The following is a 98,718-nucleotide window of genomic DNA, read 5'->3' on the forward strand; positions in this document are numbered from 1 at the left end:
GGGTCACCGCGCGCACGTTCAGGCCCAGGCGCGTCTTGTTCAGCAGCAGCCAGGTCAGCACCACCACGAACAGCGCAAAGGCGATGATCACGATGCGGTTGTATGGGAGCACCAGGTTCGGCAACACCTGGATCCCGCCTGAGAGCCAGGCCGGGTTGGCGACTTCGACGTTCTGCGCGCCGAACACCAGGCGCACCAGTTGGATCAGCATCAGGCTGATGCCCCAGGTGGCGAGCAGGGTTTCCAGTGGGCGCCCATAGAGATGGCGGATCACCGTGCGCTCCAGGGCCATGCCGATGGCGGCCGTGATGAAAAACGCCACCGGCAGGGCGATCAGCGGGTAAAACTCGATGGCGTTCGGGGCGAAGCGCTGGAACAGCATCTGCACCACATAAGTGGAGTAGGCACCGAGCATCAGCATCTCGCCGTGGGCCATGTTGATCACCCCCAGCAAGCCAAACGTGATGGCCAGGCCTAGGGCGGCGAGCAGCAGGATCGAACCCAGGGACATGCCACTGAAGGCCTGGCCCAGCAGCTCGCCCACCAGGAGTTTGCGTTTGACTTGGGCGAGGCTGGTTTCGGCGGCGGTGCGCACGTTGGCATCGGTTTCAACGCCGGGCTCAAGCAAACCTTCCAGGCGTGTACGGGCCAGCGGATCGCCGGTTTCCCCCAGCAGGCGGACGGCGGCCAGGCGCACGTTCGGGTTGGTGTCCACCAGTTGCAGGTTCGCCAGGGCCAGGCTCAGGGCGGCATGCACATCTTCGTCCTGCTCGCCGGCCAGTTGCCGATCGAGAAACGCCAGTTGCGCCGGGCGCGCTTTTTTTTGCAGCTGCTGCGCGGCACCCAGGCGTACGCGGGCATCCACGGCGAGCAGTTGATGGCTGGCGAGGGCGGTTTCGATCAGCCCGCGCAAGCGGTTGTTCAGGCGCAGGGTCTTGGGTTGGCCGTCGACGGTCAACTGGCCCTGTTGCAGGGCATTGATCAGTTCGACGCGCTCAGGCTCCGGCTGCGCGGCCCAGGTTTCCAGGAGCTTGGCTTGCTGGGTCGGGTTGGCGGCGACGAAGTCTTCGGCGTCACCGGCATGGGCCTCCAGTGGCAACAGCAGCACCAGGGCGAGGATGAGGCGGTAGAGGGCGGTGGGCATATGCTAGGCCTTGCGCAGTGCTTTTTGTGGGAGCGAGCTTGCTCGCGATAGCGGTGTGTCAGTCACTGTTCTTCTGGCTGATCCACCGCTATCGCGAGCAAGCTCGCTCCCACAGGGGTTGTGTGTCGGCCCGGGGATTGGGGCCGACACCCATGGGCTCAGTTGCTCTTCACCGCATAGTCAGGCTTCTTGTCGTTGCCGGCGATGAAGGGGCTCCACGGCTGGGCGCGGATCGGGCCTTCGGTCTGCCAGACCACGTTGAACTGACCGTCGGCCTGGATCTCGCCGATCATCACTGGCTTGTGCAGGTGATGGTTGGTCTTGTCCATGGTCAGGGTGTAGCCCGACGGTGCGGCGAAGGTCTGGCCGGCCAGGGCTTCGCGGACTTTGTCGACGTCGGTGGACTTGGCTTTTTCCACGGCTTGCGCCCACATGTGAATGCCGACGTAGGTGGCTTCCATCGGGTCGTTGGTCACCGCTTTGTCGGCGCCTGGCAGGTTCTTGGCTTTGGCGTAGGCTTTCCAGGACTCGACGAATTTCTTGTTCGCCGGGTTATCCACGGACTCGAAGTAGTTCCACGCCGCCAGGTTGCCCACCAGTGGCTTGGTGTCGATGCCGCGCAGTTCTTCCTCGCCCACCGAGAACGCCACGACCGGCACGTCGGTAGCTTTCAGGCCCTGGTTCGCCAGTTCTTTATAGAACGGCACGTTGGAGTCGCCGTTGACTGTGGAAATGACTGCGGTCTTGCCGCCAGCCGAGAACTTCTTGATGTTGGCTACGATGGTCTGGTAGTCGCTGTGGCCGAACGGGGTATAGACCTCTTCGATGTCTTTGTCTGCCACGCCTTTGGAGTGCAGGAACGAACGCAGGATCTTGTTGGTGGTGCGCGGGTAGACGTAGTCGGTGCCCAGCAGGAAGTAGCGCTTGGCACTGCCACCTTCTTCGCTCATCAGGTATTCCACTGCCGGAATCGCCTGTTGATTCGGCGCCGCGCCGGTATAGAACACGTTTGGCGACATCTCTTCGCCTTCGTACTGCACGGGGTAGAACAGCAGGCCGTTGAGTTCTTCGAACACCGGCAATACGGATTTACGCGACACCGACGTCCAGCAGCCGAACACCACCGCGACTTTGTCCTGGGTCAGCAGTTGACGGCCCTTCTCGGCGAACAGCGGCCAATTCGACGCTGGGTCCACGACCACCGCTTCAAGCTTCTTGCCGTTCACACCGCCCTTGGCGTTGATCTCATCGATGGTCATCAGCGCCATGTCCTTGAGGGACGTCTCGGAGATCGCCATGGTGCCGGACAGCGAATGCAGGATGCCGACCTTGATGGTCTCGGCGGCCTGGACGGTCCAGGCCATGCCCATCGCGGCAATGCTTGCCGAGAGTGTAAAAGCCTTGATCAAGCTACGACGCTTCATTGTGCGATCTCCGTGGACTTATGAATTTTTTTTGAGGGCAGATGCAAACGCTGAAAGCGCTTTTGCAAGGGGTGTGCCCGGTCGGAAAAAAGGCCCGGAAACAGGGGGGTGGTGGGGGGAGGGAAAAGCGTGGTGCACCATGAGTGATCGCGTCATGGGGTTTGGTGCGAGGGATGCGCCACATTGGAGCGCGGGGTTGAAGCCTTGCCGAGACTCTGCTTGTGAATACACCCTGTGGCGAGGGAGCTTGCTCCCGCTGGGCTGCGAAGCAGGCCCATTCGGCAAGTCATCAGCGACTGCCTCAGGACTCAGAATCCGGGGGCGCTTCGCACCCCAGCGGGAGCAAGCTCCCTCGCCACAGGTTGGAGTCAGTCTCCTTTTTATCGGCGGCGCATCAGGCCGATGAAGAACAACCCGCCGATGGCGGCTGTCGCCACACCGATCGGCAAGTCTTCCGGCGCGATCAAGGTCCGGGCGGCCACATCCACCCACACCAGGAACAGGCTGCCAAGCAGCACACAAACCGGCAGCAACCGACGATGCTCTGCACCCACCAGGCGCCGGGCAATGTGCGGCACCATTAGCCCGACAAAACCAATCGAACCGCTGATGGACACCAGCACACCGGTCATCAGCGAGGCGATCAAGAAGATCCACAAGCGCACCTTCGCCGCGTTCAGGCCCAGGGTCACGGCGGTCTGTTCGCCGGCCATCAGCGCGTTCAGCGGACGGGCCATGCCCAGCAGCAACACCAGCCCCAGCACCACACTGGCCGCCGGCACCGCAAGCAGTTCCCAACGGGCTAGGCCCAGGCCGCCGAGCATCCAGAACATCACCGCCGAACTGGCGCGATGGTCACCGAGGAACAACAACAGGTTGGCCGCCGCCATCATCACGAAGGACACCGCCACGCCGCACAACAACAGGCGATCACTTTCCAGACGACCCTGGCGGGCAGCGATGGTCAGCACCAGCAGCATGCTCAACAGCGCACCGATGAACGCCGCCAGCGGCAGGGTCAGCAGGCCGACAATCTCGCCGACATGCAGCACCACGATGACCGCCCCCAGCGTCGCGCCAGAGGTGACGCCCAGCAGGTGCGGGTCCGCCAGCGGGTTGCGCGTGACTGCTTGCAGCACCGCACCGATCAACGCCAGCCCGGCGCCCACCAGGGCACCGAGCAGCAGGCGCGGCACGCGGATCAGCCACACGATGTGTTCCTGGCCAGGCGACCAATAGGCGCTGCCGACACCGAAGGCCTTGTTCAACAGGATGTCCCAGACCACGGCCACCGGCGCCCGCGCCGGCCCGAAGCCCAGGGACACCACGCACGACACCAGCAGCAGTGCACCGAGGAACATCAGCAGGGCGCCGTAGCGACGACCGTTCATTGGCCGTGAAAACCCTGCGCCAGGGTTTGCACCGCCAGCACGTTATCGATGCCCGGCGTGGCCTGGACGTAGGGGATCACGATGAAGCGCCGATGCTTGATCGCCGCCACCGACTGCAGGGCCGGGTTGTTCAGCAGGAATTGTTGCTTCTGCTCGGCGCTGACTTCGCCGTAGTCGACGATCACGATCACCTCGGGGTTGCGCTCCACTACGTTCTCCCAGTTCACCCGCGTCCAGCTGGTTTCCAGGTCATCGAGAATATTGCGTCCGCCGGCCGCGTCGATCAGCGCCTGGGGCATGCCAAGACGGCCGGAGGTCATGGCGCGGTCTTCGCCGCTGTCGTAGAGGAATACGCGGGGTTGACCGGGCGGCAGGTGCTTGCGCACTTGCGCCACTTGGGCCTGCATCTGGGCGATCAGTGCGTTGGCACGATCCTGCACGTCGAAGATCTTCCCGAGGTTGCGCAGGTCGTTGTAGGTATCCTCCAGTGAGGCCGCTGGACGCTTCATCACGAACGCGCAGGATTCGCTCAGTTCGTAGACATTGATGCCCAGCGGTTGCAGGGTCTGCGGCGTCAGGTCGCCGCCCACGCGCATGCCGTAGTCCCAACCGGCGAAGAAGAAATCCACGTTGGCATCGAGCAGGGTTTCCACCGAGGGGTATTTGGCGGCCAGTTCCGGCAGGCCATCAAGGATCTTCGCCATCTCGGGCGTCACCGATTTCCAGCCACTGATGCCGCTGTAGCCGACCATGCGCGGCTTGAGGCCCAGGGCGAGCATCATCTGGGTCATGTTGATGTCATGGCTGACAGCGTGCCGAGGTGCCTCGTTGAACACCACCTGGCGGTTGCAGCTCTGGATTGTCAACGGATACTGGGTGGCTTCGGCCAAGGCATGGGCGCTGCCCAGCAGCAGGGGCAGCAACAGCAGGGAACGCAAGGTCATGGTTGGGTTATCCAGGTGATTCGTGGGTAGCCGGACAGCGGGTGTTCATCCACCAGGGCTTCGATGCCGAACACCTCGCGCAACAGCTCGACGGTCAGGACGTCCCTGGGCGTGCCGCTGGCGACAATGCGCCCGTGTTCGATCACGTACAGGCGGTCGCAGAAGGCGGCGGCCAGGTTCAGGTCGTGAAGGCTGGCAAGGGTGCCGATGCCCAGGCCCTTGATCAGTTGCAGCAATTGCAATTGATAGTGGGGATCGAGGTGGTTGGTCGGTTCGTCGAGGATCAACAACTGCGGTTGCTGGGCCAGGGCCCGGGCGAGGATCACCCGTTGCTTCTCACCACCCGAGAGGGTCGCGAATGCATGGTCGCCAAAGCCTTCAAGGCCTGCCGATGCCAGGGCTTGGCGCACAAGCCGTCGATCCTCGTGATTGTCGCCGTCGAACAGGCCTTTATGCGGTGTGCGGCCCATGGCGACCACTTCTTCCACCGTCAGGCCGAAGGCGTCGGGAAACTCTTGCAGCACCACGGCGATGCGTTGGGCGCACCAGCGCGAGGACTGTTGCCAGACGTTGTGATGGGCAAGCTTTACCTCGCCCTGTTCCGGCCGGCTGAAGCGATAGGCGCAGCGCAACAGGCTGGTCTTGCCACTGCCGTTGGGGCCGATCAACCCGACAAACTCCCCGGCCGCCACCTGCAACGTCACGTCACGCAGCTGGAACTGGTGATGACAATGGCCATGGCCCAGGGGTGTCCAGGCGACGTGGGAGAGGGTTAGAGAGGTCATGCGTACACTCAATTATTGGGCCTAAACACAATTCCATTGTGGGAGCGGGCTTGCTCGCGAAGGCGTCTGCACATCCGACATTAATGTGACAGATACACCGCTTTCGCGAGCAAGCCCGCTCCCACATTTGGACGGTGTTCACAGCTCGAAAGGCGGGGGCGATTGTAGAGGTTTCGCGCCGCCTTCCGTTAACGCACTGTCTTCAGTTTGAAGATGAGGCAATCTCAGGCTGGCGATTGAGCCGGGTGACGAGCCGATCCAGCAACCACACCACCACCAGCGACGCCCCCACCATCGGAAACACCACCGCCAGGGCCAGCATGATGAACACCCCGGTCTTCCACGTCGGCAAGTCGTGACGCAGCGGCGGTACGCCGAACTTGCCTTCTGGCCGGCGCTTCCACCAGATCAACAGGCCACTCACGGCGCTGAGCAGGATCATCAGGCAAATCAGCAACACGATGATCTGGTTCAGCGGGCCGAACATTTTGCCTTCGTGCAGCATTACCCCGGTTTCGGTGGCGCGAGCCACGACGCCGTAATGCTCCCAGCGCACATCGGCCAGGACCTTGCCGGTGTATTGGTCCACGTGCAGGGTGGCATCGTTGCGCGGGTCGTCGGCAAACACGGCGACGGTGAACACGCCGGTGGACGTGGTCGGCAGGGTGATGCTGTAGCCGGGCGTGACCTGGCGTTCGGTGGCGATGTCCTGCACCGCTTGCAGGCTGACAGCCGGGGCGGCGGGGCCTTCGTGCATGCCGCCGTGGCCCATGTGCTCGGCATGGTCGCCGGACATCGGCATCGGTGTGTTTTCCACGGCCCACGGCACGGTCTGGCGATGGGCGTTGTTGAGGCTGCCGGCCTCGACGTCGGACTTGGGCACGTCATTCCACATCGCCGCCGGGAAGCGGTTCCAGAGGTTGGCGTATTGCTTGCCCCAGAAACCGGTCCAGGTCATGCCGCTGAGCAGCATCACCAGCAGCAATGCTGCGCCCCAGAAACCGACGACCACGTGCAGGTCGCGCCAGAACAGCCGACCGCGCGCGCTCCAGCGCGGCCACAGCACGCCGGCTGACGATTGCCCACGGGGCCACCACAGGTACAGCCCGGAGACCACTAGCACCACGCCCCAACCGGCGGCCATTTCCACCAGCCGGTCACCGACAGTGCCGATCAGCAGTTCGCCGTGGATGGCCCGGGCCATGGCTTGCAGGTTGTTCTTCGCATCCTGCTCGCCGAGGACATCACCATGGTACGGGTCGATGAACACATTCAGTTCCCGACCCTGGTCGATCACCACGAACTGCGCACTGCGCTCGGCATTGGCCGGTGGCAGGTACTGTTTGACCTGGCCTTGGGGGTAGGCCTGGTGGACCTGCTTGAGCAAGTCGTCCGCCGCCAGGGTGTGATGCCCGGCGGGTACATTCAGCAGGCTGCCGTACATCAGGGGATCGAGCTGTGGCTTGAACAGATAGATGATGCCGGTCAGGGCCAGCATCACCATGAACGGCGCCACGAACAGCCCGGCATAAAAATGCCAGCGCCAGGCCAGGTTGTAGAAATTGGGTTTCGGTTGGCTCATCAGAAAGCGCTCCGCAGGGCAAATGTGATCGTTATGTTTTTTGCGGTTTGGGCAAAGCCTTGTTTGGACACAAAACTTGTGGCGAGGGAGCTTGCTCCCGCTCGGTTGCGTAGCGACCGCATCAAAGAAGGACTGCTGCGCAGCCCAGCGGGAGCAAGCTCCCTCGCCACAGGGTCAGGTGTCAGGCCTTGCCTGCGATGGTGTTAGAAACTCATGTCCACCTTGGTCCAGAGGGTGCGCCCCGGTTCGTTGATGGCTTGCGGGTCGCTCGCCGGGTAGCCGAACCCGGCGTTGCCCGCCAGGTTCAAGTGCTCGGCATAGGCTTTGCCGAACAGGTTGTCGACGCCGCTGCTGACCTTCCAGTGTTTGTTGATGCGGTAGGCACCGTTGAGTGAGAACACGCCGAAGCCCGAACTCTTGCCGTAGTCTTTGCCGACCACGTTGCCTTTGTTCTCGTCGACCCGGTGCTGCGCTGCCACCACACGCCACAGGGCGCCGGCGCTCCAGCGATCTTCGCTGTAGGTCAGGCCCAGGCGTGCGTCCAGCGGCGGCATTTGCGCCAGGGCGCTGCCGTCGCTGCTGTTCTTGCCCCAGGCGTAGGCCAGGGTGGCGTCGGCTTTCCAGCGCTCGCTCAGCTTGTAGGCCGCGCCCAGTTCGCCGCCCATGATCCGCGCATCGATGTTCTCGGCCCGGGAGGTGGTGCCCATCATCCCGGGGGTGTAGTCGAACAGGATGTAGTCGCGCACCTGCCCGACATAAGCCGACGCCCAGGCTTCGAGGGTTTCGGTCTTGTACTGCAGGCCGAAGTCGAGCTGGGTGGTTTTTTCCGGCTTGATCGCGTCGAAGGCATTCAGCGAGCCGCTGGGGCCGACGTTCGCCGAGAACAGCTCCCAGTAGTCCGGGAAGCGTTGTGCGTGACCCACGCCTGCATAGAGGGTAGTGGGGCTGTCGTCCAGGTCGTGTTCGTAGCGGACAAAACCGCTGGGCAGCGTGTCGGCACGGGTGTCATCGGCGGTGGGGTTGGGGCGGGCCGACATACCGGAACCGAGGCTCTGGCGGTAATCCTTGGCCGAGGCGCGGTCGAGCCGGGCGCCGGTGATCACTCGGTCGCGATCGGCGGCGTACCAGGTCAGTTCGCCGAAGGCACCGTAATTGTGGAAGTCGGCGTCCTTGGTGTACGGCAGGTCCTTGTAGGTGTCGACGCCCATGCTGCTGCGCTGGCGATGCTCGTTGGTCTGGGCGTCCAGGCCGCTGATCAACTGCACATCGGCCCAGCGCCAGGTGGCCTTGATACGCGCACCCAGGGTGCGGCGGTCGACGTTGGAGGCCATGGGCCCGGCCATCATCCCGGTGCCGGATGGCGTGCGCAGGGTGTAGTTGTCCATCACATGGTCGGCGTAGTTGTAGTAGACCTGGGCCTCGACCTTGTCCAGCACCTCGCCGATGTTCGAGCGCTCGAAACGCAGCCCGAGGCTTTCGCGCTTGAACTGCGAGCCGTCCATGCCACGCCCGGCGTAGCGCGCTTCACCGTCGCCCTTGCCGGCCGTCAATTCCAGCAGGGTATCGGCGTCCGGGGTCCAGCCGAGGGTGACGTCGCCGTTCCACTTGTCGTAGCGCGACGGCACGCTGTCGTTGTTGCCATCGCGGTAATCGTCCGAGTGGGCGGTGTTGCCGATCACTCGTACATACCCCAGCGGCCCACCGGCGGCGGCATCCACCACTTTGTCGAAACGGCCGTTGGAGCCGGCCAGCACACTGGCGTTGACCCGGGTGCCCAATTCGCCGAACTGTTCCGGCTCGCGCTCGAACAGCACGGTCCCGGCCGATGCGCCGGGGCCCCAGAGCACGGTCTGCGGGCCTTTGATGACGGTGAGTTTGTCGTAGGTTTCCGGCGATATATAGGACGTCGGCGCGTCCATCCGGCCAGGGCAAGCACCCAACAGCATGCTGCCGTTGGTGAGGATGTTCAGCCGCGAGCCGAACATGCCGCGCAACACCGGGTCGCCATTGGTGCCGCCGTTGCGCACCAGGGCGAAGCCGGGGATGGTCTTGAGGTAGTCGCCGCCGTCACTGGCCGGCACCGGTTGACGCGGGTCCTTGGGGTTGGTGACGACAGTCAGGGGGGAACTGGGGGCGATGGCGGTGATGACCGTCGGGCTCAGCTCTTCGACCTGATGGTCGTGATGCTCGTGCTCATCGGCGAGTGCGTAGGGTGTGAGCAGCAGGCCGCACAGTGCGGCGATAGTTTGGCGTAAACGAACCCGTGGTTCGTTCAGGGGGCAGCGAACCTGGGCAGAGCCCAAAGCGGTGCCAGCAGAAAACCTGGACATGATGATTCCATCGAACAGACGTAGACGACACGGTCGGGCAGCCTAGTGGCATGTGTGGCTAGTTTGTTAGCTCAAATTCGGATGCCAGAAGTTGACTAACACAACTAGCTACACATGCCACTGAGGCTGTCTTGTGCGACCGGGTTGGGTAAGTGTCGGGGGTTACGCGTCGAGGGGCGGTGCGCGGGTACGGGCACCCGGGAAAAACGCGGGCCGGGCATGGCCCAGGCGTGGGGAAGGACTGGTGTAGGTGTTGGTGTGGGGTGTGACGAAGACCGCGAACGTGTGACCGCCAGGCAGCGCGGGGCAATTGAACAGCAGGTTGCAATAGCCGCACTTTTCCCACAGTGCGTGGTGTTCGCTCTGGGGCGGGCAGTGTTCGTCGGCTGATGCCTCATGTTCGGCTTGGGCTCCCGCCGGCATGTCCATGCTCATGTCCATCGACATGCTCATGCTCATGCTCACAGGCATGCGCTGATCCATCGGCATCGACTGAGAAATCAGTGGACCGATAAAGATCATCAACATGGCGAACAGGCTGATCCAACTGCCGCGTGCCAGGCTCAAGGGCTGGCGGCGGGGTATGGCGGACCTATTGCGAGGAAGACCCATGGGCAGGTGCTATCAGTGCATGTGCATTTGGGTTTTGCTGCCGTCGGGGGCTTTTTTCTGCACCGCAACGTCGACCGTGACATCCCCCGCTTTTTCGAAATGCAGGGTCATGGTAAAGCGCTTGCCATCGCTGAGCAGGCTGCGGTCCTTCAGGCCCAACAGCATCACGTGATACGCCATCGGCGCGAAGGTGACGGTCGCACCGGGGGCGATATCCACGACGGGCACCGGTTGCATTTTCATCAGGTCGTTTTGCATCACATGCTCATGGAGCTCGGCCTTGCCAGCAATCGGCGAGTCGACGCTGAGCAGCTTGTCGGCGGTCGTGCCGCCGTTGTGAATCACGAAATACGCGGCCACGGTCGGTGCGTTGGGCGGCAACTCCTGGGACCACGGATGGGCGATCTCAAGCTCGCCCACCTTGTATTGGTGCGCGTGGGCAAAGCCGACGGGAAGCAGCAGGGCAGCCAGCAGGATAAGTCTGTTCAACATGGGTGATTCTCCAGAACGATTCGAGGCGCAGTCTTGTGCGGAAAGAATCAGGCCAGAGGCGAGGCGCGGGGGTTGAGGCTTGGCCATTGCTGGCGTGGCGTGGGGCTGTCGAGCTTGGAATGGGCAATGCCGCGATGGTGGGGCCGAGCATCCAGATACAACTGCGGGGCATGGCCGGTGAGCGCCACCAGCGACGCGGAGCCGACGCAGCACCAGCAATGCTGCATCGTCGAGTGAGTGTCCTTCTGCGGCGTGCCCTGTTCGAGCTTGCCCAGGGACACCGCGACCATTTTCGTGCCGCTGGACGAGCAGAAACTGCCCCACAACAGCTGCTCCGATGGCGCCTGGGCCTGGGCATTCGCCATCGAGCTTGTGCCGCCAGCAAGCGGCATGGCAAGCATGTTGAACAGCACTGCGAAGCAGGCGATCCAGGCAAATGCAAGCCGTTGTCGGGACATGGGCGAATCCGCTCGGTTGGGCGATCAAGTGGCGGTATTTAGCCTGATCGAGGTTGAGAAGTAAAAAAGGCGCATGCGGTATAGGGTCGCAGGGTTTGCACTAACAGTAGCAACAGTTTTTGTAAGTGGATGCTTTCGTGGCGAGGGAGCTTGCTCCCGCTGGGGCGCGAAGCGGCCCTGAATATCAAGTTGCGAGGTGTGTCAGGAGAATGGCGGCGATCCTTTTTGGGGCTGCTGCGCAGCCCAGCGGGAGCAAGCTCCCTCGCCACGGAGAATGTTGTTGATCAGTCGATATTCGATTGTTCCCAATCTGCATCGTAGTCCATCTGTGTCATATCTTTTGCCCGAGCGATATCGTCAAGGGATGCTCGAATCAGTACCCCGTCCCCCGTGTCTTCTTCGAGACAAGCATCTAGATAAGCCTGCGTAGTTTTTGTGGCGAGGGGATTTATCCCCGCTGGGCTGCGAAGCAGTCCCAAAAGCCGGCACCTCGCAGCATCAGCCTAACCCCGTGCTGTCGTTCAGGGGCTGCTATGCAGCCCAACGGGGATAAATCCCCTCGCCACAGGGCGGCGGCTGTACGCAGGTTAGTCGACCGGGGAGTCCAGCATTACCGGCGCGCCCGAGGGCGCCCTGCGCACAACCACCATCAAGTGCAGGAGTGGATACCTGACTGGACGGAGCATGTGAACCTGCTGAAACCACCGAGCGACTAAACCCGATCACTGAAGGGCAGTGACGGGAATCAAGTTACCGGCGGCCTCCAAGGCGCACAAGCCGGCGGATTCTGGCGAAGTTGTAGGCTGCGGCGCAAGACGATGTAGCCTGCTGTCGTAGTTCCTACGGGACAGGGCTGTAGGGATATGTAGGCCTTCAGCGTTGCAGCAAAAAAGACTGTCAGACCAGATGTCGCAAGCCCTGCAATACCTCATCCACGGTCCCAAACTCCCGATCCACCTCCGCCAACACCGGCCGCTGCAAAATCAACACCGGCACCCTCCGCTCCCGCGCCACCTCCAGCTTCGGCTCAGTCGCCGTGCTGCCGCTGTTCTTGCTGACCAACACATCGATCCGCCGACGCTCGAACAGCTCGCGCTCGCCTTCGATGTGGAACGGCCCGCGGGCGCCGATGACTTCGCAGCGTTCATTGCCGGGATAAATGTCCAGGGCGCGCAGGGTCCAGAATTGCTCTGGCGGAATTTCGTGCAGGTGTTGCAGTGGTTCGCGGCCGAGGGTGAACAACGGGCGGTGGAAGGGTTTCAGGGCTTGGATCAGTTCGGCCCAATCGGCCACTTCGCGCCAGTCATCCCCGGCTTGGGGTTGCCAGGCCGGGCGGCGCAGGGCCCAGCAGGGGATGGCGCAGGCGCGGGCGGCGTGGGCGGCGTTGTGGCTGATTTGTGCGGCGTAGGGGTGAGTGGCGTCCAGCAGCAGGTCGATGCCTTCGGCGTGGATGAAGTGCGCCAGCCCTTCGGCGCCGCCGTAGCCGCCGACGCGCACCTGGCAGGTCAGGTCGGTGGGGACGCGGCCGATGCCCGCCAGGCTGTAGATGTGTTGGGGGCCGAGGGTGCGGGCGATGGCCAGGGCTTCGGTGATGCCGCCCAGCAGGAGGATGCGTTTCATCGAAGCTCTCCGGCGTGGCCGACGATCCCGCCCTGGCGATCGATGGCGAAGACTTCGACCTGGACCTGGGCCGGCACCACGCTGCGGGCGAAGGCCAACGCGTGTGCGCACACCGCGTCGCCGAGGGCGATGCCAGCGGCGCTGGCCATTGCCAGGGCTTGCTGGCTGGTGTTGGCCGCGCGAATGCCTTGCTGCAACGCCTCATCGGCACCGATGGCGGCGGCCCACTCGGCCAGTTGTGGCAGGTCGATGCTCGAGTGACGGCTGTGCAGGTCCATGTGGCCGGCGGCGAGTTTGCTGATTTTGCCAAAGCCGCCGCACAGGCTGAGTTTTTCCACCGGGACCTTGCGCACATGCTTGAGCACGGCACCGACGAAGTCGCCCATTTCGATCAGGGCGATTTCCGGCAGGTTGTAGACCCGACGCATGGTGTCTTCGCTGGCGTTGCCGGTGCAGGCGGCGATGTGCAGATAGCCGTTGGTTTTTGCCACGTCGATACCCTGGTGGATCGAGGCAATGTAGGCCGCGCAGGAGAACGGCCGGACGATGCCGCTGGTGCCGAGGATCGACAGGCCACCCAGAATCCCCAGGCGTGGATTCATGGTTTTCAGCGCCAGGGCTTCGCCGCCCTCGACATTGACCGTGACCTCGAAGCCGCCAGCATATCCGCTGTCTTGCGCCAGACGGGCCAGGTGATCGTTGATCATCTTGCGCGGCACCGGGTTGATCGCCGGCTCACCGACCTCCAGCACCAGGCCGGGGCGCGTCACCGTACCGACGCCACGACCAGCGACGAAACGTACACCGGGCTCGGCGATCAAGCGCACCTGGGAAAATAACAGGGCGCCGTGGGTCACGTCCGGGTCGTCGCCCGCGTCCTTGATCGTCCCGGCTTCGGCACCTTGTTCGGTCAGCCGGCAGAACTCCAGGCGCATCTGCACGTGCTTGCCCTTGGGCAGTACGATTTCCACGGCATCGGCTTCGGTGCCGCGCAGCAGCAGTCGAGCGGCCGCCAGGCTCGTGGCCGTGGCGCAACTGCCGGTGGTCAGGCCGCTGCGCAAGGGGGCGGGTTGTTCGGCGGTTTCGTCACGCATCGAGAGGCTTCGTCAGGTCCAGCAAGGTAATCGGCAAGGCCTGGCGCCAGGTGTCGAACTCCCCCAATGGCTGGGCCTGGGCGATGTGGATCCGGGTCAGTTCACCGCCGTGACGTTCGCGCCAGTGCATCAGGGTCGTTTCGCTTTGCAGAGTCACGGCGTTGGCGACGAGCCGGCCGCCGGGCTTGAGTTGAGCCCAGCAAGCCTCAAGCACTCCTTCACGGGTAACACCGCCGCCGATGAACACCGCGTCCGGCCGCTCCAGGCCTTCCAGTGCCTGTGGGGCTTTGCCGCGAATCAGCTGCAGGCCGGGCACGCCGAGGCTGTCGCGGTTACGTTCGATCAAGGCCTGGCGACCTTCGTCGGCTTCGATGGCCAGGGCCCGGCAACTAGGGTGGGTGCGCATCCATTCGATGCCGATGGAGCCGCTGCCAGCACCGACGTCCCAGAGCAGTTCGCCAGGGGTTGGCGCAAGACGGGCGAGGGTGATGGCGCGCACGTCGCGTTTGGTCAACTGGCCGTCATGTTCGAACGCGCTGTCCGGCAAACCGGCCAGACGAGACAGGCGTAACGTTGAAGGTTCGGCCCGGCATTCGATAGCGATCAGGTTCAGGTCGGCGACGGTGTCATCGGACCATTGCGCGGCGCAACCGTCGATCCGTCGTTCTGCCGCACCGCCCAAATGTTCCAGCACGGTCATGACGCTCGGGCCGAACCCCCGCTCGCGCAGCAACGTCGCCACGGCGGCAGGGCTGTGACGGTCATTGCTCAGCAGCAACAGCCTGACGCCTGTGGATAAATGAGCGCTGAGTGCCGCCAGGGGACGCGCCACCAGCGACAGCGTGACCACCTCCTGCAACGGCCAGCCCAGGCGCGCCGCCGCCAGTGAACAGGAGGATGGCGCCGGTATCACCCGCATCTGGTCGCCAGGCAGCTGTTTCGCCAGGCTCGCGCCCACGCCATAGAACATCGGATCGCCGCTGGCCAGTACACACACCGACTCGCCCTGTCGCGCCAGCAGCGGTTCCAGGGAAAACGGGCTGGGCCACAATTCCCGTTCGCCGCGGATGCACACCGGCAACAACGCCAGTTGCCGATCGCTGCCGACAATGCGCGACGCCCGCAGCAAGGCATGGCGGGCCGTCCGGCCCAGGCCCTTGAAGCCGTCTTCGCCGATGCCCACTACGGTCAGCCAGGGTGTCATCTGTGTTCCTCGAATCGATGGGGTTGATCGACAGGCGCGTTGCCGCCGCGAACCGGGCCGCCATCATACCGCGCCCCTTCACTTAAGACTTGTGTGAGTCATTGTGGCGAGGGAGCTTGCTCCCGCTGGGCTGCGCAGCAGCCCTTTTTGTGAGCGCTTCGCACTGGAGCGCCAGCCCGGTCAAGCGGGAGCAAGCTCCCTCGCCACGGGCTCATCTACTTTCAGTGAACAACATTGCCTGTCGTCCGCAATCCGACCGGCAAGCTTTTCATGACCCCCGGCAAAGCAGGCATAATGGCGCTCCTTCGCCGTCGTGGCGTGCCTTGTCTAGCGGTTATCCCTTGAACGAACGTCCATCAACCAACGTCATACGCCCCTCGGGTTGTCCGGGTTTGTTGCGTGTCGTCCAGGCATTGGACGGTGGAATCTGTCGGATCAAGCTCGATGGCGGCTCCATCCGGGCGGACCAGGCCGACGCCGTGGCGGCCGCGGCCGAGCGGTTCGCCGCTGGCGTGATCGAGGCGACCAACCGTGGCAACCTGCAAATCCGTGGCATCGGTCCTGAGCACGGCGCGCTGATCCAACAATTACTGGCCGCCGGGCTTGGGCCCCGAACCCCGGCTGGCGATGACGTGCGCAACCTGATGCTCAGCCCCTCAGCCGGGATCGACAGGCAGATGTTGTTCGACACTCGTCCGTTGGCCGCGCAGATTCTCTTAACCCTGCAAACCCATGAACGCTTCCATGAACTGTCGGCCAAGTTCGCCGTGCAACTGGACGGTGGGGAAGCGTTGGCGATGCTCGAACATCACCACGACTTGTGGCTCTCGGCCCTTGTCCGTAACGGCGAGCCCTGGCTGGCCTTCGGCTTGGCCGGCACCCCGCTGGATAAACCGGCGGGCAAGGTGCCCCTGACCCAGGGGCATGCCTTGGTGGTGGCGGTGCTGGAGTTGTTCCTCGACTTGGCCCGCCCGGACCAGATCCGCATGCGCCACTTGCTGGCTGAAGTCTCTGTGGATGAGTTCATGACCCGGCTGGCCCGTCGTGTGCCCCTGCAAGCGTGCCTGGATTGGCAGCGGGATGCGTCCATCGATGGACTGCACCTCGGTGTTCATCCCCAGCACGACGACCGTGTCTACGTCGGCGCGGCGGCGCCCCTGGGGCGGCTCGATGCGGTCATGCTGCGGGGAGCGGCGCAATTGGCGCGGGAGAAGGGCGACGAAAGCCTTAGTTTCACCCCTTGGCAGAGCCTGCTGCTGCCCAATGTGCGCAGCGAGGACGCCGACCAAGTGCTGGCGCGGCTTGAAGGATTGGGCCTGTTGTGCTCGCTCGATCAACCCCTGGCGCAGCTCATCGCCTGCACCGGCTCCAGTGGCTGTGGCAAAGCCCTGGCCGACACCAAGGCCGATGCCCGCCAACTGGCCGAGCTGCTGCAACGCCAGGGCCAGACCCTGAAAGTCCATCTGTCGGGCTGCCCGCGTTCCTGCGCGGCAGCCCATGTCGCGCCTGCCACCTTGCTGGCGGTCGCTCCCGGTCGTTACGACCTGTATGTTCGCGATGCCACGCTGCCGGGTTTCGGCGCGTTGCAGGCACACAATCTAACTATTGAAGCGCTCGGCCACTGGCTCGACGCTCGCCCCCGGAGCCCCCTTGATGCTTGATTACATCCGCGACGGTCAGGAGATCTATCGCAACTCCTTCGCGATCATTCGCGCCGAGGCCAACCTGGCGCGTATCCCGGCCGACCTGGAAAAACTCGCAGTACGCGTGATCCACGCCTGCGGCATGGTCGAGGCCGTCGACGGCCTGCAGTTTTCCGAGGGCGCAGGCACGGCCGGGCGCCAGGCGCTGGCCGCCGGTGCGCCGATCCTGTGTGATGCGCGGATGGTCTCCGAAGGCGTGACCCGGGCTCGCCTGCCGGCCAACAATCCGGTGATTTGCACCTTGCGCGACGAAAGCGTGCCGGCCTTGGCCCTGGAGCTGGGCAACACCCGTTCGGCGGCGGCGCTGGAGTTGTGGCGCCCGCACCTGGAAGGTAGCGTCGTGGTCATTGGCAACGCGCCGACCGCGCTGTTTTACTTGCTGGAAATGCTCGATGCCGGCGCACCGAAACCGGCATTGATCCTCGGCTTTCCGGTGGGCTTCGTCGGTGCCGCCGAGTCCAAGGCGATGCTGGCGGCCGACAGCCGTGGTGTGCCGTTCGTGATCATGCAAGGCCGTCTCGGCGGCAGCGCCATGGCCGCCGCGGCCGTCAATGCCCTCGCCACGGAGATTGAATGATGCAGCAGCCTGGACGTCTGATCGGCCTCGGCGTGGGCCCCGGTGACCCGGAACTGATTACGGTCAAGGCCCTGCGCCTGCTGCGCGAATCGCCCGTGGTGGCGTATTTCGTCGCCAAGGGCAAGAAGGGCAACGCCTTCGGCATCATCGAGGCCCATTTGCAGGACGCGCAGACATTGCTGCCATTGGTCTACCCGGTCACCACCGAGGTGCTGCCTGCGCCGCTGTCCTATGAACAGGTGATCGCCGATTTCTACGACACCGCCGCCGAGCAGCTGGCCGTGCACCTGGATGCCGGTCGCGACGTGGCGGTGATCTGTGAGGGCGACCCGTTCTTCTACGGCTCCTACATGTACCTGCATGATCGCCTGGCCGAGCGCTATGAGGCCCAAGTCATTCCCGGCGTCTGCTCGATGCTCGGCGGCGCTTCGGTGCTCGGCGCGCCGCTGGTCTATCGCAACCAGAGCCTGTCGGTGCTTTCCGGCGTCTTGCCCCACGATGATCTCAAGCGTCGCCTGGCCGACGCCGACGCGGCGGTGATCATGAAGCTGGGGCGCAATTTCCCCAAGGTTCGCCAGGTGCTTCAGGAACTGGGCATGGACGGGCGAGCGCTGTACGTCGAGCGAGCGACCATGGCCAACCAGAAAATCGTGCCGTTGGATGAAGTCGAGCCGATGTCTTCGCCGTACTTCTCGTTGATCATCGTGCCGGGCGAACGGTGGCAGGGTTGATGGCCGCCAAGACGCCGGCCATCGTCATCCTCGGCCCCGGCAGCCTGGCAACCGCCCGACGGATTCAGCAGCGATACCCCGACGCCCTGATCCATGGCCTGGCCGGACGGGTCGAGGGTGATCGGCAATACCTTGAGTTTGGCGCGACGATGCGTGAACTCTACCAACAGGACACGCCGATCATTGCCTTGTGCGCGGCGGGTATTGTCATCCGTACCCTGGCGCCGCTGCTGCTGGAAAAAGGCGCCGAGCCGCCGGTGCTGGCGGTGGCCGAGGACGGCAGTGCCGTGGTGCCGCTGTTGGGCGGCCTGGGCGGGGTCAATGTCATGGCCCGCGAGATTGCGCAGGCGCTGCACGTCGCGCCGGCGATCACCACCAGCGGTGAATTGCGGTTTGGTACTTGCCTGCTCAATCCGCCGAGCGGCTACAGCCTTGGCGATCTGGAGCAGGGCAAGCGTTTCGTCTCCGATCTGCTCGCTGGCGAATCGGTACGCATCGAGGGGGCCGCGCCGTGGCTGGACCCGGCGCAGTTGCCCGAGGATGAACAGGCCCGGCTGGCGATCCGCATCGACAGCGCCGCGGGCACGCCCGCGGCGGATGAGCTGCGTATTTATCCGCGCAATGTCGTCGTGGCGATCAGCTCGGGGGCGTCGCCGGCCATTGGCGAGACTCTGGGTGAAGCCGGCCTCGCCGTGCAGTCGCTGGCATGCCTGTTGGCGGCGGACAGCGACATGGCCCGGCCAGAGTTGCATGAAGCCGCATCGGCCTTGAACGTGCCGCTGCGTTTCGCGCCGGTCGCTGGTGACGTCGGCCAGTGGCTGAGCGAAACCCTCGACCAACCGGCGTCAATTCGCATATTGGGCGAGCATGCCGTCGCTGTGACCGAGCAGCCCCTCGACCCTCGACAGGTCGGCCGCCTGCGCGGGCGCCTGGCGGTGATCGGTCTTGGCCCAGGGGCGGCCGAGCTGATGGTGCCGGCGGTACGCGCCGAACTCGACCGCGCCACCGATGTGCTGGGCTACGAAACCTACGTGCGCATGGCCGGGCCGTTCCGGGCCGATCAGGTGCAGCACTGCACCGACAACCGCGAGGAAATGCAGCGCGCCCGCCATGCCTTCGAACTGGCGGCCCAGGGCCGCTCCGTGGTGGTGGTGTCATCCGGTGACCCGGGCGTGTTCGCCATGGCCGCCGCTGTGCTCGAAGCGTTGCACGAATCGACGGATGCCCAATGGCACGCCGTCGACCTGCAAATCCTTCCCGGCGTCTCGGCCTCCCTGGCCACCGCCGCCCAGGCTGGGGCGCCGCTGGGCCATGACTTTTGCGTGATGTCGCTGTCGGACAACCTCAAGCCCTGGTCGATCATCGAAAAACGCCTGGACCTGGCCGCCGAGGCGGATTTGGCCCTGGCGTTCTACAACCCGATCTCGCGCTCTCGACCCTGGCAATTGGGGCGGGCGCTGGAAATCGTCGCGCACCACCGTACGGCGCAGACGCCGGTGGTGTTGGGACGCGACATCGGACGCCCGGGCCAGACACTGCGCGTCACGACGCTGGGGCAGTTGACCCCGGATCAGGTGGACATGCGCACCATGGTGCTGATCGGTTCTTCCACGACCTGTGTCTTCCCTCGTGCCGAAGGCGGCGACTGGGTGTACACACCGCGCTGGTACGGCAGTAAACCGCTCTGATGAACTCCGGTGGCCTGCCTGGGCCACCGCTTCCTGACTCCCTCCCCTGACTGCACCCGGGTATCGGTCTGCGTGCCTGTATCCGGTTTTTTCGGAATGTAATAAGTCCTGACGTTAGTTGGCTGATTTATTGGCTGCCGGCCGAAAGTTCTAATGTTTCGAATGCCAAGTTGTGAGGAAATAAGATGAAAGTTCGCCGCTGGACATTTATTGAATTCCTTAGTGGTTGAGTGCGGTCTTGATGAGGGTTATGTTCGTTTTGACTTTGCGGGTCGTCATGACCCTGGATAAGGTCAGTTAATTAATCAGACCACTGATTCATGGGGTGTCAGCGCATGGATGCGTGTCGTTCAACTTGTTGATGTTCAGGCGCCTGAGGGCTGTCCTGGCTATTTACATACAATAAATGGAAGTGTTGTCCATGAGTAAATCTGGAATTTCATCGACGGGCAGCTACGTCGATTTTGTGGGGTTGTTGAGGCTTAAGGATCTTGAACAGGCATTAATAACCCACAAGGGTACCGATGAATATGAAGCGGTGTTGCGCTATTACTTCGGTTGTATCGCCTTGCTCGATTCTCCACAAATGTTGGAGCCATTAGGGTTGCTCAAACAGGCCGTGGGGGCCTTGCGGGGAAACAGCAGGCGGCGGCGTACGCCTGAGTTGCCGGAAGTTGCCGAGGCCGCGGATCTGACGCACGCCTACAACAAGATAGAGGGTTTTGAAACGCGCCTGCGCAATAGCGTCGAACAATTGAAAGTGCCTGCCACCGAGGTGCCAAAAAAACTGCATTTGGTCTGGCTGGGCGGCGGCGTCGGAGCGATCCAGCGTGACTACATCAATGTCTGGAAACAGGTGCTGGGCCCGGAGGGTTATCGCATCAGTCTCTGGTATGACAGCGATGCACTGCTGGCCTATGAAACCAACCGGATCATTGTCGAAGCGGCCAAGGCTGATGCCATGCTCAATGGCGCAGAAAACAGTGTCGATGCCTTGGCGTTGGGCGACCGTTATGAAGAACGCGCGATCGTCCTGAAGCAGCAGATGTACGCCCATATCACCGAGGCGGTGAACAACGGCGGCAGCGCCGATGACGCGAGAATCGATCTGCTGGTTCGGGCGTACGGCCAGGACAAGGCACGACTGGTGGCCCTGAGGCGCGATAACCGGCTCAGCCTCGAAGCGTTGGCCGAGGGCAGCCTGGCACTGCGCGATCTGGCCAGCGGTGAATTGCCACTGCATCTGCAGGATGCCTACGAACGCGAGATCAGTCTGCGTGGCATGCTTGCCGGGGGCTCCGATATCGTGCGTTTCGAAGCCTTGTTCGCCGAGGGTGGCAGCTACGCTGATGTCGATGGCCTGCCGCCCTTGGCGGAAAAGCTGGGCGAGGTGGACATCCGGGCGTTCCAGACGGATGCGCGGCTGGGCGTGCTGCAGTTACTGCTGGATCGAAACCCCGAATGGATGCCCGGCCGCCAGGCCCAGCGCAATAAATACACGGACTACGCCAACGAGATTCCAGCCGAGCATCGCGAAGCGCTTGAGCGTTTCGCTAAAAGCGGACCGGCGTTGAACCGCGTCTTTCGCCCCCCGGCGGAGCGCCTGGCCCGACCGGACGAATTGCGTGCTGTCGTCGAACAGCACGTGGTGGGCAACGCATTCCTGATGGCCCACCCCGGGGCGGCGATGCTCAAGAGCGTGATCGAGCGTTTACGGCTCAACTATGAAATCGTCGACGCCACCGCGCGCCTGGCCGATGAGCAAAACGTCAGCCTGGTCGACGTCAAGGCCATGAGTGATCTGGCGCGCGAGGCCGCGACGCAGGTGTTCGGTGCATTGCATGAGCTGCCCCCGGAAATTGAACTGGCCGCGGCTTTTCTGGTGGAGGCGGCCGCCGCCTACTACAGCGATGGTATCCGCCCCCAGAGCGAAGGCACGATCTATCTCACCGGTCCCGCCGCCATGCGCCAGGGGATGGCGGACTACCAACGCATCCACTTCACCCCTCAAACCGCCGAACAGTGGCAGGCGGAGGTGGCGATCAAGGCCGTCGCCACGGTCAACCGGGCGACGGAGGAGGAGCTGGATCACTCCTGGAAAGAGAACGCGCGTGACACCGCGCAATGGCTGATCGACGAAAAAAAACGCTGGCAGGAGGGGCAGTTCAAGGCTCGTTATGCGGGTGATATGGCAGAGCTGCTCAAATACCGCGCCCTCCAGTTCGATGAGGGCTGGCCCGTGATCGAGGGGCGGCATGTACTGTCTACCGAGCTGTTGCAGCATCTGGCCGATGAGCTGGGTGAGCCGTTCATGCAGATGATGAGCCAGCGCCATAACGGTGAGGTGATCTTCGATAAGCCCATCCCGCTGGGTTTTGATGAGCGTCAGTCGATCCGCGATCAAAGCGCCTATGCGTTGCCGCCCGCATCGGTGAGCGATTCGCAGACGCGACAGCTGTCGATCGCTGAATTGCTGGAGCGCCTGGCCAGCGACCGTTTCGAAGTCGCTCGGCTGAGCCCCTTGCAGCGTCTGCTGCTGGGAGGCTTGAGTGGCGCGAAGGCGTTGGATAACCGCAGCTTCGACGCGGCTCGGCCGTCATTGGACAACCTGGCCAACAACCTCGCCACGCACGGAACCGCTGGCCGTTATGCGGCGATCGAACAAGCGTTGCTCCAGCGTCAGGCGCCGGCCTTCCTGGCCGGGCTCGCCAGCGCCACCGATGCGCCACCGAGGCATGGCGAAACCGCCCTGGGCTTGAAGAAAACCGCGTTGGAGCAGCCGTTGACGTTGCGCCAATGGGGCCAGCACGTGGCCCGGATTCGTCAGGTGGCGCAGCTTGAGTATCGCGTCCGGATCATCGAACGCCTCGGTACTGTCCTGAACGGTTTCGAGGCCGCCACGAACAAGCTTGTACCGCAGGATCTGCTGCTCCAGGGTGAGGGTGACAGGGTCGGCGGACGTTGCTATCCCCTGGCCCTCGCCATGGCGGCGGCCGTGTCGCAAGGCAAGGCTGCGGTCAACACCTTGCGTGAGCGTTTCTACCTCGCGGTGCTCGAACCGGGGGCAAGCGATTCGGTGGCCTTCCTCAACAGCGTGGAGGCGTTGCGCGATGTGCAGCTCGGCGATGTGGGCAGTGCATTGGCGCGCTCGGACCTGAATGAGGTCACGGAGATCCTGCAAGCCAGGACGACCACCAGCACGCTGATGCTCAACTCCGATAACCACGCCATGCTGGTGGCCAAGACCGTGGAGGGTGAGCGCAGCACCTATCACTTCTACGATCCGAATTTCGGTGTGTTTGAGTTCGAGCATCCGACCTTGTTCAGGCAGGCGCTGGAGCGGTTCTTCCTCCAACAGGACATGGCCAGCCATTACGCGGCGTATGGCGATGCGGCGCGGCCGACTTTCGACCTGGTCGAACTGGAAGGTGCACGGGTGTCGAGGCAGGTATTGCCAGGCGCCATTGAGGTTTCGAAACTGCTGCAACCCGGCGCCTTGCCTGGGCAGTCGCAACGCCCTGTGAGGCAGCGGTTGGCCAGCGCCCGTGGACAGTCGCTGCAAAACAATCCTCGACTGGGCAGCTGTCTGCTGGCGCTGGATGGCCATTGGTGGAGCCAGCAGATCGAGCAAGCGACGAGCCGCCTCCAGCAGGAAAACCAGCTGGCGGCGCACCTTGTGCCGTTGTTCGATACGCTGGAGGTCTCGCCGGACGGGGCGTACCGGGTGAGCCTGATCGATCCGGCCAATCCTGAGCAACTGGTACGGGTGGTCACGGATGACCATCGGCTCCTGCGGATAAAAAGCTACCTCTCGGAACAGTTTTCAGCCTTGGCCAACAAACCTTCCGTGCCGAGCGACCCCACCGAAGTAGGGGGCGTCCACACGCTGAACGCCGGCTTCGCCATACAAGCCTTGATGAACGCGTTGCGCGGCCAGGAAGGATCGGGTCGGCCCCTGACCCTGGCGGTGCGCTTGCACGCCTATGTCAACTACGCGCAGTTGGTGCATGGCGTCGTGGCGGATATCGCCGGCCTGGTCGGCCTGGTTCGGCAGGCGCTGGCCGAAGAGAAACTGATTGCCCGTACCGTCGCGCCAGTGGTCAAGGCGGCGCTGGGGTCCAGTCTCAGTGAAGCCACAGGGGGGCTGCTGCAACTGGCCAATGTCGGTTTTGACATCTACCAGTTGGCGACGGCCCACAACGACGTCGAACGCGCTCAGTTCGGCACCCAGCTGGCTTTCGACTCCGCCAGCCTGGTGTTGTCGGTGAGCGCCTATGCGGTTGGCGCCACGACGGCCGGCGCAATGCTGGGCGGCGCCGCGGTGATGCTCGGTGGGTTGGCGGTGGGGGTCGCGGCATTGGCCCGGGGCTTTGCCACCATTGCCGAGGAGGCCAAAGAGGTCGGGTTGTTATTCGATGAAATCGCCAAGGCTCATCTGCAGGCGTACCACTTTGATGCCAGGCAGGGTGCATGGCTACCGCGCTCGTCGTTGATCGTCCAGGCGCTGGATCTGACTCGGGGCGCATTGATGCTGGACAGCCCCAAGCTCTATCCGCAACGCGATCATTTTGGCGTGCCGACGATAGAGCTCGATTACGATCGGGCCATTAACATCCGTCGAGATCTAGGTCTGCCGGGTCAAGTTGCATTCAAACCACCCGCCGGCCAAGTCATCGTACTGCCCTGCACACCGCAAACCTGTTACCGCTATGAGTACATTGCCCTGCCATTCGCGACATCGCGTCATGACACCGGGTTCGACACGGCACGGCGCCTGGAGAAAAGAAAAGCGGACGGCAGCTGGCAATTTCAGTTTTCCTTTTATTCGTTTCCCAGTGAATACATCGTCCGTCGCATGGTTCCCGATTATCGGCCAACGGTGATCGACGTGTTGCTCGATAGTGCTGACCGTTCACTAGTAGTGCCTCTTATTCCCCCGATTTGGCACAACATGATCGCTTATAAAATCCAGGGGGCCGGCAAACGATGCGCATTGGTCGTTCATCCCGGCGTGAAGCTGAGCCTGGAGTCGACGAGCCTACAGGTGTCCACTTGGTTTATGGACGCCTCTTGGGCCTCGGAGAAAGAGATCAGGATTGAGCGTCACGATCAGTTCTTCATCGACGACATTCAGGTAACGATCGTTGGAGGGTGGCGTCACGAAATTTTACTCCGGCTTGCCGATAATCAAGTATTCAAGGTTGATGTGCTCAACCGCACGCTCGTGCTTTTGGAACTGGACGCACCGCCCGACATGGATCAGCAAACGTTGCAGGATCATTTCAAGGCCCTGGCTCGAGACCACCGTCTAGCGATGGCGTACACACCGATTCACCACCACCTCATTCCGTTTGAGGACCCGGACGAGCCTCGCTACGTCACGGCCTGGTATGACGCGAAGGAGGACCGCTTTCTTTATATTCGCGACGATTTGCTGGGTGTCGAGGACGCGGTGTTGCGGGTGGTCGTCGGCGACTCCTGCTATTTCTACGACCCGCAGAACCTGATTATCTGGCAAGTCGATGCGGTCACTGGGTTGGTGAGCCATCGTTATTGGTTGCGCACTACGAACAACCTGGTCAGCGCCATCAAGAGCGTCGAGGCGGACGCGCAGGGGGTGATTCATGTCGTCCAGCAAAACACCCGCGCGGACCAGAGCGTCGATGTGCTGGTGTATCTGATCCATGACGGGCAACTGCTGCTCAGTTCGATCACACGAGAGCTGGATCTGGCGATGGAACCGGTCTTGAGTGCCAGCGAGACGCTGGCCGACTGGTCGCAGGTACTGGGTGACAGCCTGCCCTTCACACCGAGTACCCATCCTGAGGACTCGTTCGTCACCGTCAATTGGCAACCGGCCCCCTTCGTTTCGATCTGTTGGAAGTCCGATGCACAGTGGCGGGACATGGCCTGGGTTCGCCGCAGTGACCGTTTGATCATTCGTCCTTCGCCGCGACGAAACCAGCCACGTGGATGGCCCGACTCGATCAAGAACATGACCGACCTGACGCTGCTCGCACCGCCGGACGACAGCGATGTGTTTGTCATCTATGACCGGCTCAAACAGGAGCTGTGCGGCAGGCGGCGTACGCTGGTAGAGGGCCGGGGGCATTGGGCCAACCGGTGGGCGCGTGCCCCCGGCCTGGAGGATGTCATCGCCGTTGACGGTGGCTACGTGGCGCTGACCTCGAATGGCGTGTTCTACAACCTGAGTGGCCGAGGCGACCTGGCGCTGGGCGGCGTCAGGGAGCAGTGGTTCAAGGACCGGGCACAATGGTGGACGGCCCTGGATGCGCTGGTCCTGCAGCACAGGAACAAAACGCTTGCCCTGATCGGTTTGACCAACTTCAGTGGTGACGAGCGATTGTGCGCCTGGTACGTCGGCAACCGGTTGCTGCTGGCTGACCTGGGCAGCACCAAGGAGCTGCGGTTGCTGGGCGCAACCCCGGACGGCGAGGCCGCCTGGTTGCTCGACGTGGCGAGCGGCGAGGTCTATCGCCAGGCCTTTATCGATCCGCAGAAGCTGGACGCTGCCTTTGGCCAGGGTTCGCAATTATTGAAGGCTGACGTACTGCCCCACCCCCAGCGTGAGTGGTCGCCCTGGCAGTTTGTCGAGTTGACGGGCGATGGCGCGGGCCTGCGTGGCGTGACATTCGAAGGCGTGGAGGTCCTGCTGCGTGACCAGGCGCCGGCGCTGGTGACCGGTGTCACTCAGGAATGGGTCGTCACTCAAGGGGGGCGGGTGATCGAGGGGCTCAGGCAATTGACCGCCCGTGCGTTCTCCAGCCCACTGCTGTCGGTGGGCGATCCCGATGACCTGAAGTGGTATGTCGCCGGGACTGAACGTGTCATCCGGGTTCCCAAGGCCGCCATCCCTGAATCTTTCGAGGTACTGGGGACCCAACGGCAGACCAACGTCCTGTTGCACGAAAGCAGGAGCGGAACGCTATTGTCCTTGCCAGGCATGGGCCATGGCGGGCCGCTCAGCTATGTCCAGCGTGAAGGCGAGGTGATGGTCGTCGAGGGTCACGAAGCGAAGATCGATGATCTGCTGCCGTTGATGCCGGATGACGTCAAGATCCTGATCCTGCGCATGGGGCAGGGCGCGGTGAGTTACCGGTTGTCAAAAGCAGCCTGGTTGAGAGTCAAGTCGGTGGTCCTCGACTGCCGACATCCCCTGGGCAACGCGGTGACCATCCCCGGCAAGTTGATCTGGGAGCTGGATGAGCCAGACCAGTTATGGCTGAGCAAGGTTCATGAGCACCTGGTGATCATCGATCCGAACAGCGGTCACAGTGTGATTTTTCGTGAGGTGTATGCGGCGGATGTCAATTTGCGTGGCGACGTGTTGCTCAGTTTCGGTGGGGGTCAACACTATGCCGTTTCGACACTGGTGCAGCGCCTGGATGCCCTGCCGGATCTCCAGAATGGTGTCCTGCTGCAAGCGTTGTCGGATGAAACGTATGCGGTGGAGACCAATACGGTGGGTTGAACCAAGGCCGTTATCCAGGGTTAGGTTTTAAGTAAAAAAGAGTTGTCGGTGTGTTAGTCGACAACTCTTTTTTGATTGGCCGTCATTCCATAAAAACGTTGCGCCACGCCAGGCCTGGAAGTATCAATGTTTCACGAGACGTTCCTTCTCAAGGTAAAACGTCTCATCAAGTGTTCATCCAGGACTTTGTTGATAAGTGTCCTTTTGTTGTCGAGTTCGCTTCGGTCCAATTTCAGGAACGCTTTGCGTTGAACGATCCTGGCTGAACGCTCTTCCCAGTTCCAGAACAGGAAGCTGCGCCTCTTTACCTCGACGCTCAGTTCGAGTTTGAACAGGGCGATATGAAGGTTGCCTTGTGAGTCGTAGCGGGCCGGGACGACTTGAAAGGTCTCGCCTTCCTGGGTTTCGTTGTCAAAGGACAGGATGGCCGGGGGATTGGTTTTTAGTGTGTCGAGAGTATCGATCATTGCGTTGGCCTGCTGTGCATCCCTCATGGCGTGGGCGCTCTGCACCAGGAAATCCGCCACGGAGCCCGAGACGAGATGTTGTGTGCGTGTATGGATGGAGTCGCCATACAGCGACCAGCCGAGGAAACTCAAGGTGCGGGCATATTCTTCGAACCAGCCCCTGGGATTTACATAGCGATGATGGCCGAGGTCGGCCGATCGGGTAGCGATATTGTTGCAATCGGCGATGTCATCGTGGTCTTGCAGGGAGGGTGCACCGATATACGAAAACAGGTTAGGGCCGGTGACCAATCCGGTTAATAATTCATTGCTCATAATATTTCCGCCAAGAGTAAGTGTGTTGTTTGGCTTGTTGGGCGGGCAATGATGAACGTGGTTCTTGATTAAGTCGGCAGTGGAATTGAGTCTGGATATTTGAAGGCATGCGCGGGTTAATATTCTGCAATCAGTCAGTGTTGTTGTTCCTGAAAATAATAAATTAGATTGAAGTCGGTCCGCAGGAGCGGGCTTATATATAACCAAGGAGGTTTTTATGGAACAGTTCGAAAGTGGAGCCAGTGTGGCGCAAAGTGTTGAGTTGATCCAGGCACGTATCAACAAGCGTAAGGCGCTGGCCACTGCGGGTCGACGTGTACGCAGGTCCGTGGTGCAGATGCATGACAATCCGAACAAGGACCTGGATGCGCTCATGTTGGGGGATGCGCTCGTGGGCTATGGCAACAACATGTCGCTCAACAATATGGCGATCATGGAGAACCTGATGACCATGGCGATGATGGAGGCCAACTTTGAAGTTCCTGGCGGCAAAAATACGCGGGCGTGGTACGACGCGTTTATCCAATGCCTGCAAGACCTCGGGTGTTTCGTTGCCGATGACGGTTACACCCGTTACTCCGAGAGTTCCCGGCGGGTGGACATGGACTTCGTGATCAGCGATATCGTCAAGGGCATCATTGATGGCGTGAAGGCCAGCGTTCCGGCGGCGACGGTGCTGGGTACCGTGGTGAGCACCACGATTGACGGTTTGAAGCGGGATGAGGAGACCATGCGTCTGTTCAACAGCCAGGTCAAGGTGGCCGAAGGCGCGCGTTTGTCGGTCATTCCTTGCGAGCAGTTGGCCAACGGAATCCTGATCGCCTCGTCCGCCTCGATCAAACAGTCCGGTACTTCGAGTAACGGCGGTGTGGTTTTCGTGAACTGGCAATCTTCGGCGCGGGAGATCTTCCGCGGAAAATCGTTCGTGACCTTCAACCCCGCGCGTTATGAAGCGTTCAGGCAGGACATCGAGGAATATCTGGGCGTACATCGCCGGGAGGTGCTGAGCAGGAGGTTCAGCCGGCGCAAGCCCAAGGTGCGCTTGAGCATGCCGTGATGGCTACGGTACCAGGTAGCCTCTCACGCCGGTAAAGATGATCTGCGCCGCCAGCGCACAGACAAACAAACCCATCAGCCGGCTGACGATCTGCAAGCCCTGGTCACCCAGGATCCGCTCGATGCGGCTGGACAGGTAAAGCACCACGCCGACGGTGAAACTGGCCAGGGCGATGCTGATGATGGCCATGAGTTTGTCGTCCCAGTGCGGCTGGCTCACGCCCATCACGAGCAGGGCACCGATGGTGCCGGGGCCGACGGTCAACGGTATGGTCAGTGGGACGATGGTCACGTCCTGCTGCACGTTGTCGGTCTGTACGGCCGACTTGCCCTGGGCCATGCCCAGGGCCGAAATGAACAGCACACTGCCAGCGCCGATACGGAAGGCGTCCACGGTGATGCCGAACACGCTGAAAATCACCCGCCCGAACAAATACAGCAACACGCTGGAGACCAGCGTCGCGGTCGCAACCTTCCAGGCCAGGCGGCGTTGTTCCTTGCGCGAATAGCCGCGAGTCAGGCCGATAAAACACGACAGCACGAAGAAGGGGCTATAGAGCACCAGCATCTTCAGGTAAACGCTGAACAGCACATGGAGCATGGTTGAGGCTCGCGACGAATGAATTTGACGTGGAGTCTATCAGGCGTCGGGATGTCTGTCGGCTCGTGGCAAGGGCGAGATGCAAGTCCAGGAAAATGCCACTTCATTACAGGTGATTGTACGCCATTGAATTTGATTATTTACGGTTACAGTTGCGCGCTTGTTGTGATGAGGTGGGTTGCGTAAGTTCAACTCTCGGATCCAAGGATGATCTTGATTAAATAAGGAAATAGTATGAACGTTAAATATGATTCTGTTGTAACCCTGGCTGATCGTCTGGAGCGCTTGAGTGCTTATGATGTTGAGCCGGAGGCGTTTGAGTTGTCGACGCGTGCTTTTATTGTGCGTCCTGGCGAGACGGCTGACTATCCGGAAAAGCCGGATCGCGCTTCGATTGTGGGTGACGGTATCCTGGCTTTTGTTTCGGGAATGTCCGAACAGAACCAGGCGGATATCCAGCACTCTTATCTGTTTGCTTCGTTAGTGGCTAATAAGCGCTACCCACGTGATGAGCAGGGTAAGGAGTGGTATCAACTTTTCCTGCAAGTGATGCAGGATTGCGGCTGGACGGTCCTGCAGAAGTACTATGACGCGGTTGCCGCCTCGGGCAAGAGCTTCAAGATGGACCAACTGGTGCTGAAGATCCTGGGGTCGGCGGTGACGGCCGCCGCGGTGCCCGGGCCGGCGTCACTGCTGATGCTCAAGGTCGCCAGCGATGCCATCGCGGCCTTGCAAACCCGTGACAGGCCGCTCCGGGTGTTTGACCAGAACATCCAGGAGTCTGGTGCGGGAGGGTTTGGCGTCGCCGCCTGCCATGAGACGCCGCATGGCGAAGTCATCATGGCACTGGGAGCCGTGCGTTTCATCAAGCGCACGAACCAGACCCAGGTCTTGTTCGTTAATTGGGACAGCAGTTCGGTCGACTTGTATCGCGGTGAAAGCCACATGACCATGGTGCCGTCCGTTATTAACCGTACACGTGCGACCATTATCGAACGACTCGGCGATCGAGCACAGAAGAAAATCGAAGCATACGAACTCTGATCTTGTGAATCCACCTGGCGACTACACCGTAGTCGCCAATCATAAAAATAACTAGGTGATTGCAATGAATGATGGTTATTCGGTTTTTATTAATGCTGGCGCTGTCGTGATAGTGTCTCCGGATATGGCCGGGCAGGAAAAAAGCGATGTGTTGGATTCGGTATTGTTCGCGCAGTTGGTCGCCAACAAGAAGTATCCGGCTTATACCCAGGCACAAATATGGTATGACGAGTACCGTGACGTCTTGAAGAACGGTTGGTTGCAAAAGACTGCAGCATGGGACAACTTCACCCTCGATGAGCAATCCAACTTCAATGCGGCGCACTGGCTAGGGTGTCGACTGGGGGAGTATGTCGATCCTACAGTGGCCGATGAAGTCACTCGCCTGTTGAACCGTGTCGCGCAGTTGCCCGGTACCCTGCCGGCCATCGAGCAACTGCGCGAGCAGACCTGCAAGCGCAAGGAGCCCGTGCCACCGTCAGAGACCGATGAAGCCGTTGGCAGGGTCTGCCTGCAAGTGATTCTGGCCCGGCGAGCCCCCTTGCTGAGCAGCGTTTCCCTGAGCTATGAGACCACGCAACTGGCAATCTCCAACCCCCTCGGTCAGTGCCTGTCCGTCGCCAATGTGGTCGGTAATCTTCAGTCCAGATGCTTTCAGGCCAACTTATCGAAAGAGCTTTACGCTCCCCTGCGCGGTGCGATCGTACGGAAGCTGGGTGATAAGCCAACGAAGCATGTCTTTGATATTTCTGACGACGTTGAACGGGGGGCCGCGCGATGAATAGCGAACGCCTACAGGCCGGCGAGCGCCTGTTTCACAGCAGCGATCCCGCGCCGGCTGCGGTCGTGGGGGCAAGCCTCGTGTCGTTCGGCCAGGGGCTGTCTCCCCAGGATCGCGAAGACATCTGTCTGAGCAACCTGTATGCCCAGTTGGCAACGCGGTCGGCTTATCAGGACGGTTTGGTGGGCAGTTGGTTCAACTACTACAGGAACACGCTCAGGTACCTGGGGTGGGATTCGGCGCGTCCCCTCAGGCCTGGACAGGCGGGCGAGGGGTCAATGGCCGAGAGTGTTGCCCGGCAAATCTCCCAGTCATTCGATGAACGCTTTGCGCGCTCGGCGACTGATTCGATTGGCGCCCTGAAGCGCCACCCCAATGCCCTTGCGGCATTCGAACGGGCAAGCCTGCAGCATGATTCGGCGTTCTTCCAGGTGGTTCCCTGCCTGCCGAAATCGCCTGGGCGAATAGAGGTCGCGCTTTACCACAAGCAATTCAGCATTCGTAAAACGCTCTCGACCTTCCTTTTTTGGCCGATAGAGGAGGTTGTGCAAACCAGCCATGAAGAAATGGCGGTCGTGACGTTCAACACGCTGCATTACTCAATGTTCCGGGAAAAAGTCCTGCGCGCCGTTATCGCCGAGACGACCCGTAATATTCATGCGTTGAAATGTTGAACAGGGCTCCGGGCGTCAGCGGACGCCCTCGGACGAATGCGCGACGGTCTGGTTCTGCTGGTCACGCTGGGCCACCCAATGCTCGATCAGCTCGCGTAGCTGCGACAACTCCACCGGCTTGGCCATGTGCCCGTCCATCCCGGCTTGGCGGGCGCGTTCCTTGTGCTCGGCCAGGATGTGGGCGGTGAGCGCCACCACGGGAGTGCGGGTCCGCTGGTTGCCCATTTCCCAGGCGCGCAATTGCTGGGTGGCGGAAAACCCGTCGAGGATCGGCATTTCGCAGTCCATCAGGACCAGGTCGTAACGCTGCTCCTTCATGGCCTTGAGGGCTTCTTCGCCGTTGCTGGCGGTGTCGGGTTGCAGGTTGAGCTTGCCGAGCATGCCGCGGATGACCTTGGTGGAGATGCTGTTGTCCTCGGCCACCAGGATGCGGAAATCGCTCGGCACTTTCACCGGGAGGGGAGGGCCGGCGTTCACCTGTACATTCGTCGCCTGGCCCCGGTTGCGCTGGTTCAGCTCGTCCGCCAGGGTGGTCTTGAGGGTATAGCCGGCCACCGGTTTGGCGAGGATGCGCTTGACCCCGCTGTTGCGTGCCACGATCTTGCTCGGTGCATTGCTGATACCGGTGAGCATGATCAACAGGATGTCGTGGTTCAGGCTCGGGTCTTCCTTGATCTTGGCCGCCAGTTGCATGCCGGTCATGCCTGGCATGTTCTGGTCCAGCAACACCACGTCGAAATAATCGCGCAGGTGCGCCTTGGTGCGCAGCAGCGCCAGGGCTTCCTTGCCCGATGGCACTGCACTGACGTTCAGGCCCCAGGCGCTGCACTGTTGCACCAGTACTTTGCGGCAGGTGTCGTTGTCGTCGACGATCAATACCCGCGCCCCTTGCAGCGGGCCATCGAGGTCGGCAGTCGGATGTTCGAGGCGATCCGGGTCCAGCGGCAAGGTCAGCCACAAGGTACTGCCCTGGTTGCTGCCGCTTTTGATACCGAATTCCCCGTGCATCAGGATGATCAACTGACGGGCGATGACCAGGCCCAGGTTGCCCCCCAGGCGCGTGGCCGACAGGAAATTCTTGCTATGCAGCTCGGCGTGCATCAGCGTGTCGCGCTCTTCGGCGTCCATCGGCGTCCCGCTGTCCTGCACGGCGATGCGCAGGCGCGGCTGATTGCTGCGCTCGTCGAGGGCGACGACGATCAGCACTTCGCCCTCGTCGGTTTTCTTCAGGGCGTTTTCCAGCAGGCTCAGCAGCGCCTGGCGCAGTCGCGTCGGGTCACCGCTGATCACTCGCGGCACCTGGGGCTGGATGAAACTGATCAGCTCGACATTCTGCTGTTCGGCCTTGGCGCGGAAGATACTCAGGCAATCCTCGATCAGTGCATTGAGGTCGAACTGCACGTCGTCCAGTTCGATCTGCCCGGATTCGAGCCGGGAGATGTCGAGGATCTCGTTGATCAGGGTCAGCAGTTCATTGCCGGCGCTGTGGATCGTCTGCACGTAGTCGCGTTGCTTGACCGACAACGGCGTGCCCAGCAGCAGTTCGGTCATGCCCAGCACGCCGTTCATCGGGGTGCGGATCTCGTGGCTGATCTTGGCCAGGAACTCGGCCTTGGCATTGATCTCGGCATTGCTCGCCGCCAGGTCGCGGCTGATGCTGAACCGGCTTTCGTTGATCGAGCGCTGGCGCTCGCCCAGGGCGACACTCATCAACAGGCCGCTGATGCAGATGAAGATCAGCAGGGTGATGATCAAGCCCTGGGGAGGAACCTCCGTGAGCCCTTGCAGTGCCGGAAGGATGATCAGCGTGCCCAGGTTGAAGACCACCATGGCCGCGACGAACAGCCGGGCTGGGCGGTAGCCCTTTTGCCAGTGCCAGGCGCTGACGAGCAGCATGCTCAGGCCGGCCAGGGCCACGAGGGCATAGGTCATGATATTGAGCGGCAGCGTATTGACGAACAACAGCAACAGGCTGCACAGCATGACGAGCACGATGTCCCCCAGCAGCAGCCGATTCAACGGGTGCGGCCCCAGGGGCGCGAAGAAACGGTAGGCGAACATCAGGCCGCAGGGCGCCGTCAGCAACAAGGCCAGGTAGGCTCCGGGCGTCTGGACGGCTGGCCAGTCGGGCAGCCAGGCTCCGGCCAGATTCAGCAACAGCGCCAGGCTGAGCATCAGCAGTCCTTCACAGGCTGCCAGCCACAGGCAACTGCGTGAACGGGTGTAGGCGTAGCGGGTAAGGTTGTGCAGCACCAGCATGGCGATGCAGCCGAACAGCAACCCATAGATCAGTGTCTGGTTCTGATCGGCCGCGGCCACGACTGCCGATTGCAAGGTGATGTAGGGGCGCAGTTCATGGCGCGAGGACAGCCGCAGGTAGACGTCCAGCGATTTGTCGCTGCGTGGCAGGGGCAGCATCAAATCGTTGCTGGGGACCGCAGGTTCGGTGTGCGGCGTGGCATTGCCGCTGACTTGCTGGTCAACCAGGGTATCGCCGTCCAGCACGTAGAGGTTCAGGCGCGACAGGTCGGGCGCGAAGATGCGCAGGATCTGTTCATGCCGGTCGGGGGCCAGGCGGAAACGCAACCACAATGCCCCGCCGGGCTCGGCGGCCTGGAGACGGTCCAGGTCGATGGGGCTGAATTGATTGGTGTAGCGGGCAGAACGGATGTCGCTCAGCGTCAGGTCGCCCTGTTCGTCGAGCAATACGGCCCAGCCACTGCCTGGCGCGGCCTGGGCCGGGAGCATGCAGAGCAACGTCAGCAAGGTGACGGTAAGGCCTATGGCAATCCTGAGCCAGCGCACGGCGAAATCCCTTCGTAGGTTGATGCCAGAGTATAACTATGCGCGGCGCCGGAACAGTCAGGCAAGGGCCGCAGACCCTTGCCTGGCTGAATGGCTGGGTTATTCCAGATTTTCGCCACGCTCGCGGGCAATGGCGCGGTAGCCAATGTCCTTGCGGTAGAAGCAACCTTCCCAGTCGATCTCGGCGGCAAGCTTGTAGGCCTGCTGCTGAGCTTCGTCGACACTGGCGCCCATGGCGGTGGCGCAAAGCACGCGACCGCCGGCGGTGACCACTTGCCCGTCCTTCAACGCCGTGCCTGCATGGAAGACCTTGCCTTCCAGGCGGGCCGCGGCATCCAGGCCCTGGATCGCGCTACCCTTGGCGTAGTCGCCGGGGTAACCGCCAGCCGCCAATACGACACCGACGCTTGGGCGCGGGTCCCATTGGGCTTCGACCTTGTCCAGTGCCTGGGCCAGTGCGGCCTCGACCAGCAGGACCAGGCTCGATTGCAGGCGCAGCATCACCGGCTGGGTCTCAGGATCGCCGAAACGGCAGTTGAATTCGATGACTTTTGGGTTACCAGCCTTGTCGATCATCAGGCCGGCATAGAGGAAACCGGTGTAGACGTTGCCTTCCTCGGCCATGCCGCGCACGGTCGGCCAGATCACCTGGTCCATGACGCGCTGGTGTACTTGGGCGGTCACCACCGGGGCCGGGGAGTAGGCACCCATGCCGCCGGTGTTCGGGCCGCTGTCGCCGTCGCCGACACGCTTGTGGTCCTGGCTGGTGGCCATTGGCAGGACGTTCTTGCCATCGACCATAACGATGAAGCTGGCTTCCTCGCCGTCGAGGAACTCTTCGATCACCACGCGGGAACCGGCGTCACCGAAGGCGTTGCCGGCGAGCATGTCGCGCACGGCGTCTTCGGCTTCGGCCAGGGTCATGGCAACGATCACACCTTTACCGGCAGCCAGGCCGTCGGCCTTGATCACGATCGGTGCGCCTTTCTCGCGCAGGTACGCCAGGGCCGGTTCGATTTCGGTGAAGTTCTGGTAGTCGGCGGTCGGGATCTTGTGACGCGCCAGGAAATCCTTGGTGAACGCTTTCGAGCCTTCCAACTGCGCGGCACCGGCGGTCGGGCCGAAGCAGTCCAGGCCACGGGAGCGGAACAGATCGACCACGCCGGCGACCAGCGGCACTTCCGGGCCGACGATGGTCAGCGAGACGTTCTTCTCGGCGAAGTCGGCCAGTTGTTCCAGGGCCAGCACGTCGATGGCGACGTTTTCGCATTTGGCTTCGATGGCGGTGCCGGCATTGCCCGGTGCCACGAAAACCTTCTGCACGCGTGGATCCTGGGCCACTTTCCAGGCCAGGGCGTGTTCGCGGCCACCGCTGCCAATGATCAAAACATTCATTTCAAAAACCTCGGATGACGCTGATGGGGCTGATCGTTCCCACGCTCTGCGTGGGAATGCCTCTACGGACGCTCTGCGTCCAGGGACGCAGAGCGTCCCGGGCTGCGTGCCCACGCAGAGCGTGGGTACGATCAAGCAAATTAGTGACGGAAGTGGCGCATGCCGGTGAATACCATCGCAATCCCTGCCTCATCAGCAGCGGCGATCACTTCGTTGTCACGCATCGAACCACCCGGCTGGATCACGGCGGTGATGCCGACCTTGGCCGCGTTGTCGATGCCGTCGCGGAACGGGAAGAACGCATCGGAGGCCATGACTGCGCCTTGTACCTGCAAGCCGGCGTGCTCAGCCTTGATGGCGGCGATGCGGGCCGAGTTCACGCGGCTCATCTGGCCGGCGCCGACACCGATGGTCTGGCGGTTCTTGGCGTAGACGATGGCGTTGGATTTTACGTACTTGGCGACTTTCCAGGCGAAGATCAGGTCGTTGATTTCCTGCTCGCTCGGGGCGCGCTTGGTCACTACTTTCAGGTCTTCGCTGCCGATCATGCCAATGTCGCGGCTCTGGACCAGCAGGCCGCCATTGACGCGCTTGTAGTCCCAGGCCGGCACACGGTCGGCCGACCATTGGCCGCAGGCCAGCAGGCGAACGTTGGCCTTGGCGGCAACGATGGCGCGGGCTTCTTCAGTGACCGAAGGGGCGATGATCACTTCGACGAACTGGCGCTCGACGATGGCCTTGGCGGTCGCGGCGTCCAGCTCACGGTTGAAGGCGATGATGCCGCCGAAGGCCGATTCGGTGTCGGTGGCGTAGGCCAGTTCGTAGGCCTGGCGGATGCCGCCCTCGGCGTCCGGGCTCACCGCCACGCCGCACGGGTTGGCGTGCTTGACGATCACGCAGGCGGGCTTGACGAAGCTCTTCACGCATTCCAGCGCGGCGTCGGTGTCGGCCACGTTGTTGAACGACAGTTCCTTGCCCTGCAACTGGGTGGCGGTGGCAATGCCGACTTCGGCAGGCTTGGCTTCCACGTAGAACGCCGCGCTCTGGTGCGGGTTCTCGCCGTAGCGCATTTCCTGGGCCTTGACGAACTGGGTGTTGAAGGTGCGCGGGAATTCGCTGCGGCCTTCGGTCGACAGGGTTTCAGCGGCCTGGTTCACGGTGCCCATGTAGTTGGCGATCATGCCGTCGTAGGCGGCGGTGTGTTCGAAGGCCTTGAGCATCAGGTCGAAACGCTGGGCGTAGGTCAGGCCGCCGGCCTTGAGGTTTTCCAGCACGCTGGCGTAGTCGCTGGCGTTGACCACGATGGCCACGTCCTTGTGGTTCTTGGCCGCCGAGCGGACCATGGTCGGGCCGCCGATGTCGATGTTCTCGATGGCAGTTGGCAGGTCGCAGCCGGGCTTGTTGATGGTGGCTTCGAACGGGTAGAGGTTGACCGCTACCAGGTCGATCGGCTTGATGCCGTGTTCGTTCATGATGGCGTCGTCGATGCCGCGACGGCCCAGGATCCCGCCGTGGATTTTCGGGTGCAGGGTCTTGACCCGACCGTCCATCATTTCTGCAAAACCGGTGTAGTCCGCGACTTCCACTGCGGCGACGCCGTTGTCCTGCAGCAGCTTGAAGGTCCCGCCGGTGGAGAGAATCTCGACGCCCAGCTGTTGCAGCTCGCGGGCGAATTCGAGGATCCCGGTCTTGTCGGAGACGCTGATCAAGGCGCGGCGGATCGGCAGGCGGGTGGTCTGGTCGGTCATTTCAATTTCCATCAAAAGCAAGGGAAGTCAGCAAAAAAGGCGACCGTTTTTTACGCGGGCGCCTTTCTGGTTTGATTGAATGCTTACAGCAGATCGTACTGCTTGAGTTTCTTGCGCAGGGTGCCGCGGTTCAGGCCCAGCAGCTCACTGGCTTTGGTCTGGTTGCCCTTGACGTAGTTCATCACGCTTTCGAGCAGAGGCGCCTCGACTTCGGAAAGCACCAGGTTGTACACATCCGTGACGGCAGCGCCCTCAAGGTGGGCGAAATAATTGTGCAGCGCCTTCTCGACACTCCCGCGAAGGGTCTGGCCTTCTTCGCTGGGCGTATTGAGGTGCTGTTTCAAATTCACGTTGTCGCTCACGGGTGTTGTTCCACTCACTAAAGTCTCGGTCATCATCGTCATGCGGCCACCCCTTCGTCCCCTGTCAGGCTCTTGTAACGCTCAGCGAAGAACGCCTGAACGTCGGCGCATTGTGCTTGCGTACCATCCAAACGATTGAAACGGGCGCGAAACTCCCTGGCGCCCGGCAGGGTTGCGAGATACCAGCCCACATGCTTGCGAGCGATGCGTACGCCCATGACTTCTCCGTAGAAGGCATGTAGCGCGGCCAGATGCTCTAGCAGAATACGTTCCACCTCGGACAACTGCGGCGCCGCGAGCTTTTCGCCCGTGCGCAGGAAGTGTTCGATCTCACGAAAAATCCATGGCCGCCCCTGGGCGGCCCGGCCGATCAACAGGCCATCGGCACCGGTCGCGTCGAGCACGTACCGGGCCTTCTCGGGCGAATCGATGTCGCCATTGGCAAACACCGGAATCGACACCGCCTGCTTGATCGCGGCGATGGTGTCGTACTCGGCGTCGCCGGTGTACAGGTCGGCACGGGTGCGGCCGTGGACCGCCAGCGCCGTGATGCCCGCCTGTTCGGCGATCTTCGCCACCACCAGGCCATTCTTGTTCTCCCGGTCCCACCCGGTGCGGATCTTCAGGGTCACCGGCACATCGACCGCGGCGACGACCGCCTGCAGGATCTCGGTGACCAGTGCTTCATCTTTCAACAGTGCCGAGCCTGCGGCCTTGTTGCAGACTTTTTTTGCCGGGCAACCCATGTTGATGTCGATGATCTGCGCCCCCAGCTCGACGTTCGCCCGGGCCGCTTCCGCCAGCATCTGTGCGTCGCCACCGGCGATCTGTACCGAGCGGGGCTCGGGATCACCTTCGTGGATCATGCGCAGACGCGATTTGCGGGTGTTCCACAAACTCATGTCGCTGGTGACCATTTCCGAAACCACCAATCCTGCACCCAGTCGCTTGCACAGCTGACGAAAGGGCTGGTCGGTGACCCCCGCCATAGGGGCGAGAATCAGGCCGTTCTGCAATGTATATGGGCCGATGCGTACCGCCGACATAGGACTTCCCTGAAGTGGGGTCGGATCATGAGACTTCGAAAAAGGGTTGGCATGATACCCGCTCTCGATGACTGGATAAAGATCGAATTGGATAAAATCTGAACAGCTATTTTGTTATCGCCAGCGGTTTGGTCTGGGTAGGGTCAGTCAGAAAGTTGCCGTCAATTGGCCGACCCTGGCCGGCTTCATTCCGGGGAATGGAAGCTCAGACTGTAGTTCACCGCTTTGGGGCCAGGGTCCAGGATATCCAGCGCGATGTGAATGGGCGTCTGGGGCGGCATTTCGCCGCGGTCCTCGAGGTCGCCACCCAGGTACTCGCCGGGCTTGAAGCGACGGCTGGCGATCAGGTGTCCGTTGAGGTCGGCAAAGCGCAGTTCCAGCAACGGAAAAGGTTGGGAGAAGGGCGCACGGTTGTAGATGATCGCGTCCACCACCAGGGCACCGCTGAACTCCGGATGGCTGCGCACCACCAGGTTGCTGCTCTTGATCTTGGCGATGTCGACCTTGGACGGTACTTCGCAGCCGATGGTCGGACAGATTTGCAGGAACCACGGCCGGTACTGGTCCTGGCGGGCCAGTTCTTCGAAATGGTAGGCGATGTACTGGCCGCCCAGGGCCGCGCTGGCGAGCAGTATCAGCAGGCCCCACAACAAGCGTCGGCCCCAGGGCGAGCGGCGTTTGCGCCAGTCCAGTTGCAACGGGTCGTCGTCCAGGTCGTGGAGGGCTTCGGCGCGTATCCCCGGCTCCTGGCGTTCCCGTGACTTGCGCAACGGTGCCAACTGCTCGGGTTCGTCGTCGTGGTCGTCGGTGGCGGACAGGCGCTCGAGGTGTTCGTCGGGCTCGTCGTCCGGCGCCAGGTGGAGAGGGGCGACAGGCTCGTCGTCCGGTTCCAGTGGTTCAAGGGCCAGGGATAGCGACGGCTCGGTGCGCGGTGGCCGGGCCGGTTCGTGGGGTTCGAACGGTTCGATGGTGTCCTGGAGGACGGCTTCGGCGCGCTCGCTGGAAGATTCGCTGTACAGGCTGTCGGGCCAGGCTTGCTGTTCGCTGGAGAGCGAGTCGCGTTGCGCGCTGAGGTTGTCTTCCCGGCGCCGGCCGGTATTTCCTGGCGCGCGATTGTCGCGCCGCTCCAGGCGCGCCAGTTCCTTGTCCAGATCATCCAGATCCAGCTCGGCAGCGCTCCATTGTTTCTGGCTGATCGCCCGGGGCGGGGCTTCGACCGCCGGCTTGGAGGTCGGCACGACGGCAGGCGCCGCTTGTTTGGCAGTGCGTTGTTCCAGCAACTGTCGTGCGGCATTGAACACTTGCAGGCACGAGCCGCAACGAACCACCCCGCGGGCCACGCTCAATTGAGCATGGCTGACGCGAAAACGGGTATGGCAATGCGGGCACTGGGTGACGAAACTGTCAGTCATGCGGCAATCCGGTGGATACAGGCGGTCATTCTAGCGCCGACGTCCGGTGATGCGCACCCAGCCATCGCGATTGGCGATCGGGTCCAGGTCAAAGTCCGCGGCATAAGCGGCGGCGACTTCTTCACCCTGTTCGGCCAAGATGCCTGACAGTGCCAGGCGTCCGCCCGGCTTGACCAGGCTCGACAGTTGCGGCGCCAGGGACACCAGCGGGCCGGCGAGGATGTTGGCCACCAGGACGTCGGCCTGGACCTGTGGCAAGTCCTGCGGCAAGTACAGCGGGAACGATGCTTCGGCAATGTTGTTTCGCCCGGCGTTGTCGCGGGACGCTTCCAGGGCCTGGACGTCGATGTCGGTGCCTACCGCTTCCCTGGCGCCCAACAGCAGCGCGGCAATCGCCAGGATCCCCGAACCGCAGCCGAAGTCGAGTACGTTGCAGCCCTTCAGGTCCTGGCCGTCGAGCCATTCCAGGCACAGTGCGGTGGTCGGGTGGGTGCCGGTGCCGAACGCCAGGCCCGGATCCAGCAGCAGGTTGACTGCGTCCGGCTCTGGCGCGGCGTGCCAGCTCGGGACGATCCACAGGCGCTGGCCGAAACGCATCGGCTGGAAATTGTCCATCCAGCTGCGTTCCCAGTCCTGGTCCTCGATCACTTCGCTGTGATGTTCGGGCAGCGGGCTGCCGGTCAGCAGCTCGAGGTGGGCCAGCACGCTGGCCGCCTCGGTGCCGCCTTCGAACAGGGCCAGCAGGTGGGTGTGGGACCACAGCGGGGTGGTGTTGAGCTCCGGCTCGAAGATCGGCTGGTCTTCGGCGTCCATGAAGGTTACCGATACGGCGCCTACTTCAAGAAACGCGTCTTCGTAGGTTTCGGCTTGTTCCGGGCTGATGGCCAGACGTACTTGCAGCCAAGGCATGGCGGGCACCTTTGGAAAAAATCTACAGGGGGCAGCGCAGGGCTGCAAAGGCGCGCAGTGTACGCCAGGTCGCCGCCAAAGTGGATAAGCGAGTCTCGCGCCATCCGGGTGGGTGTTTCGATATATATATGTATGCCATGGGCGTATCGCCGGGCGGATAAGGTGCCGGTCCACACAGCAGGGAGGAATGTGTATGGACATCACTGCCGAACGGCAAAGCAACATGGCGCGCACGGGGTCGGTCTCTTCCCCGCAGGCGGCGACTGTACAAATGACCCTGGAGAGATTGACGCGTTGGCAGGTGGCTATCGACGCGCGACTGCAAACCCAGATGAGCTTGCTGGAGGTACTGGAGGAGTACCTGCTGGTCGAGCTGCGCACCCATTATCACCAAGGCAACATCGATCCTCACTTCATTGACACCCTGCTCGACACGGTGTTGCAGCGCATGATCGATCAGAAACCACTGGTTAGCGATGAAGAGCAGGATGCGCCCTATCGCTGGCCGGACGGGGCTGACCTGGGTTTCCCGACTGAGCGCCAGGCGGTTATCGTCCAGGCGGTGGAGAGTGTCGCCTCGGGTTTTATTTATCACTACAAAGACTATTTGCGACGTCATTGGCGAATGGCGGAGCGCGACGCCTCGCTTGAAGCGCTGCTCGGGCACAAGCTCGATGAGCACATGGCTGCAGTTGAGCTGCTGTTCCAGCCTGGTCCGCTGGAGGGCCAGGGGGGCGATGAGCTCAGGGAGAAAATCGAAGCGCTCCAGCACCGCTGGCGGCAGATGAGTCAATTGACCGCATTGGCGACGACGCAGGAGCGTCAAGACCTCGAGGCCATCGCGCGTTTGCAGTTGCCTGATTGGTTGCGAGGGCTAGGCGAAGTTGATCGTAAAAAGCTGAAGGCTTTCCAGGACCAGACTACCCAGGCCCAGGCGTTGCTGGATGGGCTGCTCGATGGCCTGGCTTCGCTGCAGGCTTTTGCCCGGCACCTGGCCAAGGACTATGTCCGACGTGAACGGGACATGGAGGTCGAGCCGGACAGCATTCGAGTGCAGTTGCAATGGCGAAGTGTAATGGGGCAGCCGGTGCAAACCCGCAGCCTGAGCGAGCTGCTGGCGGCCGGTCCAGTCAGGCCGGACGCCGTGTCGGTGTTCCTGGTGGAAAACGGCGCCATGCTGCGTAACCAGCCGCTTTCCCCGGCGTTCATCAGCCAAATGCTGGCAGAGCTCGATGCCCCGGCCGGGTACCGGCAGGCATTGGTCGAGCGGTATGGCCGAGGGGATCTGAAAGACGCCATGCTCGATTGGTTCACGGCACGCTTGCAGCAAAGTGCGTTCATTGCCCGCTGTGCGGGTCACTTGACGGTGGCCAACCATGAGGCCGTCAAGGCGCTATGGGAGGGCGAGGCTTCGGCATCGTCCGTCGGCGTTCTACGGGTCAGTTGCCTGGTACTTCCAAACGCGTTGAAGTGTGCCGACTTTCTCCTGTTCCATCGCCAGGACCTGCAAGGCGACCTGCTGCTGTACGCCCCCGACAAGCCGGATGGCCAGGAGTGGATCGAATTGCCCTCGCTTTGGGCCGTGAGTGTGGAGATAGGTGCCTGGACCCGCAGCGAAGCCGGCCGCGAGTACCTGCTGCAACGGATTTCTCCAGCGGACCGAAGCGTGGCCCGGGAGTACTTTACCCGCGTGGCAGACAAGCCGGCGACATGGGATTCAAGCCAGGATCCCAGGGGCGCGGTGGAAGGTTTCAGGGCATGCCTTGAAGACATCGTAGCAAGGGGCCTGGACAACAACCTGGCGCAAGTGGAACTGGACGAAGCGCCTCGCTGGTACGCCGCCCTGCCGCTCGATGCGCGGCGAAACATCAGCACCTTGAGTCAGGAGCTGGAGGTCCATCAGCAGGTGTTCAATCAGCAGTTGGTGGGTTACGAAGTCTTCGTGGATTTCGCCAAGCGTATCGTCACGCAGGCGATTGCGCCTTACATGCGCAGCAAGGGCGTGCAGGCACCGGTCGATCCTGCGACGGTGCTCATCGACTACAACCCGGGCTTGGCAGACGGCAAGACCAAAGTCGCCAGCCTGCTGGAGCTTGCCATCCACGGGTATGACGACAACTCGGGTATCGACAATCCCAGAAAAGGTGTGCGCTCGTCGGTGGGGCAGGACCTGGGGCAGGTCCGCAGTGCGGAGCTTGCGTCCTATATCCGGCGGGCATACCTGGGTGAGCAATATGCGCGACAGGTCCGCCGCAGGTTTCTCGATGCCCGTGCCCCGGAATACGCCCAGCGGCGCAATGCCTACCGCAACCTGCTGTTGACCCGGATGGACCGTGACCTGCGTGTCGCAACGGGCAAATCCCAGTTGGGTGCCAGTGAGTTCTGGTGGCTCACCCGGCAAGTCACCCTTCTGGGTGAGTCGGTGTCGGTGTCCGGTCCGGTGTATTCGGGGAGCGTCGTGCAGCGCGAAGGAGTGATCAGGTTTTCCATCGGCGGCCATATCGTGATGGGCGCCTATGTCTTTGCCTACTTCGACCCGAAGGGCGCCTATTGGCTGTACACGCCCGATGCTCCGGACGGAGTCACGTTTCGCCGGTACCAGGACTTTTCCGGGGCGGTCGCCACGCGCTTGCATGACTATGTGCTGGAACGGGTTGCCCTCGGTGCCCGCGCGGCCGTCAGGCGTTCATTGGCGGCGCTGGCGGCGACGAGCATTGGCGTCGACACATTGCGCGAGTTCAATCGAGTGAACGATATCCAGGCGGAGTTCGATGCCTACATCGAGCGCGCCATCAGCGATGTGGAAGACGTCACCAAGAGTCGCGCCGAGGTGATCAGGCGGCAGGTCATCAAGGGGCTGCTGTTTGCATCGGCTCCCGTGTGCCTGGTTTATCCGCCCTTCGCCTTGCTGCTGGATGTCGCCTTCATTGCCGTCAGCGTCAAACAGGCCGCCGAGGCGCATGGGCAGGGCGACACGGATCGTGCGTTGGGCCACTGGTTGATGGCTTCCTGGGGCCTGTTGTTCGCAGCCTTGGGGGGCGGGACCCTTGCTCCGCTACTGGGGCGGGCAGCCAGGAGCCTGAAGCTTGTCGTGAAGCCTGTGTCACTGTCCGAGCAGCGCTTGAGACGCGTGACGCCGCTGATTGCCAAAGAGACCGGGCCAGTCATCCAGCCCATACATTTCAAGCCGAAACAGGCAGTTGGCAAAGCGCCTGAGAATCTGGAGCTGGTAACCGGGGAAAGTATCTTCCAGGGCACCTATCGCAGCCCGTCCAGCGCATCGCAGCCACACACTACTTATTACATCCGCAGTAAAGGCAAGTACTACCAGGTGAAGGAGGATCCTCACTTTGGCGGTTTGTGCCTGGTGGATGCCAGTCGCCCCGGTGCCTTGTACAACCTGCCTATCCGCAGGGTGGGGAAGGGCAAGTGGGTACACAACGACGTCGGCTTGAAAGGAGGCAATGATCAAGTGCTTGTCCTCGGCCGAGTGAGCGATCTACGGGAGGCGTTTCCCGCCCATGTCTTCCCGGACGTATCAAGGGGGGCGTTGCAGGGCGAGGCTGTGGTGGCAAGGTTCAGCGAGGCCGCGGCGGACAACTATCTGTTCTCCCTGAACGCGCAGACATGCGTGATCGCGTCGTTGTATAACCCGGCCACCAAGACAGGGGCGGTTATCCATTTCGATCACAATATCCGCGCGCTGATCGAGCGCAGCCTCCGGGACGTGACGCAACGCCTGGGAGCCAGCGCAAAGGATATTCGTTCGACCCTGGTGGGTGGCGACTGGTTGACGGGGGCGGACATCGGCGGGCGGGTCAGGTCGGCGATGCGGCGCCAGGGGCTGCGGCCCACCTGGGATCACTGGTCGTATTCGTCCTGCTTCGGCAACACCTACGGTGTATCGCTGGATTTGCGCAATGGCGTGACGTCGGTTTTCAAGACGTCCCGCACCCAGGTCGAACGCTACTACATACCGGTGCTGGCGAGGGCGAAACAGGGTTCTGATCCGGTGTCGGTGCGGGCTCGTGGGTTCATGACGCGCGTGCGCAGCGAGCCGCTGGTGGCCAATGCCAGTGGTGCCGTGCTCACCCCGCAGGGGCGGCCAGCGACTGCGGCGCAGATCGAAGCCCACGCGTTCCCTACGGTGGCGCTGAGCTGATCCACTGGATTGTCATCTTGAAGAACAGGCAAAAAAAGACCCCGGCCAATGGACCGGGGTCTTTTCACACCACTTGGAATATCAGTGCTGGTTGCCCAGCTTGTGTTCCAGGTAGTGGATGTTGACGCCGCCTTTGCAGAAGCCTTCGTCGCGTACGAGGTCGCGGTGCAGCGGGATGTTGGTCTTGATCCCGTCGACCACGATTTCGTCCAGCGCATTGCGCATGCGCGCCATGGCTTCGTCACGGGTCGCCCCGTAGGTGATCAGCTTGCCGATCAACGAATCGTAGTTCGGCGGAACGGCATAACCGCTGTACAGGTGCGAATCGACGCGAACGCCATTGCCGCCCGGGGCATGGAAATGCTTGACCGTGCCTGGGCTTGGCATGAAGGTTTTCGGGTCTTCGGCGTTGATCCGGCATTCCAGTGCGTGACCGCGGATGACCACGTCATCCTGGGTAAACGACAGCTTGTTGCCGGCGGCGATGCTGAGCATCTCCTTGACGATGTCGATACCCGTGACCATTTCCGAAACCGGGTGCTCCACCTGAACACGGGTGTTCATTTCGATGAAGTAGAAACGACCGTTCTCGTACAGGAACTCGAAGGTGCCGGCGCCGCGATAGCCGATGTCGATGCAGGCCTTGACGCAACGCGCCAGGACTTCCTCGCGAGCCTGCTCGTCGATGCCCGGTGCCGGCGCTTCTTCGAGGACTTTCTGGTGACGACGTTGCAGCGAGCAATCGCGGTCGCCCAGATGGATCGCATGGCCCTGCCCGTCGGACAGCACCTGGACTTCGACGTGGCGTGGGTTGGTCAGGAATTTTTCCAGGTAGACCATCGGGTTGCCAAACGCTGCGCCCGCTTCGGAGCGGGTCAGTTTCGCCGAGGAAATCAGGTCTTCTTCCTTGTGTACCACGCGCATGCCACGACCACCGCCGCCGCCAGCGGCCTTGATGATCACCGGATAACCAACTTCGCGACCGATGCGCAAAGCGGTTTCTTCGTCTTCAGGCAGCGGGCCGTCGGAACCCGGAACGGTTGGCACGCCCGCAGCGATCATGGCGTGTTTGGCCGAAACCTTGTCGCCCATCAGGCGGATGGTGTCGGCTTTCGGACCAATGAAGGCAAAACCGGAGTTTTCGACCTGTTCGGCGAAGTCGGCGTTTTCCGCCAGGAAACCGTAGCCCGGGTGAATGGCGGTGGCGCCGGTCACTTCGGCAGCGGCGATGATCGCCGGGATGTGCAGGTAGGAGTGCGCAGCCGACGCCGGACCGATGCAGACGGATTCGTCTGCCAGGCCCAGGTGCATCAGTTCTTTGTCGGCCTTGGAGTAAACGGCGACGGTCTTGATGCCCATCTCTTTGCAGGCACGCAGAATCCGCAGGGCGATCTCACCGCGGTTAGCGATCAGAACTTTTTCCAACTTCGCAGTCATCAAAGGCTCTCCGCGGTTCAAACGATGGTGAACAGCGGTTGGTCGTACTCAACCGGCTGGCCGTCTTCGACGAGGATGGACTCGATCACACCGCTGGTTTCAGCTTCGATGTGGTTCATCATCTTCATGGCTTCGACGATGCACAGGGTGTCGCCTTTCTTCACGGTCTGGCCGACTTCAACGAAGGACGGCGAGGATGGCGAAGACTTGCGATAGAACGTGCCCACCATTGGCGAACGGGCAACAGTGCCGTTGAGCGCTGGCGCAGCCGGTGCGGCTGGCGCGGCTGCGGCAACCGGCGCTGCTGCTGGAGCAGGCGCGGCGGCTGGAGCATGCATCGGTGCCGGTGCATAGAACTGCTGGGCCGGGGTCTTGCTGTGGCGGCTGATGCGTACGGACTCTTCGCCTTCCTTGATCTCAAGCTCGTCGATGCCGGACTCTTCCAGCAATTCGATCAATTTCTTAACTTTACGGATATCCATGAATCATCAACTCCCAAGGGTCGGTCAGGGGCGTTTAACGCTTGTTTTCAAGCTGTCGCCTGTCTTTCAAGCTGCTCTAGAGCGGCCTCCAGGGCCAGTCGGTAACCGCTGGCGCCAAGGCCGCAGATCACTCCCACCGCTACATCGGAGAAGTAAGAGTGATGGCGGAAAGGTTCGCGTTTGTGCACGTTAGACAAATGCACTTCGATGAATGGGATGCTCACCGCCAGCAGCGCGTCACGTAATGCGACGCTTGTGTGTGTAAAAGCTGCTGGATTGATCAAAATGAAGTCCACGCCTTCGCCACGCGCGGCATGGATACGGTCGATCAATTCATATTCGGCGTTGCTTTGCAGATAGAGCAAATGATGGCCGGCGGCGCGGGCCCGCTGTTCCAGGTCCTGGTTGATCTGGGCCAGTGTCACAGCGCCATAGACGCCCGGTTCACGGGTGCCCAGCAGGTTCAGGTTGGGTCCATGCAGGACCAATAGGGTCGCCATCTGCTGTTCCTTGTTATCTGTGAGCAGGTATCAGAACCTGGCGACTATGCCGCAAAGCCTTTGTGACTGTCCAGTTCTCTGCAATAGCCAGCACGATGACCGATGTTTGCGCGAAATTTGTGACCATGGTCTCTGATCCGGTCATACGGTTGCAAACCGCACCCCGTGGGGGCATCAATTCCAGGGGCCCCTCGAATCAATGTGAGCGAGCTTGCTCGCGATGGCGGCGGCACATCCAGCATCGAAGCAAGCTGACCCACCGCTATCGCGAGCAAGCCCCCATAGTGCTTCATGCAGTCTGTGGCGCTAAACCCGAAAGGCCTGCACGGCGGTGTGCAAACGTCCGCCCAGCACCAGCAGATTGTCACCCTGTTCCCGCCCCTGTCCGATGCGCAGCAGGTTGTCGCCGCCCAGTTGGTGAATCCGCTCGCTGTGATCGCGGATTTCGCTGACGGCGCCGCTTTGTTGGGCGGTGACGTCGGCGATGCGTACTGCCGTGTCGGAGATGGTCTGGATGGCGCCGACGATCTCATCCAGCGCGCCGTCGGCCGCTTGCGCCTGGTTGGCGGTGGCTTCGGCGTGTTCGACCTGGGCGCGCATGCCGTCCACCGATTGGCGTGCGGCCTGTTGCAGACGGGCGATCAGTGTCTGGATTTCGGCGGTGGCACCGGCCGTGCGTTGGGCCAGGGAGCGGACTTCCTCGGCCACCACCGCGAAACCCCGGCCCATTTCCCCGGCGCGGGCCGCTTCGATGGCGGCGTTGAGGGCCAGCAGGTTGGTCTGGTCGGCAATCGAGCGAATCACCGTCAGCACGCCACCGATGGTGGCCGACTCCTCGGCCAGTTGTTCGATCATCTGCGCGTTGCCTTGCACTTCGCCCACCAGCGCATGCAGACCGGTGAGGCTCAGGCCAATGACCTTCTGCCCTTGTTCCACGGCATGCCCGGCGCTGCGGCTGGCGTCTGCGGCCTGGCTGGCATCGCCGGCCACCTGCTGGATCGTCGCTTCCAGTTCGCTGAGGGAGTCGCGGATCAGCGCCGTGTCGCTGGCCTGATCCTCGGCGCCGCTGTGCAGCTCGCCACTCAACTCGGCCAGGGTACGGCTGCTGCCGGCGACCTGTTCGGCGTTCACCCGAATGGTGCCCACCAGATCCACCAGATAAGCCCGCAGGCGATTGAGCGACGCTTCGATGTCTTGCAGTTCGCGGTTGCTGGCGCCCACGTGGATGTCACGGCTGAAATCCCCTTCGGCCCAGGTCGACAGGGCCGGCGCCAGGTGCGTCAAGGTCCGCGCCAGGCGTCGCTGCAAGGTGTCGATGAGCAGGGCGATCAGCAGGATCAGGCCAATCATTACCCCTTGGATCAAGCGAACCTCTCCCTGAATCTGCCCATGCTGGGCGCGCACCGCTGGTTCCATGGCATCGATCGCCTGTTGTACATCGGCGATTTTCAGGTGCGTGGCGCTGCTCAGTTCGGTGCGTTTCTGGATCAGTTCACGGGTGCGGGCCAATTCTGCCGGGTAACGACCGAGCAGGCTGTTTAGCTCGCGCTTGAGGGCGATGCCCGCATCTTCGGCGGCGGTTTTTTCCTGGATTTGCAAACCCATCAGCGCGGCGAAATCATCGCTGCCTGATTCGCTGCTGGCGGTGACGCCCAGCAGTGGCAGGTTGTCGAGGCGTTCGGCCTCCACACGGATGCTCGCCAGTTCCCGCTCGACGTCGGCGGCCAATTCGCTGCGGCCACTGCTGACCAGTTTGTCCCGCGTGAGGGATAGGCGGCCCAGGTGCTGCGACGCGGCAAACAGCGCGGGCAAGTAGGCCGGGGCGCCATTGGCGTATTGGGCCAGTTGATCGAGGCTGGCGCTCAACTCTCGTTCGGCCTGTAGCAGCAAGGCCTGCGGATCACCGGCCAGTTTGCCGGCGGCCAGCAGATCGGTCTTGCTGAAGCTGTCGAGGTTCGCCAGGCTCGGGCGCAGGGTCTTGGCCATTTCCGGGGGAAATTGATCCAGGTCTTTTTGCAGGGTTTCCAGCGCCTGGGTGGCGGTGCTCAAGCGCAGGGCATCGCCGCTGGCCAGATAGTCCTCGATGTTGCGCGCCACTTCGCCCTGGAATTGTTGCGACAGGCCCAGGTAGCGCTCCATCAGCAGATAGGGTCGCTCCAGGGCAATCTGCGACCACCACAGCGTGGCGCCGAGGCCGAGGCACACGGTAACTAAAAGAAGGGTATTGAGATTGGTCAGCAGCTTCAGGCGCATCAAGTGTCTACCAGGGGCAGAATCGTAAGCGCTTGAAGTTATTGCGTTTGCGTTACAGGTTTATGACCGAATCGGTCGATTCCGATGAAAAGGTGGCACTTTGCTTTGATTGGCGGGCGCTCTGTATCCGGTTGCGCCCGGCATGCTTGGCGCGATACAGCGCTTCATCCGCCTGGCTGGCCATCATCAGGCTGTCGGAGTCATCGCTCATCTCCACCACGCCGGCGCTGAAGGTGCACCACAAATCATGGGGCTGGGCTGGATAGTGGATTTCGGCAAAGCGCTGGCGAATTTCATCCAGCACTTTGCAGGCGGCGTCGATGTCGGTGTCGGGCATGACGATGGCGAACTCTTCGCCGCCGTAACGGCCGATGAAGTCGGTCTTGCGCAGGCGTTGCTTGAGAAACAGCGCCAGGCTCTTGATCACCCGGTCGCCCATGGGGTGGCCGTGGCTGTCATTGACCCGTTTGAAATGGTCGATATCGAGCATGGCAAAGCTCAGGGGCTTGCCTTCGCGACGAGCGCGAAAGCTGCAATCCTCGAGCAGTTGCAGGATATGGGTGTGGTTGTACAGGCCGGTGAGGCTGTCGCGCACCATCCGCGCCTTGAGGTTGCGTGCCCGGGCGGCACGGTTGCGCACCGTGGTGATCAGGTGCCGGGGCTTGATCGGTTTGGTCAGGAAGTCGTCGCCACCTTCGCTCATGGCATCGAGTTGCTTGTCCAGGTCGTCTTCGGCGGACAGGTAGATGATCGGCACGCTGACGTAGCGGTCGTTGTGACGTATCACCTTGGCCAGTTCCGTGCCGGTGCAGGCCGGCATGTACATGTCGAGAATGATCAGGTCGGGTTGGAAGTCCGCGAGTTCGGCCATGGCCTGGATCGGCTCGATCAGCGTGCGGGTGATGATGCCGGCGCTATTGAGCAAGCGTTCGGTATGCATGGCCTGGGCACGGGAGTCATCGATGATCAGCACTTTGTACGGATCGTACTGGGCAACGCAGGTCAGCACTTCGATCTTTTCCAGCAGGCTCGAGGCTTCGAGGGTGCCGGTGAGAAACTCCTGCCCACCGGCACGCACCGCGGCCAGGCGTGTCGGCGTGTCGGTTTCCAACAAACTGAAGAACAACAGCGGCAGCGGCTGCTCCAGGCCTTCCTGGGCTTCGGCGGCCAGTTTCAGGCCCGCGCCGGGTCCGCTGAAATCCACATCCATGACAATCGCCGCCGGCAGGCGCTCGACCATGGAGGCGCGGAACCCCGCGACGCTGTCCAGCGCCTGGGCGCCGAGGCCGAAGAACTCCAACTGCTTGGCCAGGCGCTCGGCGCGGTCATGATCTTGCAGCAACACGTAGATGGGTTTGCGCAGCGGCGGCAGGAAGGTTTGTTCGAGTTGGTCGCCATGACGCAGGCCGGTACGCGACAAGCGCTGCATCAAGCGGTTGATTTCGGTGATCAGGTGGCTGCTCAGGCGCCCACGATTGGCGTCCACCGCTTGCAGTGACTGGCTGATGCCTTGGGCCAACTGGGCGTGCTCGGGCTGTTCGAAGCGCTCGGCAAAGCGCAGCAGGCGCAGGTTGGCTTCGCTGAGCTCCGACAGGTCGGTGCTTGACCACTCACTGCGTTGCAGGCGCTGCCAAATCTCCAGGATCTGACGAGCCTGATGAATTACCCGCTGGGCAAAGTGGTGCTTGAGGCGCTCACGGCTGGGGTCTTCTGGCTCGGTCATATCCTGACTACTAGTTAGGGTGCATGCTGAGATCGACTGGTGGCTCTATGCTAGCACCTCTTTTCCTCTGCATGAGTGTCATACGTCAATATTCTGTCCAGTCGCGAAATTCAGTTTGTGACTGACCAGTCTCGTAGGCCGATGGCAACGCTTCCTTTATAGTGCTGTTCGATTGCCCTGTCGCGCCCGGCATGATGGGCGCCGCATTATCGCGTTTCAAATCAGGCACGATGGCGTAGGGTTGTGGTCGAACCGAGAACTCAAGTGATTGAAGGGATATCACCATGCTGGACTGGAAAAACCGCGCGGGCAGCGCGCCTGAACGTGCCGCCGAGCCGAAATCGGACACCCGCAGCTACCTGGGTGGGCTTTTTTTCAGCCGCGCACTGGCGACGCTGATCGGCCTTTACCTGCTGGTGACCATTGCCGTCGGCTGGTATTGGAGCCAGGAGCCCGCGCTGTTCCCTGTGCAGCAGAACGCCCAGGCCGCAGCCGAGAAAGATGGCCGGCAGATGGTGGTGGGCTACACCACGGTCGAGACGCTCAAGACGGTGGCCGGGACCCTGCTGAGCAAGCCGGGTGGCTACATCTCCAACGACCGCTTCCCACCTGGCCTGTGGATGGACAACATGCCGAGCTGGGAATACGGCGTGCTGGTGCAGGTCCGCGACCTGAGCCGTGCCCTGCGCAAGGACTTCGCCCGTTCCCAGTCCCAGTCCGCCGAGGACGCCGACCTGGCCAAGGCCGAACCGCGCTTCAACTTCGACAACCGCAGTTGGGTACTGCCCTCCAGCGAATCTGAATACCAGGAAGGCATCAATTCCCTGAGCCGCTATCAGGCGCGTCTGTCCGACCCAAGCCAGAAAAGCGCACTGTTCTACGCCCGCGCCGACAACCTGAACAACTGGCTCGGGGATGTCGGCACTCGCCTGGGTTCGTTGTCCCAGCGTCTGTCGGCCAGCGTTGGCCGGGTCAAGCTCAACACCTCGCTGAAAACCGAAGTCCCGGCCCCGGGCCAGGTGCCACAGGTGGATGAAGAAGTGGTCGAGACCCCGTGGCTGCAAATCGATAACGTGTTCTATGAGGCCCGTGGCCAGGCATGGGCGTTGTCGCACCTGCTGCGCGCCATCGAAGTGGACTTCGCCGATGTCCTGGCGAAAAAGAACGCCACGGTCAGCGTGCGGCAGATCATCCGTGAACTGGAAGCGTCCCAGGAACCGGTCTGGAGCCCGATGATCCTCAACGGCAGCGGCTTCGGTGTATTGGCGAACCACTCGCTGGTCATGGCCAACTACATTTCCCGAGCCAACGCAGCGGTCATCGACTTGCGGCAACTGCTGAACCAGGGTTGATTCATGAGCGAAAGCCCCCGGGAGGTCGCCCATCGAGTGGCCTCGGATGCCGAGCTGATTGCGTGGGTCGATGAGCAGGACAACCTGCTCGGCAGCCTGGTGCGTTCAGAGCTGCGCGAGCGTGGCCTGATCGGACGCGGCACCTACATCATGCTGTTCAATTCGTCCGGTGAGCTGTGTGTTCATCGGCGCACCCTGAGCAAGGCCATCTACCCTGGTTTCTGGGACGTGGCGGCGGGCGGCATGGTCCAGGCCGACGAGACCTACGCCGAATCGGCTGCCCGTGAACTGGCGGAAGAGCTGGGCGTGAGCGGCGTGGAACTGACCGCACACGACCATTTTTATTTCGAAGACCCTGGCAGTCGCCTGTGGTGCTCGGCGTTCTCGGCGGTGTGGGACGGCCCGCTGGTGCTGCAGCCTGAAGAAGTCCTCGAAGCGCGTTTCCTGCCCCTCGAACAGGTGCTTGATGAAATCCAGCGCAAGCCTTACTGCCCGGACTCTCTGGCGGCGCTTGAACGCTATTTGCGGGTCCATGGCGGCAGCGTCGCAAAGAAGCTATAAATTGGCGCTGATTGGCCCTTAGCAAGTCGGCTTTTTGCCGTTACACTGCGCGACTTTTCAAGCTGAACCGTGTCTGCGGTCCAGTAGCGCTGCCCCTGCCTGAGTGGGGTTTCGCGGTCGAGGCACATTCCCCCTCGACCAGTCTTTGTCCTCCCGAGAGGATTGCCGGTGGCCAAAAAAGCCGCATCCTTCGCCGCCCTGGGCGGCCTGGTATTTTCTACCGACGCCGGTCGTCATTGCCCTGATTGCCGTCAGCCGGTGGATGCCTGCATCTGCAAACAGACCGCCATCCCTGCCGGTGACGGCATAGCGCGCGTGCGCCGTGAAAGCAAAGGTCGCGGCGGCAAGACGGTGACCACGATCACTGGCGTGCCGTTGGCCGAAGACGCGCTCAAGGAGCTGGCCACCACGTTGAAGAAACGCTGTGGCACCGGTGGTGCGTTGAAAGACGGCATCATCGAGATCCAGGGCGATCACGTCGAGCTGCTGCTGGCGGAACTGGTCAAGCACGGCTTCAAGGCAAAGAAATCCGGCGGCTAGCAGCCTCTGTGAAAACCACCCTCGGCTTGACCCGAATCCAACGTTCGAGGTCGCCCGCATGGTTTTCACAGAGCCTGTTCTGAACGGGTTTCTAAACTCATCGCTGGGAGCAGGGTCTACCTTGCTAACAGGCAATTCGTCATTTTCACTCTCTAGACTGCCCCAGCCTCCGACCGGATGGTGCATTTTGACTTCTTTATAGGGGACTTCGATGTCCGTACGACGCACACGCAAAGACGATGGCAGCCAATGGACAGTTGCGGACAGCCGCAGTGTTTACGGGATTCGCCATTGGGGGGCCGGGTATTTCGCGATCAATGAAGCCGGTCGCGTCGAAGTCCGTCCGAACGGTCCCGACAGCTCGCCCATCGACCTGTTCGAGCAAGTCGATCAGTTGCGCCAGAGCGGCCTGTCGCTGCCCTTGCTGGTGCGCTTCCCCGACATCCTGCAAGACCGTGTGCGCCAGCTCACCGGCGCCTTCGACAGCAACATCGCGCGCCTGGAATACCAGAGCAAGTACACCGCGCTCTATCCGATCAAGGTCAACCAGCAGGAAGCGGTGATCGAGAACATCATCGCCACCCAGAACGTCTCCATCGGCCTGGAAGCCGGTTCCAAGCCGGAGCTGCTGGCGGTCCTGGCCCTGGCGCCGAAGGGCGGGACCATCGTCTGCAACGGCTACAAGGACCGCGAATTCATCCGTCTGGCGCTGATGGGCCAGAAGCTCGGTCACAACGTCTTCATCGTCATCGAGAAAGAGTCCGAAGTCGGCCTGGTGATCGAAGAGGCCGCGACGCTCAAGGTCAAGCCGCAGGTCGGCTTGCGCGTGCGCCTGTCATCCCTGGCGTCGAGCAAGTGGGCCGATACCGGTGGCGAGAAGTCCAAGTTCGGCTTGTCGGCCGCGCAACTGCTGTCGGTGGTCGAGCGTTTCCGTGCTGCCGGCCTGGACCAGGGCATTCGCCTGCTGCACTTCCACATGGGTTCGCAGATCGCCAACCTGGCGGACTACCAGCATGGCTTCAAGGAAGCGATCCGTTACTACGGTGAGCTGCGCAACCTCGGCCTGCCGGTGGATCACATCGACGTCGGCGGTGGCCTGGGCGTGGACTACGACGGCACGCACTCGCGCAATGCCAGCTCGATCAACTACGACATGGACGATTACGCCGGTGTCGTGGTCGGCATGCTCAAGGAGTTCTGCGATGCCCAGAGCCTGCCGCATCCGAACATCTTCTCCGAAAGCGGCCGCTCGCTGACCGCTCACCACGCCATGCTGGTGGTGCAAGTGACCGACGTCGAGAAACACAACGACGACGTGCCGGTGATCGACAACAAGCAGGAACTGCCGGAAACCGTGCAATGGTTGGTTGACCTGCTGGGCCCGACCGATATCGAGATGGTCACCGAGACTTACTGGCGCGCCACCCACTACATGAGCGACGTGGCGACCCAATATGCCGACGGCAAGCTGACCCTGGCCGAAAAAGCCTTGGCCGAGCAATGCTATTTCGCGGTGTGCCGTCGCCTGCACAACTCGTTGAAGGCGCGCCAGCGCTCGCACCGCCAGGTGCTGGATGAGCTCAACGACAAGTTGGCCGACAAATACATCTGCAACTTCTCGGTGTTCCAGAGCCTGCCGGACACCTGGGCCATCGGCCAGGTGTTGCCGATCCTGCCGCTGCATCGCCTGGACGAAGAGCCGCTGCGCCGCGCCGTGCTGCAAGACCTGACCTGCGACTCGGACGGCAAGATCAAGCAGTACGTCGACGAGCAGAGCATCGAGACCAGCCTGCCGGTTCACGCTCTCAAGCCGGATGAAGACTATCTGCTGGGCATCTTCCTGGTGGGTGCCTACCAGGAAATCCTTGGTGACATGCACAACCTGTTCGGTGACACCGACTCGGTGAACATCTACCAGAACGCCGATGGCAGCGTGTACCACGCCGGTATCGAAACCCACGACACCATCGAGGACATGCTGCGCTACGTGCACCTGTCGCCGGAGGAGTTGATGACTCACTACCGCGACAAGTGCGCCAGCGCCCGTATCAGCGCCGCCGAACGTACCCAGTTCCTCGATGCCTTGCGCCTGGGGCTGACGCGTTCCTCCTACCTGTCGTCTTGATCGACTGATGCCGGTTCCGTGCCGGCGGACCTGTGGCGAGGGAGCTTGCTCCCGCTTGAGTGCGAAGCGCTCACAAAAGGGGGCTGCTACGCAGCCCAGCGGGAGCAAGCTCCCTCGCCACAGGGGCGCGTCTGTTCCACCGATTAACACCGCCCTCCAGGGCTGTCAGAAAAATACACCGCATGCTGCGGGTTTTTTCGGACAGTCCTGAAGGGCATTTTTATGTGTGCCGCCGCTGTTTCCGCACATCGGTGCGTTTAACCGGCGATGTCCTTATTTCGTGTAGTCCCTTTCCTAACTTGTACTTGGCCCCTCTACTCGGCCATGGCTCTCGGCGAGAATCCCCGACCGCCCCTCCTGTAGAGAAACGCCGATGTCCGATCCAGCCAGCGAGCCAGCCTTTCGTCTGGAGATAGCCGGTCTGCCCGAGCCTGTTGACGTCGTGGCCTTCACGGGTAGCGAAGCGATCAGCGAACCCTTCGTCTATGAAGCGCAGCTGTCGTTGCGCGACGCGAACCTGGACCTGGCGGGCCTGTTGTACCGCAGCGTCTGGTTGAGTTTCGGGGCCCCGGGCCGAGGTGTTCATGGGCAGCTTCATGAGTTGGTCCAACACAGTCATGGCGCCGGCTGCCAGGTGCGTATCGGGCCGAAGCTGGCCTGTCTGGCGCAGCGATTCAGCCAGCGGGTTTTCAGCGCCCGCTCGGTGCCGCAGATCATTCGCCAGGTGCTCAAGGCCCATGACATCATTGGCCGCAGCCTGTGCCTGGATTTGAGTGGTGATTATCCACCGCAGGATTTCTGTACCCAGTATCGAGAGTCGGACCTGCAGTTCCTGCAGCGCGTATGCGCCCAGGCGGGTATCCACTTTCATTTCGAACACACCCGGGACGGGCATTGCCTGGTGTTCGCTGATAATCCACACAGTTTTCCCCCTGCCGGTAAGGCGGTCTACGCGGACGACGACCCGATTGCCGCGGTGCGCTCGTTCAGCGTGCAAACCGATGTGTCGGAGGAGCAGGTCGCCCAGGGGCGCAGCGACTTGATGAGCCTGCACGGTGGTCAGGTGCTGAAGCTGACGGGCCATCCGTTTGCCGACTGGAACCGGCGCTGGCTGCTGACGAAGGTCGAGCACCGCGCACAGGCGGGGGGGTACGGCAATCATTTCAGGGCCATTCCCCGGGGCGTGCTGTTCGTGCCGGAGGAGGTCCCGGTAAAACCGCGCATGGTGAGCCGGCAACGTGGCTGGGTCGTGGCGGTGGACGAGCCGTCGGAGCTGGGAGCGGGGCGCGTGGCGGTGCAGTTTGACTGGCTCTACCAGGGCGAAGGCGCGAGCCCCAGTCATTGCTGGCTGCCTTTGGCGCCCGAACTGGTCCCGGGCGTGGCGGGCGCCTTGAGTGACGGCACCGAGGTGCTGGTGAGCTTTATCGAAGGCGATCCGGATCGGCCAATGATCAGTGCATTTCTGGATGCGCCTGCCTCAGTAGAGATTGTGGATGAGTCATCCACAGGCGAAACGCGTGGGCCATCGGTTGCCGATCCGTTTCTGTTGTCTGCAATCCGGGATGCCGAGCCGCTGGTCTTGTTGTGCTTGTTGCCCGAAGGCGGGCCTTTCAGCCCCTGCTCCCAGCCACTGTGCACCTGCCGTATGCTCATGCGGCGTGGCGCGAGTGTCGCTCGATGAACGCCGCGCCCCTGTCTGGATCACCGCCGCAATGGCTGCTGCTCGACGTACCGAGTGCGCCTGGCGCTGCGCGGCTGGTGCGCGCGCAGTTCGCCAAGGCCCGGTGCTTTGCCTTGTTTGAAAACACCGAGCTGCATGGGCTGCGAGAGCACGGTCCGCTGTTGGTGGATCTGCGCCATTCGCCTGCGCTGGCCAGCCTTTGTCACCTGGACCCAGGTTCCTGGCCGGGGCTGTTGTTGGTCAGCCCATCGCCTGCTGCGCAATTGCTGGCGCATCTGCGGCGCATGCTGACGGTGACCCTGGGTCTGCACCACAAAGCTTTGTTGAGCTATTACAATCCGTACATCGCCAGCTATTTCTTCGACGGTTGCGACCCTCAAGAACTCAGTTGCTGGCTGGGCCCGATCAGTTTGTTGCGCTGGTTTGGTGGCACCTGGGCCGACCGGGCGATCGGCAGCCAGGGTTGGCAACAACTGTCCAACCCTGGGCTGCCGGTGGCGGCGCTGGAGAAAGAGCATGGGCTCAGCGACCGGCAGCAGGACCAGTTGCAACGGTGCCTGCTGGAGCGTCACGCCTGGCAATGGTGCCGCTCCACCGGATGTAATTACCAGCGGCTCTGGGGGGATTTGCAGCAGGGCCTGACGCTGGGGTTTACCGAGCGGGCGGTGCTCGATGACTGGCTGTGGCTACGCCTGCAATACCCCGATGCCCGGCCAGTGCCTGGCCTGGTGGGTGGTTCGCAGCGCGAGCGGTTCGAGCATCTGCGCCGGCGCTGGCAGGGCAGCCAGGATTGAGCGTTAGTGGGCTGATGCGCCGAGCCAGCGATCGTGCCGCTGCAAGTGCCAGGCGAAAGCGCCGAGGGTCAGGCTGCGCAGGGCCATGAACAGCAGGAAGGTTATCCATAGCCCATGGTTGCCCAGCCCTTGCAGCGCCCAGGCGATGGGCAGCACCAGCAGCAGGGTCAGCAGCATGCCGTTGCGCATTTCCCGGGCACGGGTGGCGCCAATGAACAGCCCGTCGAGCAAGTAACTCCAGACCGCAATCAGCGGCAAGGCGGCCAGGTAGGGCAGGTAGTGATAAGCGGTGGCGCGCACGTCAGGAATATCGGTCTGCATGTCGATGAACAGGTGGCCGGCGAGCAGGAACAGCAGTGCAAAGCCCAGGCTTGCGATCAACGACCAGCCGCACGCCACCACCAGCGAGCGACGCAGCGCCAGGCGGTCGCGCGCGCCAATGGCATGGCCGCACAGCGCTTCGACGGCATGGGCCAGGCCGTCCAGGGCATGGGCTGTCAGCAACAGGCCGTTGAGCAGCAGGGCATTGGCCGCCACGGTCGCATCCCCCAGGCGTGCGCCTTGCACGGTAATCAGGAAAAACACCGCTTGCAGCACCAGGCTGCGGATGAAAATGTCCCGGTTCACCGCCAGTAGCGGACGCCAGCTCTGCCACACCCCCAGGGCGGCCCAGGCAATCTGTCCAGGCCAGGCGCGGAGTGTGTGACGAGCCAGGGCCAGGCCGACCAGCGCACCGGTCCACTCGGCGATCACCGACGCCCGGGCCGAACCGGTCACGCCCCAGTCCAGGCCGATCACGAACCACAGGTTCAGGGCGATGTTGATCAGGTTGGTTACCAACAGGATCGCCAGCGGGGCCCGGGCATTCTGGGCACCGAGGAACCAGCCCACCAGCGCATAACTGGCCAGCGCCGCCGGCAGGCCGAACAGCCGGGTGTGAAAGAAATCCTGGGTCAACTGGTTGAGCTCGGCGGACGGCTGCATGAAGTGCAACGCTACGTCGCTCAATGGCACGCCGACGGCAGCGAGCAGTACCGCCAACCCTATCGCCAACAGCAGCCCTTGCAGCAGCACTTGTCGCAACGCCGCCCCATCACCGCGCCCGGCAGCCTGGGCGGCGAACCCGGTGGTGCCCATGCGCAGGAAACCCATGGCCCACGCCAGCACCGTATACAAACTCGCCCCGACCGCTACCGCGCCCAACTGATGGGCATGGGGCAAATGGCCGATGACGGTACTGTCCACCAAGGCCACCAGCGGTACGGAAATGTTCGAGAGAATCATTGGCGCAGCCAGCGCCCAGACCCGGCGATGGGTAAGGCGGTCGCGCCAGTCGGTGGTCAGGTTGGACATGCGGGCTCCTTGATGGAGCGCGATTGTAGCGGGTTCCTGAATTGATCGTGCCCGGTGCGGAGGGGAACACGCAATTCTCCAAAGTGACTTCGGACTCATTGTGGCGAGGGAGCTTGCTCCCGCTCGGCTGCGAAGCAGTCGTAAAGCCGGCTGGCGCGATGTGTCTGGAAGATTGCGTCAGCCCATTTGGGGCGGCTTCGCCACCCAGCGGGAGCAAGCTCCCTCGCCACAGGTGCTGTGTCCGGCGCGGGCTCTGTGGTGGGGAGCGATCCGAGTGCTAGTGGATAATCCAGCTCAACAACCACAACCCCAGCACCAGCCAGATGATGCCCATGACGATCGAGGCCCGCATGAACGCGCGGATCGCCGAGTAAAGCAACATCAGCCCGAGGATCAGCGCGATGATGCTGATGATCGAGGTGTCCATGCCCAGGGTACGTGACAGCCCATCGACAAAATTGCCGCCGGCATTGGCCAGGGTGTTGAAGAGACCGCTGAGCAGGTCGACGATGAAACGGATCACCGAACCGAGCGCCTGGCCGAGCCATTCGAAAAAGCTTTCTGCCTGCATGTGTGCATCCTGATGGGAGGGGATCTGAGCTGAGCCGTTGGCTCCTGATTGTAGGAGCTGTAGCGGCCGAGTTGGTTCGATTATGGGGCAAACTGTCGCTTCGTACCGAGACTCTTGCCTTCCCAGGTCATCCCCCTGAAGCTATGCGCATTCAGGAGAACCCGATGAACCTTGTTGAACTGACCGAACGCCTGCATGCCATTCGTGACCGTAACGACTGGCGGCAATTCCACAGCCCGAAAAACCTCGCCATGGCCGCCAGTGTGGAAATGGCCGAACTGGTGGAGATTTTCCAGTGGCTGACCGAGGACCAGTCGCGCCAGTTGCCGGCGGACAAACTGGCCCACGCCGGGCAGGAGGTCGGTGACATCGTGTTGTACCTGTTGCTGCTTTGCAGCGAACTGGGCCTGGACATGGACGCCGTGGTGCGCAGCAAACTGGCTGACAGCGAACGGCGGTTCGGCCAATGAGCGACCGTCATTTCGATCAGCTCGCCACGCGTTTTGCCGAAAAAATCTACGGTGGGGCCAAGGGCGCGATCCGCCTGGCGGTGCTTCAGGCCGATCTGCTGGAAGCCTTGCCACAGCGTCCATTGCGCGTGCTGGACATCGGCGCCGGCCTGGGCCACATGTCGTTGTGGCTGGCCGAACGCGGTCACCAGGTGACCCTGGCCGAGCCGGCCGAGCCCATGCTCGAAGGCGCCCGCCAGCGCTTTGCCGAGGCGGGCCAGAGCGCCACGTTCATCCAGGCGCCGTGGCAGGACCTGCTCGGCCAGCTCACCGAACCTTACGACCTGGTGTTGTGTCACGCGGTGCTGGAATGGCTGGCCGAACCTCACGCGATCCTGCCAGTGCTGCATCAACTCACGGTCCCTGGCGGCTGGCTGTCCCTGGCATTCTACAACCGCGACGCGCTGGTCTATCGCAACCTGCTCAAGGGGCATTTTCGCAAGTTGCGCAAAAATGACATGGCCGGCGAAAAACAGAGCCTGACGCCGCAACAACCTCTTGATCCACGAGAGTTGGCGGCGCAACTTGAAGGCCTGTGGCAGGTCGAAAACCAGAGTGGTGTGCGGGTTTTCCATGACTATATGCCGGTAGAGTTCCAGGGCCGCGTGGAGCTTGCGCAGTTGCTGGAAATGGAACTGGCCCACCGTCGCCATCCGGCGTTTGCCGGGTTGGGACGTTATCTGCACTGGATCTGCCGTCCAGTGTGACCGGAGAGCGAAATGAAAGGTCGTTCAGGGTTGTTGATGCTGTGCCTGGGACTGGCGGCCTGCCAGGGCAGCAACCCCTATGTCGCCACGTCCAATCCACTGCCGCCGGCACCGGCCGAGGCCGCCACGGTGTTCGACCGCAGCGCTTACCCTGCGCCGCCCCGTGACTATGGGCGCTATCGCAGTTGGGCTTGGCGCGACGGGCGCCTGCCGTCGGGTTCCGCCTGGGCGGATTCGGCCCAAGTGGCCGAAGCGGTGAGCAATGCCCTGGACCAGCGTGGCCTGCGCCCGCTGCATGACAACCGGCCCGCCGACCTGTTCGTCAGCGCCGACCTGCGTCTGGAAACCCGCGTGCGCCAGGTTCGGGATGACTATGATGCCGGTTACTACGGCGGCTATAACCGTTATGACCGCTATGGCCCGGGTTATGGGATGTACCATTCGGTGCCGATGGTGCGCACGTATCAGGAGCAGGTCGTGGTGGTGCGGGTGGATCTGTTCGATGCCCGCACGGGGCAACCGGTATGGAGCGCCAGCGCCGAGACCGGCCAGCGGGGCAGTCAAAGCGAGCGCACCGATGCCATTCGTGCTGCAGTGGAAAAAGCCATGTCGGCGTATCCTCCAAGTTGATTACGCAACGGAGTAAAACCATGTTTCGCCGTCTTGCTCTACTGGCCTTCACCCTATTGTTGGGCGCTTGTGCCTCTAATCAGGTCAACCATGATTTCGACACCAGCCGCGATTTCGCGGCGTATCGCAGTTGGAGCTGGAAAGACCCGGCGCTGCAATATCGCCCCGATGACCCTCGCATCAAGAGCGACCTGACCGAACAGCGGATCCGCCAGGCGGTTGCCGATCAACTCGACCAGCGCGGCTTGCGTCCGGCGGCTGGCGGGCATGGCGATGTGCTGGTCCAGGCCTATTTGATCGTCGAGGACCGCCAGCAGCAGGTCACCACCCACTACGGCGGCGGCTGGGGCGGCCCCTGGAATGGCTATTGGGGCGGGCCGATGTACAACGAAACCCGCAACATCAGCTACAAGGTCGCCACCGTGCAGATCGACCTGCTCGATGGCAAGGACGGCAAGCTGGTGTGGCGTGGCAGTGACGAACAACTGCTCAGCAACTCCCCCAACCCGGCTGACCGCAACACCGCCGTGCGCGAGACGGTTGGGCGGATCCTGTCCAACTACCCGCCGCGCTGAGCACGGCGAATTCAAGATGGGGGGAGGCTGAGCCACTGCCATCGCGAGCAAGCTCGCTCCCACATTAGGGGGGGCTGCTCAGGTCACCGGCCGCCACTCTCCCACCATATGCTCCAGCGCCCCGGCCCCCACCAGTTGCAGTTGCCCACTGGACCCCGCCGCGCTGGACAGCAGGGTCACTTCGCTGGGCAGGCGTACCGGTTTCTTGAAGGTCACCTCGATCTCGATGTTGGCCTCGGGCAAGTGATCATCCAGCGCCGCGAGGGTCCTGGCCTTGTTCCACAGGCCATGGGCGATGGCGGTGGGGAAGCCGAACAACCGGGCGCTGATGCCGCTCAGGTGAATGGGGTTGTAGTCGCCAGACACTTTGGCATATTGCCGCCCGATGTCTGCCGGTGCAGTCCAGTGCGCGACTTCAATCAAGGGCAGGCTGGCCTGCGGTGAGTCCTCCACAAGTGCCCCGTCGAGCTGGACGCCTTTGCAAAGCATCTGGCTCTGGGCCTCCCATAGCGGCCCCAACTGGTCATCGAGGCGGGTCACCAGGTCGAATACCGCGCCCTTGGGGTGGGCTTGAAGATTCTCGACATTGACGCTGGCACGCACTTGGCCAACCCCGCCCATGGGCCGCAATAGACGAATGCGGTTGCTCAAGTGGATCAGCCCCAGCAGTGGAAATGGAAAATTCCGCGCGGTGAGCAATTGCATTTGCAGGGCAAACGCCAAGACGTGGGGATAGGTCGGCGGCAGCAGTCCGTTATCGACGAACCCGCAGACTTTGCGATAGGCCGCCAGGCGTTGCGGGTCGACCTGAAGCACTTGACGCAGCCCTTCCTCGGGCAGGGTCGTTCCGGTGACCTTGCGCCGTGTCGCCGCTTTCGAATAAAGCCCGGACATGGAGGGCGGGCTGCTGACTTCATGCCATTGGATCGTCATGGTCACGCTCCCAGAAGGCTTTGCCCGCATACCCGCAGGGCCTGGCCGGTCACGGCACCCGTGCCCGGTTGCGCCAGCCATGCAACGGCTTCGGCGACATCCTGGGGCAGGCCGCCCTGGCCCAGGGAACTCATGCGCCGCCCGGCTTCGCGTAGCGCGAAGGGAACCTCGGCGGTCATGCGCGTTTCAATGAAACCCGGCGCCACGGCGTTGATGCTGATGCCCCGTGGTTGCAACAACGGTGCCCAGGCCTGGGCCAAGCCGATCAGCCCGGCCTTGCTCGCCGCATAGTTGGTCTGCCCACGGTTGCCGGCAATGCCGCTGATGGAGGCCAGCAGAACGACGCGGCCATTGTCGTGCAGGGTGCCGCTGTCGAGCAGGGCCTTGGTCAATTCTTGCGGGGCATTGAGGTTCACGGCCAGCACCGCGTCCCAGAATTCCGGGGTCATGTTGGCGAGGGTCTTGTCCCGGGTGATGCCGGCGTTGTGCACCAGGATATCGACGCCGTCGGGCAGGTGCTCGATCAGCTGTGCCGCGGCATCTTGGGCGCAGATGTCCAGCGTGACGCTGCGCCCGCTCAAGCGAGCCGCCAGGGCGTCGAGGTCGGTCTTGGCCTGCGGCACGTCCAGCAGGATCACGTCGGCGCCATCACGGGCCAGGGTTTCGGCGATGGAGGCGCCGATCCCGCGGGCTGCACCGGTGACCAGTGCCTTGAGCCCAGTCAGTGGTCGGGTCCAGTCCTGGACCTGGGTGTCACAGGCGTTGAGGCGAATGACCTGCCCGGAGATGAAGGCGCTCTTGGGCGACAGGAAAAACCGCAGTGCACCTTCCAGCTGGGCTTCGGCGCCGTCGCCGACGTACAGCAGTTGCAGCGTCCCACCGTGGCGCAGCTCTTTGGCCAGGGAACGGCTGAAACCCTCCAGCGCCCGCTGGGCACTGGCGGCGAATGGGTCGGCAAGACTTTCCGGCGCGCGACCGAGGATGACGACATGGGCGCTGTGGTCGAGGTTTTTCATCAGCGGCTGGAAAAATTCCCGCAACTGCTTGAGCTGGTCGATCTGCAGCAAATGGCTGGCGTCGTACACCACCGCCTTGATTTTCGGGCCATGGCCGGGGATCCACTCGGTGGCCAGGGTCGGCTCGCCGCCATAGATGAAAATGCTGTCGGTCAGGCGCTTGGCAAACGTGCCGATCTGTTCGGTCAACGGCCCGCCGCCCAGCAGCAATGCGCCTTCGATCGGCCGCAGGCGCCCGGCCTGCCAGCGTTCCAGGCGCACCGGCGATGGCAGGCCGAGGGACCCGACCATGCGCCGGCCAATGGGCGAATTGGCGAAGTCGATATAACGGTCAGACATGGAACACACTCCGGCTGATGAGGTTCCAAGTGTGGACCATGATTGGCAATCAGTCGTTCGATTGGCGAGATAAAGCCTAAGCTTGAGCGGGAGCGCTTTTTCCAGGGCACCGAATTCCTGTGAGAGCAAAGTTTGCTCCCACAGCGTTCGGTTGAGTCTTCATAGGGCACTAGACCTACACAGGGGAGTTCTTCATGACACAACTACGCCGCGTCGCGATCATCGGTGGTAACCGCATTCCGTTCGCCCGCTCCAACGGGGCCTATGCCACCGCCAGCAACCAGGCGATGTTGACGGCTGCCCTCGAGGGGCTGATCGAACGCTACAACCTGCATGGCTTGCACATCGGCGAAGTGGCTGCCGGTGCGGTGCTCAAGCACTCCCGGGATATGAACATGACCCGCGAATGCGTGCTCGGCTCGCGGCTGTCACCGATGACGCCGGCCTATGACGTACAACAGGCCTGTGGCACCGGGCTGGAAACGGTGCTGCTGGTGGCCAACAAGATCGCCCTGGGGCAGATCGACAGCGGCATAGCCGGCGGCGTCGACACCACCTCGGATGCACCGATCGCGGTCAATGAAGGCCTGCGCAGGATCCTGCTGCAAGCCAATCGCGCCAAGACCACCGCCGACAAGATCAAGACCTTCCTGCAACTGCGTCCCCAGCACCTCGTCCCCGACCTGCCGCGCATCAACGAACCGCGCACCGGCCTGAACATGGGGGAGCATTGCGAATTGATGGCCCAGACCTGGCAGATCCCCCGGGAGGCGCAAGACCAGTTGGCCCTGGAAAGCCATCAGAAAATGGCCGCGTCCTATGCCGAAGGTTGGCAGAACGACTTGATGACACCGTTTCTTGGCCTGACCCGGGACAACAACCTGCGCCCGGACCTGACCCTGGAAAAACTCGCTGCCCTCAAGCCGGCCTTCGAAAAAAGCGCCAAGGGCACAATGACGGCGGGCAACTCCACGCCACTGACCGATGGCGCTTCGTTGGTGCTGCTGGGCAGCGAAGAGTGGGCCAAGGCCCGAGGCCTGCCGATCCTGGCGTACCTGCGCGACGGCGAAACGGCGGCGGTGGATTTCGTCAATGGCGCCGAAGGACTGTTGATGGCCCCGGTCTACGCCGTGCCGCGGTTGCTGGCGCGCAACGGCTTGACCTTGCAGGACTTTGATTACTACGAGATCCATGAAGCGTTCGCCGCCCAAGTGTTATGCACGCTGAAGGCCTGGGAAGACCCGGACTACTGCAAGACGCGCCTGGGCCTCGACGCGCCACTCGGGTCCATCGACCGCAGCCGGTTGAACGTCAAGGGCAGTTCCCTGGCCGCCGGGCACCCGTTTGCCGCCACGGGCGGGCGCATTGTCGCCAACCTCGCCAAGTTGCTTGATGCCGCCGGGCGAGGTCGCGGCTTGATCTCCATCTGCGCCGCCGCAGGCCAGGGGGTGACGGCGATTATCGAGCGTTGAGGACCGCGCCGTCCTGGCGGGACGCCAGTTCCCGGTGATGGCTGGCGTAGCGCTCGGCGAGGATCGAGCAGACGATCAACTGCAGCGGGTGATAGATCATGATCGGCAGCAGGATCAGCCCCAGGCCGGGATGGTTGCCGAAAATCAACGCCGCCATGGGCACTCCGGCGGCGAGGGATTTCTTGCTGGCACAGAACACCGCGGCAACCTCATCGGCGCTGCTGAAGTGCAGGGTGCGGGCGGTGCGGGTGGTCGCCCACAAGATGATCGCCAACAGTACGGCACTGCCAAGCACTGCGCTCAAGAGCACACCGTGGCCTTGCTGTTGCCAGATGCCGGATACCATCGAGTTGCAGAACGCCGCGTAGACCAGCAGCAGGATCACCAGCTTGTCGATGATGCTGGTGTAGCGTTTATACCGACCGAAAAAGCCGGCCAGCCAACGCCGCAGGAACTGCCCCAGCACCAGTGGCAGCAGCAACATCAGGCACAGGTCGAGCAAGGTTGACCCCAGGTCGATACCTCCGGCGCCGCTGCCGACCACGAAACTGACCAGCAGCGGTGTCAGGAAAATCCCCAGTACGCTGGACAGGCTCGCGTTGAGAATCGCCGCCGGCACGTTACCTTTTGCACTGCCAGTCAGGGCCACCGAGGAAGAAATCGTCGAGGGCAGGGCGCACAGGTAGAAGAACCCCAGCATCAACAGCGCAGGCACATGGCTGCCGACTAGCCAGTGGCTGATCAGCCAGATCAATGGAAACACGCCAAAGGTGAAACCCTGCACCATCACATGCAGGCGGATGTTCTTCAAACCGTGGCGGATCTGTTCGCCGGACAGGTTGACCCCGTGCAGGAAGAACACCACGAAGATGCCGATGTTGACCACCCATTCGGCATGCATGGCACCGCCCGTGGCGCCAAAGGTGGGAAAGAAGTACGCCAGCAGCGTGGCGAGCACCATGCCGCACAGGAACCAGTCGGTCACCATGCGTTTGAGGTGTCTGAGGATATGCATAGGGCACCGCAAGTTGTAAGAAAAGTCGACTTAGCCTAACGTCGTCCTCACTAGTCGTCTTGCGACATAAGGCCAATCAATGCCGCCTAACGGACACCAGCAGCTGGAACGACGTATCCCCGACCTGGCGCAATTGCCGAGGCCGCTGTATGCCCGCGTCGAAAGCTTGAGCGCCGGTTCCTGGACGCAAGCCCATCGTCATGACTGGGTGCAGTTTTCCTACGCCATCAGCGGCGTTCTCGGCGTACACACCGCCGCGGGTAGCTTCTTTGCCCCGCCACAACGGGGCATCTGGATCCCGGCCGACCTGGAACATCAGGTGGTGACCTCCACCCGGGCGGAAATGCGCAGCCTGTATGTCCATCGTCACGCCTGCCCCTGGGCCGATGAACGCTGTCGGGTGCTGGAAGTCACGCCACTGGCCCGTGAGTTGATCAAGGTGTTCTGTCAGCTTCCGGTCGATTACCCGCAAGGCGATACCCAGGAACAACGGTTGGTGCAGGTGTTGCTGGACCAACTGGCGACCCTGCCGGAAGTGGGATTCTCCCTGCCGCTGCCGCGACATGCCCGTCTGCTGGGGCTGTGTAACGAGTTGATCGAACAGCCTGAGCAGAACGTCACCTTGCACGCCTGGGCTGAGCGTCTGGGTACGTCGGAAAAAACCCTGATGCGCCTGTTTCAGCGCGAGACCGGCCTGAGCTTTCGCGCCTGGCGCCAGCGCATGCGCCTGTTGTCGTCCCTGGGGTCGCTGGAGCAGGGCGACAGCGTCACCAGCGCTGCGTTGTCCTGTGGGTATGATTCAACGTCCGCGTTCATTGCCGCGTTCAAGGGGATGTTCGGCTTTACGCCGGGGGAACTGTTCAAGCATTGAGTCGTCGCATCGCTTACAACCGACGGTAGGCACGGCTGTCAGCTCTTGTCGCAAATGCCTTCGCATTCAGTTGCCAACGCCAAGTCCGGTCTCGGCTATGATTCGGCTCGGTCGATTAATCAGGCACATTGTGTGCATCGCAAGTTCATAGGTCGGCAACCCCTCCCCGTGGAGGAAGGATTGCCGTATAACGACTGTCATTCGCGTGTTTGGTAATAAAGGACCCACAATAAAAGCTGATGAAGACTCCAAAACGCATTGAACCCCTGATCGAGGACGGTCTGGTCGACGAGGTGCTGCGCCCACTCATGAGTGGTAAAGAAGCAGCTGTTTATGTGGTGCGCTGCGGCAACGAGCTACGTTGCGCGAAGGTCTACAAGGAGGCGAACAAGCGAAGTTTTCGTCAGGCGGCCGAATATCAGGAGGGCCGCAAGGTCCGCAACAGCCGTCAGGCCCGGGCCATGGCCAAGGGCTCGAAGTTCGGGCGCAAGGAAACCGAGGACGCCTGGCAGAATGCCGAAGTGGCGGCACTGTTCCGCTTGGCCAGCGCGGGTGTGCGCGTGCCCAAGCCGTACGACTTCCTTGAAGGCGTGCTGCTGATGGAACTGGTGGCCGACGAGTACGGCGATGCAGCGCCGCGTCTGAACGACGTGGTGCTGGAGCCGGACCAGGCCCGTGAATATCACGCCTATCTGATTTCCCAGATCGTGCTGATGCTGTGTACCGGTCTGGTGCACGGCGACCTGTCGGAGTTCAACGTCCTGCTCACGCCGACCGGGCCGGTGATCATCGACCTGCCTCAGGCCGTGGATGCGGCGGGTAACAACCATGCTTTCAGCATGTTGGAGCGGGACGTGGGCAACATGGCGTCCTACTTCGGCCGGTTCGCTCCGGAGCTCAAGCGCACCAAGTACGCGAAGGAAATGTGGGCGCTGTATGAAGCCGGCACCTTGCATCCGGCCAGTGTGTTAACCGGCGAGTTCGACGAGCCGGAAGAGCTGGCGGATGTCGGCGGGATCATGCGCGAGATCGAGGCCGCGCGCCTGGACGAGGAACGTCGCCAGGCCGTCCGCGCCGCCGATGATGCCCCGCCGGGCAAAGCTGAAGAGCCGCCTCCGCCTTGGATGCAATGATCGGTTGACCAGAAACCCGGCCAAGGCCGTAATGCTGTTCACTTGAGGCCATCGACAAACCCGTGGCGAGGGAGCTTGCTCCCGCTGGGCCGCGAAGCGGCCCCCTAACCCTGCCAAATGCGCAGCGTCAGACACACCGCTCCCGTCGGTTTACGACTGCTTCGCAGCCGAGCGGGAGCAAGCTCCCTCGCCACAGGTCCCTCATTTTCTTGAATGAATAGCATTAGGCCAAGGCCGGGTTTGTTGTAGGCACTGCAAAATCCTAGACCCACCGCGCTCCCACTGGGAATGTCAGAGGGGGGCGTTTTCCTGGCAGCACCCCGACGCCAGTTCCTTGAGGATCGGGCAATCCGGACGGTGGTCGCCGTGACAGTGTTCCACCAGGTCCTGGAGGGTGTCGCGCAGTTCGGCCAGTTCGCGGATTTTCTGGTTCAGCTCATCGATGTGTTGCCGGGCCAGGGCCTTGACGTCGGCGCTGGCGCGCTGGCGGTCTTGCCAGAGGGTCAGCAATTTGCCGACCTCTTCCAGGGAAAACCCCAAGTCGCGGGAGCGCTTGATGAACGCCAGGGTGTGCAGGTCATCGGCGCCGTAGATCCGGTAGCCGCTGTCGGTGCGATGGGCGGCCTTGAGCAGGCCGATGGACTCGTAGTAACGGATCATCTTCGCGCTCAGGCCACTTTGGCGGGCCGCTTGGCCGATGTTCATCGCTTGTCCTCCAACTGCTTGGGGGTCCAGAACTTCAACAGTAACGCATTGCTGACCACGCTGACGCTCGACAACGCCATGGCCGCGCCGGCCAGCACCGGGTTGAGAAAACCGAACGCCGCCAGGGGGATGCCGATCAAGTTATAGACGAACGCCCAGAACAGGTTCTGGCGGATCTTGGCGTAGGTCTTGCGGCTGATATCCAGCGCCGCCGGCACCAGTCGCGGATCGCCGCGCATGAGGGTGATGCCCGCGGTATGCATCGCCACGTCGGTGCCGCCGCCCATGGCAATGCCGATATCGGCGGCGGCCAGGGCCGGGGCGTCGTTGATGCCGTCGCCGACCATCGCCACTACCGAGTGTGTTTTCAACTGCTGGACGATGGCGGACTTATCCGCCGGCAGCACTTCGGCATGGACCTGGGTGATCCCCAGCGCTTCGGCCACCACCCGGGCGCTACCCCGGTTATCGCCCGTGAGCAAGTGACTGGCGATGTGGCGCTCATTGAGGGCCTGTACGGCAGCGAGGGCGCCGGGCTTGAGGGTATCACCGAAGGCGAATAGGCCCAGCACCCGAGGCGTCGCGCCTTGTTCGATCAGCCAGGACAACGTGCGGCCTTCGGTCTCCCAGGCCTGTGCCGACTCGGCCAGCGAGCCGGGGGCCAGGCCCAGTTCGTCCAGCAGGCGTCGATTGCCCAGGGCCAGGCGGCGTCCGTCGAGGCTGCCGGCGATACCGCGTCCAGCCAGGGACTGGCTGTCGCTGACATCCGGCACATCCAGGCCGCGCTCGGCGCAGGCATCCAGTACGGCTTTGGCGAGCGGGTGTTCGCTGCCGCGTTGCAGGGCGCCGGCCATTTTCAGCAGCGCGTCTTCATCACCTTCCAGGGCCGTCAAGTGGGCGATGCGCGGTGTGCCGGAGGTCAGGGTGCCGGTCTTGTCGAACACCACGGTGTTGACTTCATGGGCACGCTCCAGCGCCTCGGCATCCTTGATCAGAATCCCGTGGCGCGCGGCCACGCCGGTGCCGGCCATGATCGCCGTGGGCGTTGCCAGGCCCAGGGCGCAGGGACAGGCGATCACCAGCACGGCGACGGCGTTGATCAGCGCGGTTTCCAGTGGCGCACCGTACAGCCACCAACCGATGAGCGTCGCCAGGGCCAGCACCAGCACCACCGGTACGAACACCTGGCTGACTTTATCCACCAGTTTCTGGATCGGGGCCTTGGCGGCCTGGGCGTCTTCTACCAGGCGGATGATGCGCGCCAGGACGGTTTCGGTACCCAGGGCCAGCGTGCGTACCAGCAGCCGACCTTCGCCGTTGATGGCGCCGCCGGTGACTTTGTCGCCGGGCTGCTTGGGCACCGGCAGGCTTTCGCCGCTGATCAGCGCTTCGTCGGCGTGGCTCTGGCCTTCCAGTACTTCGCCGTCCACCGGGAAGCGTTCGCCGGGCTTGACCAGCACCAGGTCATTCAAGCGCAGGGCACTGATGGCAACATCCCGCTCCTGGCCATCGATCACCTGGATCGCCCGTTCCGGACGCAAGGCTTCGAGGGCGCGGATGGCGCTGGCGGTTTGTCGCTTGGCGCGGCTTTCCAGATATTTGCCGAGCAGTACCAGGGCAATCACTACGGCCGAGGCTTCGAAGTACAGGTGCGGCATGCCGCCAGGGCGGGCGATCACCCATTCATAAAGGCTCAAGCCGTAGCCGGCGCTGGTGCCCAGGGCCACCAGCAGGTCCATGTTCCCGGCACCGACACGCACGGCCTTGAAGGCGGCGACGTAGAAACGCGCACCGAAGATGAATTGCACCGGCGTCGCCAGGGCGAACTGCACCCAGGCCGGGAGCATCCAATGCACGCCGAACGGCTGCAGCAGCATCGGCAGTACCAGCGGCACGGACAGCGCAATCGCCAGCGCCAATATCAGGCGCTCACGGTTCAGACGGTTGGCCTGCGTGTCGGCGGGCTGTTCGGCCTGCCAGACAGTGGCGTCATAGCCGGCGCGCTTGATCGCATCGATCAGGTTTTGTGGATCCACCTGGCCGAGCAGTTCGAGGTGGGCCCGCTCATTGGCAAGGTTGACGCTGACCCTGTTCACACCGTCGACCTTGCCCAAGGCGCGTTCGACCCGGCCGACACAGGAAGCGCAGGTCATGCCTTCGATGTTCAGTTCCAGGGTGTGTACCGGAACGCTATAGCCTGCCTGTTCGACGGCCTGCTTCAAGGCCGGCAGGCTACCTTCGGGGGCCTGGACACGCGCCAGTTCCGTCGCCAGGTTGACGCTGACGGCGCTGGCACCGGTGACTTTGCTCAAGGCCCGCTCGACCCGTCCGGCGCAGCTGGCGCAGGTCATGCCGGCAATGGGTAGATCGAATGTGGTGGATTCGGACATCGGTCACGCTCCCTGTAGTGAATGACTACAGGATCAACCTTGCCATGTTGGCAAGGTCAAGCGCCAATCCTCTGTGGGAGCGAGCCACAAGTTCAAGTGGCGTGTCAGTAACCGAGCCCCGCCTGCTTGAGGAACATGCCTTGTTCAGTCATGGCGATGCGGAACTTCAAGATGTCACCGGCCTTGAGGGTGATGTTCTGCGACCCTGGCGCGAGCATGCCCGGGTTGCACCCCTGTGCCTGGCCTGGCAGCAACTTCAGGCGCAAGGAGAACTGGCCCGGCGGCAGGTTGAACGAGGTGCTTTGCTCCTGGAACAGCCTGGCCGAGAGCTGATCCTGGATGTAGATGCCGATTTCGCAACTGGTCGCCACTTCCAGGCGCTCGCGAGAAATGATCAACACGCCGTAGTCTTCGCCGGCGGCCGATGCCTGGGGCGCCACCGCTGAAAAACCGAGCATGCAAAACAGGCTGAACGCTGACCAGCGCATGGCTGAACCTCCGGTGTTAAATCCTTGATGTGTGCAGCTTGGCTGAGCGCGATGCCGATTGCCAGCCCGGCAGTTTTTGTCAGAACTTGACCTTGCCATGATGGCAAGCTTGAGACTGCTGGCAACCTCAATCCCAAGGAGTTATCTCATGCAAACTTTCAATGTCCAGGGCATGTCCTGCGGTCACTGTGTCAAGGCCATCACCCAGGCGGTCAAGTCCAAGGACCCGGCGGCCGATGTGCAAATCGACCTGGGCGCCAAGACTGTCCAGGTCCAGAGTTCGTTGCCGGCCGATGCGGTGCTCGCGGCCATCGAGGAGGAGGGCTATGAGGCCAGCCCTGCTTGAAGTTTTTTAATCGTTAGCGACCTACCGGAATGTTCAAGAGCGTCCGGCACGGCTAGACTGTCGGGCTGTCGAACGACGCCTGAGCTGGACGCCCGATGAACCTCCGTACCATTCTGATTCTTGGCGCCTTGAGCGCTTTCGGTCCCTTGGCGATCGACTTCTACCTGCCTGCCTTTCCAGCGATGGCCACGGCCTTCGGTACCGATGAAAAACACATCCAGTTGACCCTGGCGGCCTATTTCCTCGGCTTGTCCATCGGGCAACTGGCCTATGGGCCGGTGGCGGACCGGTTCGGGCGGCGCATTCCGCTGCTGACTGGCGTCGGCCTGTTCACTCTGGCCTCCCTGGCCTGCGCCTATGCGCCGAGCCTGGAATGGCTGATCGGCGCCCGTTTCGTCCAGGCCCTGGGTGGATGCGCCGGGATGGTGATCTCGCGGGCGGTGGTCAGCGACAAATGCGACGCGGTGGGCTCGGCCAAGGTGTTTTCGCAGTTGATGCTGGTGATGGGCCTGGCGCCGATTCTCGCGCCGATGCTGGGCGGGTTGCTGGTGAACCTGCATGGCTGGCAGTCAATTTTCATTGCCCTGACCCTGTTCAGTGCATTGGCGTCGACGGCGGTGGCCTTGTGGCTGCCGGAAAGTTTGCCGGACTATGTGCCTCGGCAACCGTTGTCGGGGGCGTTGCGCCAATATGGCCGGTTATTGACCGACGCTGTCTTCCTCGGCCATGCGCTGACGGGGGGGATCGCTATCGCTGGGATGTTTGCCTACATCGCCGGTTCGCCTTTCGTCTTTATCAAGCTCTACGGTGTACCGGCCGAACATTTCGGTTGGCTGTTCGGCACCAACGCGGCGGGCTTCATCCTGGTTGCGCAGGTCAACGCCCGGCTGCTGTCCAAGCGCGGCCCGGCGTTCCTGCTGAGCCGCGCGGTATGGGTCTACCTGGGCGCCGGGCTGAGCCTGCTGGCCGTCAGTTCATTGCAACCTGCGCAGTTGTGGCCGCTGCTGCTCCCGCTGTTTATCTGCATCGCCAGCCTGGGGTGCATCCTTCCCAACGCCTCGGCCTGCGCCATGAATGGACAGGGCGCCCGGGCCGGCAGTGCTTCGGCGATGCTGGGATGCCTGCAGTTTTCCGTCGCCGCCGGAGCAGCCGCGTTGGTGGCGGCGCTGCATAACGGCACCGCCGTGCCAATGGCGCTGGTCATCAGCCTGTGCGGGCTGTTGGTGGTGGGCGCAGCGATGCTGACTCGTCGCCTGCAAAATGCCCGGGCATTGGCCCAGGCCAGTCGCGAGGGCTGACTCAGCCGACCGCGCGCTGCTGTTGTTCGGGGAAATGATGGGGTGCGAGGATCCGCGCTTGCAGGGTGCTGGCGAAGGCCTGGGCTTCGGCCTCGGTACGGAAGGTGACGACGTGCTGGTCAAGGCGCACTTGCCACTGGGATTTTGCCACTTCTTTTATCAGGATCTTCATTGCTGACCTCCTCACGAAAAGATTGCGTTGCAAAGGCCTCGAGTGTAGACCCGAATGCGATCGCAATTGTGACAAGGATCAATTCTCGGACTGACGGTGCGGTCCCAAGTTAATGCAACACCTGTGGAGAGGGAGCAAGCTCCCTCTCCACAGGTGAAGTGTTTCGACCTGCTGTCAGAAGCCCTCGAGCACAATCTTGCCCTTGGACTTGCCGCTTTCCAGCAAGGCATGCGCCCGGCGCAGGTTCTCGGCGTTGATGGTGCCGAAATGTTCGCCAACCGTAGTCTTCAGTGTGCCTGCGTCGATCAGGGCGGCCACGCGGTTGAGCAGTTTGTGCTGTTCAAGCATGTCGGCCGTTTCGAACAGCGAGCGGGTGTACATGAATTCCCAATGCAACGACAGGCTCTTGCGCTTGAGCTTGGTTACGTCCAGCGCCTTGGGATCGTCGATCAGCGCCAGTTTGCCCTGGGGCGCGAGGGCTTCAACCAACTGGTCCAGATGCTGGTCGGTCTGGGTCAGGCTGGCGACGTGAGTCACCTGGGGCTGGCCCGCTTCTTTCAACACTTCGCTCAATGGCTGGCTGTGGTCGATCACCAGGTCGGCCCCCAGGCTGTGTACCCAATCCTGGGTCTGCACACGGGACGCGGTGCCAATCACCTTCAGCCCGGTGAGTTGGCTGGCCAGTTGCGTCAGGATCGAACCCACGCCTCCCGCCGCGCCGACGATCAACAGGCTCTGGCCCAGGTCGCTTTGGCCTTCCTGGATTTGCAGGCGCTCGAACAACAACTCCCAGGCGGTAATGGCCGTCAGCGGCAGCGCCGCCGCTTCGGCGAAACCGAGGGTCTTGGGCATGTGGCCGACGATGCGCTCATCCACCACGTGCAACTCGCTGTTGCCGCCGGCCCGGGCGATGGAGCCGGCATAGAACACCTGGTCCCCGGCCTTGAACAGCGTAACCTCGCTGCCCACCGCCTTGACCACTCCGGCCACGTCCCAGCCCAGCACCTTGGCTGCTCCGTCTTCGGGCTGGACGTTCTGGCGGACTTTGGTGTCCACCGGGTTGACCGAAATAGCCTTGACCTCCACCAGCAGGTCCCTGGGACCGGCGACCGGTTCTGGCAGCTCGATGTCCTGGAGCGATTGCGGGTCAGTGATAGGCAACGAGTGGTAGTAGGCGATGGCTTTCATGAAGCGGCTCCGTGAGATGAATTCGATGGAAGCCATGTTTAGCTATTTATCGTCGAGATAAAACCGGCTAAAAGAACAGGCTCTTTCAATGATTTTTTGATAATGGAGTCGTCATGCTTCGCTTCGATGACTTGCAGTTGTTTGTCCGGGCGGCGGACCTGGGCAGTCTTTCGGCTGCGGCCAGGGTCATGGACCTGTCGGCGGCGGTGGCCAGTGCCGCGTTGAAACGGATCGAGCAGCACCTCGGCGCGCGGCTGTTGGCCCGTTCCACCCGTAGCCTGCGCCTGACGGCCGAAGGCGAGGGCTTTCTCGAATATGCCCGGGCCGCATTGAGCAGCCTTGACGAGGGCCGGCGGTTGTTGACCAGTGGCCAGGACCAGGTCAGTGGGGTGTTGCAGTTGTCCGCACCGTCGGACCTGGGACGCAACCTGCTGCTGCCCTGGCTGGATGCGTTCCAGCGCGAGTACCCCGGGCTGACGGTGCGGCTGTTGCTGGGCGATCGCATAGCCGATCTGTTCAAGCAGCCGGTGGACATCGCCTTGCGTTATGGCGATCCGGAAGATTCGAGCCTGGTCGCCCTGCCCATTGCCCCGGATAACCGCCGGGTGCTGTGCGCATCGCCGGACTATCTGGCTCGCCACGGTGCACCCCATCAGTTGGAACAACTGGCCCAGCACAACTGCCTGTTGTACATGCTGGGCAGTCGGGTCCATGACCGGTGGGGTTTTCATGACGGCAAACGGGAAGTGAGCCTCACCGTCAGTGGCGACCGTTTCAGTGACGACGCCGATGTGGTGCGACGCTGGGCGGTGGCGGGTGCCGGGATTGCCTATAAATCGTGGCTGGATGTGTCCACGGACGTGCTGGCCGGACGCTTGAAAATCCTATTGCCGCACCTGCAATGCGAACGCGCGCCCCTCAATCTGCTGTGTGCCCACCGGGCGCAATTAAGCAAGCCCATCAACCTTTTGCGGGACATGCTCCAGGCCCGCTGCGGTGAGTTGACGGCTCGTTTTCCAGTCTTGACGGGGGCCGGCCATTAGTCGCGGGCAAATAGAGAATTTTCCCTCAGGAACAATCGCCTCCAAAGGTTTCCGGAGGACAGGAAAGCTCGACCGCCCCGCTTATACTATCGGCCGCCTGCGCCAGAGCAGTAGACGAATGATTCAACAGGGAGTGAATACATGGAACATGCACCTTGCATCAGCCAGATCGCCACGCTGCTGGCTGACCCCAAGCGCAGCGCAATGATGTGGGCCTTGATGGACGGCACGGCCCGCCAGGCCGAGGAGTTGGCATTGCTCGCCGGGTTGTCGCCGTCCTCGGCCAGCGCGCATCTGGGACGCCTGTCCGCTGGAGGCCTGTTGAAAGTCGAAGCCCGGGGCCGCAAGCGGTTTTTCCGCCTGGCAGCCCCTGAAATCGGTGCTGCCGTCGAAGCGCTGGCCAGCGCGACGCTGGTCAGTACGCCGCGCCAGATCCCGGACATCTTCAAGCGCCGGGTCATGCCGAGCAAAGCGCCGTCGGCTCCCACGTCGTTGATGCGGGCCAGACTTTGCGACGATCACCTGGGGGGCACCCTGGCGGCGGACCTGTATCAGCAGCTGCTGGATGCCGGGTGGATCGAGCAGTTCGAGCAGCGGGTGATCGTCACCCACAAAGGCGCCAATCAGTTGGCCGAACGTGGCCTGTTCATCCAGGCCCTGGCCCATCGCAACGCCCGCATTGCTTGTGCCTGCCCGGACTGGAGCGAGCGTCGTCCACACCTGGGGGGCGCGCTGGGGGCGGCCCTGCTGCAACTGTTCATGCAGTCGGGTTGGCTGAGCTTGCCGAACGATTCGCGAGCCCTGCAGGTGACGACGCTCGGCCAGCAGGAAATCCAGCGGTTCGCCCGGCAGGACACGGTGGAGATGGCAATCTAGAGAACGCTCGATGCGTCGCTCAGGGCTGTCGGCAGGTCGTATTCAGCAATAGCCACCTGCGAGGTTCGCGCACACTCGGTCCGGGGAATTATCGGATTGGGGGAGGCAGCATGGACACTCACGGCTACAGTGCGGCGGAACGATTGGAACGGTTACCCATCAGCGGTTACCACCGGGTCATCTTCATCATCATCGCCCTGGCGTTTTTCTTTGACTCCATGGACCTGGCGATGATGACGTTCCTGTTGGGATCGATCAAAGCCGAGTTCGGCCTGAGTACCGCCCAGGCCGGTTTGCTCGCCAGCTCCAGCTTCTTCGGCATGGTGGTGGGGGCGTCGCTGTCGGGCATGCTGGCCGATCGTTTCGGGCGCAAGCCGGTGTTCCAGTGGAGCATCGTGCTGTGGGGCATTGCCAGTTACTTGTGCTCCACGGCCCAGGACATCGAGACCTTGACGCTGTTTCGCATCCTGCTGGGTATCGGCATGGGCATGGAATTTCCGATTGCCCAGTCGATGCTTTCGGAGCTGATCCCGGCCAAGCGTCGGGGCCGCTACATCGCCTTGATGGACGGCTTCTGGCCGCTGGGTTTCGTGGCGGCGGGGGTGCTGTCGTATTTCCTGCTGCCGGTGGTCGGCTGGCGCGACATCTTTCTGGTGCTGGCGGTGCCGGCGGTGTTTGTCCTGGCGATTCGTTTCTTCATTCCCGAGTCGCCACGCTGGCTGGAGCAAGCCGGTCGGGGCGATGAAGCGGACGCGGTGCTCAAGCGAATCGAAGATAAGGTCCGGACCTCGCTGGGGCATCAGACCCTGCCGGAGCCGATCCGTTTGCCAAGGGTTGAGAGCACGCCAGGCAATTTCTTTTCGGCCCTGGCGCAGATCTGGTCGCCGCTGTATCGCCAGCGCACGATGATGATCTGGAGCGTCTGGTTCTTTGCCTTGCTCGGTTTCTACGGCCTGACGTCCTGGCTCAGCGCGTTGTTGCAGCAGTCGGGGTTCGCGGTGACCCAATCGGTGTATTACACGGTGCTGATTTCCCTGGGCGGGATTCCCGGTTTCTTGATGGCAGCCTGGCTGGTGGAGCGCTGGGGGCGCAAACCGGTGTGCGTCATCACGCTGTTGGGCGGTGGGGTGATGGCGTTTCTGTACGGGCAGAGCGCGGTGTTTGGCGGCAACGTCGGCCTGTTGATCGGCACCGGGTTGCTGATGCAGTTTTTCCTGTTCGGCATGTGGGCGGTGCTCTACACCTACACGCCGGAGCTGTACCCCACCTCGGCCCGGGCCACGGGCTCAGGCTTTGCTTCGGCGGTGGGACGCATCGGTTCGCTGCTCGGCCCGCTGGTGACCGGCCTGGTCTTTCCCATCACCGGCCAGGGTGGCGTGTTCGCCCTGGGCGCGTTGTGCTTCGCCGTGGCGGCGGGGGTGGTCTGGTTGTTCGGGATGGAGACCCGGGGCAAGACGTTGGAGGAGTTGAGCGAGGCGATAAGGTGATAGGCATTCCCGTGGCGAGGGAGCTTGCTCCCGCTGGGCTGCGTAGCAGTCCTCTCGTCACATGAACGAAACCCATCGGTTGCGACCGCTTCGCGCTCGAGCGGGAGCAAGCTCCCTCGCCACAGGTTGTTCTTTGTTCCCTGTGGTAAGGGCAGCTCATTTCCACAACGCTAAGGTTTTACCAGCCGCGCGTCCAGGCTGTTCTGCGCCAGGCGCTTGGCCTGGTCCTGGGTCATGCCCAGATGGGTATACAGCGCGTGGAAGTTTTCGGTGACGTAGCCGCCGAAGTACGCCGGGTCATCGGAGTTCACCGTCACCTTCACACCGCGTTCGAGCATGTCGAGGATGTTGTGCTGCGACATGTCGTCGAACACGCACAGCTTGGTGTTGGACAGCGGGCACACGGTCAGCGGAATCTGCTCGTCGATGATCCGCTGCATCAGTCGCTCGTCTTCAATGGCTCGCACGCCATGGTCGATGCGCTGGATCTTCAGCAGGTCCAGGGCTTCCCAGATGTACTCGGGCGGACCTTCTTCGCCGGCGTGGGCGACAGTCAGGAAGCCTTCGTTGCGTGCGCGGTCGAATACGCGCTGGAACTTGCTCGGTGGATGGCCCATTTCCGAGCTGTCCAGGCCCACGGCCACGAAGGCCTCGCGGAACGGCAGCGCCTGGTCGAGGGTCTTCTCGGCTTGTTCTTCGCTCAGGTGGCGCAGGAAACTCAGGATCAGGCCGCTGGTGATGCCCAGTTGCTGCTCACCGTCCTTGAGGGCGGCGGCGATGCCGTTGAGCACCACTTCGAACGCGATACCACGGTCGGTGTGGGTCTGCGGGTCGAAGAACGGTTCGGTGTGGATCACGTTCTGCGCCTTGCAACGCAACAGGTAGGCCCAGGTCAGGTCATAGAAATCCTGGGAGGTGCGCAGCACATCGGCGCCCTGGTAATACAGGTCGAGGAATTCCTGCAGGTTGTTGAAGGCATAGGCCTTGCGCAGGGTATCGACGTCGCTCCACGGCAGGGCGATCTTGTTGCGTTCGGCCAGGGCGAACAGCAGTTCGGGCTCCAGCGAGCCTTCCAGGTGCAGGTGCAGTTCAGCCTTGGGCAGGGCGTTCAGCCAGTCGTACATGGTCTTTTCTCATCAGCGAATCGATGGCGGGCATTCTACAGGCGCTGGCCGCCCTGTCGGGTAAAACCTGACCGGCTGATCCACTACACGGCGAGCGACTCACGCCGATAAGCATAGGTGTCGGCGAAGCGCGACAGCAGGAATTCGGCGCAGGTCGTCGTTGGGTACTTTGGCGGGTGGGCGTCATCCTGGCAACCGGGCAGGCATTGGATCAGCGTGTCGGGGTGCGGCTCGGCAAAGAACGGCATCGAGTACCGGTCCACCCCCAGCGGGCTGATCACTCGATGCGGCGTCGACAGGTAACGGTCGTTGCTCCAGCGCGCCATCATGTCGCCGAGGTTGACCACGAAGGTGCCGTCGATGGGCGGCGCGTCGATCCATTGGCCGTCGACGTTGCGCACTTGCAGGCCGCCGGCGGCGTCCTGATAGAGCAAGGTGATGCAGCCATAATCGGTATGGGCGCCGGCTCCTTGCTGTTCGGCGCTACTGGCAGTGCGGCGGGGCGGGTAGTGGATCAGGCGCAGTACACTGACCGGCTCGTTGAAGCGCGTGTCGAAAAAGTCTCGCTCGATACCCAGGGCCAGGGTCATGGCCCGCAGCAGTGTTTGTGCAAGTGCCTGCATGTCGCGGTAATGCTGCTCCATCAAGCTTTCCCAGCCAATCAGGTCCGGGTGGCGGTTGGGGCCACGCAGGGGTTTTTCCGCCAGCACGTCGGGATGATCGGCCGGCAAGTGCAGGCCCATGTCGAAGGTTTCCTTCAGGTCGCTGGGCTTGGTCGGGTCCAGTTGTTCGGTGGCGACGGCGCCGTAGCCACGGTGGTGGCGGGTCTGGGTGATGTCGATCTTGAGTTTTTCTTCGACGGGCAGGGCGAAGAAGCGTTGGGCACTGCCCAGCACCTCGGCGATACGCGCCGGGCTGATGGGATGACCCTTGATGTAGAAAAAGCCCCATTGGCGGCAGGCTTGGTCGATCTGCTCGGCGACGGTTTGCCAGGCGCTGGGCTCGTCGCCGTAGAGCGGGCTGATGTCGATGATGGGCAGGCTGTTCATGCGGCTTTCCTGGCTTGGAATAGGAGCCCCATGTGGGAGCGAGCAAGCTCTCTCCCACAATAGGTTTTGGGTTGGTTTTGGGGACTATTTGGGAATCTCAGCCTTCATGCCTTCGACGTAATAATTCATCGACGCGAGTTCCGCGTTGGTGGCGCTCACGCCCGCCGGGATTTTCTCGACGCCGGCCTGGTCCTTGATCGGGCCGGTGAACGGATGGAAGGTCCCGCTCTCGATGTCAGCGATGATCTGTTCGGCTTCGCCCTTGACCGCTGCTGGCACCAGGTCGCTGATCGGCAGTTTCACCGTGCCTTCTTTCAGGCCACCCCAGTAGTCCTGGGATTTCCAGTTGTGGTCGAGCACGCTTTGGGTCGCTTGGATGTAGTGCGGGCCCCAGTCATTGACGATGGACGTCAGCACCGCCTTGGGACCGAAGTGAGCCATGTCCGAAGCGTAGCCCACCGCATAGACGCCGCGTCGCTCGGCGGCCTGGATCGGCGCCGGGCTGTCGGTATGCTGGAACACTACGTCCACGCCCTGATCGATCAGCGCGTTGGCGGCGTCGGCTTCCTTGCCCGGGTCGAACCAGGAGTTGACCCACACCACTTTGATCTCGCTGCCGGGGTTGTACTTGTTCAGGGCCAGTTGGATGGCGTTGATGTCGCGGATGACTTCCGGGATCGGGAAGGAGGCGACGTAGCCGATCTTCTTGGTCTTGGTCATCTTGGCCGCGAGAAAACCACCGACGTAGCGGCCCTCATAGGTGCGAGCCAGGTACGTGCCCAGGTTCTTGTCTTGCTTGTAGCCGGTGGCGTGTTCGAAGATCACCTTGGGAAACTGCTTGGCGACTTTCAGTGTCGGGTTCATGTAGCCGAAGGAGGTGGTGAAGATCAGGTCGTATTTGTCCTTGGCCATGTTGCGGATCACCCGCTCGGCATCGGCACCCTCCGGCACGTTTTCCACGTAGTTGGTGGTGATCTGCTCGCCGAATTTCGCCGCCAGCTCCTTGCGCCCTTGTTCATGCTGATAGGTCCAGCCGTGATCGCCGATCGGGCCGATGTAGACGAAGCCGACCTTCAGCGGGTCGGCGGCACTGGCATTCAGGCCGGCGCCCAGGCCGACGGCGGCGACAACGGCGCAAAGCAACTTCTTCAAGGGGCGTTTGTGCATGAACTCGAACTCCATTTTGTTGTGAGGTTGGCTGTACGGCACCAATGCAAAATGCTGACCAACAAGACAACTAATCGACACGGTCCAATTGTGGCGAGGGCGCTTGCTCCCGCTCGGTCGCGCAGCGGCTGTAAAAGCCGGGGGCTGCTGCGCGCCCCAGCGGGAGCAAGCTCCCTCGCCACAGTAAGATCGTCCGGGCGATAAAGGTGCGCGCCGCCCGCCACTCGCCACCCCCTGGTGCATCACACCGAACGAAACGTTCACCGCCTCCTATAGTCAGTAATTCATGACCCGCCCACGCTGACAGGCCTGCGATGCTCACTTTGCTCAAGCAAGAAAAACTGCTGTTGCTGGCGCTGATCGCCGCGTGTATCGCCTATCCGCTGGAACATTGGCTATTGGGCAACGGGCAACTGGTCGCGTTGATCAGCGGCCTGGTGCTGATCGGCTTCATCGTCGCCGCCTCGATGCGTGTGGCCCATCACGCCGAACTGCTGGCGGAAAAGGTCGGTGATCCCTACGGCACGATGATCCTGACCTTGTCGGCGGTGCTGGTGGAGGTGGTGATCCTGGCGATCATGATGAGCAACGAAGCGTCATCGACACTGGTGCGGGACACGATCTACTCGGCGGTGATGCTCGACATCAACGGCATCCTCGGGCTCGCGGCGCTGATGGGCGGGATCAAGCATGGCGAGCAGGCCTACAACGACGATTCGGCGCGCACCTACAGCGTGATGATTCTTACCGCCATGGGGGTATCGATGGTGGTGCCGGAGTTCATTCCCCGCGAGAGCTGGAAAATGTATTCGGCCTTTACCATTGGCGCGATGATCGTGCTGTACACCTTGTTCCTGCGCATGCAGGTCGGGCCTCACAGTTACTTCTTCAGCTACAGCTACCCGGAAAAACGCCGCAAGAAAGAGCCGGTGGAAAACGAACCGGAACCCATCAGCCTGGCGCTTTCCATCGGTGCGCTGGTGGTTGGCGTGGTGATTATCGGCGCCCTGGCCGAAGTCATGTCCAAGGCCCTCGACCTGGGGTTGGAAGGCTCGGGTGCGCCGCCGGTGGTCACGGCGATCCTGGTGGCCGCCATCTCCGCCGCACCGGAAATCCTCACCGCCCTGCGCGCGGCCCTGGCGAACCGCATGCAGTCGGTGGTGAACATTGCATTGGGCGCTTCGCTGTCCACGGTGATTCTCACCGTGCCCGTGATGGAGGCCATGGCCCTTTATACCGGCCAGCCTTTCCAAATGGCCATGACGCCAGTGCAGACCGTGATGATCTTCATCACCCTGATCGTCAGCGCCATCAACCTCAACGATGGCGAAACCAATGCCATTGAAGGCATGACCCACTTTGTGTTGTTCGCGACGTTTATCATGTTGTCGTTGCTGGGACTCTAGACTCTGCACAAAGCCAAACTGTGGGAGCGGGCTTGCTGTTCACTTAGGGCAATCGACAAACCCGTGGCGAGGGAGCTTGCTCCCGCTGGGCCGCGGAGCGGCCCCAAAACCTGCCAAATGCGGAGCATCGGACACACCGGTTTACGACTGCTTCGCAGCCGTGCGGGAGCAAGCTCCCTCGCCACAGGTCCATCATTTTTCTTAAATGAACCGCATTGGCTCCCACCGGGGATTTTGGCTGGATCAGGCTCCGGCGATCAGTTCCCGCGCCGCCTGGCTGTGATCGGCAATCAGCCCCTTCAAATCCAAGCCCTCGACCTGCCCATCGATCACTCGCCAGTGCCCGCCGATCATCATCCGATCCGCCCGATCCGCACCGCACAGCAGCAGCGCCGAGACCGGGTCGTGGCTGCCGGAAAAGCGCAGCTCATCAAGCTTGAACAGCGCCAGGTCGGCCTGCTTGCCCACCGCCAATTCACCGATATCGCCGCGCCCGAGCAGTTGCGCCGAGCCCCGGGTTGCCCAGCCCAGTACGCGTTCCGGTGTGATCGCTTGCGCGCCATAGCGCAGGCGCTGGATGTACAGCGCCTGGCGGGTTTCGAGGATCATGTTCGAGGCATCGTTGGATGCCGAACCGTCTACCCCCAGGCCCACGGGAGCGCCGGCGGCGGTCAGGTCCAGGGTCGGGCAAATGCCCGAGGCCAGGCGCATGTTCGAACTTGGGCAGTGACAGATGCCGGTGCCGGCGGTGCCGAGGCGGACGATTTCATCCGGGTTGAAATGAATCCCATGGGCCAGCCAGGTGCGCGGTCCGAGCCAGCCGACGCTGTCCAGGTAATCGACGGTGCGCAGGCCGAAGCGTTGCAGGCAAAAGTCCTCTTCATCGAGGGTCTCGGCCAGGTGCGTGTGCAGGCGTACGTCGAGTTTTTCCGCCAGCTCGGCGCTGGCCTGCATGATCTCGGGCGTGACCGAAAACGGTGAGCAGGGCGCCAGGGCAATCTGGATCCGGGCGCCGTCACCGCGCTCATGGTACTGGCTGATCAAGCGCTGGCTGTCGTCGAGAATCACCTGGCCCTGCTGCACGGTCTGCTGCGGCGGCAAGCCACCGTCGGCCTCGCCCAGGCTCATGGAACCGCGGGTCAGCATCGCGCGCATGCCCAGTTCACGAACACTCTGCACCTGCACATCGATGGCATTTTCCAGGCCTTCGGGGAACAGGTAGTGGTGGTCGGCCGCCGTGGTGCAGCCTGACAGCAGCAACTCCGCCAAGGCCACTTTGCTGGCCAGGGCAAGTTTTTCCGGGGTCAGCCGCGCCCACACTGGGTAGAGGGTCTTGAGCCAGGGAAACAACGGCTGGTTCACCACCGGCGCCCAGGCGCGGGTCAGGGTTTGGTAGAAGTGATGGTGGGTGTTGATCAACCCCGGCAGGATCACATGCTCGCGCGCATCGAAGATGTCGTCACAGGGCTGGGTGGGTTGTTGGCCGGCGCTCAGCAGTTCGACGATCACACCGTCCTGCAGGACGAGGCCGCCACGGGCATCGAGGTCGTTGGCGGTGAAAATGGCGAGGGGATTTTTTAACCAGGTACGGGTCGCAGGCATGGTGGCCGGCTCCTCTGAAAGTGGGTTCAGGTTAGCCAGCTCAGTGATGCCCTGTCTGCTGATCCAGGGTCGCCCGTTGGACTGGGCGAGGTGCGGAGTTTACTCAGGTTGTCGGGCGCAGATCCAGTGTCAGGTCGAGACCCCTGTGGGAGCGAGCTTGCTCGCGATAGCGGTAGATCAGCGACATCAATCTTGGATGTAAGGCCGCCATCGCGAGCAAGCTCGCTCCCACAGAGGAAAGATGGGGTTACCAGGGAATCGTTTCGCCCCTGTAGTTGACGAAGTGATGCCCGCCCTTGCCGACGAAGGCATTCACTTGGTCGATCAACCCGCGGGTGCTGGTCTCGACATCGATGTCCGCGCCTTCACCGCCCATGTCGGTCTTGACCCAGCCCGGGTGCAGCGACAGTACGGTCAATGCCTGCTCGCCCAGTTGGCTGACAAAACTGTTGGTCATCGAATTGAGCGCCGCCTTGCTGGCCTTGTACAGCGCCAGTTCCGGGGCGTCGGGCATGGTCACGCTGCCCAGCACCGAGCTCATGAACGCCAGCACGCCGCTGCCGTCGCGGATCTGGCCGACAAAGCGCTGGGCCAGGTTGATCGGGGCCACGGCGTTGGTGAAGAACAACTGGCCGACTTCGGCCAGCGTCGCGCCGCCTGGGCTCTGGTTGTCCGGACCCTTGACGCCGGCGTTGACGAACAGCAGGTCGAAGGTTTCGCCCTTGAGTTGTTGACTCAGGGCGATGACCGCTTGCTGGTCGTCCATGTCGAGTCTTTCGATCCGCACCGGGCCCAGCGCCCTCAAAGCCTCTGCGTTCTGCGGGTTGCGCACGGTGGCGGTCACGTTCCAGCCATCGCTGAGCAGGGTCTTCACCAGACCAAGGCCCAGGCCCCGGGAGGCGCCGATGATCAATGCGTTTCTTGCCGAATTCATGAGAGGCATCCTTGAAAGAAAAAGGTCATGGATTTAATGGACAGCGTTGCCCGAGCCGTTGTTTCAGCTCGTGACGCAACGCGTCGAGTTCGGTCATACGGGTTTCGATCAGGTTCAGTTTGTCTTGCAGCAATTGCGTCACGGCGCAGTCCGGGTCGGGGGCGTTCCACAGGGCGGCGACGCTGGCGCCGATCTCGCCCAGGGTAAAGCCCAGGCGCTGGGCGGTCTTGATATAGAGCACCAGTTGGACAACGTCGGCGGGGTAGTCGCGATAGCCGTTAGCGCTGCGCGTCGCCGCGATCAGGCCCCGCTGCTCGTAGAAGCGCAGGGTGTCTCGACTGACATCGCAGGCTTGGGCTAATTCACCGATACGCATGGACGACTCCAGAAGGGGCTTGACCTTGGAGCATACCCCAGGCTTTAGCCTTTTCGCTCCCCAATTATCTGGAGCAAAGTGTATGTGGACTTCGATGCAATATCGCCGGGTGGTGCTCGGCAGTGCCTGGTACGACCTGATCGTGTCGGCCGCGCTAGTCACGCCGTGGAGCTTTGCGGCGCTGCATGGTGTGTTGATGAGCTTGGCTCAGCTATTCGACCTGCCTGGAGAACTGCCGCCGTTTGCGCCGGCGCATGTGCTGATGGTGAATCTGCTGGGCTCGATTGTCTGCGTATGGGCGGTGCTGCGGATTCGGGATCCGCAGCCGCTGTATGGGCGTTATGACGCGACGGGGCGGTTTCTGTTTGCCGCCTGGATGCTGTATGCGCTGCTTCATGGGGCCAGTGCGGTGTTGTGGGTTTTCCTGTTTTTCGAGGTAGTGTGGGGCGTCGTGCAGACACTGCCCGTCCGTGGCGAGGGAGCTTGCTCCCGTTCGACTGCGCAGCAGTCGCCTTCCTAAGAGGGACGCTGCGCGCCCCAGCGGGAGCAAGCTCCCTCGCCACAGGTGTACTTCAATGCCCCGCCTGCCAAGGTTGCCCCAAGGACACCGGCGCATACAGTCGGGTGCGCACGGCGTCCCGGGACAGCAGCACCAGCACCACAATGGTCGCGGCATACGGCAACATCGCCAGCAAGCTCGATGGAATCGCCAGCCCCAAGCCCTGGGCCACCAGGTGCAGGATGCTGGCGAGGCCGAACAGGTAGGCGCCCAGCAGCAGGCGCCACACCCGCCAACTGGCGAACACCACCAGCGCCAGGGCGATCCAGCCGCGCCCGGCGCTCATGTTCTCGGCCCACATCGGCGTGTAGGCCAACGATAGATAGGCGCCGGCCAGGCCGGCCATGGCGCCGCCGAACAGCACCGCCAGGGTCCGCACCCTTAACACCGGCAGGCCCATGGCACTGGCGGCGTCGGGGTTCTCGCCGACGGCCTGGATGATCAACCCGACGCGACTTTTCACAATCATCCACGCCACCAGGGCAAACAGGGCGAAGGACAGGTAAACCAGCAGATCCTGGGCAAACAGCATCCGCCCGATCAACGGAATGTCACTCAGGTAAGGAATGGCCAGCGGCTCGAACCCCGCCAGCGGCTTGCCGACCCAGGCCGCCCCGACAAAACTCGACAGGCCCACGCCGAAAATCGTCAACGCCAGCCCGGTGGCCACCTGATTGGCGTTGAATACCAGCGCCACCAACGCGAACAGCGCCGACAACAGCATGCCGGCAGCCATCGCTAGCAGCACGCCGAGCCAGAGGTTGCCGCTGTTGAAGGCGACGATAAAACCGATCACCGCACCGAACAGCATCATGCCTTCCTGGCCCAGGTTGAGGACGCCGCTTTTTTCGCAGACCAATTCACCCAAGGCCACCAGCAGTAACGGCGTACCGCAGCGGACCATGGCGTAGAAAATATTGCTCAACAGGTCGATATCCATCACAGCGCTCCTGCCTGTACGGCGGTGGTTCGGGTGCGCCGGGCCCAGCGCAGGTTGAGGCGTGGCCGGTACAGGATCAGCACGTCGCAGGCCAACAGGAAAAACAGCATCATTCCCTGGAACAGTTGGGTGATTGCCTGGGGAAGGTTCAGCGACATCTGCGCGCTCTCGCCGCCGATATACAGCAACGCCATCAACAGGCTGGAAAACAGAATGCCGATGGGATTGAGCCGTCCCAGGAACGCCACGGTAATTGCCGCATAGCCGTAGCCCGGCGACACCTGCGGCACCAGTTGGCCGATCGGCCCGGTCACTTCGCAGACGCCGGCCAGCCCGGCCAGCGCCCCGCTGATCAACAGCGCCAGCCACACCAGCGGCTTCTGGCGAAAACCGGCGAAACCGGCGGCGCGGGCATCGAGGCCCAGCACCTTGATTTGAAAGCCGACGAAGCTTTTCTGCAGCAACACCCACACCGCCACCAGCGCCAGCAGGGCGAAATATAGCCCGGCATGGACCCGACCATCTTCCAGCAGCAACGGCAGGCGACTGGCCTCGCCGAACATCGCCGACTCCGGGAAATTGAAACCCGCTGGGTCTTTCAACGGTCCGTGAACGCAAAACAACAGCAGGTTCAGGGCGATGTAATTGAGCATGATGCTGGTGAGGATTTCGTTGGCATTGAAGCGCGTGCGCAGCCACGCCGTGAGCCCGGCCCAGGCGGCACCGGCCAGGGTGCCGGTCAGCAGGATCAGCACCAGTGCCCAGCGGCTTTGCACGTCGATGATGTTCACCGCCAAGGCACTGCCGGCCAAGGCGCCCAGCAACAGCTGGCCTTCAGCGCCGATGTTCCAGATTCGCGCCTGATAGGCCACTGCCAGGCCGAGGGCGCACAGCAGGATCGGCAAGGTCTTGACCAGCCACTCGGACACGCCGTACAGATCGCTGATCGGGGCGATCAACAGGGTGTACAGCGTTTGCAGCGGGTCATGCCCCAGGGCGATAAACAGCAGCGAGCCACAGGCCAGGGTCAACACGGCGGCCAGTAGCGGCGAGCACCAGAGCATCAGGCGCGATTGTTGGCCGCGAGGTTCGAGAGAGAGCAGCATGTAGAACTCCGTTTAAACCGGTGCGGGGGCAGGGGATTGAGGGGCGTCGAACTGGCCGGCCATCCAGCCGCCGACGTCACTGAGACGGGTCTCGACGGTGGGTCTCAAGGCCGACAGACGCCCGCCGCACAAGGCGCCGAGGCGATCGCTGATCTGGAACAGTTCGTCGAGGTCTTCGGAGATCACCAGAATCGCCGCGCCCGCATCGCGCAGGGCGATCAGGGCGCGATGGATGGTCGCCGCCGCGCCGACGTCCACGCCCCAGGTCGGGTGAGCGGCCACCAGCAGCTTCGGCTGTTGCAGGATTTCCCGACCGAGAATGAATTTCTGCAGGTTGCCCCCCGAAAGGCTGCGCGCCGGGGTTTTGGTGTCGCGTGTCTTCACGCCAAAGCGACGGATGATCTCCTCGGCCAGGTGTTCGACCTTGCTGCGGCGAATCAGTCCGTGGCTGACCAGGCCCTGTTGGAAAGCGCTGAGCAAGGCGTTATCCGCCAGGCTCAATTGCGGCACGGCGCCATGGCCCAGGCGCTCGGCGGGGACAAATGCCAGCCCGAGCCGGCGACGGGCGTCGGGGCGTAGATGAGCCACGGGTTGCCCGTCGAATCGGATCGTTTCGCCTTGCGGGCGGGCAAGCGGAGTCTCTCCGCTGAGCAACGCCAGCCATTCGTCCTGACCATTGCCCGCCACCCCGGCGATGCCGACGATTTCGCCGCTGCGCACCTCCAGGTCGATCTCCCGCAACGAGCAGCCGAACGGGTCCGGGTTGTGCCAGGACAGCTTGTCGATCTGCAGAAAGGCTTTGTCGGCGCTGACCTTGGGATAATCCGTGATCAGCCCGGCCGCTTCGCCGACCATCAGTTGCGCCAACTCCCGGTCCGAGCAATGCGCCGGGGTGCAATGCCCCGATACCCGTCCTGCGCGCAGCACCGTGGCGCTGTGGCACAACGCTCGCACTTCCCCAAGCTTGTGGCTGATAAACAAGATGCTGCAGCCCTCGCTCGCCAGGCGGCGCAGGGTCACGAACAGCTCTTCGGCTTCAACGGGCGTGAGCACCGAGGTCGGTTCGTCGAGAATCAGCAGGCGAATGTCCTGCATCAGGCAGCGAATGATTTCCACCCGTTGCCGCTCGCCAATCGACAGGCTGTGGACCAGCCGCTGCGGCTCCAGCGCCATGCCGTAGCGTCGGGAAACCTCGCGGATCCGGGGTTCCAGCTGCGCCGGCGTACCGGCTGCCGCGCCCATTGCCAGGGCAATGTTTTGCGCAACGGTGAGCGTTTCGAACAGCGAGAAATGCTGGAACACCATGCCGATTCCCAGGCTGCGGGCCTGGGCCGGGTTGCGCAGGTTGACGCGCTGGCCTTGCCAGATCACCTCGCCCGAATCGGCAGGGGTGACGCCGTAGATAATCTTCATCAGGGTGCTTTTACCCGCACCATTTTCCCCGAGCAGGGCGTGGATCTCCCCGGGTTGGATGCTCAGGTCGATGGCGTCGTTGGCCAGGCAACCGGGGTAGCGTTTGCTGATGTTGCGCAATTGCAGGCGCGCGATGGAGTCGGGGTTGGACATGACAGGCTCGGGCCGATGGACAGGAATGCCTGTGGATAAAGCAATTTCCTGGCCATCAGGTCAGGAAATCGCCTCGGCCCGCGCCGCCAAGGCTCTTTGCAGGTAGCCTGGGCATCTGCCATAGGAAAATTCTGCACCGGTTTGGAGCGCGCAAGTTTTGCGCAGGCATCGGTTTGCCCTGAAATGGGTGGTTAAAAATTGAGCAAGCGGCTGCGAGCCATGCCCTCCTTGGGGTAGCAGGAGCCATGAACGGGTTATCCACAGGTTGCTCCACAGTTATTGTGTGCAAGCCGGAAACTCGGGCATAAGCACTGCGGGGCTTTCTTCTAAAGGTGATAAACCGCCGCAAGCGTTTGTTTTATGGATGGATTTGTCGATTCGACGGGACTTTGGCTGAAAAATGAGCAACTCTCTGAAACCCGCATGACAGAAGGGTTACAGAGGGATTTGCTCAGGTTATCCACAGTCGGGCCCACAGTGGATGTGGGCAAGTTGAACGATTGCGGGCGCCCTGAAAGGTCGCAGGATGATCTCAACGTGCCAGCAGAATCCGGCCGCGACTCAGGTCGGCCAGGTGCGTTTGTAATGTTTCGATCTGCGCTTCACCCACGGCCAGTTGAAGGTCGACGCCATTGGCCGTAAAGCGTTCTTCATTGACCAACCCGTCGCATTCGGCGACGCGCAGTTTCACCAGGGCCAGTTCGGCGAAGCCGCAGGAACAGCGCAACGCTACGCGACTGATCAATTCGATTTTCTCGGCGTTTTGCAGGCATTTGTTCGCGCCGCCGCCATAAGCCCGGGCCAGCCCGCCTGTGCCCAGTTGAATCCCGCCGTACCAGCGGATCACCAGCACCGCGACCTGATCGCAGGCTTGTGCTTCGATCGCGGCCAGGATCGGCCGCCCGGCGGTGCCTCCCGGCTCGCCATCGTCGTTGCTGCGGTATTGGTCGCCGAGTTTCCAGGCCCAGCAATTGTGCGAGGCATTCAGGTCGCTGTGCTGGTCGATAAAGGCCTGGGCGTCGGCGGGGCTGCTGATGGGCGCGGCGAACGTGATGAAGCGGCTTTTGCGAATTTCTTCGCGGTATTCGCAAAAGCCGGCAAGGGTAAAGGGCATGGCGATCTTAGAGGGCAGGTGTCAGGCCGCAGCCCTTGAGAATGATGCGGATCAGGTTATCGCCAGCCTCGACCATGTCCTGCTTGGTCAACTTGCTGCGACCGGTCACGCGACAGATCTGGGTGGCGAAGTCGGCGTAATGCTGGGTACTGCCCCACAACAGGAAAATGAGGTGAACCGGGTCGATCGGGTCCATCTTGCCGGCATCGATCCAGGCTTGGAATACGGCCGCCCGACCATTGAACCAGGTGCGATAATCCTGGTTGAAATACTCGCTCAGGCATTCGCCACCGCTGATCACTTCCATGGCAAACAACCGCGACGCCTGGGGTTGGCGACGAGAGAACTCCATCTTGGCGCGGATATAGCGGGTCAAGGCTTCGGCCGGATCATCCTCGGCGGTGAGGGTGTTGAAGGTGCTGTCCCACAATTCGATGATGTTGCTCAGCACCGCCACGTACAACCCGAGTTTATTGGTGAAGTAATAATGCAGGTTCGCCTTGGGCAGCCCGGCCTTAAGGGCGATGGCATTCATGCTGGTGCCTTTGAACCCGTGACGGGCGAATTCATCTTCGGCAGCCTTGAGGATCGTCTCTTCGTTCTTTTGACGAATGCGACTGGTGGGCTTGCCACCGTGGGCAGGGACTTCAAAGGTCATGGGCGTTTCCGAGCTGGGTCTGTGGGCAAGCAAATGCGTTGATAGCGCACCGGCATCAATCCGACAAGTGCCATCACACTAAAAGCCCGACTAAACACCTGTGGGAGCGAGCTTGCTCGCGATAGCAGTGGATCCGTCACATCTTTATTGACTGAATAACCGCTATTGCGAGCAAGCTCGCTCCCACAAAGAGCAAAAGGGTTAACGGGTGGCCGCCAGGCTTTCGAGAAAACTCTCCAGCACCAGATGAGGCCGACGCCCCTTGCGGGTGACCGACGCCAGGCTCAGGTCATAGAAACGTGCCGAGGGCTTCAAGGCCCGCAGCCGACCTTGCTGGACCCAGAGGCTGGCGTAGTGATCGGGCAAGTAACCGATGTAGCGTCCGGTGAGGATCAGGAACGCCATGCCTTCGCGGTCCGATGCGCTCGCGGTGCAATTGAGCGCCTGGTAATGGGCCTGTATGTCGGCTGGCAGGCGGAAGGTCGGCGCGATGGCGTCCTGGCTGTTGAGGCGAGCGTCCTCAAGTTGCTGGTCATCGACATAAAACAGCGGATGCCCGACCGCGCAGTACAGCAGCGATCGTTCACTGTACAGCGGTTGATATTCCAGCCCGGACAGGGCACTGGCCTGGGGAACTACGCCGACATGCAAACGCCCGTCGAGCACGCCTTGCTCGACTTCGTTGGGGGCGATCATGCGAATCTGGATCTGCACGTCGGGCCCGCGTTCCTTCAATTGCGCCAAAGCGTGGGTGATGCGCATGTGGGGCAGGGTGACCAGGTTGTCGGTCAGGCCGATGGTCAGTTCACCGCGCAGATGCTGGTGCAAGCCGTTAACCTCGGTGCGAAAGCTTTCCAGTGCGCTCAAGAGCTGCAACGCCGATTGATACACCTCGCGACCTTCCTCGGTCAGGGAAAACCCCGCGCGCCCGCGTTGGCACAGGCGCAGGCCGAGACGTTGTTCGAGGTCGCTCATCTGCTGGCTGATGGCCGACCGGCCGATGCCAAGCACGGTTTCCGCTGCGGAGAAACCACCACATTCCACCACGCTGCGGAAAATGCGCAGCAGGCGAATATCAAAGTCGCTGACCTGGGCCAGTGGATCGGGACGACGAGCGCTCATAGTTTAGTGATCCGCCGACTGAAGGTTACAAAAGTTGGATTTCACCGACTTTATCGTCGTGGCAACTTAGCTGCAAGAACGCTTTCGATCCCCTGTCGCTTATGACCTGCGAGGTTTTGTCGATGAACATGCCCGAACACGCTGCCGGTTCCCTGGCCAGCCAGCTCAAGCTGGATGCCCACTGGATGCCTTACACCGCCAACCGCAATTTCCAGCGCGATCCGCGCCTGATCGTCGCTGCCGAAGGCAGTTGGCTAGTGGATGACAAGGGGCGCAAGGTGTACGACTCGTTGTCGGGCCTGTGGACATGCGGCGCCGGGCACACCCGCAAGGAAATCCAGGAAGCGGTCGCCAAGCAGCTGGGCACCCTTGATTACTCGCCGGGGTTTCAGTACGGCCATCCGCTGTCGTTCCAACTGGCGGAAAAAATCACCAGCCTGACCCCGGGCAATCTCAATCATGTGTTCTTTACCGACTCCGGCTCCGAGTGCGCCGATACCGCGGTGAAGATGGTCCGCGCCTACTGGCGTCTCAAGGGGCAGGCGACCAAGACCAAGATGATTGGTCGTGCTCGTGGCTATCACGGCGTGAACATCGCGGGCACCAGCCTCGGCGGTGTCAACGGCAACCGCAAACTGTTCGGCCAGGCCATGATGGACGTCGACCACTTGCCGCACACCTTGCTGGCCAGCAATGCCTATTCCCGTGGCATGCCAAAAGAGGGCGGCATCGCCTTGGCCGATGAGCTGTTGAAGCTGATCGAGCTGCACGATGCTTCCAACATCGCGGCGGTGTTCGTCGAACCGATGGCTGGTTCGGCCGGCGTGCTGGTTCCGCCAGAGGGTTATCTCAAGCGTCTGCGGGAAATCTGCGACCAGCACAGCATCCTGCTGGTGTTCGACGAAGTGATCACCGGTTTCGGCCGCACCGGTTCGATGTTCGGTGCCGACAGCTTTGGTGTGACCCCCGACCTGATGTGCATCGCCAAGCAAGTCACCAATGGCGCGATCCCCATGGGCGCAGTGATTGCCAGCTCCGAGATCTACCAGACGTTCATGAACCAGCCGACGCCTGAGTACGCGGTGGAGTTTCCCCACGGCTACACCTACTCGGCTCACCCGGTGGCCTGCGCGGCGGGCCTGGCGGCGCTGGACCTGCTGCAGAAGGAAAACCTGGTACAGAGCGTGGCCGAAATTGCCCCGCATTTCGAGAACGCGTTGCACGGTTTGAAGGGCGCGAAGAACGTCATCGACATTCGTAACTATGGCCTGGCCGGCGCGATCCAGATCGCCGGGCGCGACGGCGATGCCATCGTGCGTCCATTCGAGGCCGGCATGGCGTTGTGGAAAGCCGGGTTCTATGTGCGGTTCGGCGGCGACACCCTGCAGTTCGGGCCGACGTTCAACAGCAAGCCGCAGGACCTGGATCGCCTGTTCGACGCGGTCGGTGAAGTGCTGAACAAGCTCGACTGATCCGTTCTTCCATATAGCTTTCAATAACAGGCGTCCGTTCACGGGCGCCTGTGGATAATTCTGGAGTCCCCATGAGCCTCATCCCGCATTTGATCAATGGCGAATTGCTGAGCGACAGCGCTCGCACCGCCGATGTGTTCAACCCTTCCACTGGCCAGGCCATCCATAAAGTACCGTTGGCTGATCGCGCGACCATCCAGCAGGCCATCGACGCCGCGAAGGCAGCTTTCCCGGCCTGGCGCAATACACCTGCGGCCAAGCGTGCACAGGTGATGTTTCGTTTCAAGCAATTGCTGGAGCAAAACGAGTCGCGTATCGCCCAGTTGATCAGTGAAGAACACGGCAAGACACTGGAAGACGCGGCCGGTGAGCTCAAGCGTGGCATCGAGAATGTCGAATTCGCCTGCGCAGCGCCGGAAGTCCTGAAGGGCGAATACAGCCGTAACGTAGGACCGAACATCGACGCCTGGTCAGACTTCCAGCCTCTGGGCGTGGTGGCGGGCATCACGCCGTTCAACTTTCCGGCGATGGTGCCGCTGTGGATGTATCCGCTGGCGATCGTTTGCGGTAACTGCTTCATCCTCAAACCATCCGAGCGTGACCCAAGTTCGACATTGCTGATCGCCCAGTTGCTGTTGGAAGCCGGTTTGCCCAAAGGTGTGTTGAGCGTTGTGCATGGCGACAAGGCCGCCGTGGACGCACTGATCGAAGCGCCGGAAGTGAAGGCATTGAGTTTTGTCGGTTCGACACCGATTGCCGAATACATCTATGCCGAGGGCACGCGGCGTGGCAAACGCGTCCAGGCACTGGGCGGGGCGAAGAACCATGCGGTGCTGATGCCGGATGCCGACCTGGACAATGCCGTCAGCGCACTGATGGGCGCGGCGTACGGTTCGTGCGGTGAACGCTGCATGGCGATTTCGGTGGCGGTGTGTGTCGGCGACCAGGTGGCGGATGCACTGGTGTCCAAGCTGGTGCCGCAGATCAAGGCGTTGAAAATCGGCGCTGGCACGTCTTGCGGGCTGGACATGGGGCCGTTGGTGACCGGTCAGCACCGGGACAAGGTCAGTGGCTATATAGAAGAGGGTGTGGCGGCGGGTGCCTCGCTGATTGTCGATGGTCGCGGCTTGAGTGTGACGGGTCATGAGGAGGGCTTCTTCCTCGGTGGCTGCCTGTTCGATCGTGTGACCCCCGAGATGCGCATCTATAAGGAAGAGATCTTTGGGCCGGTGCTGTGCATCGTCCGGGTCAACAGCCTGGAAGAGGCGATGCAGTTGATCAACGATCATGAGTATGGCAACGGCACCTGCATCTTTACCCGCGATGGCGAAGCGGCGCGGTTGTTCTGCGATGAGATTGAAGTCGGCATGGTGGGCGTCAACGTTCCATTGCCGGTGCCGGTTGCCTATCACAGCTTTGGCGGCTGGAAGCGCTCGCTGTTCGGTGACCTGCACGCCTACGGCCCGGACGGCGTGCGTTTCTATACCCGTCGCAAAGCGATTACCCAGCGTTGGCCGCAGCGTGCCAGCCATGAGGCTTCGCAGTTTGCGTTCCCCAGCTTGTAACCGGTAAGTGAAGAGGCCGGCGCCCTAGGGCGCCGGCCTCTGTGTTTGCGGGGCTTTTTGACTGATGTGACAGAATTGTGAAAATAGGTGTTGACGGCAGATTCTGGAAGTCTATAATTCGCCCCACTTCCGGCGCAGTCGAAACGGAAAACTCCTTGAGATTCAATGAGTTAAGTAGGTTTCGAAGATGCAGGGCTTCAGTTCATCGAAGCCCGGAAGGAGCAGGTGGAGCGCTGTTGTTTGGCTCTATCGGCGGTTCGATCTTCTCGGTCGAAAGCGGTGAAAAAGAGGTGTTGACAGCAGCGAGTAACGCTGTAGAATTCGCCTCCCGCTAACGAGAGATCG

General features: G+C 62.3%; 81 protein-coding genes and 1 pseudogene (1 of these 82 running past the window's edge). 32 read left to right on the plus strand and 50 right to left on the minus strand.

All coding sequences use genetic code 11. The features are described 5' to 3' along the window. From urtB to cbiE, 14 genes and pseudogenes are all read right to left on the minus strand, one after another. A protein-coding gene (urtB, locus tag BLT00_RS14780; RefSeq protein WP_092147028.1) for an urea ABC transporter permease subunit UrtB crosses the window boundary here: on the minus strand, positions 1-1,144 show its 5' portion. It extends 359 nt beyond the left edge of the window; the window shows 1,144 of its 1,503 coding nt (coding positions 1-1,144); the start codon lies at positions 1,142-1,144; its stop codon lies off the left edge, out of view. A gap of 158 nt (positions 1,145-1,302) precedes the next feature. After that, complete coding sequence (gene urtA, locus BLT00_RS14785; RefSeq protein ID WP_063323138.1) at positions 1,303-2,568, minus strand: urea ABC transporter substrate-binding protein; 1,266 nt, start codon at positions 2,566-2,568, stop codon at positions 1,303-1,305. A 380-nt stretch (positions 2,569-2,948) separates the two neighbouring features. Continuing rightward, positions 2,949-3,959 carry a FecCD family ABC transporter permease gene (locus BLT00_RS14790; protein ID WP_092147030.1) on the minus strand — a complete coding sequence of 337 codons (1,011 nt, stop codon included), beginning with the start codon at positions 3,957-3,959 and terminating at the stop codon, positions 2,949-2,951. Beyond that, the gene (locus BLT00_RS14795) at positions 3,956-4,903 is read right to left on the minus strand and encodes an ABC transporter substrate-binding protein (RefSeq protein ID WP_092147032.1); all 948 of its coding nucleotides are present in this window, start codon (positions 4,901-4,903) and stop codon (positions 3,956-3,958) included. The genes BLT00_RS14790 and BLT00_RS14795 overlap by 4 nt, the downstream gene beginning before the upstream one ends. Then, positions 4,900-5,688, minus strand: a complete 789-nt coding sequence (locus BLT00_RS14800) for an ABC transporter ATP-binding protein (RefSeq protein WP_092147034.1) — start codon at positions 5,686-5,688, stop codon at positions 4,900-4,902. The genes BLT00_RS14795 and BLT00_RS14800 overlap by 4 nt, the downstream gene beginning before the upstream one ends. Positions 5,689-5,890: 202 nt before the next feature. After that, positions 5,891-7,270 (minus strand): PepSY-associated TM helix domain-containing protein, encoded by a 1,380-nt coding sequence (locus BLT00_RS14805; RefSeq protein WP_092147036.1) that lies wholly within the window; start codon positions 7,268-7,270, stop codon positions 5,891-5,893. Positions 7,271-7,473: 203 nt separating this feature from the next. Continuing rightward, positions 7,474-9,600, minus strand: coding sequence for a TonB-dependent copper receptor (locus tag BLT00_RS14810; protein ID WP_092147038.1), 2,127 nt, complete (start codon positions 9,598-9,600; stop codon positions 7,474-7,476). Between the two features lie 162 nt (positions 9,601-9,762). Continuing rightward, the gene (locus tag BLT00_RS14815) at positions 9,763-10,212 is read right to left on the minus strand and encodes a DUF2946 domain-containing protein (RefSeq protein WP_256572774.1); all 450 of its coding nucleotides are present in this window, start codon (positions 10,210-10,212) and stop codon (positions 9,763-9,765) included. Positions 10,213-10,224: 12 nt separating this feature from the next. After that, positions 10,225-10,704, minus strand: a complete 480-nt coding sequence (locus BLT00_RS14820) for a copper chaperone PCu(A)C (protein ID WP_092147042.1) — start codon at positions 10,702-10,704, stop codon at positions 10,225-10,227. 47 nt (positions 10,705-10,751) lie between these two features. Further along, positions 10,752-11,162, minus strand: coding sequence for a DUF2946 domain-containing protein (locus BLT00_RS14825; RefSeq protein WP_092147044.1), 411 nt, complete (start codon positions 11,160-11,162; stop codon positions 10,752-10,754). 311 nt (positions 11,163-11,473) lie between these two features. Further along, positions 11,474-11,584: pseudogene (locus tag BLT00_RS32520) on the minus strand (transcriptional regulator); the annotation flags it as partial. A 475-nt stretch (positions 11,585-12,059) separates the two neighbouring features. Next, positions 12,060-12,782: a cobalt-precorrin-6A reductase gene (locus BLT00_RS14835; RefSeq protein ID WP_092147046.1), complete on the minus strand. Its 723-nt coding sequence runs from the start codon at positions 12,780-12,782 to the stop codon at positions 12,060-12,062. Beyond that, positions 12,779-13,876, minus strand: coding sequence for a cobalt-precorrin-5B (C(1))-methyltransferase (locus tag BLT00_RS14840; protein ID WP_092147048.1), 1,098 nt, complete (start codon positions 13,874-13,876; stop codon positions 12,779-12,781). The genes BLT00_RS14835 and BLT00_RS14840 overlap by 4 nt, the downstream gene beginning before the upstream one ends. After that, on the minus strand, positions 13,869-15,080 hold the full coding sequence (gene cbiE, locus BLT00_RS14845) for a precorrin-6y C5,15-methyltransferase (decarboxylating) subunit CbiE (RefSeq protein WP_092147050.1): 1,212 nt from the start codon (positions 15,078-15,080) through the stop codon (positions 13,869-13,871). The genes BLT00_RS14840 and cbiE overlap by 8 nt, the downstream gene beginning before the upstream one ends. Before the next feature lie 341 nt (positions 15,081-15,421). Between cbiE and cobG the strand changes: the two genes are divergently transcribed. The 5 genes from cobG to BLT00_RS14870 all read left to right on the plus strand — a co-directional run bounded on the left by cobG (position 15,422) and on the right by BLT00_RS14870 (position 27,271). Continuing rightward, complete coding sequence (gene cobG, locus BLT00_RS14850) at positions 15,422-16,741, plus strand: precorrin-3B synthase (protein WP_092147052.1); 1,320 nt, start codon at positions 15,422-15,424, stop codon at positions 16,739-16,741. Beyond that, positions 16,734-17,360: a precorrin-8X methylmutase gene (locus BLT00_RS14855; protein WP_092147054.1), complete on the plus strand. Its 627-nt coding sequence runs from the start codon at positions 16,734-16,736 to the stop codon at positions 17,358-17,360. The genes cobG and BLT00_RS14855 overlap by 8 nt, the downstream gene beginning before the upstream one ends. Then, complete coding sequence (locus BLT00_RS14860) at positions 17,360-18,091, plus strand: precorrin-2 C(20)-methyltransferase (protein ID WP_060739361.1); 732 nt, start codon at positions 17,360-17,362, stop codon at positions 18,089-18,091. Before BLT00_RS14855 ends, BLT00_RS14860 begins: the two co-directional genes overlap by 1 nt. Then, positions 18,091-19,779 carry a precorrin-3B C(17)-methyltransferase gene (gene cobJ / locus BLT00_RS14865; protein ID WP_092147056.1) on the plus strand — a complete coding sequence of 563 codons (1,689 nt, stop codon included), beginning with the start codon at positions 18,091-18,093 and terminating at the stop codon, positions 19,777-19,779. The genes BLT00_RS14860 and cobJ overlap by 1 nt, the downstream gene beginning before the upstream one ends. A 421-nt stretch (positions 19,780-20,200) precedes the next feature. Then, the gene (locus BLT00_RS14870; protein ID WP_092147058.1) at positions 20,201-27,271 is read left to right on the plus strand and encodes a TcdA/TcdB pore-forming domain-containing protein; all 7,071 of its coding nucleotides are present in this window, start codon (positions 20,201-20,203) and stop codon (positions 27,269-27,271) included. Positions 27,272-27,402: 131 nt separating this feature from the next. Here BLT00_RS14870 and BLT00_RS14875 read toward each other — a convergent pair whose 3' ends face one another. Beyond that, positions 27,403-28,053 (minus strand): hypothetical protein, encoded by a 651-nt coding sequence (locus BLT00_RS14875; protein WP_092147060.1) that lies wholly within the window; start codon positions 28,051-28,053, stop codon positions 27,403-27,405. 217 nt (positions 28,054-28,270) lie between these two features. On the opposite strand from BLT00_RS14875, the gene BLT00_RS14880 reads away from it, so the two are divergent. After that, complete coding sequence (locus BLT00_RS14880; protein ID WP_063323122.1) at positions 28,271-29,110, plus strand: hypothetical protein; 840 nt, start codon at positions 28,271-28,273, stop codon at positions 29,108-29,110. Positions 29,111-29,113: 3 nt separating this feature from the next. On the opposite strand, the gene BLT00_RS14885 is transcribed toward BLT00_RS14880, so the two are convergent. Further along, on the minus strand, positions 29,114-29,710 hold the full coding sequence (locus BLT00_RS14885) for a MarC family protein (RefSeq protein WP_014336378.1): 597 nt from the start codon (positions 29,708-29,710) through the stop codon (positions 29,114-29,116). Positions 29,711-29,944: 234 nt separating this feature from the next. Between BLT00_RS14885 and BLT00_RS14890 the strand changes: the two genes are divergently transcribed. The 3 genes from BLT00_RS14890 to BLT00_RS14900 all read left to right on the plus strand — a co-directional run bounded on the left by BLT00_RS14890 (position 29,945) and on the right by BLT00_RS14900 (position 32,209). Further along, on the plus strand, positions 29,945-30,754 hold the full coding sequence (locus BLT00_RS14890; RefSeq protein WP_092147062.1) for a hypothetical protein: 810 nt from the start codon (positions 29,945-29,947) through the stop codon (positions 30,752-30,754). Between the two features lie 64 nt (positions 30,755-30,818). Beyond that, the gene (locus tag BLT00_RS14895; protein ID WP_092147064.1) at positions 30,819-31,535 is read left to right on the plus strand and encodes a hypothetical protein; all 717 of its coding nucleotides are present in this window, start codon (positions 30,819-30,821) and stop codon (positions 31,533-31,535) included. Continuing rightward, on the plus strand, positions 31,532-32,209 hold the full coding sequence (locus BLT00_RS14900; RefSeq protein WP_092147066.1) for a hypothetical protein: 678 nt from the start codon (positions 31,532-31,534) through the stop codon (positions 32,207-32,209). Before BLT00_RS14895 ends, BLT00_RS14900 begins: the two co-directional genes overlap by 4 nt. A gap of 15 nt (positions 32,210-32,224) precedes the next feature. On the opposite strand, the gene BLT00_RS14905 is transcribed toward BLT00_RS14900, so the two are convergent. The 7 genes from BLT00_RS14905 to prmA all read right to left on the minus strand — a co-directional run bounded on the left by BLT00_RS14905 (position 32,225) and on the right by prmA (position 41,886). After that, complete coding sequence (locus tag BLT00_RS14905; protein WP_063323118.1) at positions 32,225-35,014, minus strand: hybrid sensor histidine kinase/response regulator; 2,790 nt, start codon at positions 35,012-35,014, stop codon at positions 32,225-32,227. A 99-nt stretch (positions 35,015-35,113) separates the two neighbouring features. Continuing rightward, entirely contained in the window at positions 35,114-36,409 is a 1,296-nt protein-coding gene (purD, locus tag BLT00_RS14910; protein ID WP_063323117.1) for a phosphoribosylamine--glycine ligase, read from the minus strand. Between the two features lie 140 nt (positions 36,410-36,549). Then, a complete protein-coding gene (gene purH, locus BLT00_RS14915) occupies positions 36,550-38,157 on the minus strand; it encodes a bifunctional phosphoribosylaminoimidazolecarboxamide formyltransferase/IMP cyclohydrolase (protein WP_063323116.1) in 1,608 nt (535 codons plus the stop codon). An 83-nt stretch (positions 38,158-38,240) separates the two neighbouring features. Further along, positions 38,241-38,561: a DNA-binding transcriptional regulator Fis gene (gene fis / locus BLT00_RS14920; RefSeq protein ID WP_003186237.1), complete on the minus strand. Its 321-nt coding sequence runs from the start codon at positions 38,559-38,561 to the stop codon at positions 38,241-38,243. Beyond that, positions 38,558-39,565: a tRNA dihydrouridine synthase DusB gene (gene dusB, locus BLT00_RS14925; protein ID WP_092147068.1), complete on the minus strand. Its 1,008-nt coding sequence runs from the start codon at positions 39,563-39,565 to the stop codon at positions 38,558-38,560. Before dusB ends, fis begins: the two co-directional genes overlap by 4 nt. A gap of 185 nt (positions 39,566-39,750) precedes the next feature. Beyond that, positions 39,751-40,977: a DUF3426 domain-containing protein gene (locus BLT00_RS14930; protein WP_092147070.1), complete on the minus strand. Its 1,227-nt coding sequence runs from the start codon at positions 40,975-40,977 to the stop codon at positions 39,751-39,753. A gap of 30 nt (positions 40,978-41,007) precedes the next feature. After that, on the minus strand, positions 41,008-41,886 hold the full coding sequence (gene prmA / locus BLT00_RS14935) for a 50S ribosomal protein L11 methyltransferase (protein WP_092147072.1): 879 nt from the start codon (positions 41,884-41,886) through the stop codon (positions 41,008-41,010). Positions 41,887-42,079: 193 nt separating this feature from the next. Here prmA and BLT00_RS14940 point away from each other — a divergent pair, with 193 nt between their 5' ends. After that, positions 42,080-46,048 carry a DUF6543 domain-containing protein gene (locus BLT00_RS14940; protein ID WP_092147074.1) on the plus strand — a complete coding sequence of 1,323 codons (3,969 nt, stop codon included), beginning with the start codon at positions 42,080-42,082 and terminating at the stop codon, positions 46,046-46,048. A gap of 81 nt (positions 46,049-46,129) precedes the next feature. On the opposite strand, the gene accC is transcribed toward BLT00_RS14940, so the two are convergent. The 5 genes from accC to BLT00_RS14965 form a co-directional block, all read right to left on the minus strand. After that, complete coding sequence (gene accC, locus BLT00_RS14945; protein ID WP_003197421.1) at positions 46,130-47,485, minus strand: acetyl-CoA carboxylase biotin carboxylase subunit; 1,356 nt, start codon at positions 47,483-47,485, stop codon at positions 46,130-46,132. 17 nt (positions 47,486-47,502) lie between these two features. Then, a complete protein-coding gene (gene accB / locus BLT00_RS14950; RefSeq protein ID WP_003197423.1) occupies positions 47,503-47,967 on the minus strand; it encodes an acetyl-CoA carboxylase biotin carboxyl carrier protein in 465 nt (154 codons plus the stop codon). Between the two features lie 47 nt (positions 47,968-48,014). Beyond that, positions 48,015-48,467 carry a type II 3-dehydroquinate dehydratase gene (aroQ, locus tag BLT00_RS14955; RefSeq protein WP_063323112.1) on the minus strand — a complete coding sequence of 151 codons (453 nt, stop codon included), beginning with the start codon at positions 48,465-48,467 and terminating at the stop codon, positions 48,015-48,017. A gap of 306 nt (positions 48,468-48,773) precedes the next feature. Further along, positions 48,774-50,720 carry a methyl-accepting chemotaxis protein gene (locus BLT00_RS14960; RefSeq protein ID WP_092147076.1) on the minus strand — a complete coding sequence of 649 codons (1,947 nt, stop codon included), beginning with the start codon at positions 50,718-50,720 and terminating at the stop codon, positions 48,774-48,776. A 52-nt stretch (positions 50,721-50,772) separates the two neighbouring features. Next, a complete protein-coding gene (locus tag BLT00_RS14965; protein WP_092147078.1) occupies positions 50,773-52,443 on the minus strand; it encodes a GGDEF domain-containing response regulator in 1,671 nt (556 codons plus the stop codon). 284 nt (positions 52,444-52,727) lie between these two features. On the opposite strand from BLT00_RS14965, the gene BLT00_RS14970 reads away from it, so the two are divergent. The 6 genes from BLT00_RS14970 to BLT00_RS14995 all read left to right on the plus strand — a co-directional run bounded on the left by BLT00_RS14970 (position 52,728) and on the right by BLT00_RS14995 (position 59,496). Continuing rightward, a complete protein-coding gene (locus tag BLT00_RS14970) occupies positions 52,728-53,795 on the plus strand; it encodes a DUF2333 family protein (RefSeq protein ID WP_003197431.1) in 1,068 nt (355 codons plus the stop codon). A 3-nt stretch (positions 53,796-53,798) separates the two neighbouring features. Beyond that, on the plus strand, positions 53,799-54,356 hold the full coding sequence (locus BLT00_RS14975; protein ID WP_063323109.1) for an NUDIX hydrolase: 558 nt from the start codon (positions 53,799-53,801) through the stop codon (positions 54,354-54,356). Positions 54,357-54,524: 168 nt separating this feature from the next. After that, on the plus strand, positions 54,525-54,896 hold the full coding sequence (locus BLT00_RS14980; RefSeq protein WP_003197435.1) for a translation initiation factor Sui1: 372 nt from the start codon (positions 54,525-54,527) through the stop codon (positions 54,894-54,896). Positions 54,897-55,107: 211 nt separating this feature from the next. Beyond that, on the plus strand, positions 55,108-57,021 hold the full coding sequence (gene speA, locus BLT00_RS14985) for an arginine decarboxylase (RefSeq protein WP_014336393.1): 1,914 nt from the start codon (positions 55,108-55,110) through the stop codon (positions 57,019-57,021). A 373-nt stretch (positions 57,022-57,394) separates the two neighbouring features. After that, positions 57,395-58,702 carry a type VI secretion system Vgr family protein gene (locus BLT00_RS14990; protein ID WP_092147080.1) on the plus strand — a complete coding sequence of 436 codons (1,308 nt, stop codon included), beginning with the start codon at positions 57,395-57,397 and terminating at the stop codon, positions 58,700-58,702. Further along, on the plus strand, positions 58,699-59,496 hold the full coding sequence (locus BLT00_RS14995) for a DUF4123 domain-containing protein (protein ID WP_092147082.1): 798 nt from the start codon (positions 58,699-58,701) through the stop codon (positions 59,494-59,496). Before BLT00_RS14990 ends, BLT00_RS14995 begins: the two co-directional genes overlap by 4 nt. A 3-nt stretch (positions 59,497-59,499) precedes the next feature. On the opposite strand, the gene BLT00_RS15000 is transcribed toward BLT00_RS14995, so the two are convergent. Both BLT00_RS15000 and BLT00_RS15005 read right to left on the minus strand, forming a co-directional pair. Then, entirely contained in the window at positions 59,500-60,849 is a 1,350-nt protein-coding gene (locus tag BLT00_RS15000) for an MATE family efflux transporter (RefSeq protein WP_092147084.1), read from the minus strand. 277 nt (positions 60,850-61,126) lie between these two features. Then, positions 61,127-61,420: a hypothetical protein gene (locus tag BLT00_RS15005; RefSeq protein ID WP_018607618.1), complete on the minus strand. Its 294-nt coding sequence runs from the start codon at positions 61,418-61,420 to the stop codon at positions 61,127-61,129. 164 nt (positions 61,421-61,584) lie between these two features. On the opposite strand from BLT00_RS15005, the gene BLT00_RS15010 reads away from it, so the two are divergent. The 4 genes from BLT00_RS15010 to BLT00_RS15025 are packed head-to-tail and all read left to right on the plus strand — an operon-like array spanning position 61,585 to position 63,841. Next, on the plus strand, positions 61,585-61,890 hold the full coding sequence (locus BLT00_RS15010; RefSeq protein ID WP_003186192.1) for a MazG-like family protein: 306 nt from the start codon (positions 61,585-61,587) through the stop codon (positions 61,888-61,890). After that, positions 61,887-62,636 (plus strand): methyltransferase, encoded by a 750-nt coding sequence (locus tag BLT00_RS15015; RefSeq protein WP_063323105.1) that lies wholly within the window; start codon positions 61,887-61,889, stop codon positions 62,634-62,636. Before BLT00_RS15010 ends, BLT00_RS15015 begins: the two co-directional genes overlap by 4 nt. Before the next feature lie 12 nt (positions 62,637-62,648). Further along, positions 62,649-63,266: a DUF4136 domain-containing protein gene (locus BLT00_RS15020; protein ID WP_092147086.1), complete on the plus strand. Its 618-nt coding sequence runs from the start codon at positions 62,649-62,651 to the stop codon at positions 63,264-63,266. Between the two features lie 20 nt (positions 63,267-63,286). Next, positions 63,287-63,841, plus strand: coding sequence for a DUF4136 domain-containing protein (locus tag BLT00_RS15025; RefSeq protein ID WP_092147088.1), 555 nt, complete (start codon positions 63,287-63,289; stop codon positions 63,839-63,841). Positions 63,842-63,919: 78 nt separating this feature from the next. On the opposite strand, the gene BLT00_RS15030 is transcribed toward BLT00_RS15025, so the two are convergent. Together BLT00_RS15030 and BLT00_RS15035 are read right to left on the minus strand one after the other, a co-directional pair. Beyond that, a complete protein-coding gene (locus BLT00_RS15030) occupies positions 63,920-64,774 on the minus strand; it encodes a MaoC family dehydratase (RefSeq protein WP_092147090.1) in 855 nt (284 codons plus the stop codon). 2 nt (positions 64,775-64,776) lie between these two features. Continuing rightward, complete coding sequence (locus tag BLT00_RS15035; protein WP_092147091.1) at positions 64,777-66,129, minus strand: 3-oxoacyl-ACP reductase; 1,353 nt, start codon at positions 66,127-66,129, stop codon at positions 64,777-64,779. Between the two features lie 194 nt (positions 66,130-66,323). On the opposite strand from BLT00_RS15035, the gene BLT00_RS15040 reads away from it, so the two are divergent. Next, on the plus strand, positions 66,324-67,601 hold the full coding sequence (locus BLT00_RS15040; RefSeq protein ID WP_063323100.1) for an acetyl-CoA C-acetyltransferase: 1,278 nt from the start codon (positions 66,324-66,326) through the stop codon (positions 67,599-67,601). On the opposite strand, the gene BLT00_RS15045 is transcribed toward BLT00_RS15040, so the two are convergent. Continuing rightward, on the minus strand, positions 67,588-68,616 hold the full coding sequence (locus BLT00_RS15045; protein ID WP_092147093.1) for a bile acid:sodium symporter family protein: 1,029 nt from the start codon (positions 68,614-68,616) through the stop codon (positions 67,588-67,590). The two genes, BLT00_RS15040 and BLT00_RS15045, sit on opposite strands and share 14 nt — an antisense overlap. A gap of 79 nt (positions 68,617-68,695) precedes the next feature. Here BLT00_RS15045 and BLT00_RS15050 point away from each other — a divergent pair, with 79 nt between their 5' ends. Both BLT00_RS15050 and BLT00_RS15055 read left to right on the plus strand, forming a co-directional pair. Continuing rightward, positions 68,696-69,487 (plus strand): AraC family transcriptional regulator, encoded by a 792-nt coding sequence (locus BLT00_RS15050; RefSeq protein WP_072340309.1) that lies wholly within the window; start codon positions 68,696-68,698, stop codon positions 69,485-69,487. 239 nt (positions 69,488-69,726) lie between these two features. Continuing rightward, on the plus strand, positions 69,727-70,620 hold the full coding sequence (locus BLT00_RS15055; RefSeq protein WP_079301706.1) for a PA4780 family RIO1-like protein kinase: 894 nt from the start codon (positions 69,727-69,729) through the stop codon (positions 70,618-70,620). 291 nt (positions 70,621-70,911) lie between these two features. Here the strand turns inward: BLT00_RS15055 and cueR are convergent, their stop codons facing one another. From cueR to BLT00_RS15070, 3 genes are all read right to left on the minus strand, one after another. Beyond that, positions 70,912-71,325 (minus strand): Cu(I)-responsive transcriptional regulator, encoded by a 414-nt coding sequence (gene cueR, locus BLT00_RS15060; RefSeq protein WP_063323097.1) that lies wholly within the window; start codon positions 71,323-71,325, stop codon positions 70,912-70,914. Next, positions 71,322-73,715 (minus strand): heavy metal translocating P-type ATPase, encoded by a 2,394-nt coding sequence (locus BLT00_RS15065; RefSeq protein WP_092147095.1) that lies wholly within the window; start codon positions 73,713-73,715, stop codon positions 71,322-71,324. Before BLT00_RS15065 ends, cueR begins: the two co-directional genes overlap by 4 nt. A 104-nt stretch (positions 73,716-73,819) precedes the next feature. Beyond that, a complete protein-coding gene (locus BLT00_RS15070) occupies positions 73,820-74,203 on the minus strand; it encodes a hypothetical protein (RefSeq protein WP_092147097.1) in 384 nt (127 codons plus the stop codon). Between the two features lie 148 nt (positions 74,204-74,351). Here BLT00_RS15070 and BLT00_RS15075 point away from each other — a divergent pair, with 148 nt between their 5' ends. Continuing rightward, complete coding sequence (locus tag BLT00_RS15075) at positions 74,352-74,549, plus strand: heavy-metal-associated domain-containing protein (protein WP_092147100.1); 198 nt, start codon at positions 74,352-74,354, stop codon at positions 74,547-74,549. A gap of 95 nt (positions 74,550-74,644) precedes the next feature. Beyond that, positions 74,645-75,847 carry a multidrug effflux MFS transporter gene (locus tag BLT00_RS15080; RefSeq protein ID WP_092147103.1) on the plus strand — a complete coding sequence of 401 codons (1,203 nt, stop codon included), beginning with the start codon at positions 74,645-74,647 and terminating at the stop codon, positions 75,845-75,847. 1 nt (position 75,848) lies between these two features. On the opposite strand, the gene BLT00_RS31880 is transcribed toward BLT00_RS15080, so the two are convergent. Both BLT00_RS31880 and BLT00_RS15085 read right to left on the minus strand, forming a co-directional pair. Beyond that, positions 75,849-76,019, minus strand: a complete 171-nt coding sequence (locus tag BLT00_RS31880; RefSeq protein ID WP_170845930.1) for a hypothetical protein — start codon at positions 76,017-76,019, stop codon at positions 75,849-75,851. Positions 76,020-76,193: 174 nt separating this feature from the next. Continuing rightward, positions 76,194-77,207, minus strand: a complete 1,014-nt coding sequence (locus BLT00_RS15085; RefSeq protein ID WP_092147105.1) for a zinc-binding alcohol dehydrogenase family protein — start codon at positions 77,205-77,207, stop codon at positions 76,194-76,196. A 113-nt stretch (positions 77,208-77,320) separates the two neighbouring features. On the opposite strand from BLT00_RS15085, the gene BLT00_RS15090 reads away from it, so the two are divergent. From BLT00_RS15090 to BLT00_RS15100, 3 genes are all read left to right on the plus strand, one after another. Continuing rightward, positions 77,321-78,250 (plus strand): LysR family transcriptional regulator, encoded by a 930-nt coding sequence (locus tag BLT00_RS15090; protein WP_092147108.1) that lies wholly within the window; start codon positions 77,321-77,323, stop codon positions 78,248-78,250. Positions 78,251-78,391: 141 nt separating this feature from the next. Next, a complete protein-coding gene (locus BLT00_RS15095; protein ID WP_092147111.1) occupies positions 78,392-79,126 on the plus strand; it encodes an ArsR/SmtB family transcription factor in 735 nt (244 codons plus the stop codon). Positions 79,127-79,236: 110 nt separating this feature from the next. Then, positions 79,237-80,613, plus strand: a complete 1,377-nt coding sequence (locus BLT00_RS15100) for an MFS transporter (RefSeq protein WP_092147114.1) — start codon at positions 79,237-79,239, stop codon at positions 80,611-80,613. Between the two features lie 170 nt (positions 80,614-80,783). Here the strand turns inward: BLT00_RS15100 and BLT00_RS15105 are convergent, their stop codons facing one another. The 3 genes from BLT00_RS15105 to BLT00_RS15115 form a co-directional block, all read right to left on the minus strand. Then, a complete protein-coding gene (locus BLT00_RS15105) occupies positions 80,784-81,737 on the minus strand; it encodes an adenosine deaminase (RefSeq protein WP_092147117.1) in 954 nt (317 codons plus the stop codon). A gap of 83 nt (positions 81,738-81,820) precedes the next feature. Beyond that, positions 81,821-82,786, minus strand: a complete 966-nt coding sequence (locus tag BLT00_RS15110) for a 2-oxoglutarate and iron-dependent oxygenase domain-containing protein (RefSeq protein WP_092147120.1) — start codon at positions 82,784-82,786, stop codon at positions 81,821-81,823. A gap of 84 nt (positions 82,787-82,870) precedes the next feature. Continuing rightward, positions 82,871-83,953 carry a BMP family ABC transporter substrate-binding protein gene (locus BLT00_RS15115; protein WP_063323087.1) on the minus strand — a complete coding sequence of 361 codons (1,083 nt, stop codon included), beginning with the start codon at positions 83,951-83,953 and terminating at the stop codon, positions 82,871-82,873. A 314-nt stretch (positions 83,954-84,267) separates the two neighbouring features. Between BLT00_RS15115 and BLT00_RS15120 the strand changes: the two genes are divergently transcribed. Continuing rightward, a complete protein-coding gene (locus BLT00_RS15120) occupies positions 84,268-85,359 on the plus strand; it encodes a calcium:cation antiporter (RefSeq protein WP_092147123.1) in 1,092 nt (363 codons plus the stop codon). Between the two features lie 243 nt (positions 85,360-85,602). Here BLT00_RS15120 and BLT00_RS15125 read toward each other — a convergent pair whose 3' ends face one another. The 3 genes from BLT00_RS15125 to BLT00_RS15135 all read right to left on the minus strand — a co-directional run bounded on the left by BLT00_RS15125 (position 85,603) and on the right by BLT00_RS15135 (position 88,271). Then, a complete protein-coding gene (locus tag BLT00_RS15125) occupies positions 85,603-86,961 on the minus strand; it encodes an 8-oxoguanine deaminase (RefSeq protein ID WP_092147126.1) in 1,359 nt (452 codons plus the stop codon). A gap of 247 nt (positions 86,962-87,208) precedes the next feature. Then, positions 87,209-87,895 carry an SDR family oxidoreductase gene (locus BLT00_RS15130; protein ID WP_063323084.1) on the minus strand — a complete coding sequence of 229 codons (687 nt, stop codon included), beginning with the start codon at positions 87,893-87,895 and terminating at the stop codon, positions 87,209-87,211. A gap of 25 nt (positions 87,896-87,920) precedes the next feature. Further along, positions 87,921-88,271, minus strand: a complete 351-nt coding sequence (locus BLT00_RS15135; RefSeq protein WP_092147129.1) for a MerR family DNA-binding transcriptional regulator — start codon at positions 88,269-88,271, stop codon at positions 87,921-87,923. A gap of 82 nt (positions 88,272-88,353) precedes the next feature. Here BLT00_RS15135 and BLT00_RS15140 point away from each other — a divergent pair, with 82 nt between their 5' ends. Continuing rightward, complete coding sequence (locus BLT00_RS15140; RefSeq protein ID WP_063323082.1) at positions 88,354-88,791, plus strand: hypothetical protein; 438 nt, start codon at positions 88,354-88,356, stop codon at positions 88,789-88,791. A gap of 52 nt (positions 88,792-88,843) precedes the next feature. Here the strand turns inward: BLT00_RS15140 and BLT00_RS15145 are convergent, their stop codons facing one another. The 6 genes from BLT00_RS15145 to BLT00_RS15170 all read right to left on the minus strand — a co-directional run bounded on the left by BLT00_RS15145 (position 88,844) and on the right by BLT00_RS15170 (position 95,336). Further along, entirely contained in the window at positions 88,844-89,770 is a 927-nt protein-coding gene (locus BLT00_RS15145) for an ABC transporter permease (RefSeq protein WP_013692177.1), read from the minus strand. Then, a complete protein-coding gene (locus BLT00_RS15150) occupies positions 89,770-90,876 on the minus strand; it encodes an ABC transporter permease (protein ID WP_063323080.1) in 1,107 nt (368 codons plus the stop codon). The genes BLT00_RS15145 and BLT00_RS15150 overlap by 1 nt, the downstream gene beginning before the upstream one ends. A gap of 12 nt (positions 90,877-90,888) precedes the next feature. Beyond that, complete coding sequence (locus BLT00_RS15155; protein WP_092147132.1) at positions 90,889-92,442, minus strand: ABC transporter ATP-binding protein; 1,554 nt, start codon at positions 92,440-92,442, stop codon at positions 90,889-90,891. Positions 92,443-92,974: 532 nt separating this feature from the next. Further along, positions 92,975-93,556 carry an IMPACT family protein gene (locus tag BLT00_RS15160; protein WP_092147136.1) on the minus strand — a complete coding sequence of 194 codons (582 nt, stop codon included), beginning with the start codon at positions 93,554-93,556 and terminating at the stop codon, positions 92,975-92,977. A gap of 7 nt (positions 93,557-93,563) precedes the next feature. Continuing rightward, a complete protein-coding gene (locus BLT00_RS15165; protein ID WP_063323077.1) occupies positions 93,564-94,214 on the minus strand; it encodes a TetR/AcrR family transcriptional regulator in 651 nt (216 codons plus the stop codon). Positions 94,215-94,415: 201 nt separating this feature from the next. Beyond that, the gene (locus BLT00_RS15170) at positions 94,416-95,336 is read right to left on the minus strand and encodes a LysR family transcriptional regulator (RefSeq protein ID WP_092147139.1); all 921 of its coding nucleotides are present in this window, start codon (positions 95,334-95,336) and stop codon (positions 94,416-94,418) included. Between the two features lie 122 nt (positions 95,337-95,458). Between BLT00_RS15170 and BLT00_RS15175 the strand changes: the two genes are divergently transcribed. Together BLT00_RS15175 and BLT00_RS15180 are read left to right on the plus strand one after the other, a co-directional pair. Continuing rightward, a complete protein-coding gene (locus BLT00_RS15175) occupies positions 95,459-96,808 on the plus strand; it encodes an omega-aminotransferase AptA (RefSeq protein ID WP_003197518.1) in 1,350 nt (449 codons plus the stop codon). A gap of 71 nt (positions 96,809-96,879) precedes the next feature. Next, positions 96,880-98,373, plus strand: coding sequence for a CoA-acylating methylmalonate-semialdehyde dehydrogenase (locus tag BLT00_RS15180; RefSeq protein WP_092147142.1), 1,494 nt, complete (start codon positions 96,880-96,882; stop codon positions 98,371-98,373). Positions 98,374-98,718 lie beyond the last annotated feature (345 nt).

This window comes from Pseudomonas sp. NFACC51, from assembly GCF_900103575.1.
GTDB lineage: Bacteria > Pseudomonadota > Gammaproteobacteria > Pseudomonadales > Pseudomonadaceae > Aquipseudomonas > Aquipseudomonas fluorescens_Q.

Bases quoted from the DNA above. Each gene is read 5' to 3' on its own strand.
- urtA (WP_063323138.1), bottom strand. From the start codon at position 2,568: ATGAAGCGTCGTAGCTTGATCAAGGCTTTTACACTCTCGGCAAGCATT.
- BLT00_RS14790 (WP_092147030.1), bottom strand. From the start codon at position 3,959: ATGAACGGTCGTCGCTACGGCGCCCTGCTGATGTTCCTCGGTGCACTG.
- BLT00_RS14795 (WP_092147032.1), bottom strand. From the start codon at position 4,903: ATGACCTTGCGTTCCCTGCTGTTGCTGCCCCTGCTGCTGGGCAGCGCC.
- BLT00_RS14800 (WP_092147034.1), bottom strand. From the start codon at position 5,688: ATGACCTCTCTAACCCTCTCCCACGTCGCCTGGACACCCCTGGGCCAT.
- BLT00_RS14805 (WP_092147036.1), bottom strand. From the start codon at position 7,270: ATGAGCCAACCGAAACCCAATTTCTACAACCTGGCCTGGCGCTGGCAT.
- BLT00_RS14810 (WP_092147038.1), bottom strand. From the start codon at position 9,600: ATGTCCAGGTTTTCTGCTGGCACCGCTTTGGGCTCTGCCCAGGTTCGC.
- BLT00_RS14815 (WP_256572774.1), bottom strand. From the start codon at position 10,212: ATGGGTCTTCCTCGCAATAGGTCCGCCATACCCCGCCGCCAGCCCTTG.
- BLT00_RS14820 (WP_092147042.1), bottom strand. From the start codon at position 10,704: ATGTTGAACAGACTTATCCTGCTGGCTGCCCTGCTGCTTCCCGTCGGC.
- BLT00_RS14825 (WP_092147044.1), bottom strand. From the start codon at position 11,162: ATGTCCCGACAACGGCTTGCATTTGCCTGGATCGCCTGCTTCGCAGTG.
- BLT00_RS14835 (WP_092147046.1), bottom strand. From the start codon at position 12,782: ATGAAACGCATCCTCCTGCTGGGCGGCATCACCGAAGCCCTGGCCATC.
- BLT00_RS14840 (WP_092147048.1), bottom strand. From the start codon at position 13,876: ATGCGTGACGAAACCGCCGAACAACCCGCCCCCTTGCGCAGCGGCCTG.
- cbiE (WP_092147050.1), bottom strand. From the start codon at position 15,080: ATGACACCCTGGCTGACCGTAGTGGGCATCGGCGAAGACGGCTTCAAG.
- BLT00_RS14855 (WP_092147054.1), top strand. From the start codon at position 16,734: ATGCTTGATTACATCCGCGACGGTCAGGAGATCTATCGCAACTCCTTC.
- BLT00_RS14860 (WP_060739361.1), top strand. From the start codon at position 17,360: ATGCAGCAGCCTGGACGTCTGATCGGCCTCGGCGTGGGCCCCGGTGAC.
- cobJ (WP_092147056.1), top strand. From the start codon at position 18,091: ATGGCCGCCAAGACGCCGGCCATCGTCATCCTCGGCCCCGGCAGCCTG.
- BLT00_RS14870 (WP_092147058.1), top strand. From the start codon at position 20,201: ATGAGTAAATCTGGAATTTCATCGACGGGCAGCTACGTCGATTTTGTG.
- BLT00_RS14875 (WP_092147060.1), bottom strand. From the start codon at position 28,053: ATGAGCAATGAATTATTAACCGGATTGGTCACCGGCCCTAACCTGTTT.
- BLT00_RS14880 (WP_063323122.1), top strand. From the start codon at position 28,271: ATGGAACAGTTCGAAAGTGGAGCCAGTGTGGCGCAAAGTGTTGAGTTG.
- BLT00_RS14885 (WP_014336378.1), bottom strand. From the start codon at position 29,710: ATGCTCCATGTGCTGTTCAGCGTTTACCTGAAGATGCTGGTGCTCTAT.
- BLT00_RS14890 (WP_092147062.1), top strand. From the start codon at position 29,945: ATGAACGTTAAATATGATTCTGTTGTAACCCTGGCTGATCGTCTGGAG.
- BLT00_RS14895 (WP_092147064.1), top strand. From the start codon at position 30,819: ATGAATGATGGTTATTCGGTTTTTATTAATGCTGGCGCTGTCGTGATA.
- BLT00_RS14900 (WP_092147066.1), top strand. From the start codon at position 31,532: ATGAATAGCGAACGCCTACAGGCCGGCGAGCGCCTGTTTCACAGCAGC.
- purD (WP_063323117.1), bottom strand. From the start codon at position 36,409: ATGAATGTTTTGATCATTGGCAGCGGTGGCCGCGAACACGCCCTGGCC.
- purH (WP_063323116.1), bottom strand. From the start codon at position 38,157: ATGACCGACCAGACCACCCGCCTGCCGATCCGCCGCGCCTTGATCAGC.
- fis (WP_003186237.1), bottom strand. From the start codon at position 38,561: ATGACGATGATGACCGAGACTTTAGTGAGTGGAACAACACCCGTGAGC.
- dusB (WP_092147068.1), bottom strand. From the start codon at position 39,565: ATGTCGGCGGTACGCATCGGCCCATATACATTGCAGAACGGCCTGATT.
- BLT00_RS14930 (WP_092147070.1), bottom strand. From the start codon at position 40,977: ATGACTGACAGTTTCGTCACCCAGTGCCCGCATTGCCATACCCGTTTT.
- prmA (WP_092147072.1), bottom strand. From the start codon at position 41,886: ATGCCTTGGCTGCAAGTACGTCTGGCCATCAGCCCGGAACAAGCCGAA.
- BLT00_RS14940 (WP_092147074.1), top strand. From the start codon at position 42,080: ATGGACATCACTGCCGAACGGCAAAGCAACATGGCGCGCACGGGGTCG.
- accC (WP_003197421.1), bottom strand. From the start codon at position 47,485: ATGACTGCGAAGTTGGAAAAAGTTCTGATCGCTAACCGCGGTGAGATC.
- accB (WP_003197423.1), bottom strand. From the start codon at position 47,967: ATGGATATCCGTAAAGTTAAGAAATTGATCGAATTGCTGGAAGAGTCC.
- aroQ (WP_063323112.1), bottom strand. From the start codon at position 48,467: ATGGCGACCCTATTGGTCCTGCATGGACCCAACCTGAACCTGCTGGGC.
- BLT00_RS14960 (WP_092147076.1), bottom strand. From the start codon at position 50,720: ATGCGCCTGAAGCTGCTGACCAATCTCAATACCCTTCTTTTAGTTACC.
- BLT00_RS14965 (WP_092147078.1), bottom strand. From the start codon at position 52,443: ATGACCGAGCCAGAAGACCCCAGCCGTGAGCGCCTCAAGCACCACTTT.
- BLT00_RS14970 (WP_003197431.1), top strand. From the start codon at position 52,728: ATGCTGGACTGGAAAAACCGCGCGGGCAGCGCGCCTGAACGTGCCGCC.
- BLT00_RS14975 (WP_063323109.1), top strand. From the start codon at position 53,799: ATGAGCGAAAGCCCCCGGGAGGTCGCCCATCGAGTGGCCTCGGATGCC.
- speA (WP_014336393.1), top strand. From the start codon at position 55,108: ATGTCCGTACGACGCACACGCAAAGACGATGGCAGCCAATGGACAGTT.
- BLT00_RS14990 (WP_092147080.1), top strand. From the start codon at position 57,395: ATGTCCGATCCAGCCAGCGAGCCAGCCTTTCGTCTGGAGATAGCCGGT.
- BLT00_RS14995 (WP_092147082.1), top strand. From the start codon at position 58,699: ATGAACGCCGCGCCCCTGTCTGGATCACCGCCGCAATGGCTGCTGCTC.
- BLT00_RS15000 (WP_092147084.1), bottom strand. From the start codon at position 60,849: ATGTCCAACCTGACCACCGACTGGCGCGACCGCCTTACCCATCGCCGG.
- BLT00_RS15005 (WP_018607618.1), bottom strand. From the start codon at position 61,420: ATGCAGGCAGAAAGCTTTTTCGAATGGCTCGGCCAGGCGCTCGGTTCG.
- BLT00_RS15010 (WP_003186192.1), top strand. From the start codon at position 61,585: ATGAACCTTGTTGAACTGACCGAACGCCTGCATGCCATTCGTGACCGT.
- BLT00_RS15015 (WP_063323105.1), top strand. From the start codon at position 61,887: ATGAGCGACCGTCATTTCGATCAGCTCGCCACGCGTTTTGCCGAAAAA.
- BLT00_RS15020 (WP_092147086.1), top strand. From the start codon at position 62,649: ATGAAAGGTCGTTCAGGGTTGTTGATGCTGTGCCTGGGACTGGCGGCC.
- BLT00_RS15025 (WP_092147088.1), top strand. From the start codon at position 63,287: ATGTTTCGCCGTCTTGCTCTACTGGCCTTCACCCTATTGTTGGGCGCT.
- BLT00_RS15030 (WP_092147090.1), bottom strand. From the start codon at position 64,774: ATGACGATCCAATGGCATGAAGTCAGCAGCCCGCCCTCCATGTCCGGG.
- BLT00_RS15035 (WP_092147091.1), bottom strand. From the start codon at position 66,129: ATGTCTGACCGTTATATCGACTTCGCCAATTCGCCCATTGGCCGGCGC.
- BLT00_RS15040 (WP_063323100.1), top strand. From the start codon at position 66,324: ATGACACAACTACGCCGCGTCGCGATCATCGGTGGTAACCGCATTCCG.
- BLT00_RS15045 (WP_092147093.1), bottom strand. From the start codon at position 68,616: ATGCATATCCTCAGACACCTCAAACGCATGGTGACCGACTGGTTCCTG.
- BLT00_RS15050 (WP_072340309.1), top strand. From the start codon at position 68,696: ATGCCGCCTAACGGACACCAGCAGCTGGAACGACGTATCCCCGACCTG.
- BLT00_RS15055 (WP_079301706.1), top strand. From the start codon at position 69,727: ATGAAGACTCCAAAACGCATTGAACCCCTGATCGAGGACGGTCTGGTC.
- cueR (WP_063323097.1), bottom strand. From the start codon at position 71,325: ATGAACATCGGCCAAGCGGCCCGCCAAAGTGGCCTGAGCGCGAAGATG.
- BLT00_RS15065 (WP_092147095.1), bottom strand. From the start codon at position 73,715: ATGTCCGAATCCACCACATTCGATCTACCCATTGCCGGCATGACCTGC.
- BLT00_RS15070 (WP_092147097.1), bottom strand. From the start codon at position 74,203: ATGCGCTGGTCAGCGTTCAGCCTGTTTTGCATGCTCGGTTTTTCAGCG.
- BLT00_RS15075 (WP_092147100.1), top strand. From the start codon at position 74,352: ATGCAAACTTTCAATGTCCAGGGCATGTCCTGCGGTCACTGTGTCAAG.
- BLT00_RS15080 (WP_092147103.1), top strand. From the start codon at position 74,645: ATGAACCTCCGTACCATTCTGATTCTTGGCGCCTTGAGCGCTTTCGGT.
- BLT00_RS31880 (WP_170845930.1), bottom strand. From the start codon at position 76,019: ATGAAGATCCTGATAAAAGAAGTGGCAAAATCCCAGTGGCAAGTGCGC.
- BLT00_RS15085 (WP_092147105.1), bottom strand. From the start codon at position 77,207: ATGAAAGCCATCGCCTACTACCACTCGTTGCCTATCACTGACCCGCAA.
- BLT00_RS15090 (WP_092147108.1), top strand. From the start codon at position 77,321: ATGCTTCGCTTCGATGACTTGCAGTTGTTTGTCCGGGCGGCGGACCTG.
- BLT00_RS15095 (WP_092147111.1), top strand. From the start codon at position 78,392: ATGGAACATGCACCTTGCATCAGCCAGATCGCCACGCTGCTGGCTGAC.
- BLT00_RS15100 (WP_092147114.1), top strand. From the start codon at position 79,237: ATGGACACTCACGGCTACAGTGCGGCGGAACGATTGGAACGGTTACCC.
- BLT00_RS15105 (WP_092147117.1), bottom strand. From the start codon at position 81,737: ATGTACGACTGGCTGAACGCCCTGCCCAAGGCTGAACTGCACCTGCAC.
- BLT00_RS15110 (WP_092147120.1), bottom strand. From the start codon at position 82,786: ATGAACAGCCTGCCCATCATCGACATCAGCCCGCTCTACGGCGACGAG.
- BLT00_RS15115 (WP_063323087.1), bottom strand. From the start codon at position 83,953: ATGCACAAACGCCCCTTGAAGAAGTTGCTTTGCGCCGTTGTCGCCGCC.
- BLT00_RS15120 (WP_092147123.1), top strand. From the start codon at position 84,268: ATGCTCACTTTGCTCAAGCAAGAAAAACTGCTGTTGCTGGCGCTGATC.
- BLT00_RS15125 (WP_092147126.1), bottom strand. From the start codon at position 86,961: ATGCCTGCGACCCGTACCTGGTTAAAAAATCCCCTCGCCATTTTCACC.
- BLT00_RS15130 (WP_063323084.1), bottom strand. From the start codon at position 87,895: ATGAATTCGGCAAGAAACGCATTGATCATCGGCGCCTCCCGGGGCCTG.
- BLT00_RS15135 (WP_092147129.1), bottom strand. From the start codon at position 88,271: ATGCGTATCGGTGAATTAGCCCAAGCCTGCGATGTCAGTCGAGACACC.
- BLT00_RS15140 (WP_063323082.1), top strand. From the start codon at position 88,354: ATGTGGACTTCGATGCAATATCGCCGGGTGGTGCTCGGCAGTGCCTGG.
- BLT00_RS15145 (WP_013692177.1), bottom strand. From the start codon at position 89,770: ATGGATATCGACCTGTTGAGCAATATTTTCTACGCCATGGTCCGCTGC.
- BLT00_RS15150 (WP_063323080.1), bottom strand. From the start codon at position 90,876: ATGCTGCTCTCTCTCGAACCTCGCGGCCAACAATCGCGCCTGATGCTC.
- BLT00_RS15155 (WP_092147132.1), bottom strand. From the start codon at position 92,442: ATGTCCAACCCCGACTCCATCGCGCGCCTGCAATTGCGCAACATCAGC.
- BLT00_RS15160 (WP_092147136.1), bottom strand. From the start codon at position 93,556: ATGCCCTTTACCCTTGCCGGCTTTTGCGAATACCGCGAAGAAATTCGC.
- BLT00_RS15165 (WP_063323077.1), bottom strand. From the start codon at position 94,214: ATGACCTTTGAAGTCCCTGCCCACGGTGGCAAGCCCACCAGTCGCATT.
- BLT00_RS15170 (WP_092147139.1), bottom strand. From the start codon at position 95,336: ATGAGCGCTCGTCGTCCCGATCCACTGGCCCAGGTCAGCGACTTTGAT.
- BLT00_RS15175 (WP_003197518.1), top strand. From the start codon at position 95,459: ATGAACATGCCCGAACACGCTGCCGGTTCCCTGGCCAGCCAGCTCAAG.
- BLT00_RS15180 (WP_092147142.1), top strand. From the start codon at position 96,880: ATGAGCCTCATCCCGCATTTGATCAATGGCGAATTGCTGAGCGACAGC.